The sequence below is a fragment of the Haloplanus sp. HW8-1 genome, assembly GCF_023703795.1.
Taxonomy (GTDB): Archaea; Halobacteriota; Halobacteria; order Halobacteriales; family Haloferacaceae; genus Haloplanus; species Haloplanus pelagicus.
Map to the genome: position 1 here is coordinate 3,406,887 of NZ_CP098518.1, position 108,547 is coordinate 3,515,433.

Genomic DNA, 108,547 nt, shown 5'->3' on the forward strand with positions numbered 1-108,547 from the left:
CCTGGCCGTTCCGCGCAAGCGCGAGTACGTCCTCGATCAGTTCGTCCATGCGGTCCAGCGCGCCCGCCATCCGCTCTAGATACTCCCGGTCCCCCGTCTCCAGGGCGAGTTCGAGGTTGCCTTGGACGACGTTCAACGGGTTGCGGAGGTCGTGGGAGACGACGCTCGCGAACTCGTCGAGGCGCTCGTTCTGTCTGGAGAGTTCGCGCTCGCGCCGGGCGAGACGGTCCCGTGCGGTCATCGAATCGAGGGCGTGCCCGACGCTCTCGCCGAGTTCCGAGAGCGCCTCCCGTTCCGGGGCGTCGAACACGTTCGATCGGTTGGCGTAGACGCTGAGAAAGCCGTACACACGCTCCTCGCCGACCAGCGGGACGACTGCCATGGATTCGACCCCCCGACGCTCGAGAAAGTCCCACCACGGTTCCAGGCTCGGCTCCGCAAACACGTCCTGTACCGGCTGGATCTCCCGCGTCCGGATGGCCTCCCCACCCGGCCCCCGACCGCTCGGATCGCTCGGATCGACGGAAATCTCGACCGAGTCGAGGTACGCCTCGTCGTGACCGGCCCACGCCACCGGCCGCACTTCGGTCGTTCCCGGCGTGTATCGACCGATCCACGCGCTATCGTAGCTGTCAGAGCGGGTCAGTCGCTCACAGACCATCGTTTCCAGTTCCTCCCGGTCGGCCGCGTCCACGATCTCCCGGGTGGCGATACGGAGGGTCTCGTTGATCCGGGTTAGCTGGGCCGTCCGCAGCCGTTGCTGTCGCATCCGGGCGTCGTAGCCGCCGACGACGAGTCCGCCGAGCGTGCCGAGGGTGGCGGCGTTGAGGAACGTCCGCGTCGCCGCGGGCACCGGCCGACCGCGGATCGCGACGTCGAGAAACAGCCACCCGACCACCCCGCCGAGGGTGGCGGCGCCGACGACCGCCCACGCCACGGTTCGGTCCGCGAACCGCTCGGGGACGACCTCGCCGCGCCACACCAGCGTTCCCGCGCCCGTTATCGACAGTGAGAGCAACAGCGGAACGAACGCTTCGAGCAGCACCAGCGCCGGTGTCCCCCACAGTTGAACGGCTGATCGGAGGTGAAAGGCCGAGAGGGCGGCTCCACTCACCACGATGGCTGCCCCGCTCGTTCGCGCCGCCGACTCGCCCATCGTGTGCGCCGTTGGGCCTCTCCTCGTATATACACTCGCCAACAGAATCACGCGTGAGAATTCGAAGCGACGACAGCACTCCCCCCGTCACCGCGCGCCGCCGTCGTCCTCGTCACCGTCGGCGTTGTCCGGGCCGCATCCTGGGCCCTCGGCGCAGTCGCGTGGGGACTCGTCACGTACGTCGCGCTTCTCGACTGCGTCCTCGCAGGGCGGGGAACCCCCTGTCGCGGCCGCCCGGGCCTGGCGTCTGACCGCCCGGCCGACGCTCAGTCCCGCCGGCGCCAGTCGGGGGCGGTTTCGAGAGCCGGCAGCGCCGCCTCGAGATCCATCCGAGCGGCGCCGTAGAACCGTTCCCGGCCGGTCGGCGTCCGGACGCGCACGGCGACGGTTTCGCTCGTCACGTCGAACACCGACACCGTCCACGGCGACCCGGAGTGGGTCCACTCGCCACGACACGTCGACTCCGCGTCGTCGACCACACGCGAACCGAGTTCCCAACTCAGACGTGTCAGGTTGGCGAGATCGAACGGCACGACCCCGGGGAGCTGTGTGCCCTTACCCCCCGGACTGTGGGAACCATGTGTTGCCATACCAGCCGTCTCTCGATCCCTCACCAAAAATCTGGTCGTTCGTTCGCGTGCCCGACGGCGGGACGAACGGGACCCGCAACCGTCGAGTACGGTCGTCGTCCGCTCGGTGTCCGGTCGGGTGGGTATACGTCTCTGCGGCGTCGGTACGAGTAAAACATCTCCTGTTCGCGTCGGGCCGGATCGGGTCGGGGTGAGATTCCCGGGCAGCGCGGTCGGTGGCTCACGTCGCTCCCGCGGCTGTCGCGCACGGCGTTTGGCGATGTCGCTACCGCCGGGATCGCTCCCGAAACGCGTCGACCGACCGAGATCCGACGAGGCCTACGTCGCCCGGTACTCGCCGTGCTTGACGCCGAGACCGAACGCGAGCAGGCCGAACACGAGCATCGACGGCGCGACCATCATCAGCGTCGTCCGCATCGCCATCATCCCACCCGCGACGAGGCCGGCGACGCCGAGGACGACGATCGCGAGGACGGAACCGAGAGCGACTGGCAGGGTGACCTCCATACGTCGGTGGAAGGAGTCGAAGCCACATAATAGAGTCGCCGGGCCGGCGGCGACCGAGGGTTGTTCCCGTCAGTCGCCCGTGGTGAGCGGCCGGTCGTCGTCCGACCCCAGGGACAGCGGATCGTCGTCCCATTCGATGTCGAGGCTGTGCCGCGGGAGATACGGGGCCAGATCCGCCGCCGACAGCAGGCCTCGGTAGCCGTCGTCGCCCACGACCGGCAGGTGTTTGACGCCCGCCGCTCGCATCCGTTCGGCCGCGTCACCGACCGTCGCGCCTGGCGCGACCGTCGTCACCGGAGAGGACATGATCGTCCGAACGACCGGCCGGTCGTCCGTCTCCGCGACCATCGCCACGAGGTCGGCGGCCGTGACGATGCCGACGACTTCCCCGGCCGCGACCACCGGGAGTGCCGACACCTCGGCGCGACGGAGGTACGACGCCGCCTCGGAGGCGGGTGTTTCGGGTGCGATCGTGGGCGGGGACCGCAGGTCGGCGGCCTCGATCGTCGTCCGGATCATCTGTGGTTCGTGGTACCGAGCGCCAAACATAAAGTAGTTGGCAAACGTACGTGATCTAATTTATAAATTTACTAGTATTTTGCTGTGCTATCGTGCGTCTCTGTGTCCAAATAGTAGTATTATAGCTCAATAGATGGACGTTCGGTCTCTCACTGCTGCCGCCGGTCGGCCACGCCCCCGCGCACGCCGCGGACGACGAACGTCGCCCGGGCGGTGCCGTCCGGGCCGCGAACGTGAACGTCGACGGCGACGGCGACGGCGACGAGGGCGGTGGTGTTGGCGCGGAGCCGTCCTCAGCACACCTCACCCGGTCCCGATCCATTGGAACGTGCCGTTTCGGCCGGCCATGATCACGTCACCTTGCTGCAGCGTGAGCCGATAGACATCCTGCGCCGGATGCATCCAACGGACGTGTTGTGCGGGGCGAAAGCCGTCGGTCGGAGTCCGGACGTACACTCGCCACATGGATCCGTTCCGCCCATATCGAGGTTTGATCCCGCACACAAGGCACAACCGGAGGACGTCGTGTGCGAGACGCGTACTCGCTGTGTGAACTGCCTCGGGGTCAAGCCCCGAGGCTTCCCGTAGTTTAGTCGGACACTCCCATCCGGCCATCGGCCTGATAGCCTCGAACGGTCGGGTGGGTCACGGTCGGGGCGTCCACGGCCCCCGATACCTGCCGTCGCACCGTCCGAACAACGGGAAGGCTGTTGAGAGCAGGCACAGTCCAGTTCTGACGCTTCTCGATGCCTTTCACGGCAATGTTGACGCTTGCACCACGGTCGCTATGGTCTTGATGTTCACAGTCCCGACACTTGAACCGCTTTTTGTTGCGGTTCGCTCGCTCCGTGTGTCCACACATTGGACACCGCTGGCTGGTGTACTCGGGATTAATCCATCCAGTCGGAATGCCCTCGAACGCCGCCTTGTACGACGTATAGAACTGGAGGGCGCGGAATGAGAGGTGGTGCAAGCGTCGATTCATCCGCGTGCCGTAGTCGATACTGTTGCGCATCTCTTTGAGGTCTTCAAAGACGATACACGGCTTCTCGAACTGCTGGCTCCACTCCACGATGTGACGGCTCACCTCGTGGAGTCGGTCGCGGACGAATCGTTCCTCGCGCCCTTCCAGCACGTCGTGCATACTCGACTTCCCCGCGTTCTGCACGCGCTTCCGCATCGTGAAGTAGCGGTGGCGCTCGGACTTGATTTCGGGAAAGTCGATGACAAGCGTGTTCTCGACGCCATTCTCGGAGAGGGCGGTCAGGGCTACGTTGTCCTCGTTCACGTCCACACCGACAACCGTCCGTGAGTCCTGCTTGTCTCGAACGGTCTGCTCGGTGTTGGTGACGTTGACGTGCAACTCGGCGTTTTCGTTGTGGAACAGGGCTTCCGCTGTCCCAATCTTCCACTCGTCGCTCGTGAGCGCGTTCTTGAGAATATCGAGGTGAGCGTCGTCGCCATCAACGACGCCTTTGACGTGCTTGTACGGCTTCGCGCTGATGCGGAACGCCACGTCACCGTTGTCGGTGAGCGACAGGTTGTACCCCTCCTCGTAGTTTGCACGAAGCGGGTACGCGCCGTCCTTAGTGTGACTCGGGTGTCCGAAGTCGTCGTACTCGTAGTAGCTCTCCATCGCGCCGAGGGCTTTGGCAACGACGCGCTGAGTCGTGTTCTTCACGAGGTTGGCGTCATCAGCCACTCGGTCGGGAATCACGTCCCAGTCCACGCCTTCCTTGGCGAGCCGGATGGCTTCGTTGTACACCGAACGGGCTTCGAGCGTAGCGTCGTACAGCAGGCTCCCGTTGTCACTCTGGATGTTGAGTTGGAAGTCCAGCGTCTTGACGAGAGCCTGTGCGTCGGTCATTCTTCGGATTCGTTGAGCCAGTCGTTGACAAGCCCGCGCACTACGTCGGACTTAGTTTCATCAACCTCGATGCACTTCTTCGAGAACTCCTTGTACACGTCGTCCTCGAAGTCCACGGACAGTCGTTTCGTCGAGATCTGCCGTGTCGTGAACGGGATCCGGTGCTCGGGATGCAGTCGGAGGTCGGCACGACGCGTCTCGATGGCGACGAGGTCGTCGACGGAGTCGCGTTCGATGGCCCGAACAGGGGTCGGGGTTGTCCGCCCCGTTCCGAGATCGAGAGTGTACACCACGTCTCCGGGTGTGAGCGCGGCGACGCGGACGAGGCCATCGGTTGTGAGCAGTTCCGTATCGGCTGTGAAACCACCTCGGTCGGTCGGTGGGGAGTGTGCCACGGCTACGCGGTCGTGGCCCCGGCTTCGGATATGAAGATTCGGACCCGTTCGTCACCGTGACTGGTCGTACACCGCTGGAGACTCCGTTGAAATCCGCAGTCGCAGACCGTTCGGTGAGTCAGTGCTGAATACAGGGCGCGAGTCAGTCACTCTGGGTCGTAGGGATTGGTAACGGTATCGAGGCGGTAGACATCCTCAGCAGCGTCAAAGTCGTCGTCGAACGCGTAGAGGTAGCCGAGACCTTCGGTCTGCATGTAGGCGACAATGCAGGCATCGACGAAGGAAAACTGCTCGTACTGCCGGAAGAGCGCTTTTCCCGTCGCGAAGGCATCCCCAGTCAGCGAGTCGATGTGGAAGCGAGCGTTTTCTTCGATTCGGTCGAGGAAGTCGGTCGCAGCATCGTGACCTGCGTGAGTCGTCAGTCCGTTCAGCGTCTCTGCGAGGACATAATCGAGAATTACCGCCTCAGGGAGGTCAGCAGTATCAATACCTCGCAGAATTGGGAATGCGTCGTCGTGCGCACTGTCGCGACGATACACCGCTGCAAAGAGAACTGTCGTATCTACGAGTGCCCGCGGCATCTATTCGGCGTCTACGCCCCATGTGTCGTGCTCGGCTGTGGCCTCCGTTTCTTGATCACCGTCGTAGCCGTCGAAATCACCGAACGTACCGCAACGCTGCTGGACGACTTGGACGCGGAGCGTCCCATCGTCCTCGATGTGCCAGCGGAGTTTGTCGCCGTCGTCGATATCGAGTTCTCGACGGATGTGAGCGGGAATATTCGCCTGATTTCCGGACACCTTGCTCTCAGAGTCGACACTCTCACTACTCATGGGCGTGAGTAAGAGACCGTATGTGATAAATTGTAGTGTGCCCGCACACTGCAAAACCGAGCGTGATGACTACACCCTCTGTATCGGTCACGTCGTTATTGACAGAGATCGAGTAGTTAGTCGAGAGGTTCGCTGAATACAGGGCGCGAGTCGTGCATTTTTGTGAAACCGTGAGAAACGTGATCCGCTATCCAGTTGGATGAGTACCCCCGGGTCATCCCGGGCTTGGCACGGACTGTCTCAGCATCCAATGGATGGCTCGCCCCGACGTTGACGGAGCCGTCTCCTCGAAGAGGTCCAAAGAGGTATTTTCGGTCGATCAGTGGACTGTGACTGATAGTCTGTCTTGGTCGGTTGATTCTGCGGTACCCTACCAGGTGGACGACGGTCACGTGATTGTACCTGGCAACGCACTCCCTGAAATAGGGAGAGCAGTATCATTCAGAAAGACCCAATCGTGGACCGGTGGTCGCCTAGGCGGCGAACGGGCCGGTCTCGGGGAACGATCCGAGCTGGGTGAACAGCCCCAACATATCACCCAGAATCCACGATTCTACGATCTGGCCGTTCTCAATGCGGTGGATATTACTGACGTTGATCGTTCCTTCGACATCCGTGGCGGGTATTCCCATCAACTCGCCGTCGTGGGTACCGGTGTTCGTAAGGAACGCACAGACGTATTCGCCGTCCTCGTCAGCGAAAACGAGGTCCACGTTGGACTCGAGGTCCGAAAACGCCTCCTGGTACAGCCTGATGTTCTCGAGGAGCTCGCCACGGCCGGAGAGCTGCATGCCCGTCACAGGCCCGTGCTGGACGAAGTCGTCGGATACGATATCGTCGAGCCGGTCGTAGTCGCGGCTGTTCCAAACTTCCTCCGTGAGTGTCATAACGAGGTCGATGCTGTCCTGGTTGGTTGCTGTAGCTGCCATTGCATTTGTCACCATAGTCTTACAGGGCTCACAGCACGATAAAGAGCTATTACGTATTCTGGGGAGGTTCAACGGCCCAGATACCGGCTATACGTCAGTTGATACTGTGCGTACTATTGCTGGATGCGAATCACTTCCAACACCGGTTAGCACCCCCATCCCGGATACGCGAGGCATGTTTCACTTACAACTCATGTACAGTCAGCGGGTCTTGCACACCAGTGGATACGATACGCTGCGATGATTGGGTCAAGCCCGAACTGAGGGAGAGCAAGTTGCTGAATACACCTCTCTATATTCAGCATTTCATTCCACTCAGTCTCAGACGAGTTCGATGGAGCCACGCTGGATCCTGTTCGTTACCCATCGCATCGAGAACGTAGCATACGTGCCACGTCCAGTCCACGACGCGACCGCCGGCAACGACGATCCGCGACCTCGAGATTCATAATCGGATTCGGGGTCTTGAACCGGTTCTGAAGCCGCTTCTGTCGGGGCACCTGCGTGGAGCTCGAATTCATCATCGACAACCTCGCCCGCAAGGACACCACCTGACCCCGACACACAGCACCACTAGGAACCCACAGCCGAGACCCAACAATGGCCGTAGAGTAGCGACACCCGGTCTCTCAGGGGCCAACGCCGACAATAGGGCAGACGCGCGACGCCGAGACGGGGCCCCCACAGCGGCATCGCGAGCGTCATAATCGGTTGCCGGCTGGCGATTCGGTGGTCGCAGGGCCGGCATCCGCAGCGAGTGGAGCGCCGGGGAGTCGCACACCGGCCGACAGCGAGCGTGAGCGCGCCGCTCACACGAGATTGGGAAGCGACGCCCCGCTCGGATGGCCGCTCATACACGCCCGCCGATTTCGGGAGCCCACCGCGTCTTGCGGGTGGCGAGCCCGATGATGACGCTCGCCTGACCGACGGTGGCGCCCCGAGCCACCGGCTCCGGGCCACACATCCCGTCCGCCCGGAGAGGACTCACGCCCACGCCCACACCGTCGACGGGCCCCACCGACCGGTCGCGCGGGGCCGTCACGAGCCCGGCCCGGATGGCCCTACGCCTCCAATCGACTGCGCACCCACTCCACCGGATACATCGCCGTCAGCCCCGGCGTCTCGAGCCGGAACTGCTGGGGTGGCGTCGTCTCCGCATACGTCTTCTCGACCCGCGGCTCGCCGTCGGCCGGATCGTTGAGGGCACTGAGTACCTCGTGGCCCGCCCGCTGGGTCATCACGATCCAGATCGCCTCGTCGACATCGCACGCGGCGATCTTGTCGAAGTCGGACGGCACGGCCTCGTGGATGTCGTTGTTGATGCGCTCGACCTCCACCGCAACCCGGATCGCGCCCTCATCGTCGAGGCCAGCAATGTCGAGCCGGTGGTTGTCGTCCAGATCGTAGTATGGCACCACCTCGACGACGGGCGAGTCGGGGTCGTCGACGAACGCCTGTGTCAGATACCGACGGCCCACCTCGACGGCGAAGACGTGCTGACTCGACTCCTCCAGATCACCCTCGCCATGGCCGTAATCCACCCCCTGGCGATAGTGTTCCCCGATGACGTCCCGGCCCGCGGGGGACACCGAATAGAGCCGATGGGGATGATCCGTGTCGTGCCGCAGAAGATCGGAGGCAAGCAGTTCGTCGACCGCCTCGCGATCGATCCCGACGTACTCCTGCAGGCGGAGCATCGAGTCGCGGAGCAGGTCGTAGCCCGGTGGCTCGTAGCGACGTTGCTGGGCGTTGTAAACCGCCTGCAGGAACATGAGCTGGGCATCCGACCAGTCGCTGTCCGCTCGCTCCGCCGGTGTGAGCTTCAGGTTCAGGTCGCAGATCGGGATATCGTCCCGGTTGACTGCCTCGGGATCGTGACAGCAGGCGATCGCGCGCTGCATCCCGGCCGGCGAGGGATCGTAGCGATTGTCACAGGTGTCACAACGGAGCGCGTGGAGTGCACCGTCGTACTCGACCCAGGCCGGAAGCCGCATCGTGTGGGGCAGGGCGGAGTCGACGCGACGGTCGGGATCGGTCGCCGATTCGGCGTCGGTCTCGGTGGTGGGTTCGGGGTCGGTGAGCGGCACGCCCGCCTGCGACCGTGTGCGCGCCCGCACGGCGGCGATCGCGTCGGCGACCTGGTCGGCGCCGGCCTCAGCGGCGCGGGGGCCCGTCTCTGCAGCCGGATGGCCGGCTGGCGGGCGGGCGGACTGCAGTCGGAAGGGGCGGGGTGCCGGCGTGTCGAAGCCCGCGGGCAGACTCGCGAGCCACTGGCCGCGCCGGAGGCCACGCAAGCGATTCGCAACGGCCTCCGCAGGGTGGTCGTCGGTCGCGAACCGTTCGGCGAGGTCCGGATCGACGCCGATCGGGCCCGTGAGGACGGTGCCGACGTTGTTGAGCACTTCGTCGGTCGCGGCCCCCGTGGGATCCGCCTGGTCAAGTTGGCCGGGGAACTGCATCGCGAGCGTGAGCGCGCAGTCGAAGCCGCGGCCCTGGGCGAGCAAGGTCGTCACGAGATCCGTCGCCGCGACGCTCGCGGCCTCTTCCAGATAGCAGTTGACCAACGGCAACTGGTCGGCCGCACGGCGTCGGCGCCGACGGCGCAGGGCCGTCCAGAGGTTCGAGAGGAGGACGAGCGTGATCGCGCGCCGTGTCTCGACACGGAGGCCGCCCAGATCGAGGACGATCACCACGTCCTCGTCGAGATAGTGGCCGAGATCGAAGTGAGCGTCACCATCACCGTCATCGTCACCGCCACGGTCGTCGCCGGACGCCGCCGACGTTTCAGCGTCAGCAGTGGGCCCCACGGCGTCGGGGGCGGTCCTGATCGCATCGGGCACGTGGTCGAACAGACGCGCGAGCCGTCGGTCGGCCGGGATCTTCTCCAGGCGATTGGCCACGCCCTGCATCACTTCGTCGAACGTGCGGGCGCGGTTCGCGACGACACCCCCGAGCATGCGTTCGAGATCGGGATCCGAGACGGAGGGCGCCGACTGGCGTTCGTGCATCCGACGGGCGGCCCCGTGCAACTCCCGGTGCGTGAACGCGTCGGCGCCGTGGACGGGATCGAACTGTGCGCGGACGAGATAGCGGATGATGTCGGGGGCGCGGACAGCCTGTTCGAAGCGCTCCCGCCCCATCAGTGCAGTCAGGATCTCGATGTAGTGATCGACGATGTCGTCGACGGCGGTCGCCCGCGGAACACCCGCCTCGACATCGGGGCGGACGTCGAAAAACGAGATGGCGGGGAGGACCTCACTGCAGTCGAAGTAGCGGACGTTGTCGAGGTGGCCGTACGCCGCATAGTGCGCACGGAGGTAGTCCGTGGCCATGCCGTCGCCCTTGGGATCGATGAGGAGATCAGCGCCGTCGGTCGCGGCGTGGTTGTCGCGGATGGCCCGGACGAGCGCCGTGGACTTCCCGGAGCCGGTGCGACCGAGCCACGCCGTGTGGAGGGGCTGCAGGGAGAGCGGCAGGGCGATGGGCTCGTCGGCCGCGGTGCCGTCCTGATCGAGCGGGCGGCCGAGGGTGAGGCCCGGGGGCTCGTAGGCGTCGAGCCGCGTTGTCGGCGGCTTGGGCTGGGGCGCGCGGTCGGCCGGGAGCACGTCGAGCGCGCGGCGACTCGCGGCCGGACAGGCCGCCCCGTCGAGGAGCCAGAGACTCCCGAGCGCGGCCGCGTCGACGACGAGCCCCTGACTTCGCAGCGGTGTGCCCGGGAGACGGGTGCGAAGGGCCGCGTAGCGCGGCGGGTGTACGCGACGCTCGCGGACGGCCGTGGCAACCGCGGCGGCGTCGTCCCCGCGCACCCGTCGCGTCGTGAGTGTGTAGTGGGGCCCCGAACATGCGCTGAACGCGGTCGCACACTCCCTGAGCGCGTGGTCGGGGGCAGGGGGTGCCCCGGTGTCGGTCCCGGCGTCGGTCCCGGCGGCCACGAGGCGGGCGTTCACGACGAACGACCGCGCCGGTTCGGCGGCCGCGATGGCGTCGAGTCGACTGCGATCCGAGGCCGGAAGGGCGTTGGCTGCGCCCGATCCCGGTCGCGTCGGATCGGCGTTCGCCGTGGGGGCGTCTAGGCCGAACAGCGTCGTCAGGACCTGCTGACCGAGGGTATCCTGCCCGGCCTCGATGTCCGCACGCCGGGCGTCGGCGGCCGCCGTCCAGTCCGGCTTGGGCTGGAGGAGCACCTGATATACCATCGGCGTCTCTGCGGCGGCCATCGTCTCGGCGACGGCCGCGAGCGGGATCCGCGCCTGGTCCTCGGTGTAGAACCGCTCGAACCGGGTGAGGCGGGTCTGCCAGTCCTGGCGGCGATCCGGCGCACCCTCACAGACGAGAGCGACCGGGGCGGCGTCAGTCGCGGTGGTCGGATCCAGCGTCGCCGGCGCTCGCTCCACGCGGTCGATGGCATAGGTGTCCGGGAAGAGCGTATGACAGAGGCGATCGAGTGGGTTGAGGCCGGTCGCCTGTCCGGCCGCATCGATCCCGACGAGGTACTCGATTCGGTCGCCATCGCTGTGGAGGCAGCCCTCGATCGTGGGTGGGTCGGTGCTGTCGAGGAGGTCGGTGAGGCCTGTCCGCTCGCCGTCGGCGAGTGCATGGAGGCGCCGACACTGCAGATGGACCGTTTCGGGGTCGAGCGAATCGGTCGCCGGCTGGATGCGCAGATACTGGCGGGTGGCGGGCGCGGACTCGTCGCGTGACATCGTCGGCGTCGTCGCCGTGGCACTGGGTGTGGCTCCGTGATAAATCTCCGGACTGGATTCGGGACGGCTAACGCCGTGGGCTTCCGCCTTGCTACCACTGTGATCTGGCGCTCACAGACCGAAACGAGAACGCATCCTCGCTATGGAGCGTCCCCTCCGTGCCGCAACGAGTCCACATCAGTCCGCAAGTGACTCGAGCTTCTGAATGATCTTCGCGTAGACGGCAGGGGCGCAGTACCAGCCCTCGTCGATCATCGCATCAATCACGGTTCGGGCATCGTCGACACCGAGCGTCCCATCGCTAGCGAGTTTCAGCACGAGATATGCCGTCCCTCGGGTGGTGATTCCCTCGGCCGCTGCAACGTCACGACCGTACGTCTCATCCATCACGGCCACGCCATCGTGGGCGTCTGCGCAGGCGAGGACAGCGACATCGGCATCGCTGAGGTTGCTATTATCCTGGAGGCGGGTCAGCAGTGGGGTGGTCTCGACCGACATGATATCAAACCGGTCGGCGTCGACGCTGCGCTCGATGCGACGGGCGTCCGGATATCCCTGCTCGAGACCAGTTTCGACGACCTCCTCGTAGACGCGCTCCGGGAGTACGCACGACGCTTCAAAATGCTGGACGAGCGCGAGACGGTCGATCTTCGCGAGGTAGATGAGCGGCGTGGCGTCGAAGATCCACATTCACAGCGCCTCGAGATCAGCGTCGAGATGGTCGTCCGCTACCCACGTGATATCACGTTCTTTGGCGAGTTGGGCAAAGTCCCAGACTGACATCCCTGCCAGCTCAGCCGCCGTGCTAAACGTGACGGTGCCTGCCGCGAGTTGATCGAGGGCCTGTTCGCGACGCCACGCTTCGAGTCCCTCGGAGAGGAGTTTCCGAACGGCCGTACTCCGGTCGAGCTTCTCGGCCTCGAGATACGCCTCGAGTTCGGCCTCCAACTCGTCGGGCACGCGTGTCGAAATCGTTCCCATACTGTTTACATCGTGTACGATGTATACAAGCGCTTCGGTGCTTCCGATGGAGTGGCTCCGGTGTGGTGAAGCATATTCACAGTCACTGAAAGAGATCGGTGGGATACGGGAGATATCAACCAACAACTGGGATGGAGTTCGGAGGGTGTTGGTTAATATAGTGAGAGTCCGAGTCAGTCATCCGACTGTCGGCACTCGCCAGCCACTGGGTTTGTATGCGCCGGAAGGCGTGAGGCGCGCTCGAAGCGCGTCCAGAGCGTGCGTTTCCATGACTGGACCCGAGATAATCGACGACACAACGGCCGATTACGCTCAATCTCGCGGCAAACGGGGGCTACCGCAGGAGACGGGGTTCAGGTAACTATTCCTCGAAGTAAGAACTATATCCTTTAATCTGCAATCCCAAGTATGTCCGAGACAGACGCTGCCGATGGGCCGCCACCCTTCGAGGATGCGTTCGCAAGTGACGACGTCGAACAACGCATCTACGGCACCATCCTGCAGACCCGCAAGCCGACGACGGCGAGTACGATCGCCGACATCGCCGACTGTGACCCCAAGACTGCCCGGAAGTACCTTGGCTGGTTCGACGATTTGGGGATCGTCACCCACCACGATAGCCATCCAGCCACCTACGAACGGAATGACGCGTATTTTGAGTGGCGACGTATCAACCAGCTCGCAGCCGATCATTCCGTCGAAGAGCTTCAGGAACGCGTTCGTGAGCTGACGACGCGCATCACCGAGTACAAGGCGACGTACGACGCCGCGTCACCGGCCGCGGTCGACGCCGTCGCCGCCGCGGAGGGCAGCGACGAGCGGACCATCGACGACGTGTACAGTGACCTCGCCGACTGGGCGACTGCCCGCGAGGAGCGTGACCGATACGAACGCGCGCGCCAGCAACGTACGGGTGGCGAACGCGAACAGGCGTCCGGGTAGCCCACTCGATGGTGCCACCGACAGGCGATGGCGGGAGCCCTGCCCCCATCGATCGCCCCATTCTCGAGTTCCTTCAGACACGGCTCCAAGCGACGAGGCAGGTCTCCCGCGCGGCCATCACGGATGCAAGCGGCCATCTTGAGCTTCAGGTCGTCTTTGCATCGTCATACTACCCAGCGCCCGTCGACGACGCAACCCTGACTGTCCGTTGGTACACGAACGACGACTTCACACTCCACTATCGAGAGCAGTACGCGGACCACGCCTGGGAGTGCCGGTGGGACCGGCACCCGAATCCACACGAGACACGAGACCACTTCCATCCCCCGCCAGACGCCCCGACGCCCGGTGAGGACGCAACGTGGCCGGACGACCATCGTGACGTCGTTGCGCTCGTCCTCTCCGAGATCGAAGACCGGATCACGGCCCTCTGGAGCGAGTAAGGGCCACGGTCTCACGTGGTGTGTTTATCGGCGTCCCCAGAACGCGATGCGTTCTGGTGTGCGAACGAGACGCGAGGCGTCTCGTTAACGCCAGAAGGCGTGCAGCGCGCGACAGCGTGCGCGGCGTGACTCACTATGGCTGATCCCGATCCGAACGACGACACGAGTGCCGACTACGAACAGTTCGAGCAAGCGCTACTCGCCCAGGACCGCGACCTCGCCGGCGTCGACACGGCGGACGACGACGACGCCACAGCCCGTCGCTTGGTCGACGACCTCATCGACGCGAACGTCGTCACACCCCTTCCCGAGGACAGCGTCCTCGTTCACGAGCCGAGCGGCGCCGCATTCGATTCAACCACGCAGTTGGCTGTCTTCCACCGTGGTTGGACCGCCGGTCGCGACGACGCAGAGGGCGAGTGATGCAGCAGACGCTCGTTGGCTGCGCGTTCTGCGACGCGCCGCCCGGCACCGAGACTGGTGCGGCCCACACCTGGGGCCAGGACGAGTGGGTCACCCACCCGATCTGCGTCGACTGTGCCATCCAGACGCGGCCAGACCCCGACAAGCACGACCACCACGCTTGCGACGGCTATGGACTCGTCGTCGATGCGCTCGCGGCACTCACGCGCTTCCGCGTGGAGGTCGGCCATCTCGAAGGGGCGTTGCAACTATGCGAGCGGTGTAGTCCAGGTGGGCCAGCGACATACTGGACGCGCGACCTCAAGGAACATCTCCTCTCGACGCCACCAGAGTGACCCACATCCTCTTTACTAGTTCGCTGTAAACTGTAATCAAGACCAGCCCGTGTCGCGCACCTCAAGCCGCTCCGATGGCGACATCGTGCAAGACTTCCTCTCGGTTGCAGCCCTCCTCAAGAAGCCACAGCTGGCCCAGTTGTATGCGTCTCTCGCTCACGAAGATGAGGCGACCGTCCCGGACGTGAGAGGCGACCTCGAGCTCGCCCAGGGGACCGCCTACAGCTACGTCAACCGGCTCGTCAACACTGGCGTCGTCGAATCACGCAAGACGAGCAACCACAGCGGTACGCCGCCCGCGAGATCGACCTGACCGTGACGACGGCCGACGGCGACCGGGAGTATACGGTCACGGCGGTGCTGATCGACGCCGTTGGGCGGCGGGAGACGAACGCAGACATCGACACCTACATCGACCGCCACGGCGTCGCCGGCCTGGCGACGGCGCTCACCTACGCCGTCGCCCGCGAACGCGGCAATGTGACCCATCGGATGGTGGCTGAGGATCTCGATATCTCGCCGCTTGCAGCCGAGATGATTCTACAGGCGCTCCGGCCCGTCGTCAACGAGCACTACGATATCGAGGCAGCAGGGGCGTCGCTCGATGAGTTGGACATCGACGACGATGACGCGATGACTGTCAACACCACTGACGGAGAGAACCGATAACTAGGCCATCCCACACAATCGACGATGAGGCCTGATATCGACGGTTGAGAAACGGTTAACGGGCGGCATGAGAAAGTCGGATACGTGACTGACGATCTCGCGTATCCCTCTGTCGAACTCGTTCTGGATCTCCACGACCAGACCGTGGCAGAAGGCGACACCACGGAACCAGGAGTTCGGTCAGAAGACGCGATTTCCTCAGCGTTGCAGTATCTCTCGGAGGGGTTCTTCGGGGAGGTTCCCGAGACGATCCATGACAAAGCTGTCCATCTGATGCGACTGCTCGTTGCGGAGCATCCATTCGTCGATGGGAACAAACGAACAGCGCTCCGAACGGTGGTCGTTTTCTATATGATGAACGGGTACCGGTTCGAGTACGGTGATGAAATCCGGGCCCTTTTGCACCGCTTCGCAACTGACGAAGCCGCGGTCGACACAGAGACTGCAGTCATCTACTTCCGGGCCTGTACTCGTCGCAACTGATAAACGGACACACAGAGTATACTCAACAGAACAATGGCGTCCAGCACCGATTCCTCGACGGCGGTCGACGATGAGGTTCGCCAGCTTTACGAGCGGTATCAGGCGGCCGAGAGCGATGCCGAACGTCGCGAGATCGCCCTTGAGATGGGGAAGCTTGACGGACGCCGCCACGCGGAGATCTATGCAGCACTCGAAGACGAGTAATTCGTCACGCTTACTCAGTGTTTCCGTGGCTATCGACGGAGCAGCCAGTTACGTCACTGAGCTTGGAGAGGAGGACTCCTATGCTGAGCTCACATGAATTTGAAGACGATCAGCGCCGGAATATAAACGAGATGGCCGCTGCTGACGAAACCGATCCGGTTCGGTTCGCGGCCGCTCGCAGCCGGGTGCGTGGCCGATGACCGTCGAGGACGCGGGCACTCAGGAAATCGCGGCCGCTTACTACGATGACGAAATCACTATCCACCAGCTCACAGAGCTCGTCAGCGCCGAAGCGGCGGCGAACCTGTGGGTGTTGAAACAGCAGTTGGACGAGGACTTCATTAACGAAGTGGCTGACGCGTGACCTCCTACAGCGTCGCCCCGTTACTCCCCTTGTTGACCCTCCTCACAAACGTCGCAGGCGTTGTGGAAGGCTGACCCGCCATTCCACTAGCTTCAATCGCCGCTCCAGTCGGTAAACGGCATAGCTGCTACTGGTGCCATCGAACCCACCCGGTTTACCGCCGCTCGAGATTGTCTGCGCGACCGGGGACCACCTCCAGACCCGACACCGGGACGCTACGACAACTATGGCGGCCAATACTACTCGGCTTAGTTGATCGGAAACCGAAGGAGTGCTCCAAGGCCCCCGAATGCAGTATCGAACTGGGCACCTCGATCTGTGTCAGTCGACACAACGAGACACTCACCGCCTTGGTCGGTCGTCGCTTCCTCCAGCTCACGAATGGCCGCTGGTGGCCGTGCGTCGGAAACGAGAAGGACGTCGACTGCTCCATAGTCGAGGGCGGTTTGCGTTTCATCAGCTCCGTAGGCGACATCTCCACCCTGACCCAGCGCCGTGCAGAACCGATCGAGGGCTTCCCGCTCCCGTCGGCGCTCAGCATCAGACAGTACGTCCTCGGCACGCTCAATGAGCTGCGCGAGACCCTGCTTGGTCGCGTACTCAATCTGATAGACGCCTCGTATGTGGTCCCGCAACTCGTGGTGGAGATAGTCACCCTGCTGGAACTCGTCGACGGTGATCGTCGTCCCGCCGAGGATGACGCCATCGACAGTGGGCTCATCGAGGAACGTCTGCTCGGCAGCGTCGGCGACCTGCTCGAAGAACTCGTGTTTCTGGCGGTCGCGCTCGCGTTCGAATCGCTGCGCACTCTGACCGCCAGCACGGGATTTTCCCATCACCTGGCTCTCGAAGGTCCGGCTGGAAACGATGCGTTCGCCGGCGAGGCGATCGAGGGCGGCACGGCCCCGTTCGAGGACGATCAGACCGTACACCGCTGATGGGGTGAGCGCCTGCTCGACGGGGGCTGTCTCGAATTCGGCTGCACAGCGGTACAGTGAGACGTCGACAGGGACGTCGAGATCGTCGAAGACGGCATCCTGCAGCTCACCGTCGACGACACCAGCGTAGATGACGAGGCCGCTTGATGGCGTCGCTTCGTACACTTGGAGGAGGCGTCGGATACGTCCGAGAGCGTCCTGGACGTGAGTTCGTGTCTGATCGGATTTGATGTTCGCAGCCTGTGCATATTCGCGGTCGATGCGCCCACGGACCGCATGGAGTGATTTGTCTGGCGGGACGGCCACAGTGATGAGCTCGGTGCCCTCGCCACGGTAGTTTGTGAGCTGGTCAATTCGATCGCGGAGTTCGTACTCGGTGGTCTGCATTTGTCTCGGTGAAAGCGGCGTCGCTGCTCGATGAGAAGGCGATACACCCGCCGGCGCCGCTACCAACTACGAAAGAACAGAGCAAGCGCTCATCGTCCGCACGTTCACCCGTTGCACCGGCGGTGTGTGGTGCATACTATATCGTTCGCGACGGTGCAGAATAATGCTTCCGTCGAGACGGTTAGCGGTGGCCGAGAACGGATAGAACGCCCTCGACCGCTCGGCATCCCGCGACCCACACTGCGCTCCTCGTGCCTGTGGTGCTTGCGGGGTCGGGGGACGACCGAGACGACCTCGCCCTTCTGAGCCCACCAGGATATCGGCTGTGTGACTGAGCGACGAGCCCGGTTGAACAGATTCTTTGTTACGGCACGCCCCGCGCGCCGCTGCCGCCTTCCGGTGAGCAAGCTCACCGGCGTCCCGCTCACTCCGTTCGCGGGACCTCCGCGTCGCTCGCGACCGACCATTCCGGGCGTGCGGGCGCTCTCCGCACCGCCCGCGCCCGGTCCGGGCTAAAATGCATGTGCCCTCGCGCCAGCGCTTCTCCCGTTTCGGTCCCGGACTTCCGGAGGCTTCCGGGACTCCCCGACCCGCGACGGACGTGGTTGCGTCGCGGGCGAAACGGGGAATGCGCTGGCCGCTCGCTCCGGGCGGGTCGGCGCGCGCGGCTGGATGGGTGGCCAGCCCGTCGGCGCGCGCCGCTCGCGCCCTGACGGGCGCTCACTACGGCGCGAGCGGCGCGCGCAGTCACGTCTGGCGGGCTGTGTCCGTCAGAACCCACCGCGTTGGAGGCGCGGTGGGTGGGCGCCGTGCAGCGCCGTGGAGCAAGTACTCCGATGTCAGATAGGAACGCCATCGCTGAAGAGGTTTGGGTCGACGAACAGATCGAACGAACACGCGAGCAGCGCGAGGCGGATGCAGAGCGAGCCGACACGCCGGCCCTCCGGCCGAGCGTCGAGCAGGACACCCAGGCAAAAGTCGATCACGCGGACGACGAGTGGGTCGACGGCCGGCTGTTCGGCCAGACGCTCGCGGCCGAGGAGCAACACAAGGCGCGCGAACAGGAGATCGCCCGGACGCGACGCCGGCTGGACGACCGGCAGGACTCGGATCGGGAAGCCCGGACGCGCCGGCGGGTGACCGAGCGGGCGGCGACGTGGCACGAGCAGACGCAGCTGACCGATGCGCGGGAGCACCTGTCCCAGGACGATCTGGCCGCGGTGAACCAGCAGGCACAGCGGTTGTGCGAGCGGCTGGGGGCGGGACGGCGGCTGTCGCGGTCGCAGATCGCCCGGAAATTGGCCGAGCACGTCCTGGCCGGTCGGGAGCTGTTCGAGGCGGTCATCCAGATCGCCGAAGCGGCGGAGACGGCGCCGGGACGGATCATCCCGATCGAGGCGGTGCCCGAGGTGGACCGGGGCGAAGTGAGCATCGAGGGGAAAATCAAGACGCTGTTCGAGAGCCAGCATCCCAAGATCAGTCAGGTCGGGCTGATCGGGGATGAGACGGCGAAAATCAAGTTCACCAGTTGGCGGCGATCAGAGCAACCCACCGTGCGCGAAGGCGAGCGGGTGCGGTTCCGGGCTGCGGCGAAAAACTGGTACCGGGGTCGCTGTTCGGTTGCGCTGACGAGCACAAGTCGGATCGAGTTCCCGAATCGCGGCCGGTGGTGGGACGCGTAGGTCGCCAGTTCCCCTCTTTTTTGTTGGACGCCGGACCAGCCCGGACCCCACCGCCCCACCCACCGCTCCGTGCTCGCTCCCGGTGGTCGCTGCGCGCGCAGCCACGACCTTCGCTCGCGGAACAAGCGCTTCAGAATCACGCTTCATTCAGTTGGGACGCGGTATGATTATGTGCGCCTACGTGAGTGAGGCGCTATTATTCAGCGCCCTGATGCTCGATGGATGCAGCAGAGGAGCAATACACCTGTGAACGCTGTGGCGCAGAATTTGAAACACCAGCCGCGAAAGGAGGACACAAACGGGGGCACCAACTCAAGATCAGCCGCGAAGAACTCCAAGCGGAGCTTCAGCGGCTCGCTGATATCGGCGACGGCCCACCTACAACGACGCTGATGCGTAACGAAGGAATCTACAGTATATCGACGGTAAGAGAGCGATTTGGCTCGTGGGGGGAGGCAGTACGATCAATCGGACTCGTCCCAGCTAATATCCACGACATTCGCCCGGGCGATCTCAAGGCGGATCTCGCCGCCGTGGCAACGAAACTCGGTCGTCCACCCACGGCAAGCGAACAGCGGGAGTTCGGGGACTACCCCATGTCACAGTTCCAGAACGAGTTCGGAAGCTGGAACGATGCACTACGGGCAGCGGACTTCCAACCACATGCCGAGAAGAACATCCCCGACGATGCGTTGCTGGAGGCGATACACGACTTGGTCGAAGCACTCGGGACCGCACCAACAGCAAGCGAGATGCACAAACATGGCCGGTACTCCCATCGTCCGTATTTTCGCCGATGGGACGGTTGGCAGGCAGCGATCCGGGCGGCCGGATACGATCCGGTTGGTCGCCCGTCCGGCCCGGCCAACTACAAGTGGAAAGAAAATCCGGCCCACGAGTGGCGTGAGTACGGTGACAACTGGCCCCAACAACGACAGAAAGCTCTTGAACGCGATGGCTACATCTGTCAAACACCGGGCTGTGAGTGGACCCAAGAGGCACACCGCGAGGCGTTCACCGGAGGACTCCACGTACATCACATTCGCCCACTGAGTGCGTTCGGAGCAGACGGCAATGAGGTGGACTTTGAGCGAGCCAACCGCTTGGAGAACCTCGTGACGGTCTGTGCCGAACACCACCATCTTTGGGAACGTGCGTCACCGCTTCGGCTTGACACGCGGTGAGCCGCTACACGGTCCCAGCTGCCCCTAATCAAGGAGGGAAAGTTTGTGGTCTATCGTCGGACCAGCCCAAGCCCCACCGCCCCACCCTCCGCTCCCGGCCTCCCTCCGGTCGGCCGGCAGCCACAACCGGAGTCACAGCTTTCAGGAGTGGTATCTTGGGGAGCAACATCGCTGTCACAACGGAGTCTGTTTATTTGCCCCGTAGAGGGGCGGAGGGCACATCAGAACGTGCCTCCGAGCACCAATGTCCGAGGAACGTACTCCACGGCCCGTGAACGGCTTCGTATTCACCTCCGCGAAGCCCGCCGCAGACCGACTCGCCAATCGTGGAAGCACAGTTAGACGCCGGGAACGACCTGCCGCCGACCTCCATGCGCGAGTGTCCCGTCTGTGGGAAGGTCGGATTGCCAGAGCGCGACCGCCGCTGGTGGGAGGAGTAGGGGGCGAGGCCCCTTCTTTTTCTGTTGAGTACCGGACCGACCCAAGCCCCACCACCCCACCCACCGCTCCGTGCTCGCTCCCGACGGTCGCTGCGCGCGCAGCCACGACCGTCCTCTGGAGAAGGGGTTCGAAGGCTGTGTATGCACGTACTCCTTCGGTGACTCTCATGAGGCATGATATCACTCCGGATTCGTGAACGTCGTCAGTTCCGGCACCCACGTCTCAGCCAGTTCCCGGCGAATCTTCGCCCGGTCCCACCCCAACGGTGACAGCAGGCTTTCGACCGCTCTGACGAGCTTCGTCTCGTAGTACGACGGATCGTACGACTCGATCTCTTCGTGGGCCAACGCGACCCGCTCCCGCGAGGTCGTCTCGTCGTCCACGACCACGTACTCGATGTCCTGTCCCGGATGGACAGTGAGGTCCTGGTCGTGCGCACGCTGCAGGGCGGCCACGTTCTGCGTTTGGGTAGTATACCCTTCGAGTGGCTTGGAGACGCGATTCCGTTCGACGAGCTGCTCGACCGGCACCGTTCCGGCATGAAGACGCTTGATTGCGTCCTGAAGACGGTCGAGTACCGCCTCCGGCGACCGGGTCGTATCGAAGCGTTCGAGACACGCCCGTTGGACGGCCTCGATGAATGGTGGGGTCGACCGCTGGCGCGCCTCGATCCCCCGAATCTTGAACTCGTCCGTGTCGGCGACCGTGCCGAAGTATTTGGTCAACGCACCGGCCTGGCTCTCGCGCTGTGGGACGAACGCAACCCAGTCGTAGTGCGCTTCGTGTTCGAGTCGGATGTCCACTATCTCGGTGATCTCCGACGCCAGCGTATCGAGCGCCGTACGCTGATCGGCGTCGACATCGGGATCCGGTGTCACCCAGATCGAGTCGACGATCCCGTGGACGACGCGCCAGCCCCCGGCTTCCAACCGCTGTTTCGCCGTCAGCAGAATCTCACGGGCGAACGCGTTGATCGCCTCGTGACACTCGATCCGGCCGAACTTCGCGTTGTTGAACCCTTGATAGCCGAAGCAGGCGACGAGGATCCACTTGAGCGCCCCCGACCGACCGTCGAGCGCGTCGAGGCGGGCCTCGTCGGGGGCGTCACGTTGCTTCTCCCGGCGGAGTGCAGCCTTGATCTCGTCACGGGTGTCGATGATCGGCTGCAGGACGTCGACGAGATAGCCGCGATCGTCGCAGATGGCGTAGTCGAGGTCGGGCACGTCGGCGCGGTCTCGATGGCACTCGCACCGAATCACGTCGGGGGAGACGTTTCGGGTGCAGATGATGTTCGGATACAGACTGGAGAAATCGAGTTCGTGGACGTCTTCGTGGACTCCCACATCGGGCGCGAAGATGAAGCCGCCGCGGTCGGCGTCGTGGAGCGTCCCCATCGATTTGAACCGTTCGTGGCGCCAGGAGCGCCAGGGCACGAGCACGTCGCGGGCGTGGGCTTCACGGATCTGGATGGCGGTGAGGACGTTGCCGATCGAGGCCCAGGCGAGTTCCTGCAGGGGTTTCCGGGACCGCGAGACGAGATCGAGGACGCCGTCGAGGTTCGTCTCCCCGTAGAAGAACGTGTTCGACTCGTCGATGATCGCGCGGCCGGGGATGTTGTACCGTGCCGGGGAGTGACCGACGCGGCCGTAACTCGCATACGTGGAGCGGCGTGCGAGTTGCTGATAATCAACGTCGGGCCACCGACTCAGTGTGAAGTCGTCGATCGCCGCCGTCGTGGCCATCTCGTGGAGTGTCGGAATGAGCTGACTCGTCGCACAGATCACGACGTCCGGGTCGTGGGTTTCGACTGCAGCTTGGACGGCGGTCAGGATGTCTGTCGCGGAGCCGCTGACCGTCTCGCCGTCGATGGAGAGCGTCGTGTACGTCTCACCGTGCGATTCGGGCTTCGGCACGCCGAGGCGGAGCGTCGACAGGTCGGTCGCTGGTGTCGGGTCGCGATCGGTTTCCAGACAGTAGCGAAATTCGCGTGTAACGTCGACGTTGAAACAGGCGAGATCGCCGACGGGGACGTCCGCGAGCTGACGTGCTTGGCGTGCGAGCGGCGTGACGCGAGTGATCTGCGCGGTGTCGACGGCGAGGACGGGCGCTTCGTCTCGCCGAAACGCGGGGCGTCGCTCGACGATCTGGGTCCTGACGACGTCCGGATGTCGGTCGTAGACCCTCCGGAGGGTCGTGAGATCGACGTCCAGCTCCGGTGAACGGGGCGCGACGTAGAAGCGCGGCGTGTACTCGTCGTGCTCGGTCACGACGGCGCCGTCGGTGGTCGCCTCCCATTCGAGGACACGGCCGTCGTCGAGGAAGTCGATGGTGAACGGCATCGTTCACGTGTTCGTCGCGGAGGTGTCGGGCTCCTGGTCGTCGCCGTCGTCCAGCCGAGCCTCAAGGGCTGCGAGTCGCGCCTCGTGTTCGTCCAATCGCGCCTCCTGTTCGAGATCGATACTGACAAGCGCCGGCAGGAGTGGCTGGTGGTGGTTCAACAGCCCGCTCGCGTCGGCGTGGTTGCGGGCGTACTCGAACAGCTGGTCGAAGCGCGGCTGCTCGCGGCGCCGAAGCGCGCGCCGGAAGTCCGCCCAGCGCGCTTCGATGGCTCGCAGTGCGTCCCGATACGTCGGATTCGTTCGCCCCATCGCTATCGCCCTCCCGGTCCCGGAGTGGTCCAGGCGTCGCACAGTGGATCCGCCCCCAGCGTCGTCCGCTCCCCAGCGGCGGTCACACCCGTGCCGACGTCGGCTGTGTCGTCCGTCGATCGTGCGGTTGGGGTGGACGCCACGCCGACCTGCGTCGCGCGGGCAGCGAGCAGTTGCTGCCAGTAGGCGACCGTCGTCTGGTAGGAGCTGCCGTCGTCGACCGGATAGATGAGCGTCTCGAACTCGTCGCCGACGATCCGTGGCCCCAGTCGGGTCTGGGTACACTCCAGGTGGTGATCGGCGGCGTTCACAAGGGATCTGGTGATCGCGTCGCGTGTCCGTCGGGTGACGAGCACCGGGACGTCGTAGCTATCGGCGTAGGTCGACAACCGGGCAAGTGTCCGGGCATGGAGCGTCTCGGGGTGTGCGTCATCGAGCGTCTCGCTCTCACGGTACGGGGCGCCGACGGCCGGGGCGACGAGGAGCGAGGGGGGCTGTGGGGACGACGCCGGGTCGGCCGGTGACTGGCGCCCGTGCTTCCGGGTGGTGTGGGTCGCTTCGCGGATGGCGTGATTCACCGCTGTTGGGAGATCACAGACCATGCTGTAGTGTTGATAGGCGGTGACGCCACGGGCGACGTGTATCCGATCCAGTACGCGCTGGCTGGGTGCGAGCCGGGCGAGCGTCGTCGTCGTCGCGTGTCCGTCGGCGTCGATCCAGACGGCCGGCCCATCGTGCAAGAGCAGGTGATCGAGAACGAGCGACTGTAGCAGGGGCACACCACGTCCGCCCTCGATATCGAGGAGCGTGATGCCGTCGTCAAGTGTGGGGAGGCGCCGCTCGTCGGTCGCTGGGGCGGCGTGGTCGGCAAGCGACTGGGTGTGAGCGCCGGTCCGCGGTGGTTGGTCCTCCGCTACTCGCGTCGCCATCGGGGTGACGTTCCGTGGCATATCCGGTTCGAGGCGTCCGTATCCGATAAGCCGCGGCGTGTCGGTTCCGTGGTTCAGGAATGGACGGACGTGCGGCGCACGGACGCTCAGCTGGCGGTCGTGCTGCACAGCGCCGTCGTTTCCGAAACCGGTTCCGGAATCGACTCGCTGGTGGAATGGATCGATCTCTTTGACGATCTGCTCGGCAGAAATTGCTTGCGTAGTGACCACCGAACCCACGTTCAAACGGTCCGACCAACGTATCCACGATCTCATGGCAGTCAGACGAGACAAGCCAGTGTTGCCCATCCTGCAGCTGTGACTTGCGTTATACATGATCTGAGTTACAAGTGATGGATATGCCAACACACAAGACGACCCGTCGTGACGAATGGACAACCTCTCTTTCGAAGGATGCTGACACACGTCTAGTCAGTAATGAGTGCCTGACGCTCCGCAATTACGACGACGATCGTGCACACGAGATACAGATTAGATTCATCCACCACAATGGTGACGTCGTCCTTGCCCGGACCGTTTCCGTTCCGCCCCGGGAAACGGTCAGCATCCACCCCCGTGTTGAACGTGCGATGTACCGAGTCACGGCCCGATTGGAAAACGGTGAGACAGCCACAGCTGACTGCCTACTCGGCAGTGACCCGAGTGAATGTGCGATGGTTGAAACGGGAAACGGGCTGCTTAGTGTTGTCGACGGCCCCTTCTAATTCGATTCCTCGTCAAGTCACCTTCTCCGCCCTAAAGGGCGGAGCTTGTCGGTGAACTCCCGTTCTGGCCGACCCTACTGGGTGGCAGGCGAGTAGCCGCCATTCACGTTCAGCGTCCCCGACTTCAGGGCGAGGTGACGTGTCGCCCCTCCATGCGGAGACTTTTGCTCCGCACGGAGTAGCCGAAATCCGATATTCTTCGCCGCGTTGTAGTCCGCGTTAACCTCGTACCCGCACTTCTGGCAACAGAACCTCGCTTGTGACGGACGATTCTCGTCCAGCGTCGTCCCGCACTTCGAGCAACGTTTTGACGTGTACGCTGGGTCTACCTGCGTGGCTTTGATGCCCTCCGCTTCGGCCTTGTACGCCGTGTAGTCGTACAGACGGTGGAATGCCCACGTATGGAACTTCTTGGCGCCCGGCATCCGGTCGCGGATGTCGGTCAACTCCTCGAAGGCTATCCGGTCGCAGTCGTGCGCGACGGCTTCTTGGACGATGGCTTTCGAGATCCGGTGCAGGTAATCTTCGACCCACCGTGTTTCTCGGTCGCCCATCCGTTCGATGGTTCGATGGGCTGATTCCGTACCTGTCCGTTGCAGGTCGCCACGCACCCGCTCGTACTCCCGACGGCGGTGATTGAGGTAGTCGCCGCTTCAGAACATTCCGGTTGACGTGACGGCAATCTGTTCGATACCGAGGTCCACGCCGAGGACTGTGCTGTTCTCGGCGTCGCCTTCGTCCGGTATCTCGGACTCCACATCGGCCGTTGTTCCGATGTGGAGAAAAAAGGTGTCCGTCGCGTCGCGGTACTGGAGCGTCGCACCCGTGACCTCGTAGTCGTCGTCGTGGAGGAACTTCGTGTGCGGGTTGTCTCCCTCTGGTGGAAGGACGTATTCGGCTTCGATACGTCCGTTCACCGTGGAGAGGGATACGCGGTCGTCGTAGAACGTCGCGCTCCGTTTGTCGTATCTGACGGATGGGGTCGTGAAGTGTGGTTGTGACGCCTTCTTGCCGTTCTGCCAGCGGGCGACGACGCCCTTGATGGCTTCGGCGGCTTTGTTGCGTGCGGATTGAACGAGGTTGGCTTGAAGCCGTGTCTGTTCGCGAACGTCGGAGTACGTCCGGTCGTGGAGTTTGGTTTTCGAGGTGGGCTTGTAGTCGTCCTGCCACGCGTCTTGGACGACGTAGTTGCACGCCCACAGGTACTGCTTGACGGTTCCGTGGAGGAGAGTCGCGTCGCTGTCGTCCATATCGAGTTTGACGACGACCGTGCGACGTACCTCCGCCATACTTCATGTGTAGAACCTTACATTCATGCAGGTTGCGTTTGGTGTGGGGAGTCGGTCGGCCACCGAACGGCGGTTGTTTCTCACCGTGTCGCGTTCCTCCCCGCGGTAAACGGCGGGGTTTCCCGCTTGTAGAAAGATGACACGGCTGCTGGTGTTGCGTTACAGCGGTTCAAGGAGAAAGCCCACGGCTTCAGCCGTGGGATGAATCCGACAACAGCCGAAACAACTACCACGGTTGGTATCGTCGGTTGTGCTACCGAGTCTCGGGTAAGGATATGCACGCCAGCGCGGCGGTAGATGAAGCCCGCTATCCGAGTCGGGGGCCGGACTGGCACGGCCCACAACCCCACCGAACGACGCGAGTGGGGAACCTCTCCGTCGTGGGCACGGTCTGTGACCGTGGAACCCCACGACTTCAGTCGTGGGAGGATGTCAGTGAATGACTCATTTCGAAAATGCGTCTCAGCCGCATGCCGAGTACATCTTCGGCAATCCACTCAGCATTCCTGACTGCTTCGGAGGACTCCTGCGTCTTGGTCAAGACGACATCTGGTGCTGCAAGTGGTCGATACACTCGCCGAAGCTACAGAGCGGTTCCTAGCGAGCGTGCAAAGTTGGCACCCTTTCATTCATATCCGTCGGTTTGCAAATAGGAGCTATGTCGACCTCCCGGGCCGTCATCCTCGTTGTGATCGTCGTCCTTGCAGGCTGTAGCGGTATTGGGGGCGATACCGGTCGTCTGTCCACGGAGACGGCCACGGCGACGGGCACACAGTCTGCAACAGCGACGACCGCACCGGATGCGTCGGCGACGCCGTCGGGAACGCTTGAGATTCACGTCATCAACGTCGGCCAATCGGTGAGCACGCTCCTCGTCGCGCCCTCGGGAGAGACGATGCTCATCGACACCGGTGATTTCACCGACGATGGGGAGTACGTGCTTCAGTATCTCCAGCGCCACGATATCGCGCGGATCGATCATCTGGTCGTGAGCCATAACGACGCCGACCACATCGGCGGGAACGCCGCCATCATCGACTACTACGAAACCCACGCCGATGGTATCGGCGTGATCCATGACCCCGGGATCGCTGCCAGCACGCAAACCTACAACGAGTACCTCGATGCCGTCGAAGCACACGACGTTCGACTCGTCGAGACCCGCGAGGGGGACTCGCTGTCGTTCGGCGGTGCTGCAGTCGGGGTGCAAGTCCTCGGTCCACCGGACCCGTATCTCGAAGATGGGGCCCGTAACGAGAACAGCATCGTCCTCAAATTCACCTTCGGATCGACGAGCTTCCTGTCTACCGGGGACGCCGAAGACGATCAGGAAGCATACCTCGTCGAGCAGTACGGGACACACCTCCGTGCGACAGTCCTGAAAGCCGGACACCACGGGAGCAAGACGAGTACGGGTGGCGCCCTGTTGGAGGCCGTCCAGCCGGAGACGGTCGTCATTTCGAGTGCGTATGACTCACGATACGACCACCCGAACGATGAGACGCTCGGGCGGTTGGCCGAGCGCTCGATCCCGACTTACTGGACGGCGACCCACGGCGATATCGTCGTTGTCAGCGACGGTCGCGGTGTCTCGGTCCGGACACAGCAGGCGGCTCCGACCGATCCCCTCGCGCTCCGAGACGGGACCGCGGTTGCGCCTGGCACCTCGGCGCCAGTCTCCGATCGAGCACGCTTCGGTGGCCGTCCGGTCACTGAGTCCACAACGACGCCTGACGGGAGTCCATCCGCGACAGCGACCGCGACGATGACCGACGGCGGATCAGTCCCGGCAGAGGCGATCGCCCTCGCCGAGATCAACGCCGACGCCGACGGCAACGATAACGAGAATCTGAACGACGAGTACATCGTCCTCGAGAACACGGGTGACACGGCGCTCGACCTGTCTGGGTGGACGCTCACCGATGCAGCGGATCACACCTATACATTCCCTGCGGGATTTACGCTCCCCGCTGGCAGACAGGTCACGATCCACACTGGACGCGGGACCGACACCGACACCGATCTCTACTGGGGGCAAGACTCGGCCGTCTGGAACAACGGTGGCGACACAGTCACCGTTCGGACGGGTGAGGGAACTATTGTCCTTGCGGAGGAGTACTAACTATGGTGGACGATGGGACCTACACCGCAGTCCTCGATCGGTTCGAGGAGGAGGTGGCCGTGTTGGTGCTTGAATCGGACGCCGAAACGATCGGACACGTCGTGGTCGACACCGAGACACTACCTGCGGAGGGCCAGCATCAAGATGCGCTCTTTACTGTCGTGATTCGGGACGATACCCTTACGGAGGCGACCTACCGCCCGAACCGGACCGAGAAGCGTCGGGAGACCGCACAGTCTCGGTTCGATCGGTTGTCGGAGCGCTCCGACTCTGAGCAGTAAGTCGTTCATGTCTCACAGGACGTGCGGCAGCCGGTCTTGCTAGGCCCCAGCACCCGTCTCGGCTACGCCTCTCGATTCGGTGTACGGGGCCTCTCGGTCGGTGCGAACGCAGCATGGCGTCGCTGAGACAAGCTCAACGCGGCTGCGGACAACCTCCGTGAGAGCGCCGAAGACCTCACTCGGGACGCGGAAGTCCTGAGTGAGACGGGGGAGACGCTCAGCGCAAGCAGTGAAGAAGTGACAGCCTCCACCCAGCAGATCGACGCCGCCTCAACGGAGATGGCACAGGGAGCCGACGATCTTGCCGCCGAGACCCAGCGAGCCAGCGAGAACGTCGACGACCTTTCGGCGTCGATCGAAGAGACCATGGCGACCGTTCAGCAGGGATAATGCAGTCGTAACTAGTGGATGCAGGGTATCGACACGGGAGTTCTGAAGAGACTCTCTGGAGTAGACGGTGCAGTCTGTCTGCGTGTTATAGTGGGTTTTCTGTGCGCTGTCCCGGAATATCTGGGAGGGTTCCATCTTTTGTCAGCGTCTTCCAGCCAGCGTACAGAACGATGAGTGCCGCACAGGCAACGTAGAAGATGATGTTGCCAGAGACGATATCGAAGATGGCGGGGAGTTCGCCCGTCACTTCACCGAATGCGGCCATGTTGCTCGCTGCGTGGGTGATCATGACGACTGGCAATGCGCCCCTAGTGTTGTTGTACAGCCAGCCAAGGATGACAGAGGTAGCCACCACATAGACGACATATTCGTGAAATGCGGTGAAGTCGCCGGCACCAGCCAGTATCAGTGGGACGTGCCAGAATGCCCAGACGAGTCCGATGACCACGCTCGTCGTGAGCGCACTGAACCGTTGCTGGAGGCGGGGTTGCATGAACCCACGCCAGCCCAGTTCCTCCAGTGCACCGGCTAGAAAGAGCGTGACTGCAAAAAAGAAGAGGTACTGTCCGATGGAGGCTGCCGGTGCCACGACATCAACACCGAGCAAGACCGCGACGATGCTCTCAAAATCGGTCGCGACGAGCATGATTCCGATCCCGGCGAGATACCAGTGGATGCCTGTCCGAACGTTCCGGAGCTGTCCGAGCCAGTCTCGAACGCCATCGTTGAGCAACCAGACTGTTATCCCCGCGCTAGCCATCGGAGTCCAAGCATACGGGATCGCCGCGAGAGTCGGGAAGTCGGCCCCGAATACTGCGTAGAGCGCTGTGACGACGAGTGAGGAGTTCACAATCAGCACAGCCAAGAAGGCACCGACCGGTGTGCGACGTGCTCGCTCTCGGAGTGTTTTGAGCACGCTCATACTGGTTCACTAACCGGATGAGGTGTGGCCCCCCTTGTTCGGACGCTGTCATTTGGGGTCTGCCTGACTATACGGAACGATCTCGCCCAGTCTGTCGTCTGTAGTTGCTCTCGCATATGTGATCTCCTCCCACCGTTTTATCAAAAAAGTCATTACTCAAATCATTGAGAGCCTCTGAGTCTGAAGCTCGTCGAAACGAACGTTCCAGCCGGAGACAAAGAATAGAGGCCACTGACGCGAAGGAATCCCATTATACTGACTCGAGCCTCCCTATTCAGCCCAGATCGTCTGCCAACTACTGAGGCGTTCAACACCGTCAAGAAACAGCTGCACGGCTGAGCCAGTCGCCGTGCTAGTCGTCCTAAGGGACGATGTGGCAGTCACCGACTTTCCATGCAAAGCACCAACGGAATGCCCGATCACCGGACGGTCATGGGACCGCCGGCGGATGTGTACTCGGACTCGATGGTCGCCGTTCGGCTCGTTGCCTCAGCCTTCGCGCCACTACTGCATCGGTGACGTCGTCGACGCGTCAACGAGCGAGTACTCACGGTCGCGGCTCGTTCCCGTCGCTTCAAGGAGGTTATACTGCGCCATCTTCGACAGATAGGACCGCACCGTCCGTTTCGTCCGTGGCTCATCAACCACCGCCGTATAGCGCTCGTGTATCTCTCCCGGACCGAGGGGGCCGTGTTCACAGACGATATCGTACACGGCACGCTGGTGTGGGGTGAGCGAATCGAGGCTTTTCTGTTTGATCTGCGCTCGGGCGTCGGCGGCAGCGTCAAGGAGCATCTCGTCGGTGATTCGCTCGTGATTCTCCCGATCGGCCGCGCTGGCCGCAGTCCGCAGGATCCCGATGGCGAGCCGGGCGTCGCCCGCGGCGGCATCCGCGATCCGATAGAGCTGCGCCTCGGTGATCGCCTCGGGAGCTAGGCCCCACTGTGTTCTGGCCTGCAGGATATCGAAGAGTTGCTCGTCGTGGTACTTATCCATCCGCACGTGCTCGCTCGCACGGAGCCGGCTGACGAGGCGGTCGTCGACGCGGCTGAACAGCTGTTCTTCCTCGTTCGCGATGCAGACGAGCGCGAACTGAGAGAGGCTGTGGAGGTCGTAGATGATGCTTGGATCCTGAAGCTGGTCGACCTCATCGAGGATGATCACGGTTCGCGGCCCGTCGTACTGCTGTAGACGGTCGACCAACTCGTCGTGTGGTGTCGACTGGCGGTGGATATCGATTGTCGCCCCCAGATCGTCGAGGATCTGATACAGGGTGCGAAATCGCGTGTAGTTCCGCCAGCAGTTGACGTAGGTCGCCTCGATGCCGAGGACTTCCTCGCGTAGTCGTTCGGTAACGAATCGGGTGATACACGTCTTGCCGGTGCCGCTCGGCCCGGTCACGACGGCCGTGTTGGCCGGTTCTCCGTTCGTGATCGGTTCGAGCACGCTGGAGAGATGGTTCACTTCGGCGTCGCGATGCTCAACTTCCTGCGGGACGAACCCTGCCCGGAGGACGCGTGCATCGCGGATCATCTGGTCGTACGTGGGTGTTTTCGGGGCACATAATAAAAACGTGCTCGCGTCGTTTCCGGAAAGCGCTGGGGCTGCGCATCGGTGACCCGACACGTGTACCGAGCGATTGCACTCTACGGCGCCTCTGAGCTGCTGCCTCCTGGTACGTTCCGGTTTCCGGAAAGCGGACGAGTTCGGTGATTTCGTCGTCTCACGGTCGGTCTCCCATCTAGGTGACTGTCAACCGGGGCGCAGCAGTCGTGGGGCGTACCGAGCGAGCGTGCAGCCCGGTTATGCGCGCCCCGTGACGGGCGCGGGGCGCCTCCCATGCCCCCGCGTGGTCCAATGTCCGAACGACTCCATCCACTCGATCGGTTAGACGTCTCGCCACGGGTCCTGAAACGCGCACAGTACGAAGCCCTCGCCTTCTTCATGCGACCACCGTACGTCGAGGTTCGCAACTACAGCTACCCTGACCCGGAGAACCACACGTACAACGTTCGTATCGCCGACGGAGTCCCGATCCGCTGCAGCTGTCCAGCGGACGTGGAGTACGAACGCGCCTGCAAACATCGGGTCGGCGTTGCAATCCGCACCCAAATCATCGAGAAGGCACTCAAGGCACAGGTTGCGGCAGATGGTGGTGGCGTTGCCAATCGGAGGGCTGCAGGACTCGGTGACGACGAGGCGAGGTCAACAGCCGGAGACGAGACTGCGGACTGTGCGTGTCGTCCCGACAGTCACCGTCCTTGTTGGTCGTGTGTCCGGGCGAATCGACGGACGTCGACTGACACCGACGGCGCCCGAGAACAACGCTGAGACAGCGCATATCGAGGGGCTGGCCGGTGCTCATCGGCCCGGTTATTCGCGCCCCCGATGGGTGCGGGGCGCGATGTACTGGGCCTCGCAGGAGTATTCGATGCAACCAGGCGACGTCTACGAGACGGGGTTCGATGAATCGACCGGCAAAACGACCAGTGAGAGCGCGACGTGCCCCGAATGTGATGGCCACGTCGTGACGGACGGCGGAGAGCGTCACTGTCCCGACTGTGGACTCGTCATCGACGAGTACCACATCGACCACGGTGCGACAGCACGCAAGGGCCCGGGTGACGAACGGGATCCACGACACATCGGTTCCCCGCGGACGCCAGCGCGACATGATTACGGGCTGACGACGGAGATCGGCCGAACGCGGGATGGAACCGGGCGAACGCTCGATGGAAAGACGCGACAACGGTTCAGCCGTCTTCGGGTGCAGCATCGGCGGGCGCGACACGAATCGAAGCGTGATCGCAACCTCGAACAGGGCTGTCAGGAGGTGTCCCGGATCGCCGGCGCGCTCGGATTGTCACGAAGCCTCGAAGAACAGGCAGCGATGGTCTTCCGACGGGCACAGGACGAGCACCTGCTCCGCGGACGCTCCATCGAAGCCGTCGCCGCAGCGAGCGTCCATGCAGCCTGTCGGTGTGCCGGGTTGCCACGTTCGATCAGTGAGATCGAACCCCTCGCTCGGGTCGCGGGACAGCGCGTCCGGAACGCCTATCGCGTCCTGAACGACGAGTTGGGCCTCCCGACGCCACCACCAACGCCGACGGCGTTCGTCCCGAAGTACGCCTCGGCGCTTGAGGTCTCCACGGCGATTCGCAAGCGCGCCCTTGAGCTGGCGGAGCTGGCCGTCGAACGCGGCGTGGCGAGCGGGCGCCAGCCCTCGGGGGTGGCTGCGGCCTGTCTGTATCAGGCATCGCTCGAAGCGGGGGCGGGACTGGTACAGACGACGCTGGCCGATCTCGCTGATGTGACACCGACAACGATCCGGACGGGCTGGAACGCGGTGTTAGCTGCTATCGACGCGACCGACGGGGCGGACTCGGCCACCGCGGACGCTGGCGGCACGGCCTCTCCGGTACCGGGGGAGCGCTGATCGTGACGACGGAGATGCTGATCGCGGTGCTCGTCCCCGCGGCTGACGCGGACGAGGCGCTGTCGATCGCGCGACGGGCATTCGACCGGCTCGTGGGCGTCGGGACCCGTGAGCCGGTGTTTGAGTCGTACGTGACGTTCGAGCGAACACAGCCAGGGGCCGAGCCGACGCGGTGGGATGACCTTCCTCCGGTACTGCCAGTCCGGGCGGAGCCGGGGGCATCCCTTCTCGAACGGCAGTGGGTCGAGACGTGGCAGGCGTTCGTTGCCAACATCGAGCAGGTCCGAACAGGCCTCGTCACACAGTCGCTGCGTGAGCTCATGCAGGACACCGACCAGATACGCCGGGCCTGCTATGAGATCGGCGCGACCGAGGGGCCGACCGTCTATCTGTACGACCAGTACGGCCTCGGGATTCGGCATCGCGAGCGACTCGATGCGGTGCTAGCACGTGGCGATCCGGACCAGGAGCTGTGGATCGCCCCTGCAACGGTGCGGTACTGACAGAAGCGTCGCCCCGAAACACGGGGTCGGCGGGGTCGTGGTCCGGTTATGGGGCGCCTGCGACGGGCGCAGGCGCCCACACACGGGGGCCTGCAGGAGATCGAAGATGGAGGACCCAGAACAGCGACTGGTGTTCAGTGGTGTCGATGCGCGAACAGATGCGACCCTGCCCGCGTGGTACGAGCGAGCGCGCCCGGAGGCAGAGCCGATCTCCTTCGCGGAGGCGGTGCGGCGACTGCCACGCGCGACGGAAACGACGGTCGCGTACAGGAACCCGTACACGGACGAGTGGGTGTCGACGGAGCGATTCAGCGCGATCGTGGAGCCGAGTCGCCTGCAGGAGCAAGCTGCCGACCGACGACGTTCGACGGACGGGGGGACAGCTAGCGATACCGCGACGGCGGCTGACGGCCCGAGCGATCCCCTCTTTCACGTCCCGACGTCGTCGTATGCGATCATCAACCCGCTCGACGTGTACGGCCCGCTCGAAGACGTCCTCCGGGAAACCGAGTATGAGGGCCGGTCCCTCGACGAGCTGGTGTTCGGCGAGATGCGTCAGTACCGCGGTGGCGGAGAGGTCCACATGGATCTCATGTTCGATGGGCTCAACGTGACCCTGCCTGGGGACCGGGATCCGATCACGATGGGGCTCACGTCGGGCTACGACTTCTTCGGCAATCACGCCGTGTACGTCGAGGGCTTCGCCCGTGATACGGCCTGTGCGAACTCCATTCGCTCGCTGACGGATCGCGAGACGATCAAACACGTCGGTGACATCGGCGGGTTCGACGACTGGTGGAGGGACCTGCTCAGGCAACTCGGCATGCTCCGCGGCGACTTGGCGGCGTTCATCGAGGACGCCCAAGACATCACGCTCGATCTGACGGTGGTTCCGTTCGACCTCGAGACGTTCTACGACCTGCTTGACTTCCCGGAGTATCTCGCCACGCAGGCCGCCACCGACGTGCGTGCGAACGCGGCCGATCCCTTCGAACCGAACATGTGGACGCTTCACTCGGGAGCGACCTACGCGTTGACCCATGCGTTCACCGGCAAGGAGGGCTCGTCGCTCGATCGCTACGTTCGAACGGCCAACGATATCCTGTTCAACCCCGAGTCGATCCTGGAGTCGGTGCAACAGACGTACGAACAGCGGGTCGCGGCCACGACGGACGAAGACGGACAGACGGACGTCGAACGGCAGGCGGCACTCGCACAGATCGAACGCGTCGCCGATGACCTCACGGCACAGGTGAGCCAGTTCGAGGCACGTGCGGAGCGACTGCGATCGAGGTTCGAGGAACCAACCTGAAGACGCCGAACGAGTTCGCCGCCGAACCAAAAATATCACGTCTGATATTCGCGTCCCGAATTTTATATGATTTTCTTCTGACGTTCCGACGTCGTCATCGCAAGATGCCGGCGCATCTTCGCGGTGACAGGAGAGGATGGGGATGCAGGCAGATACTCACATCACGGCGCTGTGTCGTTGGTTGACCGACCGGTTGCCCACACCTTACAATCACCGCGGCTGGTGCGGACTTCGCTCTGTCACCGTTGCTGTGGGGGTCTCGACGTTCGCGACGCCGGTGGCGGCGCAGTCCATCGGTAGTTCGTTCTGTCGGACGGCCCTCGCACAGACCCTCCTCAACATCTTCCAGGTGATTCAGTTCGGGGGGCCGCTCGTCGGGGGTGTGATCGCCTTGGGGGCGACGGTAGCGTTGCCGACGGTTCGGCGGTCGGATCTCAAACGCGAGATCAAAACCGTGCGAAACCAGGGCGTTGTCTGGGGCGTGATCGTCGCCCCACTCGGAACGACGATCATTCAGTTCCTCCTGAACAACGTCGTGGCTGGCGGTGCAAGCTGTTCGTTCTAACTGTGCCCGCACTCGGTCCGCGTCGGCGTTCGAACCGCTGGCGATGGCTGACGGTGAGACTGGCCGGTGTCCTCGGCGGATTGCTCGCAGCGAGCCGGCGTGTCGGTGCCCAGTCCAACGGCGACGGTAGTGACTCCACCATCACGACCGGGATGATCACCGAGGCACTCGTGGAGGCACTCAAGGGACTCCTCCGGACCCTGTTCACGCCGATCGAGGAACTCGTCGAGACCTATGGACCTGCGCTCCTTCGCCTGATTGTGGGGACACCCCACCCGAGAGCAGCATTCGGCACCCCCGAGACCGTCCCGTGGACGACACTCTATCCGTACTACTGGGACACGATTCTCCCACTCGCGTTCTTGCTGTTCGGACTGGCGGTGGCGCTCGTTATCCTTCTCGAATCGACGAGTCACCTGTTTAGTGGCTACCACCGCACGAATTTGAAACGGCGGGCGTTCAGTGGATTGCTGGGGATCCTGTCGTGGTGGTGGCTCGCCGCGTTCTCGCTCCAGGTGACCGACCAGCTCGTCACGCTCTTGCTTCCCGACCTCTCCTCGATATCGTTGTTTCAGACGGTATCGTTCACCGGAATCGGGCTCCTCGGTGTTGTCGCGTCGCTGGCCATCGATGTCGGTCTGTTCGGCGCCCTCGCGCTCGTGTATTTGGGTCGGCAGCTGGTTCTCTACGGGTTCGTACTCGGGATGCCGCTGTTGATCGTGGCGTGGATCCCAGGCGTCGGTCCGTTCAGTTTCGTCGCCCGCTTCGCCAAGCGGCTCGCGGGGTTTTATGTCCCGTTCCTGCTCATGCCGGTGCCTGTGGCACTCCTCCTTCGGCTCGGTGAACTCCTCGGAGAGGCGGCCACGCTGCCGATGGGTGGGTTTGGCACGTGGCTCACCGCGCTCGTCATCCCGTTCGTTGCCCTCATCGCGCCGTTCGTCCTGGTCTGGCAGGCCGGAGCGCTGCTGTTCGTTGGTGAGCGCGTGGCGCGGAACGCCTCGCGGAAGCGCTACCGGCGTCGCGTCGATCGCAGTCGGGAGTTTGGTCGAAAACTCCGTCAAGATGGCCGGACTGCGATGCGAGAGCTGCAGACTCGGTCGCTCACCACGCGTGGATCGCAGGGCGGGACACAGCAATCGGGCCCGGGCGGAGACCTACGGTCGCTTCCCAGCCGTCTCACACGCCGGGGAACGGGTGAGGCGGACGCCTCGGATGGCGGGCCACTCTGGGCTGTGGGCAACGACCGGGGCCACCGGTACGCCGAGCCGATTCGCTTCGAACCCGGAGAGTACGACACAGGCAATCGTTCCTCGTCCACCGATGATCGTACCGAGCAGTAAGCACTTGTTGAGGCGTCGTCGGCGTCAACAGACACTATGAGCAACGACAAATCGCTCCACGATGCAAGCAAACGGATTCCGAAGTCGATCAGCACCGAGACGTATATCATCGGGACGTACACGCTCACCGATCTCGCTGTCGGCGCCCTCCCGGGTGTCGCCATCGCCTTGGCGATCCAACTGGCCGTTCCGCCCGAGATGACGGTGCGGGGGTATCGTATCACCGCTCTCAGGCTACCGCTGACGCTCGGGGGGCTTGGGCTCGGCGGCCTTGTCGTGTATCTGACTCCCACCCATTTGACAACCGCCCAGTGGATCGGGTCGATGCTCGGATTCTGGTATCGGCCGGCACGACTGCCCCACGACGCCGCGATGGCACACACACATGTCGAGGCGATCCATCCCGATGCCGACGTGATCGAGCGGACCGACGGGACGATGTTGGGGATCCTGCAGGTCACGCCTCCGTCGATGGCACTAGCGACCGACAGCGAGTGGGCGGCCACGGCCGATGCCTTTCGAGAGTTTTTGAACACGTCGGTCGAGTTTCCGATTCAACTGTACGCTACGACCCGACAGTTCCCGGCCGACGACTACCTCGCACACTACGACGCACGTCGTACCGATCCAGACGTGCGGGCCAACCCGCAATTGGCACAACTCATCGACGAGTACGTCGCCTGGTATCGAGAGGACCTCGAACAACGGCAGATGACGATCCGTGATCACTACATTGTCGTTCCCGTCGATCCCTCCGAGGTCCGGTTCGAGAGTCGGCAACTCACCCAACAACTCACACGGCTTCCGGTCCTCGGTGTCTTCATTGAGGCACTCCTCGCGCCACGTCGTGATGACGAACGCGCCGCACTGATCGAGACCGTCGACGAACGAGCTCGGCTCGTGCGACGGGGACTCCGCGAGGTTGATGACTGTGATGCTCACCGCATCTCGGCGGGCGAGGCGGCGGAACTCCTCGCCTCGTTCTGGCGTGGAGAGAACGTGACGTACGACGATCCGGAAGCGGCGATCACTACGCGACCGGTCGTCGGGGGAGGGAGCGACGATGCTTGACTGGGTCCGTGCGCGGTTGGGCGGTGATGACGGGACGACAGCATCGAGCACCGAGAGCGAGGCGGACACCCCGGTCACGGACGACATAGCGGTCAACTACGAGCCTGGGGACGAGCCCCTCGGCGACGACCACGAGCGACAGCGCTCGGTCGTGACGCCGCCATCGCTTGAAGCACACCCGGGAGCCATCCGTGCGGGAATGGACTGGACGCAGACCCTCTGGATCGGCGAGTTTCCCGATATGCCTGCCGATGGCTTGTTCGAAACGTTGTACGCGACGCCGGAGACACGCCGCACGGACATCAGTATTCACGTCTCGCCTCGCGATACACAGGCGACGCTTGACGGACTCGAAAACCGGATCGAGGATCTCGAAGCCGACTTCGACTATCTTGCCGAACGTCGGCGGGCCGGTGCCCGTGGGGTGAAGAAGGACCTGAACGACCACCGCGATCTCTACGACGTGTTACGCAATACCTCGATGCAGGCGTTCGACGTTGCGATGTTTCTCACGACGCGTCATGACAGCGAGCGTGACGTCGACGCGACGGGGGTGCGGACGGTCGCCCGACAGTCACCGGCCAACCTCACGCCAATCACGCCCCGCTGGGCGCAACTCGATGCGCTGGTATCGGCCAGCCCACTCGCGACGAATCGGCTTGAGACGGTCTTCGATACGACAACGCCGATGCTCGCGGGGGCTCTTGGCGCGATGTTCCCCTTCGTCGCCGGTACGGTGGCCGAACCCGGGATCGAGTACGGCACCTATGCACTCAACGAGAGCCCGCTCATCCTCGATCGCTTCGCCCGTGAGACCGGCTACTGCATGATGGTCATCGGGAAACTGGGGGCTGGGAAGTCGTTCTCGACGAAGCTGCATCTCGTACGGCGGGCGATGTACGACGGCGATACGCGCCTCGTATTGCTCGATCCACTCGGCGAGTTCTCCGCGCTCCACGAGATCCTCGGCGGCGAGCGGATCACGGTCGGTGGGACGTGCGGACTGAATCCTCTCGAACTCCGCGCCACACCGGCGGATATCCGGCAGGAGGTGTCGGATCTTGATCCGTGGGCGGAGCAACTCACGTGGGCGCTGACGTTCTTTGAAACGTTCTTCTCTCACGTGGCGACCGACGAGCTGGGGGAACGAAAACAGACGCTCAGGCGAGCGATTCAGGAGGCCTACGCACGGCAGGGCATCACCCGCGATCCGTCGACACACACGAACGCCTCGCCGACGGTCCGCGACGTCATGGCGGTTCTAGAGGAACTGCTGGACGACCCAGCGGCGTTCGGCTATGCGACTCCCGGCGAGCAGGAGCGTGTCGCAACCGACGCGCAATCGCTGTTGGCCGAGTTACGACCCTCGTTTCGTCCCGACGGTGATCTGGCAAACTTGGCGGAGCAGACAGCGTTAAATTTGGATTCGAGTTGCCTCTACCTCGACTTACATCAGGAGGAGGGGACTCGCGGTCGTTCCCGAACCAGTCTGATGATGCAGGTCCTCTTCAAAGCGGTGTACGAGCGGGCGAAACAGACCGACGACCGCGTCGTGTTCGTCATCGACGAAGCGCATTACCTGTTGAATGACGCCTCCTCGCTCGAATTTCTGGAGACGGCGGTACGGCACAGTCGGCATTACGATCTCTCGGTCCAGTTCGTTACGCAAACCGGTGGCGAGTTCACACTCACACCGGAAGCACGCACCATCGCCAATCTCTGTTCGATGACGCTCGTCCATCGGGTTCGGGAGGAGGCCGACACGCTCGCGGACTGGTTTGGCCTCAACAGTCGGGAACAAGAGTGGATCCGGACGGCGAAAGCGGGCAACGAGGATGATGGCTATTCCGAGGCCCTTCTTGGAGTCGACGAAGAGGGCTGGTTCCCACTTCGGATTCGCGCTAGTGACTTCGAACGACGGGCCATCGGTGGCGAGGATCCGTTTGCGGAGTGAGCCCCCACGACGATGTGATCGTTCGGGGGTCGCACACCCTCGTCGCGGCCGTTACATGGGTTCGACCCGACACCCACACATGGACCCCGACGCAATCCGTCGCGCGTGGGACGCCATCGCGACAACGTACGCCCGGCGTCGCGATCCAACCGGCTCCGACGCCGAACTGCTTGGCGACCTGCGGGATTCGCTTCCGCCCGCCCCGACAGTCCTTGATATCGGTTGTGGAGACGGGGCGCGGACGCTTGCGAACCTGCCGGCCGGGAGTATCGGGCTCGATATCTCCCGTCGTGGCCTCGAACTCGCCCGTGAAACAGTGCCAGGGGCGCGACTGGTACAAGCCGACATGACCGCCCTTCCCGTGAGGACGGACAGTGTCGACGCCGTGACGGCCTATCACGCCGTCTTCCACGTCCCACGCGAGCGTCACCCCGATGTGTATCGGGAGTTCGCCCGCGTCCTCCGGCCGGGTGGCTCGGTGCTGCTGACGCTCCCGAGCGGTCGGTTCGAGACTGTCCGCAACGGCTGGATGGGTGGCCGGATGTTCTTTTCCTCGCCGGGACGTGAGCGGACGCTCGCCGCGTTGCGGGAGGCGGGGTTCAGCGCGCTGCGGACGGAGACGGTCAGCGATCCGCTGGGAAGCGACGCGGAGTTCGTGACCGCCGAGTACGACTGCGCCGGGAGCGCATGATGCGGTCGTCTGGCTGACTCCCGTGCGATCCGGAGCGGTGTCCACCGACTGTGTCCCCAGATGCGGCGGTCGTCCTCTCGGCGTGGGACAGTACTGTCTGTGGGAGCGGTGTCCAGTCGTATACCGCCTCCGAACACGTCGAGATTCGATCGTATCCGAACCGGAACCGCCGACGGCGCCGCGATCATAGCCACCGGACTGCGGCGGGTAGCGTGGGTGTGTGAGACAGGCCACGAGTCGGCGGTCCTCTGAGGGCCTCCGACCCCGCGGGGGACATATAAGGCCGAGGGGAGCGAACCACGGCGTGTGACCCTACTGGTTCCATTCGACGATTCGGCACTGTCCGAGGCGGCGCTGAAACGCGCGTGTGAATTCGGCTCGTACCGGAACGAGGACGTCGTCGCGCTGACGGTCATCCCGGACGATCGGTCGTTCGGGGTGGAACGGGAGTGGATCGACGCCAACGAGGCCTACCGTCCGGACGAACTCTGCGCGCAGTTCCAGCAGCGCGTGACGGCCATCGACGACCGCGCGTCGTTCCGGTGTGAGCGGCCGGACGACAGCGAGGAGTTGACGGCGACGACCACCGACGACGTCACCCGGACGGTCCGCCAAGTGGCCGCCGAACTCGACGTGACGATCCTCTTCGTGGGGAGCGAGAACGCCGGGCGCGTGTCGTCGCCGATGACGAGCGTGGGTGATCCCCTCTCCGCGGACGCCCGCTACGACGTTCACATCGTCCGGCACGCCGACTGAGGTGGGTGTGTGGCCGGCGGGCGATGGCATCGGAACGGGACGGGTCAGCCGGCGAACGCGATCGGTGTCGGAGTAAAACACGCGATCCCGAGCAGCAGCGTCGCCAGGCCGATCACCCGCCGACGTCGGCCGACCGGCGTCTCGTCGACCGGCGTCGCGCTCCCGAGGCGGAGAAAGAGCAGCGACAGGAGCCCCCAGAAAGCCCACAGCTGGGCCGATCGGCCGCTCTCGAAGACGACGAGGTAGCCTGCGAGCCCGAACAGCCCCGCGGGAACGAGTCGCTGGATCGACCCCATGCGGTCGCCGAGCAGCGCCCGGGTGACGTGAGCGCCGTCGAGTTGGCCGACGGGAAGCAGGTTGAGAAAGGTGACGAACGCGCCGATCCATCCGCCGACGACGACCGGGTTGACCATCGTCCCGGCGCCGTAGCGGACGGGTTCGTCGAGGAGGGTGGCGATGCCGGTGATTAGAAGCGGATAGCCGAGTTCGAGGCGGCCGACCACCGCCGAGGCCGGGGCGTCGACCGGGGGGAGCGACACCCCGACGGCGGTGACGACGACGGTGGCGGCGAGGCCGGCCAGAGGGCCCGCGACGCCGATGTCGAACAGCGCCCGACGGCTCGGGATGGTGTCGTTCATCCGGATCACTGCACCGAGCGTGCCGAGGACGTTCGGCACCGGGATGAAGTACGGCAGCGTCGCCTCGACGTCGTGGTGGCGGCTGAGGGTGTAGTGGCCCAGTTCGTGGATCGCGAGGACGCCGACGACCGACAGCGCGAAGGGCCACGCCCGGACGAGCCCAAACGGATCGGCGGCCACGTCGATGCCGTACCACTGCGACCCCGCGAAAAGCGTCGTCAGCACCGTTGCGAGAAACAGCGCGCCGTGGACCCACGGAACGCCGTCGACGGTGGTCGAGCGTTCCGTCGCCACGAGGACGTGTTCTCCGGTCTCGTACTGGACGGTGATGCGGTAGCCCCGTTCGCGGAACAGGGGCGCGAGCGTGCGGACCACGGCCTCCGTCGAGTCGGTCGGTTCTCCGTAGTAGCGGACCTGTCCGTCGACGACGTCGACCTCGTAGACGAGAAACGCCTCCGCGAGCGACCCCGGATCGGGAAGGTCGTACGGAACGGTCGGTTCGACCATCGACAGGTGAAAGGGATACAGCTACTAGTATTCGTCGCGCGTCGCTGGCGTCGTTCTCGGGATACGCGTCGGACCTACGCGACGACGGCGGTCGGCCTGTGCTGCTCGGTCGCGTCGGGGTACCGGAGCAGACCGAGGCCGGCCCGGTGGGGTGGACTGGGCGTCGTCGTGGCGGTGCTGTGGTGGACCGGAATCGTCCTGTGCAGTAGCGTCGGGTGGGCCCCCCTTTCGGACGGCGAGTGTCTGACTGCGGCGATCGCACGCCACGGCTCGCAGTCGGGAGCGACGACTGCGGTGTCTCGGCGAGGCCACCGCTCGCCGCCCCGATCTGTCGCAAGAATTTCACAATTTGGGCATATATTCGAAAGAACACGAAACATTCCATTATCAGACTGGATAATGCGGTGAACAGGTTAACATACCTCCGTTCGGTTCTCCGAACAAATGAGTCAGTCACCCGGTTCAGTTCGGGACGAGGAGACCCACCACGCGACCGATCTCTGGGAGACCTACCTCGCCGAGTCGGACGGCGAGATCGACCCTTCGGGGGAGGACCGCCTCCGGGCGGAGCGGGACTTCTGGAAGTCGATGTTCGACCAACTCGTCGAGAGTTTTCCCGAGGGAGTGCTGGTCACGACCTCCGACGGGACGCTCACTCACTGGAACGAGACGCTCGGCACCCAACTCGACATTCCACGCTCGGAGGCGATCGGCGAGAACGCGTACGACGTCATCGGCACCGAGAACGCCGAGGAGACCCTGGCGGAGACGGTCGCCCGTACCGGCGAGACGATCCAGGAGGACGCACTGCGGGAGGTGCCGACGACGGACGCCATCTTCCAGACGTTCGGCGTCCCGTTGTGTGGCTCCGACGGGACGGTCGTCGGCGCGTTCGAAGTCGCCGCCGACGTGTCCGAACACGTCGAACAACAGCGGGAACTTGAACGCCTCCAGCGGGAAGTCGGGGGAACCGTCCAAGGGCAGTTGAGCGACCTCGTCGACGCCATCGACGAGACGGTCGGGATCACGAACGAGGTGGAGGCGTTCGCCGAGGAGCAGACGGACCGCATGGAGCGGGTCGCCGAGGAGGTGTCGGACCAGTCGGCGACCATCGAGGAGATCGCCGCCAGTACCGAGCAGGTCAGCCAGGCGGCCCAGCAGGCCCGGTCCCGCGCCGACGAGGGTGAACAGACGGCCGCCCGCGCTATCGACCGGATGGACGAAGTGCGGGGCTCGGCCGACGGGGCCAGGGAGACGATCGACGCGCTCACCACGCAAGCCGACGAGATGCGGGAGATCATCGACGTGATCAACGAGATCGCGGATCAGACGAACATCCTGGCGCTGAACGCCAGTATCGAGGCCGCCCGTGCGGGGGAGGCTGGCGAGGGCTTTGCGGTCGTCGCCGACGAGGTCAAATCGCTCGCTGGGGAGTCCCAGACCCGGGCGAGCGAAATCGAGGAGATGATAACCGAGATGATCTCCGCGACCGAACGGACCGCGACTGAACTCGACGAAACGACCGCGGAGATCGTCGGCGCCATCGACGCCGTCGAGGCAACCGTCGACGCACTGCACGCGATCCGGGAAGCAGTCGACGAAACAGCGACCGGCGCCCAAGAGGTCGCCGACGCGACGGACAGCCACGCGTCGAGCACCGAGGAGGTCGCCGCGACCGTCGACCAGGCGGTCGACGAACTCGCGACGCTCGAAGACCGGCTCGCGGAGTTGAGCGACGTTGCGACCCGCCAGTACCGGCGAGTCGAGCGCACCGAGGAGACGGTCGGCGAACTGGTTGCGGACGGTGACGGCTGATCGCCCCGTCCGACGCCCCGACGTCGACCGGCAGGCACCGACCTCAGTACGTCTAAATACGGGTGCGGTGTAGGCACGCGTATGGCGATCCGAAGCCGTCGTACCGTCTACTATCTCGGATTGGTCGTCGCGACGACGGTCCTGTTCACCGGTGCGTACAACGTTGGCATGGCGGTCTGGGAGGGGCGTCCCCAGCCCCTGTATCGCTCCCTCGAAGTCGTCGTCCAGAGTTTCACCACGACGGGATACGGGGAGGACGCGGGGTGGCAGAGTCCCCAGATGAACTTTCTCGTGATCGCGATGCAACTCGCGGGCATCGGCCTCATTCTCACCGCCGTGGACGTGTTCGCGGTCCCGTGGCTCCGCGGTGCGCTTGCCCCGACGGCGCCGGAGACGGTGAACGGTGTGTCTGATCACGTCATCATCTGTGAACATACCTCCCGGACCGAGGCGTTCATCACGGAACTCGACGCCCGTGATCGGGAGTACGTCCTCGTCGAACCCGACGAGACACGGGCAGGCGATCTCCACGAGGCGGGGTATCGGGTCATCCGCGGCGACCCGGAGACGACAGAAACGCTCGAACGCGCCCGTCTCGACTCGGCGCGGGCGCTGGTTGCCGACGCGGCCGACGACACGAACGCGAGTATCGCCCTCTCGGCGCGGGATACGGCGCCCGACGTGCGGGTGATCACGCTCGTCGACGACGCGTCGCTCGCCCGTTATCATCGCGCGGCGGGCGCGGACGACGTGCTCTCGCCCCGCCAGTTGCTGGGGGCGAGCCTGGCCGAGCAGGTGCCGACGGCCGTCACAACCGACGTGGACGACGGCATTCCGATCGGCGACGACTTCGAACTCGTCGAACTGACCGTGGCGAGGGAGAGCGACATCTGCGGGCGGACGTTCGGTGAGGCACGGATCCGCGAGCGGTTCGGCGTCAACGTGATCGGCGCGTGGACCGGGGGCGACTTCGAGACGCCCGTATCGCCGTTGGAGTCGCTCACCCCTAGCATGCGTCTCCTCGTCGCCGGTGAACCCGAACGGGTGGCGCGACTGGAGGAGGCGACGGCCGCGACGGTCCGTGCGTTCGGTCCCCAGCGTATCGTCCTCGCGGGGTACGGCGACTCCGGGCGGGCGGCGGCCGAGGCGCTGTCGGACACCGGATCGAATCTGACCGTTCTGGACAGCGAGGCAGGGCCGGCGGTGGACGTCGTCGGCGACGCCCGCGATCCGGACGTACTCACCGAGGCACGGATCGAGGAGGCGGCGGCGTTGATCGTCACCGTCGGCGACGACACGACGGCCATCTTCGTGACGCTCATCGCCCGCGAGATGGCCTCCGATCTCCACGTCGTGGTCCGGGCCAACGAGGAGGCGGACGTCCAGAAACTCTACCGGGCGGGCGGGGATTACGTCCAGTCCCTCGCGACGGTCAGCGGCCGGATGCTGGCGTCGACCGTGTTCGAGGACGAGGAAGTGCTGGCCTACGATAAGCAAGTCAGCGTCGTCCGGCTTCCCGCCGGTGACCTCGTTGGGACGACCATCGCCGCGGCGAACGTGCGGTCACTGACCGGCTGTACCGTCGTCGCCGTCGTCCGGGATGGGGAGACGATCACGGAGTTCGATCCCGCCGCGCTCACTTTCCGCCCCGACGACGAGGTGATCGTCGCCGGCACCGACGAGGCGACCACTCGCTTCGAACGGGAGTTCGGCGACTGACGGCGCGTCGACGACAGATTCAATTGTGCACGCCCCAGTTCGGCTGGTATGTCGAGTCGTGGGCACGTGTTGTGTGTCGGCAGTGAGGGCTGGCAGCCGTCGCGCGACGCGTTGGCGGACGCGGTCGGGGACGCCGAGATCAGGACGGCGACGACGGCCGCGGAGGCGCTCGAACTGGTCTCGGCGTGGCCGGCCGACTGCGTCGTCGCGGCGTCCCGACTCCCGGCGGGGGACGGCGGCGGGCTTGCCCTCCTCGAACGCGTCCGGGCGGTCGAGCCGGATCTTCCCTTCGTTCTCCACCCTGCGGAGGGGTCCGAACGCCTCGCGAGCGAGGCGATCGGCGCGGGCGTCACCGACTACGTGGCGGGGACCGACGGCACGGAGCGCCTCGGCGAGGCCGTGATGGCCGCCATCGACGGGAGCGACGGGGAGTCGGCGCGGATCGCCGACCTCGTTCGGACGATCCAGCAACGGCTCGTGCGGGCGCGGACGACCGAGGAGATCGACCGGGGTGTCTGCGAGGCGATCGTCGACACCGAGCCCTACGCCTTCGCGTGGATCGGCGAGTACGACGCCGCGGACGGGCGGGTCGTGCCGCGGGCCTCGGCGGGCTTCGAATCGGGCTATCTCGAAGCCATCGAGATCAGGCCGGACGACAGTTCACTCGGCCAGGGGCCGACGGGGCGGGCCGTCAGGACCCGGACGCTCGAAGCCGTCCAGGACATCCCGTCGGAGCCCACGTACGAGCCGTGGCGGGCGGACGCCATGGAACGAACGTATCGATCGAGCGCCGCGGTACCGCTCGTCCGCGAGGAGACGCTCTACGGTGTCTTGAACGTCTACGCCGACCGGACGGACGCCTTCGACGAGTCCGAGAACGCGCTGTTGTGCGACCTCGGGAAGACCGTCGCGCACGCGTTCCATCGCGTCCGGATACAGGACCGATACGAGGCCCAGTACCGGGAACTGTTCGAGGAGGCGCCGGTGATGGTCGCCCTGACGGAGGATACGGCGGACGGCCCGGTGATCGACGACTGTAACCGGCGCTTTGCCGCGAAGCTCGGGTGGTCGCGCGAGGCGCTCCGGGGGCGACCGCTGGCCGACGTGTACTCCGAGGCGTCGGTGGCGAGACTCCTCGATCACGATGGGTACGAACGAGCCCTCGCGGGCGAGTTCGCCACCGCCGAGCGGACGCTGCTGACGCGAGGGAACGAGCGACTTGAGACGCTGTTGCAGGCGACGCCACGCCGAAACACGCACGGCGACGTCGTCGGGACCCACGCGCTCTACGTCGATATGACCGAGCAGAAACGCGCCCGGGAGGTGATCGACCAGGCCGAGGCGATGGAGGCGTCGATGGACGGGATGGCGATCCTCGAACCCAGCGGCGAGTACGTCTACGCCAACCAGGCCCACGCGGACATCTACGGCTACGACGACCCCGCGGTCTTCCTCGGGAACACCTGGCGGATGAACTACGACGACGCCGAGGTCGACCGCTTCGAATCGGAGGTCTTCCCCGCGGTGGCCGGCGGCGACGAGTGGCGCGGCGAGGCCACGGGCGTCCGGGCGGACGGGAGCCCCTTCCCGCAGGAACTCTCCCTGAGTCCGCTGGCCGACGGGCGGTACATCTGTGTCGTCCGTGACGCCACCGAGCGTCGCCGGTACGAACGCCGACTGGAACGACAGCGTGACAACCTCGAAATCCTCAACCAGGTGGTCCGCCACGACATCCGCAACGACCTCCAGGTGGTGCTCGGCTACGTCGAATCGCTTCGGACGTTCGTCGGCGAGGACCGTACCGCCCACGTCGAACGAGCGGTCGAGAGCGCCCGCGACGCCGTCGAGATCACCGAGACGGCGGGCGACGTCGCGGAGGTGATGCTCACCGCCGACGCCGAGACGAAGCCGGTGGGACTCGGATGCGTCCTTGACGAGCAGGTGAGCGAGGTTCGATCGACCTACGAGGACACCGTACTGACGACCGACGGGACGATCCCGGACGTCGACGTCCGCGCCGACAACATGCTGGGGTCGGTGTTCCGGAACCTGCTCACGAACGCCGTCGAACACAACGACGGGGCGATCCGGAAGGTGACCGTCGCCGCGGCCGCCGACGCCGACACCGCGACCGTCCGCGTGGCCGACAACGGGCCGGGCATCCCCGACGACCGGAAGGACGCGATCTTCGAGGAGGGCGAGAAAGGCCTCGACAGCGGGGGGACCGGCCTCGGTCTGTACCTGGCCGAGACGCTCGTCGACCGCTACGGCGGCGACATCCGCGTGGGGGACAACGACCCGAACGGCGCCGTCTTCACCGTCGAGTTGCCGGTCGTCGACTGAGGGGCCGCGAGCGTCGCGGCCCGTCGCCCCGCCCGCGTCACCGGTGGCGCTCGGAGCGGGGGAGGGCGAGACACCCGCAACGCGCCCATCAGTCCATGCGGAGTGTCGCCGGTCGCGGGCCGGTTCTGCGCATACTCCCGCCCGCGTCGTCGCCATCCATCGAGCCGCCCGCGTCGCGGGCGACGAGCAGATCGAAGGGCGTGTCCGCGGGTTCGTCGTCGGGGGAGAAATAGCCCGCGGCGAAGCCGGTCGACACCGTGCCGCCCGCGAGGCTCACGTCGAACGTCGCGACGACGTCGCCGTCGTTGCTCTCGGTATCACCCCGGACTTGGAGCGTGTAGTCGCCGGCCGGAACCGTCACGTAGCCGGAGTCGCCGAAGGCGACGCCGTCGAAGAGCGTGTCGCCGTTGGCGGCCAGCGTCACGTCGACGGCGGGAGCGTCGGGGGAGGCGTGGACCAGCCGAACCCGGGCCATGTCGTCGTCGGGGACCGCGTTGTCGTCTTCGAGGACGAGCGGTTCGAAGGGTCGATCGGCCATGTCGCCGACCTCGCCGGCCGCGGCCACCGTATAATCGCTCGCGGACTCGACGGGAACCGCCCCTTCGAAGACGGTCGTGCCGTCGTCGCCGGCGGGGGTGATGCGGAGCTGGCGATCGCCGGCCGGAACCTCTAGATAGTCGCTGACGGCGCCGAAGGCGACGTCTTCGAGGACGGCGCTCCCGTCGGCGTAGACGTCGACGTTCGGGGCGTTCGGCGAGAGGTGGGCGACCCGCAGGTTCGCCGGGTCGGTCATCTCCATCATCCCACCGTCGGTGTCGTTGGTGACGAACAGGTCGAAGGGCGTGTCCGCGGGTTCGTCGTCGGGAGAGAGATAGCCCGCGGCGAAGCCGGTGTAGACCGTGCCGCCGGCGACGTCGAGGGTGAACTCCGCGACGACGTCGCCGTCGTTGGCCTCGGTGTCCCCCCGGACCTGCAGGGTGTGGCTTCCGGCGGGGACGGTCACGTAGCCGGAGTCGCCGAAGGCGACGCCGTCGAAGAGCGTGTCGCCGTTGGCGGCCAGCGTCACGTCGACGGCGGGGGCGTCGGGGGAGACGTGGACCAGCCGAACCCGGGCCATGTCGTCGGCCGGTGCCGTGTTGTCGTCTTCGAGGACGAGCGGTTCGAAGGGTCGATCGGCCATGTCGCCGACCTCGCCGGCCGCGGCCACCGTATAGTCCGTATCCACCGTGACGGGCACCGCCCCCTCGAAGACGGTCGTGCCGTCGTCGCCGGCGGGGGTGATGCGGAGCTGGCGATCGCCGGCCGGAACCTCTAGATAATCGCTGACGGCGCCGAAGGCGACGTCTTCGAGGACGGCGCTCCCGTCGGCGTAGACGTCGACGTTCGGGGCGTTTGGCGAGAGGTGGGCGACCCGCAGGTTCGCCGAACCGGTGGGGGTCTCCGTTTCGGTTTCCGTCGCCGTCGTCTCCATCTCCGTCGCCGTCGCCGTCTCCGTCGCGGTGTCGGTCGCGGTCGCGTCGCCGCCACCACTCCCACAGCCGGCGAGGGCGGCAGTCGCGGCGGTCCCGAGTCCGAGGAGTACGTGTCGTCGTGTCGCGTCTGTGGAGTCCGTCATCGTCCGGTCGCAGGGCAGTATGACAGACAAATAACTGCTTTCGTGATTCGGACTAGAATCTCTCGCAATTCCGGGCGGAGAACGGGGCTCCTCGCCTCACTCGTCGTCGTCGGAGTCGCGTCGGCGTCGAACGTGTCGAACCGTCGATCACCCATGCACAACCACTAAGGGCTCGACAGTCAACCTCCACCTATGCGACGACGCTCGTGGCCACCCGCCCGTCGATGCGGCCGGTCGCCGGGCAGTCTCCGGTCGGTTCCCACACGCGCGTCGAAGACCGGGGTGTTATTTGTGGCCTCCCCGGGAGGTGAACGTGTATGGAGGTGGTGCTCTGGCAGGTCCTCGCGGCGACCCGCGGCGGGCCGAACCGCGCCCGGATCCTCCGCGCGCTGGACGAACGTCCACGGAACGCCAACCGCCTCGCCGACGATCTGGATCTTGCGTACAACACCGTCAGACACCACCTCGACGTACTGGAGGAACACGACCTCGTCACGAGCGGCGACGAGAGCTACGGCACCGTCTACCTCCCCAGCGAACGCACTCGGAACCACTGGGACACCGTCGAAGATATCTTCACCAACCTGAGAGAATGATCCGCACCGCCACCACGAGCCGAACGAACGCGCCGAGGACGGGGGGACCGTCGTGAGCCTGATGGTCGACGCGGCGCGAGTCGCCGCCGGAATCAACGTCGTCCTACTGCTCGGCCTGCTGCGCATCTGGATCCGCAACTACCGCGAGGTCCCGGGCTCGATACTTCGCGGGCTCATCCTGTTTGCCGTCCTCCTCCTCGCCGAGAACGTCGTGGCGCTGTACTTCTACTTCAACGCGCCGGCGATGCCGCCCCTCGCCGTCGAGGTCATGATGATCCTCCAGGTGCTGGAGGCCGTCGGGATCGCCGTCCTCTTCTATACGAACTGGCAGTGACGACCCGCCGTTCCGGCGACACGGTTTTGCCGACCCGTTCCCTTCCCAACACGAAATGTCCAGCTCACGCCCCGTCTCGGTTCTCGTCGCCGCGCTGGTGCTCCTGAGTGGCTGTTCGGGAGTGTACTCCGGCGACGCCACGCCGACTGCCGCGCCGACGTCGACGCCCACCCCCACGTCGACGCCCACCCCGACCCCGGCGCCGACCGCACAGGCTTCGTACACCCAGACCCCTCACACCGGCTGTCAGCCCGGGACCATCGAGAAGAACGGCTCCTGTGAGGCCGTCACGTCCGGCGGCAACGCCGACATCTTCGACGCCGAGAACCTCTCGGCCATCACGAGTACCCGGACGACCGTCGACGGGACGCCGGGCTATCTCGCCCGCCCCGCCGACGACGGCACCTACCCCGCGGTCGTCATGATCCACGAGTGGTGGGGGCTCAACGAGAACATCGAGCACATGGCCGACATCCTCGCCGGCCACGGCTACGTCGTCTTCGCGGTCGACCTCTACGACGGCGAGGTGGCGACGAACGCCTCGACGGCGAGTCGTCTCTCCGGGCAGGTCCGCGAGAACCCCGACGTCGCCGTCTCGAAGATGAGCCGTGCCGTCTCGGGCCTGCGCGACCGCCCCGACACCACCGAACAGGTCGCCAGCCTCGGCTGGTGTTTCGGCGGCGGACAGAGCCTCCAGTTGAGCCTGAGCGACGCCGATCTGAACGCGACGGTCATCTACTACGGGACCCTCGCGACCGACGAGTCGACGCTTCGCGACGTCGACGGGCCCGTTCTCGGGATCTTCGGCTCCGAGGACCAGGTGGTCGATATCGAGACCGTCCGCGAGTTCGACCGGACGCTCGGCGAGGTGGGCGTCGAACGCGAGATACACGTCTACGAGGGCGCGGGTCACGCCTTCGCCAACCCGAGCGGCGAGAGCTTCCGCCCGAACGACACGCGGGACGCCTGGGGGAAGACGTTGCGCTTCCTCGACGAGAACCTGCGCGACGCGGACGCGTGACACACCGGCGCCGGCGGTTCACTCCGCGGCCACGAGCGCCGCCAGCATCGACGAGACGTGTTCGCGTTCGTCCGCGTTGACCGTGTGTCCCATGCCCTCGTAGAGTCGCGTCGTCACGTCGGCGCCAAGCCGCTCGAACACCGTCGCCGTCTCGCGGACCCGCTCGGCAGGGATGTGGGGATCCACGTCGCTACAGCCGAGGAAGACCGGCGTCCCGTCCAGGTCGCCGTCGTACGCCTCGGGGTCGATCCGCTCGCCGATCAGGCCGCCGCTCAGCGCCGCCAGGCCGCCGTACCGGGTCGGGGTGCGGGCGACGAACTCGCTCGCGAGGCAGCCCCCCTGCGAGAAGCCCAGCAGGAGGGTCCGGTCGGTCGGGATCCCGGCGTCGGTCGCGCGCTCGACGGCGGCCGCGACGGCGTCCAACCCCGACGAGCGCCCGGGTTCGTTCGACTCGACGGGCGCGGTGAAGGGGTTCGGATACCACGTGTTGCGGGCGGCTTGGGGCGCCAGATAGGCCACGCCCTCGGCGTCGAACTCCCCGCCCATCCGGAGGATGCTCCGCGCCGTCGCCCCTCGCCCGTGGACGAGGACGGCGGCGGCGGCCGCCTCGTCGAGCGGCGTTCCGTCCGTCAGGAGGGGTTGACTCCCGTGTGGCTCGCTCACGCCGGGTCGCCCCCGGATCGAGAACCGTGCCGTCGACCGAGCGCTTCGGTTCGCATACGCCGCCGTAGGATCGGCGCCGATAAAGGCGTTCCCCGACGCCGGTGATACCTGATTGTGTCGACGTCGGCGGGACCGCCGGTCGCTGGACTGAAACCCGTCGGCGCGGAACGACACGTATGACCGACGACTACGCCGAGCGCCTGCGTGCGAACCGCGCCGAGAAGGATCGAGCCTTCGCGGAGGACCGGGCGTCGCCGCTCCCACCCGAGGAGCGCGACGACTTCGACGGCCTCGACTACTTCGAGCCTGATCCGACCTACCGCGTCGAGGCCACCGTGACCGTCCACGAGGACCCCGACTCGGTCGAGATGGAGACGAGCGACGGGCGCACCGTGCGCTACCTGCGGGCAGTCACGTTCACCGTCGACCTCGATGGCGAGACCCACACCCTGTGTGGCTACCGGCAGGAAGGGGGGACCGGTGACGAACTGTTCGTCCCCTTCCGCGACAAGACGACCGGCCAGCAGACGTACCGCGGCGGCCGCTACATGGAGCTGTCGCCGGATCGGGAACTCGCCGACGGCGATCGGATCACTCTCGATTTCAACCTGGCGTACACGCCGTTCTGTGCGTTCAGCGACGCGTTCTCCTGCCCGCTGCCGCCGGAGGAGAACTGGCTGGAGACGACGGTTCCCGCCGGCGAGCGGGCGCCGTAACCCGCCAGCCCGCGGTTCAGTGCGACCCCGCAGTCGGCGGCGACGACGGCGTCGAGCTGATTGAACGGCGCCGTGGCCCGAAACGACCGGGCGATCCGCGCCTCGCCGTCGACGCGGACGGTCACCCGGTAGCGGCCGGGTCGCCACGGCCTCTCCCCCACCGTCCCTGTTGACCGCGAGGGCGGTGATGCGGTCCCCGGGACCCCCCGTACAGCCGGCGAGCGGGAGCGTACCCGCGAGACCGAAGAGGAGTCGTCGGCGTTTCATCGGGGGTGCTGTGACCGGGACGTAGAAAAATCCCCACGGTCGGGACGGCGGCCGCGTTGGGAGTGTTCGCGGCGCCGCCGGTCGGTTCGACGCCCGGCCCATCCGAACGCACCGATGCCGTCCACGACGCGGGTCAGTCCTCGTAGCGCCGCACCCGAAACTCGACGTAGTCACCGCCGTACGCGAGGTCGAGCGCGCCGAGCCACCAGTTCCACCGTGTCGCGAGCGACGTCCCCTCGGGCGCGTCGCCGAGTTCCGCGATCACCGTCTCGACGGTCACGGGCGTTCCCCGATCGGCGCGGAGACGCCCCGAGTCGGCCAGATCGCAGACCCCTCTGACCACCGCCCGTCGTTCGCCCGCGTCGGCGTCGAAGGCGTCGGCGAGCGCCGCGTCGAGACGCTCGGCGTCCATCACTCCCACCACGCGCTCCGACGCTCGCGGTAGCCGGCGTCGCGGAACGGCGGCGGTTTCTCCCCGTCGGCCTCGGCGCCGAAGGCGTGTGCCAGCCAGTAGCCCACGTGCCACCCCACCGCGTCGGCGTCGAGTCCGACCAGCGTGATCTCGACTCGCGTGTACGTCTCGATGGCGCCGTCGCCGTCGGGGTCGGTGCCGTAGGTGCTGACACACGACCCGCTCGACGCTCGACAGTTCTCCGCCTCGCCGAACCGAACGCGGATCTCGGCGTCGGACGCCCCCGTGCGGGAGAACGAGAGGTCGTCCGGCATTCCGGGGGCGTCGGCCTCGTAGTACGACAGCGTGTGGCCGACCTGCCGGTCGACCACGTCCGGGTTCGAGGCGTTCTCGGCGTCCACCCGGACGGTAAAGTCGCCGTCGGCCCACGGGAAGGCGCGCTCGGTCGCGTTCGGCTGTGGTTCGGTGTAGATAACCGACCGCGCCTGCATCACCGACCGCGGGGCGTCACCGTGGTCTAAGCCGAGCGTGTGTCCGAGTTCGTGTTTCGTCACGAGCGTCGTCGATCGATCCGAGAGTCCGGCTTTCACCCACACCGTCTCCGGCCGGTCGACCATCCGGGCGTCGGTGAGACGCGGCGCACATCCCACCGCGTCGGACACCCCCTGACACTCCGGGAGTTGGTCGGTGACGGCGACGACGAGGTCCGGATTCCGCGCGTCCGATCGCACCTCGTATCGAACCTGGAACCCGAGGTACGCGTCGTCGTTCTCCTCCCAGAACCGCGTCGCCTCGCGGACGACCGACTCGACGCCGCCGTCACGCTCGCCCGCGTCGCGAACCGCCACCACGATCGGCTCGTCCCCCCAGGGGTTCGCGCTCGGTGCGGCGGTCCCGACCCGCTCCGTCGGCGTCGCCGAGGGCGTCGCGCCCCCGCCCGCCGTCGGTCCAGCCGTGTCGGTCCCCGTCGCGGCCGACGGCTCGAACGGCGTCGTACAGCCCGCGAGAACCAACAGACAGACGATCACGAGCGTCCGGGCCGTCATACACCCTCTCCGTGGCGGGCGCTCAAAAACCGTTTCCCTCGGTGCCGACCGGGGCCGGAGCGGCGTCTCGGGGGCGCCCTCAGCGCCGGCGCATCGCCACGCCACCGGCCAGGAGAGCCACGAGCGCCGCCAGCGCCCCGAACCCGTTCCCGCTCCCCTCGGTCGGGTCGGGGCTCGCAGCCGCCCCGTCGGCCGGTTCCCCCGTCGCCGTCGGCGTGATCGCTCCGGTCGTCGCCGTCGGCGACCCGTCGGGCGTGCGGGTCGGCGTCGGCGTCGTTTCCGTCCCCGCCGTCGGTCGGGTCGCCCGATCCGCCGGCGCGATCACCGCGAAGGTGGAGAAGCCGGGTGTCTCGGCCGCGACGACGACCGTCTCGTCGTCGGTCGCGACGACTTCGGTGTCGAGGCGGTGGAGGTCGTTTCCGCCGTCGAACCGGACGACGCGTAGCGCCGACGGCTCGACGCCCGCGTCCTCGACCGCGATCCGGGGCACCGCGACTTCGACGGTCGCCGGCCGATCCGCCGCCTCGTCGGGCACCGACACGTCGACGGCCGCGACGGTTCGGCCGTTCGGCTCGGGGGCCGTGGCCGGCAGTCCGCCGACCGCCTCCAGGGAGACGGTGCCGCTCGTCGCCCGGTCGAACGCGACGGTGACCCGCCGTGCGGCCCCGTCGTACAGCCGCTGGGTCACGGAGCGCTCGCCGGCGAGGATGGCGCTCCCGACGCCGCTCCCGCCGCCGTCGCCCCCGTTCTCGCCGCCGGAGTCGGTGGCCGGATCGCCGATCACGAAGACGGAGAATCCGGGCGTCTCGAAGGTCAGCCGCACGCGACTTTCGGTCACGCTCTGCACCTGCGTCGCGAGCGGCTGGTAGCCGTTCCCGCCGCCCACGTACCGCCACACCTGCGTCTCGTTCGGGTCGACGACCGACTCCCGGTCGACGACGACGTCCACCGTCGCGTTCGCGTCGCTCGTCGATTCCGGGGCCGTGATCTCGACGTACGACGCCACGCGGTTCACGTCCACGCCGTCGGCCTCCGTCGCGTTCGGAACGGCCGACGGCTTCGACGACAGATCGCTGACCGTCGCCGTGCCGCTCTGCCCTGCCGTGTACCCGATGCTCGCGTTGATGACCTCCGTGCCGTTCACGTCCAGCGTCCCGGTCGAGGAGCCGTCGACGACGGTCCCGCCCTCGCCGCGTTCGGGATCGCCGAGGACGACGACCGGTCCGAAGGTCGTGAGGTTGGCCGTGACGGTGTTGGCCGCCGAATCGAGCGTGCTCGCGGCCGTCGCGTACGATCCGGACGCCGAGTCGTAACGGGCGAGTACGAGACTCGATTCCTGCAGCCCGAGCGTGTCGTTGGCGGTGTAGTCGACGGTCACGTCGGCGAACGCGCCGGCATCCAACCTGCTCAGTTCCCCGACAGTCCTCGCTCGCTTCCGCCCGTCACCCGGGGACGGCGACGCAACCGTCCCCTCGAAGGAGACGTTTTTCGCCTTGATGGCGTCGAACGTCGTCGCTCCCACGGCGACGTTCGAGGCGTCGAGCGGCGCCGGCGACACCTCGAAGGTGTCGGTGGTCGGCCGCACGTTCAGCTCCGGCCCGCCGTTCGCCGTCAGCGTCGTGTCGACGATCCGCGACCCGGTCTGGGGGCTGACGTTGATTCCGGCGTTCCCGTTGTCCCGTACCGTCGCATTGGCGATCAGGAGTCCTCTGGCGCTTCGGTCCTCGAGGTACACGCCGTCGCCCGAGTTGTTCGCGACCGTGGCGTTCCGTAGGGTCGCGTCGAACCCGTCGTTGACGATCCTGATCCCGTCGGCGTTGTTCCGGGCGACGACGTCGGTCAGGGTGGCGTTTCGATCCTTGACCCTGAACCCGATCTGACTGTTGTTCCGGGCGACGACGTCGGTGAGGGTCGCGTTCGGCTCTCGCACGTTGAATCCCTCGGGGCTCCCCGTCGCCGTCACGTTCCGTAGCGTGATGTTCCGTTCGTCCACCCTGACGCCGGACTCGGAGCCGTCGCCGTTGTTCGACGCACGGCTGTCCGTCAGAACTGTCCCCTTCGCGACCTTGATCCCCGAGTCACCGTTGTCGGCGGCGGTGACGTTCGAGAAGGCGTTGTCCCCACTCTGGTCGTGCAGGCCGTAGTGGAGGTTGTTCCGGACGCTCACGTCGTCGACGGTCACGTTGCTGGCGTCGACCGCCAAACCGGTACCGGTACCGCTACTCCCGTTCTGGGTCAGATTCCGGACGACGACGTTCGCCGCCTCGACTCCGACACCCGTATTCGCGTTGTTCCGGACCGTCACGTTCCGGACAGTTGCGTTCTTCCCTCTCACCCCTATTCCCGGCTGCCAGTCGTGGTCCTGCGCGTTGTTCCGGACGACGCTGTCGACCAGCGACCCCCCTTCGCCGAGTCTGATTCCAGCATGACCGTTCCGAGTGATCGTCACGTCGTCGAACGTGTTGTTCACGTACCCCGTCGCGCTCACTCCGTAGTCGCTGTTGTTCGTAACGACCGCGTCTCGAACTGTCGTGTTGGCCGCGCTGACCTCTATTCCGTCGCCGTTTCGCTTCGCGGTGACGTCGACGATGGTCGCGCCGTCGCTGCCGAACGTGGTTTTGAGTCCGTCCCAGTCGTTGCCGGTCGCGGTGAGATGGCGGACCGTTCCCGATATTTCGAGACGGACGCCGTGTTCCCCGTTGTCGACGGCGGTGACGTTCGACAGCAGGACGCCGTCGCCCTCGTTGGCGATGATCCCGTTCGCCGCGTTGTCCTCCACGGTCACGTTCCGGAGTGTCGCGTTCGTGCTGACGGACTCCGAGATCCCGACCTCGAACCCCTCGGTGCTGCTGTTCGTGACCGTGACGTTCTCGTAGGTGTTGTTCACGCCGGCTTCGAGGATTCCACTACCGCTGGTGGTGTTGTTCACCGTCACGTCCCGAATCGTGTGGTTCGCGCTGTCGATCTCGAGACCGGTGGACGAAGCCTGTCGGATCGTCACGTCCGCGACGGTCGAGCCGTTCGATATCCCCTGATAGAGGCCGACGCTCCCGCCCTCGACCGTCGTGTTCCGGATGGTCCCGTTGGCGAAGTCGATGCCGTGGTTGTTGCTGTCGATGACTTCGACGTTCCGGAGCGTCACGTCGGCGGCGCTCAGGCTGCCGATTCCGTCGCCTCCGGAGTCGACGACGGTGAGGTTCCGCACCGTCGCCCCGTCGACAGTCACGTTGACGGCGGGATATCCGAGTGAAACACCGCCACCGTCGAGTCGGCTGTACCCGCCGTCGAGCACGATTCCGGCCGTCGAATCGACGTCGACGCTCCCGTTGAACGTCCCACCACCGACGACGACGGTGTCGTTCTCGGCCGTCGCGTTGTCCAGCGCGAACTGGATGGCCGTCGCGCTGTCGGTATAGGAGACGTTGACGTCGGGCTTGGCCCCGGCGTAGGACGCGTTGATCGTCCCCGCGGCGGTGTCGACCCGATACGTCGCGTTCGCGACCCCGTTGCCGTCGGTTACCGAGACGGCGAGGGTCCCCGGATCGGCCGTCGGCGCCGGGTTACCGCCCGAACTGGCGGCGACGGGCCCGACGAACGTCCCGAGGCCACCCGTGACGAGCAACAGGGTCATCGCCGCCGCGGCCGGGCGTGTCCACGTCCCACCGGTCATCGCGACGTATCCCTCGATACCTGCCGGTTCGGGGCCGTCCCGTGACCGGCGACCGAGCGGACCGGTGGCCGTCCTCTCGTTGGACCATCACTCTCCATCGAACGACAGTCACCCGTTCGCGTCCCCGACATATCCGTCGGACCACAGGTCGAGACTGAAAAATCTGGTGAACGTGGCGCCGTCGGCCGAACCGCCGGCCCGGACGGTCCGACGAGGGCGCCCCAAAATCTCGGCACATGAGAACACACCCCAAACTTTATTCGAATCACTCGACCATTCCCGGTGGCTATGGCAACGTCGTACGGAGTGCTCGCGCTGGCGCCACCGTTGCTGGCGATCGTCCTCGCGATGACGACCCGGCAGGTTCTGGTGTCGCTGTTCGCGGGCGTGTGGATCGGTGCACTGATCGTGGCGGGGTGGAACCCGATCGCGGCCACCGCGCTCACCATGGACTGGCTCGTGGAGGTCGTCCGATCGCCGTTCGACACGAAGTTTATCCTGCTGATCATGTTCATGGGGGCAGGGGCCGCGTTCATCTACCGTTCGGGCGGCATCCTGGCCCTGGAGCGGTGGATCGGTGATCGGGTGGACAGCGCACGGGACTCACAGATCCTCACCTGGCTCATCGGCGTGTTCATCTTCTTCGACTCCTACACCAGCACCGTCGTCACCGGGAACGCGACGCGGGAACTCTCCCAAGAGAACAAGTCCTCGCGGGAGATGCACGCATACGTCCTCGACTCGACGACCTCGCCGGTGACGACGTTCGGCCCCGTCTCGAACTGGATCGGGTTCCAGGTGTCGATGGTGATCGCCGGGTTCGAGGCCGTCGACGTCACCCTCTCCGAACTGGGCACGAGCGCCTTCGGCCTGTTCCTGCAGAGCATCCCGTGGAACATCTACTGCTTCATGGCCTTCTTCATGGTCGGACTCATCGCGATCACCCAGCGCTTCTACGGGCCGATGCTCGACGCGGAGTGGCGCGCCCGCAAGACGGGACGGACGATCCGCGAGGACGCGACCCCGCTCTCCGACGTCTCACAGGACGTGGGCGAACCCAGCGAGAAGAACCCCTCGCTGCTGAACTTCTTCGCCCCGATCCTGGTGTTGCTCGTCGTCGGCCTCGTCTCGATGTGGTGGCTCGGCGGCGGCTACCAGCCCGGCGTCGACGTCGCGACCGCCTTCCAGGAGACCGACGTGGCGCTCGGTCTGCTGTACGGCGCCTTCGCGTTCATGCTGACCGGGTTCGTCGGCGCCCTCGGCCTCCGGACCATGGACCTCGAAGCCGCGAGCGACACGATCATCGACGGCTTCAAGACCATGAACATCGCCATCGCGATCATCGTCCTCGCGTGGTCAATCGGCCTCGCCGCCGACCGCGTCGGGACGGCACAGTTCATCGTCGACATGATGGTCGGCAGCGGCGTCCCGGGGAGCTTCCTGCCGCTCATCATCTTCGTCGCCGCGATGTTCATCGCGTTCACGACGGGAACCTCCTGGGGGACGATGGGGATCCTGACGCCGATAGCGATCCCGCTGGGCTACGAACTGGTCGGCCTCTCGATCCTCCCGGTGCTGATCGGCGTCCTGTTCGGCGGCGCCATCTGGGGCGACCACAGCTCGCCCATCAGCGACACGACGGTGATGTCGTCGATCTTCGCCGGCTCCGACCACATCGACCACGTCAACACGCAGATCCCGTTCGCGGCGACCGCCGCGGGCATCACCGTGATCGTTCTCCTCCTGTACGGCTTCGGGCTCCGGACGCCCTTTGTCGCCCTCCCGCTCGCGTTCGTCCTGACCGCCGTCGCCGTCGTCGCGCTCAACAAACTCGACGCGCGGCGCAAGGGGCTCCCGGAGGTGATGCCCGCCGCCGCGGCCATCGAATCCGGCGACGTCGACGTCGATGCGGTCGAGGCGGGGCGGACCGACGGCAACGACGGTAGCCACGACTACCTCTCGCTGGTACCGGTGCTGTCGGTCGTCGTCGTCGTCGCGTACCTCGCGCTCGTGTTCGCGTTCGCCACGCTCGGCGGCTAGGCGGCTACTCGCTCGCCACGCGGTCGCCGAACCGTTCCCGCACTTTTTTGAGTTTCGGCCGGATCTGTACCTGGCAGTACGCTCGCTGGGGGTTGTTCGCGTAGTAATCCTGGTGTTCGTCCTCGGCGGGATAGAACGTCTCCAGCGGTTCGACCTCGGTGACGATCGGATCGTCGTACGCGTCGGCCAGGCGGTCGATGGTCGCCTCGACGGCCGCACGCTGCTCGTCGTCGTGGTAGAAGACGGCCGAGCGGTACTGGGAGCCGACGTCCGGCCCCTGTCGGTCCTCAGTCGTCGGATCGTGGAGCGCGAAGAAGACTTCGAGTAACTCCTCGTAGCTCACGACGGCGGGGTCGTACTCGACCTGGACGGCCTCGGCGTGGCCGGTCGACCCCGAACAGACCGCCTCGTACGTGGGATCGGGCGTGTCGCCGCCACAGTATCCGGAGGTGACGCCGTGGACGCCGGCCAGTTCCTGAAACGGCGCTTCGAGACACCAGAAACAGCCCCCCGCGAGCGTCGCGGTTGCGCGGTCGTCGGTCATGCTCCTCGTAGTCGCTCGACGCGTATGTACGCACCGCCTACAGGAGGTAGTCCTCGTCCGCGAACGCCTCGTCCTCGCCTTCGACCGCTAGCACGTCGAGGGCGGTAACGCGGGCGCCGACCCCGAGCAGGCCGGCCAGGCTTGGCTCGGTCCGCCCCTCGTCGCCGGAGATCAGTTCCTTGACGTAGAGGCCCCCTGCGCCGTGGATCTCGACCGTGGCGTGCCGGGGATCGTCGATCTCGCCCGTGGCGTCGTACACCTCGCGGGTGCGGGTCAGGTTCGCTCGCCGGTGGTCGACCCGCTGGGGCGTGTACTGCTCGATCGTCGCCCCGTCGAGTTCTTCGAGCGCGGCGTCGAGGGCGTCGCCGTCGGCTGCCTCGTCGAACTCGACCGTCGCGCGGTAGGTCTTGCTCGCGTCGAGTCCCTTCACGCGCTCGACCATCTCGTAGGTCGCGAGACGGAGCCCGGTCACCTCGACGGCGCCGTCGGCGAAGGCGTTGACGTCGGCCTCCAGGCGCTCGACGTCGACGTGTCGACGGCGCGGCTCTTTCACCTCGACGACGAACGGCCGCCCGGTCCCGAGCATCCGGGCGTCCACGTCCTCGCGGCCGGCGCCGTGAAACAGCGCGTCGACGCCGTCCATCACGTCTTCGACGACGGGCGCGATCAGCCCCTCGACGCTCCGATCGTAGAGGTAGCCGGTCCCGCCACAGTGGTCGCAGGGCTCGCGCCCCTGCCGGCCGCTACCGTCGCACTCGCGGCAGGGCCACTCCGTCTGTGGAACGTCGCGTTCGAGTTTGCGGTATCGGCCGTAGACGAACGCGGAGTTGATCGTCGTCTCGACTCGGTCGTCGGCCACGTCGAGGACGAACTGGACGTGCGGGCGCTGGAAGTCGACGTCGGCCTCGGTGCGACGACCGATTCGCTTGCCCACCTCGCGGTTGAACTCCATCTTGAACGGCTCGCCCGCCTCCGGATCGGCACCGACCTCCGCCCGCAGCAGACGCTCGTTCTCCTCGATCAGCGGCGGCGTCCGGGTGCCGACCTGGTAGGTGTCGAACTCGACGTCCGCGACGGCGTCGGCGGCGCGGGCCGCCCAGTCGTCGAACTCGTCACACCGACCCTCACACACCCAGCAGTCGGCGGTGTCGACGGGCTCGAAGTCGTCGTCGTCGTCGAGGGCGACGGCGACGCGCAGGGACCGGCCGCGTTCGGCGTTGGTCAACCCGAAGCTCCGGTCGGCGAAGACGCGTCCCAGGCACGCGTCACAGACCGGGCCGGTCGCCGCGAGTCGGCGCGCGTCGTCCAGGAGGCTCATACCGCCGAACGGGGCGGCGCGCGTAATTAAGTTACCATTCGAAGGGCGTCGGCGAGTCACCAGCCCATATCGTCGGCGACGGGGCCTGCCGCGGCGAGACAGGCGGCGCCGGAGCGTCGGTCCAGAGGACGAGCGCCGCCCGCGCCAGCGTCGCCCGCGGCACGCTGGTCCGGACGGCGACGGACAGGACGTACGCCGCGAGGACGGCGCCGACCGCGTCGCCGACGACGGGTAGGAGGCCGATCAGCGGTTCGACGCCGACCGCCGGTCGGTGCCGGGGAGCCGGTCGAGTCGTCGAGATGGTGGCTCGGGCCGTTGGGCCGCCGGCGGTCGGCCGCAACCGCCGGGACGGTGGTCACGGCCGACCCGACGTGTGCGATGCCCGAAGCGTTCCGGGTCCAGGTCGGACGCGCCGTTCCCCGCCCTTTTTGCCCCGGAGCGCGACGCTCCGTCGATGACCGACGACGATCCGACGGTGCCGATCATCTGTTCGGCCTGTGAGACGACGACCCGGGTACCGCTGTCGACGGTCGCCGACGCGGTCGCGCGGCACAACGAGAACGTCCACGACGGCGAGTCGATCGCGGAGGTCGACCCCGCTGTGACCGATCGCCTCGCCGACCTCGTCGCAGACGACATGGGCCTGCTCGACGACGGCGAGTGACGACACGAACGTGTTCGGGGGAACCCTCGCCTCCGTCCACCCCGTTCGTCCGGACGGAACGATGTCGGACCCCCAGTCGCGGACACGACGGTCGGTCGTACTGTCGACGAGCGCGCTCGCCCTCGGCGGACTCACCGCCCTGGCCGGGTGTAGCGGTGGTAGCGGTGGCAGTGGCGATGGCGGTAGCGGCGGCGACGGCAGCGGCGGCGACGGCGGTAGCGACGGGACCACGACCGAGGGCGGCGACACCGCGACCGAGGGCGACGGCGGCGGTGCCGGTCTCGACGACTGGTTCTCGAACGTCGACAACTACGAGTCGGTGGTCGACGAGACGGGGAGCGACCGCGTCACCGTCGCCGTCGGTGCGCAGGGCAACGGCGGCGCCTTCGCCTTCGACCCCCCGGCGGTCCGCGTCTCGACCGGCACGACGGTCGTCTGGGAGTGGACCGGCCAGGGCCAGCAACACAACGTCGCCGCCGACGGTGGCGGGTTCGAGAGCGACCTCTCCGCCGAGGAGGGGTTCACCTTCGAACACACGTTCTCGTCGGCGGGCACTGTCCGGTACGTCTGTACGCCACACCGGGCGCTGGGGATGAAAGGCGCCGTGATCGTCGAGTGAGGCGGGGGCCGCGGGGTCGTGCGCGGCCACCTCCCGTCCGGGTCGCATTCTTTTACTCGCCGAAGGGACGAGTGCCCACATGAGCGACACCCAGGCGCGCGAGCAACTCACCGTCTACTCGGATTACGTCTGTCCGTTCTGTTATCTGGGACGACGGTCACTCGACCGGTATCAGGCGGAGCGCGACGAACCGATGGCGATCGACTGGCGACCCTTCGACCTCCGGGCGGGCAAGCGCGGGCCGGACGGCGAGATCGACCACACCGTCGACGACGGGAAAGACGAGGACTACTACGCGCAGGCCCGCGAGAACGTCCGCCGGCTCCGCGAGGAGTACGACGCCGAGATGGCCCAGGAGATCGCGACGGACGTCGACTCCCGACCCGCACAGGCCGTCTCCTTCCGCGTGAAGGAGCACGAGCCCTACGAGACGTGGCTGGCCTTCGACGAGGCCGTCTTCGAGGCGCTGTGGATCGACGGCCGCGATATCGGGGACGCGGCGGTCCTCGAAGATTGCGCCGAGACGGCGGGTCTGGACCCGGCGGTCGTGCGTGAGGCCCTCGACGACGACGCGCTCCTCGAACGGCTGGACGACCTGTTCGAGACCGCCCAGCGGCAGGGTATCACCGGCGTGCCGACGTTCGCGTACGACGGCCACGCGGCGCGGGGCGCGGTCCCGCCCGAGCAACTGCGACGACTGGTCGAGGGGTAAGCGCGGCCGTTCCGCTCCGAACGCCGACGGTCACGCACACTCGTCTGCCACCCGCCGGGCAACGGCTGGACGGACGCCCACCAGCCTCGGCCGTCGGCGCGATCGTGGCCGTAGTCGGGGCTTCAGCAGCCACGCTGAACTCGGAGCGCGTACTGAGCGACCGCTCACCACGGACGAGCGACTCACCGCGAGCGCCCGTGACACAGGCTCGGGTCCGACTCGAGCGGTAGTATAATGTTCCACAGACACGACGAGTAGAACACGTGACCGCCGAAAGTGTGGATTTGTACGTGGTTCGCAACGAGGTTGATCCGGCGTATGGATACCACTGTGACGCGTTGGCAACACGATTCCCCGACGCCGAGGAGGTCGATTTCGTGGCGGGTGAACGGATCCCTCTCGACGAAGCGAACGCCGTCGTCTTGAGCGGTAGTTCGGTTTCCGTCTACGAATCCGATAGTCGTCCGTGGATCGCCGAACAGGAGAGGCTCGTCCACGAACTCGTCGATCGAGAGATTCCTACCCTCGGTGTCTGTTTCGGTCATCAGGTAGTCAACGTGGCCCTCGGTGGGACTGTCGAGGAAGTCGGAACGACTGCGACTCTCACCGAGGCGACCCTGGCCGACGACCCGTTGTTCGACGACGTCGATCCAGTCGTCGTCTCCCTCCATGGTGATATGGTGACGGAGACGGGGACCGGTATGGAGATCATCGCGTCGGCTGATCACGCCCGGGTGTTCGGGACTCGTCACAAGACGGCACCGATGTGGACGGTTCAGTTCCATCCGGAGATCACAGCGTCACATCGTGACAACCTCGTCGACGATTTCGGATGGGACCCGGAGCAGTTCTCGTTCGAGGACGTTACTGCGGGACGGATCTTCGAGAACTTCGCGGAACTCGCCGTCGAGGCAACGCCGTGATCTCCATATGGCACAACCGCTCGATGCGCAGGCTCAGTGAGTGGCTGGTTCGGAACTCTCTCGACGAAACAAACGAGATTGGAGTGCCGAACTCGGTCTCCGTCTCTCGCATGGACTCTCCACTGTAGTCCGACAAGCCACTGACTCCCCCCTTCCACCCAACCCTTATTCGGATTCCGCCCCTCCGTCGAACGATGAGTCTCTTCGAGAAAGCCGGAAAGACGTTCGAGGAAGCGAAACGGACGTTCACAGACGGCACGCAGGCCGAGTACGTTTGTCGATCCTGTACGGAGTCAGTCTCCGAAAACTACGAGTACTGCCCCCACTGCGGCGAAGAGACGGTCGACTCCGTAGCGTGACTCTCGCCAGGAACTGCCAGTGGGTGAATTTCGATCGGTCTCCGTATTCCGTTTCGACGGCGACGTCGAATCGTAGCGGGTGGAACGACCACCCGGACGGCTGACCACGTCGCTCTATTCGGCCCCCGACTCCCGTCGGTTTCCAAGCCTCCCACGGACGTCGGCTATTCAGCCCGTTTACCGGAGTCCGGGCGTCGGCCCCCGCGTCTGGCACCGGTCACGATCGGGTCCGACCCCGGTCCCCACCCCAACCTACTTTCGGCCACACCCCCCAGAGTCTTCATGACCGAGGACGCGACGAGCCGACGACGGTTCCTGCAAGCGGGCGGGCTCGCGCTGGCCGCGAGTCTCGCCGGCTGTGGCGCGTCGGCGCCGACGGCCGAGGGGACCGCGGCGTCCACCGCGACCAGTCCCTACACCCGGATCTACCGCGACACCGTCGACTCGGTGCTTTTGCTCCGGACGGACGCGGGGAGCGGTACGGGGTTCGTCTACGACGAGCGTCACGTCGTCACGAACGCCCACGTCGTCGGCTCGGCGGCGGCGGTCGACCTCCGGACGAGCGGGGGACGGTGGCACGAGGGGGCGGTCGTCGGCACCGACCCGAACAGCGACCTGGCGGTCGTCGCGGTCGACGACCTGCCCGCGTCGGCGTCGCCGCTCGCCCTCGCGACGGAACCGGCGGTCGTCGGCCAGGAGGTGGTCGCCATCGGCAACCCGTTCGACCTCGACGGCTCGGTGACGACGGGAATCGTCAGCGGGATCGACCGGTCGATCCCGGCGCCGACCGGCTACAGCATCCCCGACGCCATCCAGACCGACGCGGCGGTCAACCCGGGCAACAGCGGCGGACCGCTGGTGGCGCTGGACGGGCGGGTCGTCGCCGTCATCAACTCCGGCGGTGGCGAGGATATCGCCTTCGGCATCTCGGCAGCCCTCGCCCGCCGAGTACTTCCCGCGCTGATCGAGACGGGGTCGTTCGACCACTCCTTCGTCGGCGTCGCGTTGACGCCCGTCACGCCGACCGTCGCCGAGGCGAACGACCTCGACGACCCCCGTGGGTTGCTCGTCGTCGACGTACTGTCGGACGGTCCCGCGGCGGGACGGCTCCGGGCGAGCGAGCGGGCGGTGATCGACGGCGAGGACGTGCCCGTCGGCGGCGACGTGTTGCTGGCCATCGACGGGGTGACCACGGACACGACGGAGGCGCTCGGGAGCTACCTCGCCTTGCGGACGCGCCCCGGCGACACCGTCTCGCTGACGATCCTTCGCGACGGAGACGAGCGAACCGTCGAGGTGGAACTCGGGACGCTCCCGACCGCCGCCCGCTGAGTCGGCTTCACGCGCTGATAATTGGACCACACCACTCATAACCCGTCCCGTCTACGGGTTCGACCGAGGACGGTCTCGATGAAGATACGCACGGTCGTCGTGGCGATGACGCTGCTCGTGGGTGCCGGAGTCGTCTCGCTCGGCGGCCCGGCCGCGGCGCAGTCCGCCCCGCCGTCGGTGAGCGTCTCGGTCGACGGCTCGCCCCTCGATCTCGGCGACGTCCATCACACACCGACCGATCCGTGGATCGGCGTGACGGCGACGGCGGCCGAGGGCGGCACGGTCGATCTGGTGGAGATCAGGGTCGACGGCGAAACCAGACACGTCTTCGAGTCGTCGGCCCGCTCGGTCGAGCGAAACGTCGTCCTCGATCTACGCAACGGCGACCATCGGATCACGGTCGTCGCCAAGGCCGGCGGCGTCACGACCCACACGGCGACGATCGTCCGTGACGACCGCGCCCCGTCGGTGACGTTCGCCGGGCCGCTCCGTGGGGGGCCGATCGGCTACGACACAGAGACACTGGATCGCCCCGGGGCCGAGCCGCCGCTGTTCGTCGTGGACGAGACGCCAACCTCGACCGTCACGGACGACCTACCGGAGGTGACGGTCTCCAACTCCACGCTGACCGTGGCGGGCACCGTCGACGACCACTCGACGATCCGGGCCGTCCGGATCGATCACGTCTACGAGTACGCCCCCGTCGGCGGTCGGGCCGCGGACGACGGCACCGAGTTCGCCTACGACCCCGTCGACACGGCGCCGATCCACCCCGACGTCCCGATCCCGACCGACGGCGTCGACGACGACGCCTACCCCGAACGGCTCGACAAGTACCTCCTCGCGTCCCCGGGGGACTCCTTCAACCGGACGCTGACGCTCGCGCTCGGCGCCAACTATCTCCGGATCGCCGTCGAGGACGCCCTCGGCAACATCGCCGTCTACCACGTCGTCGTCACCGTCGGCGACGAGAGGGGGCCGACGGTGAACGTGACCGACGTTCGCTACGTCTCGCCGACCCGCCTCCACGTCGAGGGGACGGTCAACGATAGCGTGCAGGTCCACGACGTCTGGGTGGACGAGACGCTGGTGGGACTCGACGCCATCGAAACCGACGCCGATCCGGAGAGCTTCGACGGTCGGAACGTCTGTGACGTGACGGCCGTCCTCGACATCGACGACGGGGAGGAGTTCTGTACCGCGTACAGCGGGGCGACCGTCCAGTATCGGGAGGCGACCGAGTCTCTCGTCGTCCGCCACCGACTCGTCTACCGGCAGCCGACGGTGCCGGACGCCGACCGGAAGCGCGTCGAGTTCGACACGACGGTGTACCACCCGGCCGGGGCCGACGAACTTGTGATCGGGACCAACGACACCGCGCTCAACGAGCGGCGCCGGAACTACTCGCTGTCGACGTTTCTCGCACCCAACATCAGCGTCTCCGATCGCGGGACGGGCTACGTCCGGGGGCGGACCGTCTCGGTCCGCGGCCGGATCACCGGCGGTCAGGTCGCCAGCGCGAGCGTGGAGACGCTCGACCCGGCCACCGATCGGGTGATCGACATCCGGCCGATCGAGATCGGGGCCGACGGCACGTTCGCCACGCGCCTCGAGGGCACTCGTGACGAGACGCGCGTCCGGGTCCGCGTCCGCGACGCGAGCGGGGTGGAGTATCTGAACGGGACGACCGTGGTCGCGCCGGCCGAGGACCCGGCACCGCCGCCGCCGGACGCCACCGGCACCGCGTCGGCGTCCACGCCGACGCCGGCCGGCGAAGACGGCACCGACGGGTTCCGGATTCCGTTCCTCGGGGTCGTCCTTCCCGTGCCCGACGTCCTGGGAGCCAGCGTCTCGCTTCCCGTCCCGGTGGTCGGCCCGTTCGACGTCCCGTTGGTTCCGGTCGGCGGACTGGCGCTGATCGCCGGCCTCGTCGCGCTCCGCCGTCGGTGATCACCGGCGGGGAAAGCGGAGCAGGGCGACGACGAACGGACCCGCCGCGAGCAGCGACCCGACGCCCGCGGCCACCCGCAACGGCAGCGCGGAGACGACGCCGACGGCGATGCCACCGAAGAGGGCCAGACCCATCGCCGCGAGCAGGTAATCGACCCCTCGGGGCATCGCGGGCGTCGAGCGCACGGTCGAATCGCTCATCCTGGTAATTACATCTAATTAGAACATGTTGTATCTTTCGACACGAACGGCGCCGGGGCGTCCCGGCTACCGCTTCGGGAGTTTCGCCACGAACTCGTCGGGACCCTTCCGTTCGGTGTGGTAGTTCTCGGCGTCGAACGCGTCGCGTTCGGCTTGGAACTCGTAGAACAACGGCTTGGGATCGTGATCGTTGACGATGGTCAGCGTCTCGCCCGGAGCCAGGTCGTCGAACGCGGCGTGAATCTTCGGGTGTCGTTCGCTCGGCGGCAGGTCGCGTAGGTCGAGTTCTCGGCCCATGTGTCGTCCACGCCGTCCCGACGGGTGTCCGTTGGCCCGAACACGTTCGCGTCCGAACGCCTTCGGCCGAAGGGTTACGGTCGTGGCCGGCTTGTCGACGGGCGATGGCGCACTCGGACCCTCCGGACGAGGCCGACCCTGACCGCTGGACCGTGACCGTCGAGGGCGCCGTCGCCGAACCGCTGTCGGCGTCCGTGACCGTCCTCGGCGCCGACGCGTCGATGCGGTCCGCGACGGCGTGTGCGGGGAACCGGGCTCCCGACCGGTCGTGGCGCGGCGTCCGCGTCGGAACGATCCTCGACCGTGTGGATCCCGCGCCGGAGGCGACCCACGGTTTGGTTCGATCCGCGGATCCCGACTACGCCTGTGGATTCGACCTCGGTCGCCTCCGGGGCGCGCTGCTCGCGACCCGTCTGGCGGGCGAGGCGATACCCACGGGGCGGGGTGGGCCAGTCCGCCTTCTGGTCCCCGACGCCGACTGCTGGGAACGGGTGAAGTGGGTCACCCGGATCGACGTGCTGACGACCCCACCTGGCGACGCCGACACCGCCCGGGACCGCGTGGCCGCCGAGGACTGACGACCGCCAGCCACTTGTCTGCCCCCCGTCTTCGGCCGGTATGGTCGAAGCGCGCACCGCGACGGCCGCCGTCGGTCTACTCGCGAGCGTCGCGGTGAGTATCGCCGCCTGGTACTACTTCGATACCTTGCTGGCCGTTCTCCTTCTGCCGTTCGTTCCCGTCCTGTTTCGCGGACGTGACGACTCCTCGTCTCTCGCGGCGTGGCCGGTCTGTGAGTTCACCACCCGGGACCAGTCGGTCCACTACTGCCCACACGACGGCACGGCGCTCGACCGACGGGACGACTGACCACCCGGGGCTACCGCATCTTTATACACCCCTCGTGACAATAGCTACCCGACAGCGTCATGGGGGGAGTGAACAGCGGTACGTCGAGTGGGGGGGCTCCCGTCGAGCGGTCGGCTGCGACGCTCCTGCTGGCGGACGGCGACGTGAGCGACGCGACCGCGGCCGTAACGCCCGACTGCCCCGAGACCCTCGTGGTCTCGGTCGAGGGGTCGGTAGTGGACGTCGTCGACGACTGGCGGGCGAACCGCGGAACGCTCCCCGCGTCGTTCGGCCTGATCACGTTCGCCGAGTTCGGCCGCTCGGCCGCCACCGGGGACACGACCGACGACGGTCCGTCGCGTCGGTCACTTCCCGGCCAGGACATCACGGTGACCGCGATGTCCGAGGCGGAGAACCTGCCGCGACTCGGGACGGCCATCACGCTCTATCTCGACGACTGGGCCGACACCGAGCGGGAAACGCTCGTCTACGTCGACGACCTCGGCCCACTCGCCGCGGAAAACGACCTGGAGTCGACGTTCCAGTTTCTCCACCTGCTGGTCCAGACCGTCACGGGGATCGACGCCACTCTTCTGGTCCGCGCCGACGAGACGGCGACCGACGAGCGGACGATCAACACGCTCCGGCCGCTGTTCGACGCGGTGGTCGACGTGTCCGACGCCGACGCGTCGCCGCCGCCGGCGCTCGACGGGGACACGATCCGAACGCTGCTCCGCAACTCCCGCCGGCGGTTCGTCCTCCGCACCCTGTTCGAGGACGGCGAGACGGGGCTGGATCGGCTGGCGTCGCGGCTGGCGGCCCACGAGACCGACGCCGAGGCCCCGACCGAGGCGGACCGAACGCGGGCGTTCACGGCGCTCGCGTCGGTTCACGTGCCACAGCTGGCCGAGGCCGGGCTGGTGGTGTTCGATCGCTCCGACGAACGGGTGCGGCTCTCCGACGCCGCCCGCCGGACCGACCGCCTCGAAGGATATCTGGACGGGTCGTTCGACGGGACGTGACTACGGGTTCGGGTCGACGCGGACCTCGCCGTCACCGGTCACGGTTACGCGACAGCCGGCGAACTCGAAGGTGAGCGTCCCGCCGTCGCGGGGCATCCCGTCGCGCCTGTCGTCGAAAATACGGTTCAGCGCGTCCGGTTGGACGACGGCGTTGAGGTTCACGTCCGTCGCGTCCCTGCCAGTCGCCTCGAGCACCGCGTGGACGATGGTGACGCTCAGTTCGATATCGCCCGTCTCGTGGTAGTCGACCACGTACGTCCCGGTCTCCGGATCGTACGTCGCCATCGTCCCGGAATCGATATGCGAGTTTCCATCCATGGTGATACGGCCGTCTCTACCGCCGATTTTCGTCCCCCGATAATAAAGTTGTGTGTGGTCCCGCATCCCCGGAGACCGCCGTCGTCGACGGCGGGCCGGCGCGCCCCCCTCGCTCAGTCGTCGAGGGCGTCGGTCAGTCCCCACTCCTCGGCCCGGGTGCGGGCCTCCTCGCGCGCCCGTTCGCGGATGGCCTCGATTCCCGCCTCGTCCTCGAGGAACGCCGCCACCGCGTCCGTCCCCTCGTTCCCGAGGCGTTCGTCGGGGGCGACCTCCCGCGTCCGCCTCACGAGATCGCGATCGTCGGTCAGCCGTTCCGCGGGCAGTCCCGGCGGGATCCGGAGGTCGTCGGCCTCGTGGGCCTCCGCCAACGCCGCCCGATCGAGTTCGTAGAGGTCGACGCTGTACGGTCCCGGCCCCGTCACGTCGCCGAGGGCGTCCGCCCCACCCCGATCGGTGTCGGGACAGTACGCGAGGGTGGGGACGCCGTCCTCGAAGGTGACGACGGCACGAGTCTCGTCGTCGAGCAGGAGGGTGTCCTGCGGTTCGAAGACGGCGTACCCGGTCAGCCGCCGATCGAGCGCGGTCGCCAGCGTCGTCCCCGGATCGTCGACGACGCGCGACCGGAGCAGGTCGCCACGGGGAATCCTCATGGGTTCCGGTGTCGACGTCCACGCATCGTTACACCTCGTCCGGGACGACCGCGCTCCGGAAGCGGTCGGCCACGTCCCCACTCGCCCCGTCGCGAACGTCGAGTCGGCTCGCCGCCTCGCGGAAGGCCCGCGCCGCGGGCGCGTCCGGTGCGTGTGCCAACAGCGGTTTCCCGGCCGCGCGGGCCGAGCGTGCGGCGTCGCTCTCGGGCACCACCCCCACCGTCTCGCCGCCAAAATAGCGCTCGGCCCGCTCTGCTACCCGTTCGATCCCCTCGTCGTCGCGGACGCGGTTGAACAGCGTCCCCGCGGTCTCCGTGCCGTACGACCGCGCGTACTCCTGTACCTTGAGTCCGTCCGAGAGCGCGGGAATCGTCGGCTGGAGGACGATCACCGTCCGGTCGGCGAGCACGACCGGCAGCACGGCACTCTTCGAGCCCAGCGCCGCCGGAGAGTCCAACAGGAGCACGTCGGTGTCGGCAGCCAGTTCCGCCACCACGCTCCGCAGTCGCTCCGGGTCCGCCGCCTCGAACGCCGCCAGACTCGTCCCGCAGGGAACGACCTTCATCCCGAAGCGCTCGTACACCGCCTCGGAGACGGCGGCCCCTTCGCCCTCGATCAACAGGTCGTGCAGCGTCACCGGCGCGTCGTCGAGGCCGGCGTGAAAGAGCAGGTTCGCCATGCCCGTGTCCGCGTCCACCACGGTCACGTCGTGGTCCTCGGCGAGCGCCATGCCGAGCGCGAGGGTGCTCGTCGTCTTCCCCGTCCCGCCCTTGCCGCTCGCCACGGCGAACGCCTCCACCATCGGCGTCGAGTTGCGCGTCTCCCCGGTTAAACGTTCGGTCACCGGCCGTGGATCGTCACCCCGCGGCGACTCGGCGCCGACCGTCGCGCTCCGCCGTCGCCGCCGTCGCGTTCGTCGACTCGGGCGGCGCCCACGCCGGCCGCGTCACCGTCACCGGCCCGGGGCTGATCCTGAGCGTGACTTCGATCCGCACCGTCGGCGACGACGACGGCGTGTACTCGCGGTGGAGTTCGTGGACCACCCCGTTCTCGTCGACGCGAGCCCACCCCGTCACGTTCCGCGACGCCGGCCACGGATCACCCCTGAAGGCGATCCGGTAGAACGTCGTGCCGTTGCGTTCGACGCGCTTGACGATCCGCGAGTCCTTCGTGCTGAGATACCAGCGCACGATCTGTTCCGTCCGGTCGACAAACCCGTCGGCGTCGGCCGGCGACGACGCCACCGGCGATCGGACGTCGGTGTGCGACCGAACCCCGCTCTCCGTCCGGACGTACGCCCTCGTTCCGTTCGCGTATCGCGGGCCCCTCGCGATCACCAGCGCGTCGTGTTCGACCGTCCCGAGGCGGCCCACCCGCGACCGGTACCGATCCCGCGACGCGACGGCCGCCCGCTCGTAGGCGACGCCGCGCAGTTTCCCGTCGTCGAACTCGCGGTAGGTGAGTCGGAGGCGATAGGACCGATTCGACAGCGCGGCCTCGTGGGCGTCGGCGAGCGCCGACGCGTCCGTGACGCCGGTCGAGTTGACGCCGCGCGGCCACACCGTCCCGTTTTCCGCCCGCGTCACGTTGCCGTCCCCGCCTCCATCGAGGACGGCCGTCGCCGCCGCCCCCACGCCGCCCCCGCCGATGGCCGTCACCGCGCCCCCGACGGCCAGCGAGAGGACGATCCCGAGCAGGGTCGCCCGTCCGAGCCACGCCCGTCGATCGGGTCGTCCGTCGTCCGTCGCGTCGCCCTGCCCGCCGGTCCGCGCGGCACCGTCACCGGCGGCCGTCTCCGACCCGCCGCGGGCGTCCCCGTCGTCGACCGCCCGTCCGGCGTCGTGGCCCTGCGCCGCGCGCTCCCGACCCGCCGTCGGGCCGTCTCCGCCGCCGGCGTCGGGCGCTCCGCCGCCCGACTCCCCGTCTCCGTCTCCGTCTCCGTTCCGACCTCGCTCCCCGTCGGTCGCTCCGCCGATCGCCACTCCCTCGAACGATCCGGGCTCCCGGTCGAGGAACTCCCGACACAGGCGCGCCCGTTCGTCGGGCCCGAGGGCGTAGGCGACCATCCGGTGGAGCGATGCGGCGTCGACGACGGTCGCGTCCTCGGCGGTGTCGTCCCCGGCGTCGCGGATCACGAGTCGACGTGCCCGCTCCCCTCGTGGCTGTGTCGCCGCCAGTCCGTCGTCCGTGCGTTCGACCGTCCACCCTCGGGCCTCGTACACAGCCGCGACGAAGGCCGCGAACGTCTCGCGATCGAGGGTTTCGAGGTGGTCGCGGAACGCCGGTCCCGGCGCGGACGTCATACCTGTCAATACGGGTAGCGGTGCAAAACGCTTCGGCCCGTCACCCGTCGTCGCGGTCGACCCACGCCGGCGGGGACACGCGCACGTCCGGGGTCGGGGTGACGTGTATCGTGACGACCACCCGTGCCGACGCGTTCGGCGGGACGTACTCGTAGTGGAGTCCGTGGACCAGTCCCCGATCGTCGACGAGGACGCTCCCCGCCGCGTCCGTCGTCGGGTCGGGGTCGACGGCGATCCAGAGGTGTGTCCGCCCCTCGCGCTCGAACTCGCCGACGACGGACGTCTCGCTCCCGTCGAGGAGTCGTTCCAGAGTGGCGGCGGTTCGGCGAGCGAACCGGTCGCGGTCGGCCGGCAGTGCGCTACTCCGCCAGCCGGACCCCTCGACCCAGTCCACCCCCTCCTGCGTCGTGGTGTGAGTTGCCGAGTCGCCGACGTCCATCTCGCCCCCCAGACGCCTGTACCGGATCCCTCCGTCGGCGTACGACGAGGCGTCCGCGACCGCCCGCGGTTCGGTCCGGAGCCGTCCGACGATCACGACGCTGGACCGGTAGCGGGTCGACCCCGCGACGATCGAACGCTCCCGGACGCGGCCGGTCGGCCGCCCGTCGACGTACTCCCGGTGATCGACCGCGAGCCGGTAGGAGCGGTTCGACAGCGCGGCTTCGTGGGCGTCGGCGAGCGCCGACGCGTTCTCGACGCCGCCGGCGTCGGCGCCGGGCGGGAAAGGCCCCCGGACGTCGGAGACGTGGCGACCCCCCGGCGCGAAGGGAAGTCCCTGTCGCTCCATCACCGCCGGCTGACCGTCCTCGGTGTCGTTCCCGGTCCGACCGTCCTCGGGCGCCGTCGCGGTCGGCGCCGGCCCGGGCGATCCGTCGCCGCCGGCGAGCGACGGGTCGACGCCAGTATCGACCGCGACTGCGACCGCGCCCCCGACGACGAGGAGGGCGACCAGTCCGACGGCGAGCCACCGGCGCGGTCCCCGCCCGTCGTCGCCATCGGCGGTCGAGCGACGGTCGGGGACCGCGGCCGACTCCCGCGTCCCGTCCGCGGTGGCGGTCGGCCGCTCCGGCGTTCGCCCCCGGCCGGTCTCCACCGCGCGTTCGTCGTCCGCGCTCCGGTCGTCGTCGGTCCCGCCGTCGTGGCTCGCCGTGCCGTCCTCGCGCCCCTCCCAGTCGTCCAGTTCGGATGGCTCGCGGTCGAAGAAGCGCCGACACAGGGCCCCGCGCTCCTCGGGGCCGACGGCGTACCGGAGCAGTTCGCGGAGGTCGGCGGCGTCGACGACCCCGTCGGCGTCCGCCCGGGCGACGGCCGGACGGGTCGCCGGCACGAGTCGTCGTGGTTCCTCCTCCCCGGGTGGCGTCGCCAGGACCGCCCCCTCGACGCGGTCGGTCTCCCACCCCCGTGCCTCGTACACCGCCGCGACGAGGTCGGTCCGGGCGGCGGGATCGAGGGCGTCGAGACGGTCGCGAACGCTCGACTGCGGGCGCCGCGTCATGGCCTCCCTAGGGACCGCTCCGCAAAACGTCCTCGGCCGGCCCTCAGAACTCCGTTCCCTTCCGAGCGCGCTGTCCGGCGTCGATGGGGTGGCGCTCCTTGCGAACCTCGCTCACCAGGTCCGCGTGGTCCGTGAGATACGTCGGTCGCTCGTGCCCGCCCGTGCAGACGAGTTCCAGATTCTCGGGTTTCGACGCGGCGAGGTCGGCGACCGCCTCGGGGTCGATCAGGCCGCGGTTGGCCGCGTACAGCACCTCGTCGAGGAGCAGCATGTGGACGCCGTCCTCGGGGTCACCGTCGAGCGGGAGCGGTCCGGTGAGGTCGGCCGTCTCGGCGGCGTCGAGCAGGTCACGGGCGCGTTCGAGGCCGCCGCGGGCCTTCGCGGCGTGGTCGTCGTCGTCGCTCCCGTCGGCGAAGCCGTGCCACCCGTAGTGCCCCGTGTGTTCGTACGAGAAGCCCGCGATCTGCGAGATGGCCGCGTACTCGCCGCGCACGTCCTCGACGCTCGCGGCGCCACCCTTCATGAACTGGAGCAGGTGGACGCGGTAGCCGTGGCCGGCGGCGCGAAACCCCATGCCGAGGGCGGCCGTCGTCTTCCCCTTCCCGTCACCCCACCACGCCTGTACGAGGCCGAACTCCTCGGGCGCCCGCGCCTCGATCCGTCGGTCGGTGTCGTCGCTCATGCTCCGGATCGGCCCGTGGCTCCCTTCAATGGTCGGGTGCGAGCGCCGACACCGCCGCCCGCTCGTCGGTCCGGACGCCGGAATCGGGCGGACCGTACTCGCCCTCGGGGTAGCGCGAGGCGAGACTCGCGTCGACGGCGTCGCGGACGCAGGCGCGGGCGGCCGCCCCGACGGGCGTCGCGCTCCCGGAGAAGGCGGCCACGTCGCCCGTCGGATCACAGGCGGCGACGACGGCGTCGGTGGTCGTGCCCGGGACGCCGACCCGTTCGAGCAGCGTCGCCGCCTTCGCCTCCGCCGCGACGGTCGACAGGTTCGCGAGCGCGCCCGGCGCGAGCGAGCGGGTCGTCCCGACGAGGACGTTCACCGTGCCGGGGTCGTGAGGGGTCTCGGCGTCGGGGTCGGGAGCGTCGCCGTCCGCGTCGACCGCCGGCCGCGCTGGCTCCCCGACCGGCAGCGCCGCGGGGTTCGAGACGCCCGCCGTCGCGACGGCCTCGACCGTCCCCAGTCGCGCCCGGCGGGCGTGGCGCTGGTCGACGCCGGTCAACAGCACCGGGCCGGTCGCCTCGGCGTCGAAACCCGCGGCGTCGAGGCGCTCCCCGACGTAGGCGTCGAGGTCCGTCCGCTCCCACCCCTCGGGGACCGTCACGTTGTACGCCGCGGGGGCGACCCGCTCGCCGCCGCCGTGGCCGGTCGAGAGCCAGCGCGTCCCCGGGCGGGCGAGTCGGCATACCCCGTCGCAGACGGTGGGCTCGAAGACGCTCACGACAGCAGGGCGTCGACGAGGCGGTCGTTCTCGGCCGGCCGCCGGACCGCGACCCGGACGTGGGAGTCGAGGTCACGGAACGTGGTCGCGTCCCGGAGGACGATCCCGTCCCGGCGCGCGTCGTCGATCACGTCCGCGACCGTCCGGTCGCCCACGCCGAGGAGGAGGAAGGGGGCCGACGAGGGCCACACGTCGTACGCGGGGTCGAGGGCGTCGGTCAGTCGCTCCCGCTCGCGGCGCACTCGCTCTCGCGTCTCGGCGACGAACCCCGTCTGCCGGAGGCAGTACGTGCCCACGTCGGCCGCGGGGGTGGAGAGCCCCCAGGCCGGGCGTGCGGCGTCGAGACGCTCGTGCAGGTCGCCCGTCGCCACGGCCATCCCCGCCCGGAGGCCGGGCAGTCCGAACATCTTGGTCAGCGAGCGCGCGACGACGACGCCAGGTTCGCCCGCGAGCGTCCGATGATCGGTGAAATCGAGGAACGCCTCGTCGACCAACAGGAAAGTATCTGAGTCCCGACACGATTCGGCGTACGTTCGGAGGGCCGGCCGCGGGTAGGCGTCGCCGGTCGGATTGTTCGGGTTGCAGACGACGACCAGGTCGTAGGGACCGGGGTCGGTCCGGAGGAGGCGGTCGTGGGCGACGAACGTCGGCTCGGCCCCTTGGAGGCGCACCTCGCGTTCGTACTCGCCGAAGCTCGGCCGGGGGAGGAGGGCGTCGTCGCCGGCGTCGAGTGTCACCTCGACTGCGAGACGCAGGGCCTCGCTCCCGCCAGCCGTCGGCACGACCGACCGCGGCTCACACTCCAGGTACTCGCCCGCGGCGGTCCGGAACGCGTCGTAGTCGTCGCTCGGGTAGCGCGTCGCCGCCCCGTAGGCCGCCTCGTAGACGCTCGCGACGCCGTCCGGGCGCTCCGGATTCGTGTTGGCGCTGAAATCGAGGAGGTCGTCGTCCGTCGTCCCGCCGTGGGGCACCCGCCCCACGTCGGCGACGGCTTCAGGATCCATGCGACGCGCTAAGACGCTCGACTACCTCAAGCGTTCCGTCCCCGACGGCATCGAGGACGCCCGCCCGCTCGGCCAACAGGAGCGCCCCGCCCATCCCCGCCCCCTCCTTGGCCTCGCCGTCGGCGTATCGCGCGAGTGGCCCGTCGCGGTCGCCGAAGCCCGGATCGGTGACGATCGTCCCGCAGTCCAGGTCGGCGGCCACCGCCGACAGGTCGGCGTCGTCGGCGACGTACCGCGTCGACGCGATCGTCAGGGGGGCCGCGACGCCGGCGTGTCGCACCAGCGCCGCGGCGGCGAGCATCTGTGTCCCGCCGCCGAGGATCACTTCGGTCCCCGACTCCAGGGCGCCGGCGGTCAGGCCGGCGACGACCGCGAGCACCGGATCGCCGACAAAGCGGACGGCGAGTTCCGGGCGGTACGCGGCCTCGCCCGGGTCGAGGTCGCTCGCCTCGAACGCCGCCTCGACCACCTCCGCTTTCAGGTCCAGCGGGTTCTCCGGGAGCGACGAGGAGACGGCGGCGTCGACGCCCAATGCGCGATGGACCGCCAACGCGGTCGTGGTGCCGCCGGGGATCGTCTCCCCGATCACGAGTTCGTCGTCGGGGAGGGTCCGGCCGAGGTCGCGGGCGGCCGTCCACGCCCCCGGCGCGGTCGGCACCGGGTCGGGCTCCCGCACGTCGCGGCCGGGGTTCGCGCCGACGCCGACCGTCGGCGCCCCGGTGGGTTTGGCGAGGCCGCCGTCGACGACGAGCGTCTCGAACCCGACCCGCTCGCGGACCGCGCGGGTGACGGCCGCGGGCGTCGGACAGCCCGTCGGACTCACGGGGACGACCGGCGCGCGGACCAGGTGGCCGTACTCGATCAGTTCCGCGTCGGCGCTCGGGGTGTGGACCCGAAGGTCGGGGTCGGCACCCGCGGCGCTCAGCCCGTCGATGCGGGCCGTCGCGGTCGTGCCCGCGACGAGGACGACGCGGGTCACGAACGCGCCTCCGCGACCCGCAGGTCCGGGGGACGATTCACGTTCACGGCGAGTCGTGGGTCGTCGCGTTCGTATATGTCGTCGTCGGTTCCCGCGGCGACGACGTTGACGCCGGTCGGCGCCAGACGCCGCCCGCCGTGATCGAACGCCGTGTCGACGCTCACGCCTAACCGCCGCTTCAGGGCGACCGGCACCGCGACCGTGATCGACCCGCTGCCGGCGTCGAGGACGGGGTTCACGGTCTCGGCGGTCAACAGCGGGAGGTCGGCGGCGACGGTCAGCGCCGGCCGGCCGATCCGGTCGAGCGCGGCGGTCAGGTCCGCGACGTAGCCCTCGCCGGGCGTCTCGACGACGTGGACGTCCGCCGACCGCAGGTGGTCGCGCGTGGCGGGCGCCCGCGACGAGACGGCCGCGTGGACTGTCCCGACCCGACTCGCCGCGAGCGCCGCACACACCCGGTCGACCATCGGCGTCCCGCCGACCGCGACGAGCGGCTTCTCCACGTCGCCGCCGAGGCGCGTCCCCGCCCCGCCACACATCACCAGAGCGTCCATGCGATCACCCCGGCGTGGAGCGCCGCGATCCGTCCGAGTTCGTTCGCCGCGCCGAACGCGTCGCCGGTGACGCCGCCGAGGCGGGCGGTCGCCCACCGACCGACGAGGAGCGCAACCGCGGGCCCCGCGAGGAGCGCCGCGAGCAGGGCCGGGCCGCTCCCGGACGGGGCGGCGAGGGCCGCGGGCACCGCGACGGCGACGGCGGGGAGCAGGGCGGCGCCCGAGGCCTCGCCGACGACCGCCGACCCCAGCCCCTCGTGGCCGGGATCGCCGAGCGCCGCGAGCGCCGCCATGCCGGCCTTGGCGCTCACCTCCGCGGCGAGGACGAGGCGGACGGAGACACGGGGGCCGGCGCCGGCCGCGCCGAGGCCGCCGAGCGCGAGGGCGACCAGCGCCACCCCCAGCGCCAGCGCGCCGCCGACGCCGGTTCGGGAATCTCGCAGGATCTCGCGTCGGTCGGCGGCCGCGCCGTGGGCCGCGGCCGCGTCGCCACAGTCGGCGAGGCCGTCGGCGTGGGTCACCCCGGTCACGAGATAGAGGGCCACGAGGTAGCCCGCGACGGCGGTCGACACCGGGACCGGGGCGAGCAGCGGCAGGGCCGCGAGGCCGCCGACGACGTAGCCCGCGACGACGAACGCGGCGGGCGTGGCCCGGAAGGCGTCCCACGCGGCCCCGTCGCTGCCGACGGGCAGGCGGGTGAGGAAGGCGAGCGCCCCACGAACCGCCGTCAGCACAGCGCGACCACCCCGGCCAGGCCGAAGGTCAGCCACCCCGCGCGGCCGACGACCTCGACGCCGCGCTCGGCGTCCGTACGCGTCGGGAGAGCGGGGCCGCCGTCCAGCCGGTACGCTCCCGGCTTCTCCAGGCGGACTCCGAGCAGGGTCGCGATCGTCGCCATCGGCCACCCCGAGTTGGGGGAGTCCGGCGCACGCGCGTGCAGTCGGGCGCTCCGGACCGCTCCCGGCGCGCCCCCGGCGAGTGCGAGGAGGCCAGCGGTCGCCCGCGCGGGCGCCCACATCACCACGTCGTCGAGGCGGGCGGGCGCCCAGCCCATCGGGTTCGAGCGGTAGCCGAACGTCGAGTCGAGCGTGTTGACGGCCTTGATCCACGCCGCGGCCGCGGCCGCGAGCGGGAGGGACGTGGGTGCGAGGAGGGCGAAGCCGGCGAGCGGCGCGACGAGGCCGTCGGCGAGGTTCTCGGCCGCGCTCTCGACGGCGGCGCTCCGCACCTCGCCCGCGGTCAGGTCGTCGGCGTCGCGGCCGGCGAGCGCACGGAGGCGCTCCCGTGCCGCCGGGAGGTCGCGTTCGCTCGCGGCGACGACGGCCCGTGCCTCGTCGAGCAACATCCGGCGGCTGGTACAGACGAAACAGACGAGGCCGGCGACGGCGGCGCCACCGAACGGATCGACGCGGGCGGCGAGGGCGACGCCCCCGGCGGCGACGGCGGCGGCGACGAGGGGGACGGCGAGCGCCATGGCGGCGCCGACGAGGCGCGGCCGGGACCACGGCCGATCCAGCGGGCCGAGCGCCCGTCCCAGCCACGCGACCGGGTGAAGTGACCCGGGCGGTTCGGCGACGAGGCGGTCGAGCCCCGCGGCGAGGGCGACGCTTCCGGCGGCGGCGGGCGTCACGGCTCCTCCGGGACGGTCAGCCGGTCGCCGAGGGCCGACAGCGGCGTCTCGGCGACGTCGACGAAGGTGCCGCCGAGGGTATCGACCCCGCCGTCGGCTTCGGGGTCGTCGCCGACGTGGACGAGCGCCGCGGGGTCGACCCCGAGGTCGGCCGCCACCGTCTCGAAGGGTCGCGGGTGGGGTTTCCGGAAGCCACAGGCCGCGCTGGTGACGACGGCGTCGAACGTCCCCCGGAGGTCGGCGCGAACGAGCGTCCGCGGGACGAGTTCGGGGACGCTACAGTTCGAACACAGGCCCACGGGCCCGCGATCCCGGGCGGCCGCGAGCGCCGCCGCAACCCCCTCGCGGCGGGTCACGTCGGGATCGAAGGCGGCGACGACGGCGCGTCTGACGACGCCGTCCGACGCCGTCACACCGCGGCTCCGGAGCGCGGCGGCGACGTGGGCCGGGAGGGGAACCTCCGCGGCCGTCGGCACGTCCAGGTGGGACGTGCGGTAGGCGTCGGCCCAGTCGTCGGGGACGGCGACGTCCCGGTCGCGGAGCTCCGCGGCGACGGCGGCGGCGGGGTTCGACGGCGTCGCCGCCGTCACGAGCGTTCCGAAGAGGTCGAACGAGCAGGCGACGTCCGTCACGGTCGGACGAAGGGTGGGGGCGGAGGCACTTGACCGTCGCGGTCGGCAAGGGTTAGGTCGTCGGCCCCGAACGGGGTGGCGTGACCGTCGTCCGACTCCTCGGCATCGATTCGCCGGCCGACGCGGCCGACTGGTACGCGGCCGGCCGGGCCTACACCCGCCGGGTCGCGGCGGGGATGGGCTTCGACGGCGTCGACGCCGTGGACGGGACGGCCGTGACCGCCACGCTCCGGTCGGACCCCGCCGCCCTGTCGCGCCGCGAGGCCGCGTCGGTCGTCGGCGTCCTCGTCGGCGACGCCGTCTTCACCGAACCGTTCTGTGCGTGGATGCCGGCGTGGTACGACCTCGGACTCCGGCCGGCGGCCCACGTCCTCCGGCGCCGGCTCCGGGCGATCGCCCGCGAGGTGGCGAGGGCGACGGACCTGACCGTCACGCTGCCGCGGTTCTCGCGCCCGCGAGACGTCTTCGTCGAGGGACGGTCGCCGCTCGCGAGGGTGACGGGGTTCCGCGAGCGGTTCGTCCTCGCGGCGGCCGTCACCCACCTCGAGTGGTTCGCTCACGCCGCGGACGCGGACGGGATCACCGTTCCGCGGGTGTTCCTGTCCCGGGCACGAGCGGAGACCCTCGCCCACTACGCCGGGTCGCGTCGGACGTTGTCGACGCGGGTCCGTCGGTTCCAGCGCCTGCTCTTTTCCGACGACGCGTGGGTGCGGGACGTCGACGAGGCGTACGGCCTGAACAGTTGGCTGTTCGGCCGCTGGGCACGGTGGTTGGGTGCCGAGCGGGTCCGCCTCGCCGCGACCGCCGACGGCTGACAGACAGCCGTCAGACACGCACGAAGGTTTGAAATGACCCGGGCCCGTGCGGGAGAACGATGAGCAAGATCACGTTCCGCGCCGACGACGACCTCGTCGAGCGTCTGGAGGAGTTCGACGCCTCCAAAAGCGAGGTGATGCGCGACGCACTGCGCACGTACCTCGACGGGGCGGAGCGTGAGCAATCCGGCTCTCCAGAGACGAGCGGGCGCCAGTCGGACCTGCTGGAGACGCTCCTCGCGGAACACGTGTTTGCACCGCGCGAACCGCCAGAGATCAACGTAAACGTCACACTGGACGGTGCAAACGTCGATTCGTCGGACGTGTCCGTCGAAAACGAACCCGAGTCGTCATCGCGTAAGACGTCACGCGAAAACGCGGCCGACGGGCCGAATACGTCGCGTAAAACGTGTTCCCAATGTGGCGAGGAGATGTCCGCTGGACACGTTTACTGCCCGAACTGTGGGGAGAAGGGTGCCCACCGCGTGTTCTGTGACTGCGGCGACGAGATCCGGTCGGACTGGGCGTTCTGTCCGAGTTGCGGTCGTCGCACTCCGGCAGCAGACGTGCTCGATCGCGCGTAGCTGGCCTGAAAGCGGTGTTTACGTCGGTTTCACCGACTGTCTTACAATGGCCGTTAGTTTTATAAGGTATTGGTCTGTTGGTACGTCCGCGTAAGACGGTCGTCTTACAGCTCGGGCGGACCGGAGGGAGAACGCCTCCGTCGGGCGGTTCGAGCGTGTAAGACAGTACGCGGGGTGCTGCCCCTTCCGTCTTACCGGGGGAATGCAAACATGGAGCGTGTGACACTACGAATTCCGAAGCAGCAGATCGAGGAGGTCGAACAGATGGTCGAGACGGGGGAGTTCCCGAACCGAAGCGAGGCCATCCGCTCGGCAGTCCGCGAGATGCTCAACGAACAGAGCGAGTCCCGTGACGACAACCGCAAGCGCAACCGCAGTTGGGCGAAGGTGTGACGATGCAGGGATTCGTCCAGGATGCGATCGAACGCGAGGAAGCCGAGCAACGCGACGCCGACGACGGTGACGACTTCGGCGACCCGCGCATCGTCATCGTCGGTGCCGGCGGTGCCGGCAACAACACGGTCAATCGGCTGTACAACATCGGCGTCGACGGCGCCGAGACGGTCGCGATCAACACCGACAAACAGCATCTGAAGATGATCGAGGCCGACACGAAGATCCTCGTCGGCAAGTCGCTCACGCAGGGGCTGGGTGCCGGTGGCGATCCCTCGATGGGCGAACGCGCGACCGAGATGGCTCAGGGGACGATCAAGGAGGTTCTCGGCGAGGCCGACCTCGTCTTCGTCACCGCCGGGATGGGCGGCGGTACCGGTACCGGCGCCGCGCCCGTCGTCTCGAAGATCGCCAAGGAGCAGGGTGCAATCGTCGTCGGGATGGTGTCGACGCCGTTCAACGTCGAGCGCGCCCGCACGGTCAAAGCCGAGGAGGGACTCGAGAAACTCCGCGGCGAGGCCGACTCGATCATCGTCCTCGACAACAACCGCCTGCTCGATTACGTCCCGAACCTGCCGATCGGCAAGGCCTTCTCGGTGATGGACCAGATCATCGCCGAGACGGTCAAGGGCATCAGCGAGACCATCACCCAGCCCTCGCTCATCAATCTGGACTACGCGGACATGTCCACGATCATGAACCAGGGCGGCGTCGCGGTGATGCTCGTCGGCGAGACACAGGACAAGAACAAGACCCAAGAGGTGGTGAGCGACGCGATGAACCACCCACTGCTCGACGTCGACTACCGCGGTGCGTCGGGTGGACTCGTCCACATCACCGGCGGCCCCGACCTCACGCTGAAGGAGGCCGAGGGGATCGCCAACAACATCACCGAGCGCCTGGAGGCGAGCGCCAACGTCATCTGGGGCGCCCGCATCCAGGAGGAGTACAAGGGCAAGGTGCGGGTCATGGCCATCATGACCGGCGTCCAGAGCGCTCAGGTGCTCGGTCCGTCGACCCAGCGGCAGGCGGAGAAGTCCCGCCGCAGTCTCAACGGCGAGGACGTTTCGGAATTCGACGCGAGCGAGAACGTCGGCCAGGACCAGGCATCCTGGTCGGACGGCGGCCGCGATCAGGTCGACCAGCGTAACGGCGTCGACGTGATCCGGTAGGTCGCGAACGGACTTTTCTACCGCCTTGCCGCCGTCGCCGGCGACGGTGTCGTCTACACCGCCTCGATCGACTCGATCAGCCGACACTTCCGGCAGATTCGACCGCCCGTGGACGAGCCACAGCGCTCGCAGTCACCGAGGGCGTCGCCCTCGTCGGCCCCGCGGTAGCGCTCGGCTGCCAGTTCCGCGAGTTCCTCGTAGCCCGCCATGATCGAGTGTCTGGTCCCCGGGTGGTCCGCCTCCATGTCGAGTAGGAGTTGCCGGATCTCGCCGCGGTAGGCCTCGCTCGCGTGCGGACACTCCGTGATGTGCGCCGGAAGGTCCGCGAGGTGGGCGTACAGCGCAACCTCCTTTTCGGGCACGTCGCGCAGGGGTTTTGCGCGCGGGACGAAGTGACTACTCGCAGCACGGCGGTCGAAGGGGCCGAGACTCGCGTCGAAGTGTTTGGCCATCTGCTTTAGATCTCCCTCGAAGAAGTTCATCAGTGCCGTCTGGGCTTCGTCGTCGAGGTTGTGGCCCGTCAGGAGTTTGTCGGCGTCGAGGTCCTCGGCGTACGACTCCAGCAGGTCCCGACGGAACACGCCACAGTACGCACAGGCCGCCATGTTCTCCGGGTCAGTCTCGACCACGTCGTCCATGCGAACCCCGAGTTCGTCGGCGTAGGACACCACTTCGTGACGCAGGCCCCGATCCGCCGTCAGGGCACGGCAGGCGTCGAGGCTCTCGTCGCGGTAGCCCTCGATCCCCTCGTGGATCGAGAGGGCGATCAACTCGACGCGCGGGTCGCGGCCGAACGTCTCGTCCAAGACGTGCGTCAGGACGACGCTGTCTTTCCCGCCCGAGAGGCCGATCACCCACGTCTGTGGGTTCTCGGGCGAGGCGTCGGCGGGCAGGAGGTCGTCCTCCCGGATCCGGCGTCGCACTCGTTTCTCGACCGAGGCGCGGACGTGTTCGCCACAGAGGTGCGCCCCTGAGTAAGCCGCGTGCATCACCGCGTCGCGGCCACACCGGTCACAGTCCATCGGTGGCCCCTTGCCCGGCGGCGCGTATGACGGTTTCGTTGGACAACCGTTTTGCGGGCCGACGCGTAACCACGGGTGATGGACCGAGACGCCGCCCTCGACCGGGCTGCGGAGATCGTCGATATCGTGGAACGGGCGTCGTCCGACGCCGGCGTCCACCTCCCCGTCCCCGTCCGCGAGGTGTGGGTGTACGGCGACGTGGCCCTCGGGCTGGACCCCCTCGACCGCCTCGACGTCTACGTCACCAAGGACCTCCTCATGCGTGGCGACGCCGACCGCGAAGCCGCGTTCGAGGAGCGATACGGCATCGCGGGGATCGGCAAGACCGTCGACGCCGACTGGGCCGACGCGCATCCCGAACATCTCCGGGCGAACGATAGCGGCCACGCGGCGCCCGAGCGCTGTCTCGCGGCTCACCTCGTCGACGACGACGAACCGATCCACCTGGAGGTGTGCAACGCCTCCTTCTCGGACAACGTCACCCAGCGGCTGAAGGGGGCGATGGCCCGCGGGGCGTACGAAGAGATTCTCGACCCTCGCGGCGTCTGCCTCTGGGCCGACGGGCAGCGCGACGACGAGGCGCTGGCGAAGCTTCGCGGCGGTGAAATCGCCTTCCCGACGCTCTCGGGCGCCTTAGAGATGCTCGGGCTGGACGAGGCGGACGCCGCGGAGGCCGCCCACGCGGTGCGTGAGCGCCGCGCCGCGGCGACGGGGCGGACGGTCCGTGGCGACGTGGTGTGATGGCGAACGGGCGACACCGCTCGAGTCCGCGGAACGGGGGCGTCACGCGACCGCGATCCGTTCCGCGGCGACTGTCAGGACACGGAGACCCTGGCTCTCCCACCGGGTTTCAACCCTCGCTTACGGGCACCCGACCGACGGTCACGTCGAACGGCACCACCTCGGCTCGGCGATACGTTCCCGCTTGCATCGACTCGATCACCGTCCGGCCCATCTCCCGCCACGCCGCCCGGAGGTCGTCGTACTCGTCGCCGACCGCGCGCCGGAGTTCCGTCTCGTGATCGGCGAGCCCCGCACCGGTCGCTTTCCGCGTCGCGTCCCGCAGATCCCCTTCGTCGTACGGCGGTTCGATCACCTTCCGGTGGTAGTGTCGTCGGGTCCGGATGTCGACGAGGCCGGCGGCTTCGAACGCCGCGACCGTCCGGTCGCCGAGCGCCACGTCCGTCCCGACGCCCGTCAAGTAGGCCTCGCGAACCCGACTCTCGAGGTCGACCTCGCGGCCGACCGTCGATTCGACCGACACGTCGGCGTTGTCGGGTTCGATGGCGGCCACGTGGCCGGTTGCGACACGCCGGAACTCCCGGATCGCGGCGGGGGGGTCGGGCAGGTTCACGAGCAACGCCTGGCAGGTCACGAGGTCGACCGCGTCGTCACGGACGGGAAGGCGCGTCGCGTCGCCCGCGACGACCGGACGCCCCGCCTCCTCCTGGGCCACCGACAGCAACGCGGGGTCGGCGTCGACGCCGACCACCTCGCCGTCGGACTCCTCGGCGAGGACGCGGGTGAGTTCGCCCGTGCCACAGCCCACGTCGAGTATCCGGTCCCGGGACGGCAGGTCGAGGACGCCGAGGGCCTCGCGGGAGGCCCAGAGCCCCCGCCGTGTCCGCCTGAGGTAGTCGGCCGAGAATCTGCGCACGCCGGCCCTACCTCGCCCGGCCCCAAAAGTCAGTCGTCGTCGCCCCGTGCGGCGAGGCCCCCGCCGAGGAAGGCGGCGACTGCCGCTGCCACGCCGAAACCCGGTCCGGACCCAGCCGTGGGGGTTCGGGTCCGGGTCCGCGTGGGCGTCGCCGTCGACCGCGGGGTCTGCGTGGGGGTCGCCGTGGCCGTCCGCTCCTCGGGTACCAGCGTCGCTACCACGCCCGCGTGATCCGACGGCCAGAGGTGCTCGCCGTCCGCCGCGATCCGGGCGTCCGGGGCGGCCCCGATCCGCGTCACGTCGCTCGCCCGCAGTGCCCCACGGACGAACACGTGGTCGATCCGCGAGTCGAGCGAGGGGTCGGCGTTCCGCAGGTCGGCGGCGTGACAGCAAGTGCCGCCCGCCGTCCCGGCAACGTCGTCGAACGAGGCCGTGAGACGGTCGTAGGCCGCCGTCGACGCTCCCGGCCCGCTGTTCAGGTCGCCGACGAGAACGACCGGGTCCGCCCGGTCGGCGAGCAGGTCCCGGAGTTCGGCCGCCTGCGCGGTTCGCGTCCCCGCCGCCGCGGATTCGAGATGGGTGTTACAGACGGTGAGTGATCGCCCCCCGACAGTCGCGTCGACGACGCCGTAGCCGCGGTCGATCCTGATCGTCCGGTCGTCCTGAGTCAGCGAGAGCGTCGCGTCGAAGGAGCCGGTGTCCGGATCCCCGGTCGTCACGTCCTCGCGTGCGAGCAGCAGGTCGTGGTCGGTCAGACGCACCGCGCGGCGCTCGCCGTCGACGGTCGCCGGGAGTTCGAAATCCGCGTTCTCGGTCGCGGCGACGACGCGGTAGGTCGGCCCACGCGAGTCGAGCGCCGACAGCAGGAGATCGCGGAAGTCGTAGCGGACCCGCGCCGCGGTCGGCGTCGTCCCGCCACCCGGATCGCCCGTCCGGACCAGCGCCGCCTCTTGAATCCCGACCAGCGCCGGTGCGGTCCGGGCGAGTTCGTCCGCGATGGCCCCCATCCGCGCCCCGGGATGGCTCCGATCCACCGCCGTCACGAGGTCGCTCACCGCCGTCCGGAGAGCGTCGCCGCCTGCTTTCGCGGCCGCCAGCAGTCGAAAGAGGTCCGCGCCGAGATAGCAGTTCCGGGTGGCGACGGTCACCGGCGTCGACTGGCCGCAGGCACGACCGACGAGTCCCGTGCCGAGCATGCCGATCGTGCCCGCTGTGCCCACGCCTGCCAGTACGTCGCGTCTGGTGACCGAATCGTCCATCGGTCGCGCCGTACGACCGGTCGTCGGAAAAGACGTGTGGCCTACGCGCCGTTCCGGAGGTCACGAACGCGGTCGATGTTCCAGGCAAAGTCCTTGCCGTCCTCGGTCGGCGTCTCCAGTACGAACGGGAGGTCCCGCAGGTCGGGATGGGTGACTATCCGGCGCATGCCGTCGACGCCGATCAGCCCCTCGCCGACGTGGGCGTGTTCGTCCTTGTTCGTCCCGCAGGCGTGCTTGGAGTCGTTGAGATGGAGGCAGTGGAGGTTCTCGATTCCGATCACCTCGTCGAACTCGGCGACGGTGTCGTCGACGCTGTCGGGCGTCGAGAGGTCGTAGCCCGCGGCGAAGGCGTGCGCGGTGTCGAGACAGACTCCGAGGTCGTGGCTGCTCTCGTCGAGGACCGTCGCCAGATGTTCGAAATCGCCGCCCAGTTTCGTCCCGCTGCCGGCGTCGCTCTCGACGAGGACGGTCACGCCCTCGGGCACGTCGAGTTCGTCGAGGGCGCTCACGGCGTTGTCGAGGCCGCCCTCGACCCCGGCGCCCGTGTGCGCGCCCAGGTGGACGTTCACGTACTCGATGCCGAGTTTCTCGGCGGCGTCGACCTCGCGTTGCATGCTGTCGATCGACTTCTCGCGCAGGTCCGCCTTCGGCGTACAGAGGTTGACGAGATACGAGGAGTGGATCACCCACGGGCCGTCGAGGTGTTCGGCGGTGTCCTCGCGGAAGGCCGCGGCCTCGTCGTCCCCGACGTCCGGATCCCGCCAGACCTGTGGGGAGTGGGTGAAGATCTGCCCGCAGTTCCCGCCAACCGTCCGCTGGTTGCCGACCGCGTTGTCGATGCCGCCGGCGATGGACACGTGTGCTCCGACTCGCATACCGGACGGAGGGGAGGACCGAGCAAAGGCGCTTCGGATCCGGCGGGCAGCGCTCTGTGCTTTCCTGATCTCCCTCCTCGATCGACGGACGCGACCCGCCCGCCGCCCGTACCGGCGACCGAACGGTTTTATCACCGCCGGTCGAACCCGGAGCCATGAAACGGTCGGAGCCGATCGAGGTGGGCGAGACGGTCCCCGACGTCGAGGCGTCCCTCGTCCGTCCGGACGGGACGGTCGAGGAGACGTCGCTCGGAACGCTGACGGCCGACCGACCGGTGTTGCTCAGTTTCTACACGGCCGATTTCAGCCCTGATTGCGTCGACGAGTGGTGCTCCTTTCGCGATTTCGACTGGTTCTCCAGCGGCGAATACGTCCAGGTGGTCGGCGCCAGCAAGTCGAGTGCCGGCCTCCATCGCCGCTTCATCGACTACCTCGGGCTGAACTTCCCACTCTTTGCCGACACCGACCTCGAACTGTCCGACGCGTTCGGCGTCACCTACCGCGCCCTCGGGATCACCCGCCGGTCGCACCGGTCCTGTTTCCTCCTCGATTCGGATCTGACGGTGCGATACCGGTGGGTCGGCGACCACTGGCTCGACCCCACCCGCGACACGCCGCCGGTCGACGAGATCCACGAGGCAATCACCGAGGAACTCGACGTTGCCGGCCCCGAGACGTTCGGCTTCTAGCGGTCGCCCGGGCGCCGTCTCGTCCACTCGTCGCTCGCGTACTTCGAGTCCGCGCGCTCGCGGGCCCGCGCTAGTTCGTCGTCGGTCCACGCACCCGCTTCGGCGTCGGCCCACTCACGCAGCGCCGCCTCGAGGGTCGCTACCGCCTCCTCGCGCGTGGCGTCGGACTGCTCCGCGATGCTCGTCACGCGCTCGCGGAACGTCGCCGCGTCGACGCCGGGGGCCGCGAAGACGTCGAGGTGGCGCTCCGGCCGGACCGCGTAGGTGAGCGAGCCGTGCTGGACGACGGCGTCGCTCCGCCGGTGCTGGGCGTTGCCGCTCACCTTCCGTGGCCCGTCGGTCCCCGGAACGACGACGTCGTGTGCGGGGTGGAGTTCTCGCAGGTAGCAGGCGGGGTCGTGGATCGCCGGCCGTCCCGTCTCCGCGAACCGAGCGGGGACGCCGAGGCGGTCGAAGGCATCGAGGATCGGCGCACAGAGCAGTCGGTAGGACTCCACGAGGTCCCCGGGGAGTTCGTCGGCCGGCGCGACGATGGTGTAGGAGATGTCGCCGTGGCTGTCGTGGTAGATGCCGCCGCCGCCGGTCTGGCGCCGGGTGACGGTGATCCCCTCGGCGGCGCAGTAGTCCCAGTCGACGGTGTCGGGCTCCTGGTGGTAGCCGAGCGAGAGCGTACTCGGCTCCCACCGGTAGATACGGAGCGTCCGGGGGCCGCCGTCGGCGGCGGTCTCCGCCGCGATCTCGTCGAGGGCCATGTTCATCGGCCCCGGCCACGACTCCTCGCGGATCAGTCGCCACTCGCGGTCGGCGTGGGCGTCGGCCTCGTCCATACGCCCCCTTCGGACCGGGGCCCTAAGGCGTTTCGTGGATCGTCCGGACTCGGTCGCCACACCGAAGCCCCCGCCACCCGAAGGGACCCGACACATGTCGATCGACATCGATCGCGACCGACTCGTGGAGACGATGGAGGCACAGGCGGCCATCGGCGGGACGGCGGGCGGCGGGCTCCACCGCCTCGCACTCTCCGACGCCGACGCGGCGGTGCGTGACTGGTTCGTCGACCGCGCGACCGGGGCCGGACTCGACCTCCGGGTCGACGCCTTCGGCAACGTCTTCGCCCGCCGGGCGGGAGCCGACTCCGACGCCGCGCCGGTGCTCGTCGGCTCGCACCTCGACTCCCAGCCATACGGCGGCATCTACGACGGCCCGCTGGGCGTGATCGGGGCCCTGGAGTTCGTCCGGACGCTCGACGACTACGGCATCGAGACGCGCCGGCCGGTCGAGGTGGTCAACTGGACCAACGAGGAGGGGTCGCGGTTCCAGCCGGCGATGCAGGGCAGCGGCGTTTGGGCCGGCGCACACGACATCGACGAGGAGTACGAGAAGACCGACGCCGACGGCGACCGAGTGGTCGACGAACTCGAGCGGATCGGCTACCGCGGCGACGAGCCAGCGGAGCCACGCGAGCCCTACCACGCGTACCTCGAACTCCACCCCGAGCAGGGACCGTTTCTGGAGGAGACCGGCGCGGACGTGGGGGTCGTCACCGGCATCGTCGGGCTTCGGTGGGCCGAGGTGACCCTCCACGGCCAGGCGAACCACTCGGGGACGACGCCGATGCACTACCGGAACGACGCGCTCGTCGCGGCCTCGGACGCGGTGACTGCCGTCCGGCGGCTGCCCGGGTCGCTCGGGGAACGAACCGTCGCGACGGTCGGGTCGCTGACCGTCCAGCCCGACTCGGTCAACATCGTTCCCGAGACGGTTCGGTTCACGACGGACATCCGAGACCCGGACGAGGCGACCCTGGACGCGGCCGTCGCGCGGATGGAGGCGGAGGTGGCCGCGGCGGCCGACCGCGAGGGCGTCGAGCACGAAATCGAACACACGATGGCCTCCCCGGCGGTCGACTTCTCCGAACGCCCGGTCGAGGCTGTCGCCGACGCCGTCGACCACCTCGGCTACGACGGCCGACGCATGGTCAGCGGCGCCGGCCACGACGCCACCCACGCGGCCTCGGTCTGTGACGCCGCGATGGTCTTCTCCGTCAGCGAGGACGGCAAGAGCCACACCGAAGACGAGTTCACGAGCTGGTCGGACTGCTACCGGTCGGCGAACGTGCTGGCGAACGCGGCGTTGGATCTGGCCGGCCGCGTCGACTGAGCGGGGTGAGCGTCGCTCGGGCCGGCGACCCCGATCAGGCCGTCTCCGGGCGGTACTCGCCGAGCAGTGACTCGACGGCGCCCCAGTCGACCGGCGGAGCGTGGCCGTCGAGTGTGGCCTCGAAGTCCGCCACCCGGTCGCCGTAGCGGTCCCGCCACCCGGTGGCCGGTCCCTCGTCGAAGCGGTCGTCGATCGACCGCCACCGCTCCCCGAGCTCCGTGAGGCGGTCGTCGAGGGCGGCGAGACCCTCGGCGTCGACGGCGCCGTGGGCGTCGTCCGGGCCGGGGTCGGGCCAGGCCCGGAGGTCCTCGACTTCGGCACGGAGGTCGTCGAGCAGGAGCCGGGCGACCCGGTGTCTGAGGGCGGCGTCGAACCGGACGGTCGCGGGCTCGACGTCCGCGTCCCCCGCCGACAGCGCGTCGAGGGTCCCCGCCACGCCGTCGACGAACTCCGCCACCGCGTCGGCGTCGTCGTCGAGGGCGTCCAGCCGACGGTCGGGTGTCCGGACCCACGCCTCGAACTCCTCGGCGTCGACGCCGAGTTCGTCGGCCGTGTGCTGGGCAGAATTGGCCGCGGCGTTGAGCCGACGAATCTCCGCCGCAGTCTCGTAGATGGCGTCCGACTCGCCCGCGAGGGCGACGACGGACTGGAGCCGGTCACCGAGGTCGTCGACGCGGGATGCGACCGCGGCGTGCCGCTCCTCGAAGTCGTCGAGTCGTTCGGCGACGCCGTCGAGGTGATCGACCGCCGTGGCGGCCTCGCGGGCGTCGTCGATCAGCATGCCGGCGTTCTCAACCCGTGTCTCGGGGGTGGACACCACCTTCGAGACGTGGGCGAGCGCGTCGTCGACCGCGTCGCGGCGCACCTCACCCTCCTCGGTCACCCGTTGCAGCGTCGCCCGAACCGCGTCGGGGTCGTCCCCGGTCCGGGCGACGACGGCGTCCACGGCGGCATCCAGCGACAGCCCGTCGAGCGTGTCGTCGTGGTCGGTCACACCCCTTGGTTTCGCCGAGGCGGCGTTATAATTTCCGTCTCGACGGCGGTGACGACTATTGCGGAGTATATAGTGGACAGTTCGTTACCGGTTCACACGGGGACGGCAGGTACCCCTCATATAAACCATCTTTACCGGATCCGCGGGACGTGTAGGTGATGTCTGACGACTCAGACCGAACCGGTCGCGTTTCGCGGCGGACGTTCATTGCAACGACTGGGACCGTCGGTATCGCCGGCCTGGCCGGCTGCGGCGGCCAGTCGGGCGGGGGCGGCGACGGGGGCGACGGCGGCGACGGCGAGTCCGACCCCGACCCAACTGCCACCGAAACCCCGTCCGACATGGGCGGGAGTACGGAGACGGCTGCCGACGACGGCGACAGCCCGGCCACCTCGCTGCTCAACGCCGAGGGCTCCTCGACCGTCTACCCCATCTCGAACACGGGGAGTTCCTACTGGAACTCCAACGCACCGCCGAGCGACGGCGAGTACTGGGGGTCGAACTCGGAGAGCACCGTCCCGGGCTGGGAACAGCTCGGCGAACCGGACATGCTCATCGCGGACTACTTCGCCTCGAAGTTCGGCTTCGAGCCGACCGAGCAGCGCTCCAGCCCGCCGTTCCCGACGACGGTCGGCCTGAGCCACTCGGGGACCGGCTGTGAGGCCGTCACGGAAGGCCTGGTCGACATCGGCAACTCCTCGGGGCCGATCACGGCCGAACTCGACTGGAGCGAGGAGAAGGCCCAGAACACGGTCGTCGACAACGTCGTCGGCCGCGACGGCCAGCCGGTCGTCGTCAGTTCGGACGTGATCGACGCCGGCGTCACCCAACTGACCGGCGAGCAGGTCCGCGGGATCTACCAGGACGAGATCACCAACTGGAGTCAGATCGACGGGATCGACTACGACCAGGAGATCTACGCCATCGGCCGCGCCGAGGGCTCCGGGACGGACACCTCGTTCCGCCTGAACATGCTGGGCGGCGCCGACGCGGCGATGCCGGGCGTCGACACCCGCTTCGGGCAGAACCAGCAGGTCGCACAGGCCGTCTCGCAGAACGAAGGCGCCATCGCGTACATGGCGCTGGCGTTCACCAGCGAGACGGTCGTTCCCGTCGGCATCGACTTCGAGGGGACGCTCTACGAGCCGGACCGCGACGCGGAGAACACAATCTTCGACAGCGACTACCCGCTCAACCGCGACCTCCACATGTACACGCTGATCGAGGAGGACAACCCCAACGGTGGCGGCTACGACGCGCGCGAGGCCGCGTTCGTCAACATGTTCCTCAACGAGTTCGGACAGACCGTCTTCGTCGAGGGGAACAACTACATCCCGCTGCCGACGAGCGACCTGGAGTCGATGAAAGAGAAGGTCTCGGCGCTCGCCACCGAAGACCTCGTCATGCCCTGATCCGGCGGACTCCGGATCGGCTCGACGTCCACCATCGCCGACCGTCCATTTCTATGACATCGCCCAACCCAAGACACCTCTCCCATGCACCATGGCATCAGCAACACGTAGCGAACGACTGACCGCGGCCGCCGGACAGCAGGTCCGGCGGGTTCGTGATTTCGTCGACGACACCGACCCCGCGGCGCTGGTCGTCGTCTCGATCATCGCCCTCTCACTGCTGGCGGCCTTCGTCGGGTTCCTCGCCGTGTCGAACCTGACCGTCCTCCCGTTCGTCGTGTTCGTCGCGGCGACGGGGTACGGCTGGGTGCGACACCAGGAGGAGACGGCGCTGGTACTGACGCTGACGATGACCGTCTCGACCCTGTTGATCCTCGGGCTGATCATCGTGTTCATCTTTCGGGAGTCGGTCCCGGTCCTCTACTACGAGAGCGCGACCGTGTTCGGCGTGAGCGTGCCGGGGCTTCGGCTGTTCCTCCAGCCCAACTGGGACGCGGTGTCGCCGCCGATCCGGTACTCGATGGTGCCGATGATCCACGGGACGGTGATGGTGACCGTGGTCGCGACGGCGGTCGCGGGGCCGCTGGGCGTCGCCGCCGCGCTCTTTCTCTCGGAGATCGCCCCCGACATCATCCGGGAGTTCGTCAAGCCGGGCGTCGAGATTCTGGCCGGCATCCCCTCAATCGTCTACGGGTTCATCGGCTTCACCATCCTCAGTCCGTGGGCGTCCGACCAGTTTCGGACCGTCGGTCAAGGGAGTTACCTGTTCGTCGGCATCGTCGTCGGATTGATGGCGCTTCCGACGGTCGTCTCCGTCGCCGAGGACGCCCTCAGTAGCGTCCCCGAGTCGATGAAAAGCGGGTCGCTCGCCGTCGGAACGACCGACTGGCAGACCATGACCTCGATCACCCTGCCCGCGGCGTTCTCGGGCGTCTCCGCGGCGGTCCTCCTCGGGGTCGGACGCGCCATCGGCGAGACGATGGCCGCGACGGTCATGTTGCGTGGCGTCCCGCGGCTCACCGAGCCGCTGGTGAACGTCTTCTACGGCCAGGAGACGCTCACGTCGCTCATCGCCCGCAACTACGGCGAGGCCGACGGCCTCCAGATGGACGCCCTGTTCGTCGCCGGCGTGATCCTCTTTATCACCGTGCTCGTCATCTCGATCGGCGCACAGTACATCGAGTGGCGGATGCGTAGCAAGCTCGGGGGTGGCGCCTGATGGCGGGCGCGACCCGATCGCGGCTCGTCGAGGGCGAGACGACGGCGACCGACGCGGTCGCCGGTGCGACGGTCGGCCTCTCGGCCATCCTGTTCGCGCTCGCGGTGGCGGCGATGTTCGAGTGGGTGAGTCTCACCGGCACCGTCGCCGGCCTGCCGACGGTGACGCTGCTCGGTGGGCTGTTGATCGGCCTCGGCGTTGCGGTGGCCGTCTTCGGTCTCGGCTCGTGGGTCGGCTACGTCGAGACCGATCCCGACGCGAGCGCCGGCCTGATCGCGGGCTTCGGCGCCGCGGTGCCGTGGCTCGTCGTCGGCGGCGGCGTCGCCTCCCAGACGCTCGGGCTCGGCACCGCCGGCGGCGTCTTCGGGGGCGTCCTCGCCGGCGGCCTGGCGTTCGTCGGGACCGCCGTCCCCCGCGAGGACGTGGGCTCGACGGTGCCCCTCGGCGCTCTGCTCGCGTTCGTCGGCGCCGTCTTCCTCACCGGGACGATCGGTCCGGAGTGGCTGTGGGAACTCGGCTGGGAACAGCAGGCCTCGATCACCGCCGAGTTCCTCGTCCCGGCCGCGACGCTGTTCTGTGCCCTCTACGGCGGCTGGGCCGCCGCGAAGGCCTACGGCCGGTTCGGCGCACGCGGCCGACACATGGGCGCGTACGTCCTCGTCTACCTCAACGCGCTGTCCATCGTGGCCTTCCTGTTTATCCTCATCGCCTTCGTCGTCGTCCAGGGAATATCCGGCCTGCTCAACGGCGTCCAGGTCGGCGCCGGCGTCGGCCCGCAGGTGTTCGGGGCGTTCGAGTTGCCGGTGTCCGTCCCGTTCGTGATGAACGGCGTCGCGCTCCTGAACGACTTCCAGGGGGTCCTTCCTGCGATCGTGGGAACGGTCTGGCTGGTCGTCGGCGCGGTGCTGTTCGCGGTGCCGCTGGGCGTCGGCGCGGCCGTCTTCCTCACGGAGTACGCCGAACGCGGCCGGTTCACCCAGGCCGTCGAAGTGGCGACCAACGGCCTCTGGAGCACGCCGAGCATCGTCTTCGGGCTGTTCGGGTTCGCCTTCCTCGTCCCGCGGCTCGGCAACCGGAAGTCGTTGCTGGCCGGAATGCTCACGCTCGGGTTCATGCTCCTGCCGCTGGTGCTCATCACGAGCCGCGAGGCGATGCTCTCGGTGCCCGACGAGTACCGCGACGCGAGCGCGGCGCTCGGCGTGCCGAAGTGGCAGACGATCCGGAGTGTCGTCCTCCCGGCCGCGCTTCCGGGCGTCGTCACGGGGGTCATCCTCGGTGTCGGCCGCATTGCGGGCGAAACGGCACCCATCCTACTGACGATGGCCGGCGGAACGTTCGTCCCCGGCGGACAGACGGTGGACGTCATCGGCGGCTTCGAGTTCACCGGATCGCCGCCGTTCGTCGCCAACCCCGAACTCCTGCAGGCGACATCGGCGCTCCCGTATCAGCTGTACGCCCTCATCACCGCGGGCGTCGGCCTCGGGAGCAACGTCTCCGATCCGGACGGCTTCCGGTGGGCGACGGCGCTTATCCTGTTGCTCGTCGTCCTCTCCTTCTACGCCATCGGCATCGGCGCGCGGTACTACTTCCAGCGGCGACTCAGATACGAATAACAATGAGCGATTCACAACAGACCCAGAATCAGGCACGGACGACGACAGATAGCGACCAGCCGCTCGAGACGACGAGCGGCGAGACGGTCGAGGAAACACAAGCGGAGTGGACGGACTACGACCTCCGTGGCGAGGCGAAGATGGCCGCGGAGAACCTCGACGTGCACTACGGCGACGACCACGCGCTGAAGGGCGTCTCGATGGAGATTCCAGAAAAGAGCGTGACGGCGCTCATCGGCCCCTCGGGCTGTGGCAAGTCGACGTATCTTCGGTGTCTCAACCGGATGAACGACCGCATCAACGCCGCCCGGGTCGACGGGTCGGTCCGGCTCGACGGGAACGAAATCTATCAGGACGGCGTCAACCTGGTCGAGTTACGAAAGCGGGTCGGCATGGTGTTTCAATCGCCGAACCCGTTTCCGAAATCCATTCGGGACAACATTGCGTACGGGCCGCGCAAGCACGGCGACATCGAAACGGGGCTGTTGGCGCGGATGCTCGGCCGTGACGACAGCGAGAAGGAACGCGAACTCGTCGAGCGGTCGCTCAAGCAGGCCGCCCTCTGGGACGAGGTCCACGACCGACTCGACGACAACGCCCTCGGCCTCTCCGGCGGCCAGCAACAGCGGCTCTGCATCGCCCGCTGTCTATCCGTCGACCCCGAGGTCATCCTGATGGACGAGCCGGCGTCGGCGCTCGACCCGATCGCCACCGCGAAAATCGAGGACCTCATCGACGACCTCGCCGAGGAGTATACGGTCGTCATCGTCACGCACAACATGCAGCAGGCGGCGCGCATCTCGGACCAGACCGCCGTGTTCCTCACCGGCGGCAAACTCGTCGAGTACGACGAGACGGACAAGATATTCGAGAACCCCGAGAGCCAGCGCGTCGAGGACTACATCACCGGCAAGTTCGGATAACCGTGCCCCGAGACGAGTTTCAGGCGTCGCTCGCCGACCTCCGCGCCGAGGTGCTCTCGATGGGTGACCTCGTCGCCGACCGCCTCGACCGGGCGCTGACGGCTCTGGAGACGCTCGACGAGTCGGCCGCCCGCGAGGTGATCGGCGGCGACGACGAGATCGACCGGCGGTATCTGGCGCTGGAGTCGACGTGCATCAACCTGTTCGCCCAGCAACAACCCGTCGCTGGCGACCTTCGCTTCGTCGCCGCGTCGTTCAAGATCCTCACCGATCTCGAACGCGTCGGGGATCTGGCGGTCAACCTCGCGCAGTACACCCTCGAAGCGAACTGCGAGCGGTTCGCGCAGGTCGACCTCTCGTCGATCGGTGACCTCGCCGGCGCGATGCTCGACGACGCCATGACTGCCTACCGTACCGACGACGCGGCGCTGTGTCGCGAGGTGGCGGCCCGCGACGACGAACTCGACTCGCTGTGTCAGGCCGCGAGCGAGCGGGTGGTCCGAGACCTGATCGAACGCGAAGTCGCAGCCGGCGACTCCTGGGCCGTCGAACGACTGATGGACGACGTCTCGCGACTCCTGCTCACGGTTCGTGACCTCGAACGGGTCGGCGACCACGCCGTCAACGTCGCGGCCCGTACCCTGTACATGATCGAGAGTGACCCGGAACTCGTCTGAGATGGAGACCCGCAAGCTACAGAAGATCGGCGGCTCGACGTACTCGGTGTCGCTCCCCAAGGAGTGGGCCACCGAACACCACCTCGAGGCGGGGATGCCGATCCACCTCTATCCCCACACCGACGGCTCGCTCGTCGTCCGCAGTGCGGCACGGGAGGGCGACCCCCTCACCGCGACGGAGGTCGATCTCCCGGACTCGGAGCCGTCGACCGTTCGACGGGCGCTGGAGGCCGCCTACGCCGTCGGCTACGACACCGTCACCCTCCGATCGCCCGACGAGTTCGCTGCCGCCGAACGCCGCACGATCCGCCGACTCGTCGATCGGATGGTAGGGCTGTCGGTGATCGAAGAGAACGGGGCGAGCGTCGTCGTCGAGAACCTCCTCGACGCCGACGAGGTGTCGATCCAGCAGTCGGTCGTCCAACTCCAGTTCACCGCTCTCTCGATGCACCGTGCCGCCGTCGAGACCCTTCGGACGCCCGACGCGGCCGAAGCGGACCGGGTCGCGGGGCGTGACGACGACGCCGACCGGCTGTTCGGCATGATCACGCGTCACTTCAACCGCTCGCTCACCGACTTCGAGGAGGTCGATCACCTCGATGTCGGCCGGTCGGAACTGTTCGACTACTTCCTGACGGCTCGTCAACTGGAGCGGGTCGCGGACCACGCCGTCGCCGTCGCCGAGGTCGCCGAACGGGCCGACGGGACCGCCCCCGCAGAGATCGTCGACGACGTGTCGGACCTCGCGGAGCGGTCACGTGACGTGGTCGAGACGGCGACGACGGCCGTCCTCGAACCGTCGAGCGAGCGGGCGTACGCGGCGCTGGACCGGCAGGAGAGGGTCGTCACCGATATTCGCACCCTCGATCGGTCGCTCTTCGAGCGGTCGCCGCCCCGAGCGTACGCGCTCTCCCGCGTCCTCGCCGCCCTCTCCCGCACCGCGGCGTGTGGAGGCAACGTCGCTCGCGTCGCGCTCGGAGCGGCCGTTCGCCCGGACTAACCCCGATCCGGCGGACTCGGTGACCGACCCGCCGAGACGGTCCGTCCCGTCGTCCACGGCGACAGCGCCGATGTCGTGTTCGATCGACAGCCGTGCGGCCGCTCGGAGCGAGGCGTCGCCGCATACCGTGTGTACCGGTGCCGACACGAGACTCCCGGCGAACACGTCATCCATCCGTCGTGGCACGCGGTGCCGTCGCATGACGCTGCCGCGGCGGCGGGCCTTCACTCCCCGGGGACCGAGTAGAGGTTGTACGCCGCCGCCCCGACGACGACGGCCGCGACGAACTCGGCGACGCCGACGATCAGAAACGCCTCACGGAAGCCGAGCCCCATCGATTCGAGCGTCGGCAACGCGAACAGGCCGAGCATGGCCACTGCCGTGCCGACGACGAGGCCGACGACGGCGAGGCGGTTCAGCGAGGCTGGGTAGTCGCGTCCGGAGGTGCTGGCTAACATCGGTTCGACGGTTCGGCGTCTCGACGGTGAGCCACCGGTATCAATAAAAACCGTGTGCTTCGAATCGTGCTGTGCGCGTTCAGTCGCCCGTGGCCGCCGTTCCTTCGCCCGCGGACGGTTCGGGTGCCTCGACGTCGCCGAAGATGGCGCGGCTCCGGAGGAGTAGGAGGCCGAACCCGACCTTCGCGCTCACGTCGAGTACCATGAACATGAGCGTCTCGACGCTCAGCGGGACGACACCGACGCCTTCGCTGCCGACCAACCACACGACCGGGTAGGCCGACCAGAGTACGATCGTCAGATTCCGGAGGATCTTGAACGTCGACGCGACGTCGTCGCGCATCTCCTTCGCCTTCGCGGTGAAGCCGAAGAACAGCACGTACAGGATGTACAGCATCGCCGCCGTGCTGACCGCCCACCAGACGAACCGGAACTGGTACACTTGCGTCAGCGCGCCGATGAGCCCCGTGCCGATCATGATCCCGTCGGCGCCGACCAGCGCGAGGATGGTGCCCTGGTCGGCGTCGACGAGCAGGGCGAGATCGAGCAACAGGAGCGGCGTCGTGAACAGCCAGTCGGCGTACCGCGCCCAGTAGATCGGATGCTCCTCACCACCGAACGGCACCATCGTCAGTCCGTACCCCAGTAGCATCGAGAGGTACATCGTGAACGCGATGGCCGGAATCAGCGTCGTGATGGCGTAGAACTTCTTGGCTCCCGGGTCCTCGACACCCATCCCACGAATCAGGAAGTACAGGGTCCCGAGACCCATCAGTATCGTCCCGAGCGCGAGCCAGATCCACTCCGGCCGAGACGTTATCTGTCCCATTTGCAGTGCCACGTTCGACATCGTTTGTATTGCCCCCGACATGCATGGGATAGGTGTCACTCTTCGGAAGTAACTATCATCCCAAACAGTGAGGGTATCGTCGACGCGAGCGGACGCGGCCTCGTCCCCTCTCGTCGCCGCCGTCCGTCGTGATCGACCGAGTACCGAACTGATGTGTGTCCTCCGACGGCCGCGGTCACCATTCGAACAGGACGAAAAACTCGTGACCGTTCTGGCAGGCGATCGACCTGACCTTCCACCGGTGGTTCCCGGCTTCGGGCCGGTCCTCGGCGGTGATCGACTTCACCGTCGCCGCTCGCGGCAGACCCATCCGTACCTCCGAGCCACAACGCGGGCACTGGCACTCGGTGATCGGCACTGTCTGGGGACACGATTCGATGCCCGATAAGCATTCCTCCGTTCGCGGCGAATCCGCACCCATTCAGTTTGGGTCACTTTTCATCTCGCGGTCGAGCGTACGTTCGATCGTCCCATGAACATCGAGTCGCGATCCGGCAACGCGTGGTCGTTCCGGGGGTCGGTCGGGGGGATCCCGGTGACGGTCTCCCGTGTCACGTTGTTCGCACTCGCGGTGGGCTTTACACTCCTGCGTGTCGCGGGAGTGCGGGTTCCGCTACGGGTCCAGGCGGGGATCTATCTACTGGGGATGGTGGCGATGAACCTCCCCCACGGCGGGTACGAACACGTCGACAACCTCCGCAGGCGGGCGGCGGCGTTCCAGGGCCGGTACGTCGGCGCCTATCTGGCGTTGATCGTCCTCTTTGCCGGCCTCTTTTTCGTCGCACCGGTCGCGGGCCTCGCCCTCGCGGTGAGCGTCGCGGTGGCGAAGGGAGGGTTCGGCGACGTGCAGGCGATGTCGGCGCTCTCCGGGACCGAACACGTCCGTTCGACGCCACAGCGGTGGCTCGCCGCGGCCGTTCGCGGCGGCGCGGTGATGGTCGTCCCGATGGTGTTCTGGCCGGGAACGTTCTACGCGTTCAGCACAATCATGGTGAACGTCTTCGACCCCGGTGCGCTGTCGGGGGTCGCCGGGACCTTCCGGTTTCGGCGCCTCCTCCTCGGTGGCGGCTACGGCGTCGCGCTCCTCGCCCACCTCGCGCTCGGATACCGGCGGGCCACGGGCGACGGATCCTTGGTCGTCGACGCGGGCGAGACGCTCCTGCTCGTGGCCTACTTCGCGGCCGTTCCGGTGGTCATCGCCGTGGGACTGTACTTCCCCCTGTGGTACTCCGTCCGGCAGGTCGCCAGACACGCCGCCGTCGACGACGCCCTCGATCCGTCGGCGTCGTCCGGCCTCCTCGCCCCCCTCGACGCCGACGACCCGGAACGGGTCACGCTGGCGGCGTGGGGGGTCCTCGTCGTCGGGAGTCTGGCGACGTTCGGCCTCGCGGCCGCGCTGTGGACGGCGTCACCACAGCCGCTCGGCGGCGCCAGCCTCCTCCCGGGGCTCGTCGCCTTCTGGAGCATCTTCATCAGCATCGTCGCGCTCCCGCACGTGGTCGTCGGTGCGTGGTTGGACCGCGAGCGCGGCATCTGGTATGTCCCCTGACTCCCGCCCCTGCATCGCTTTCCGACCGCCCGCGAACGATCGGTTCGACCCATGATCGATGGCACACCCCTCACGGACGAGACGGCCACCGTCGTCGGCGGCGGCGTCGCGGGGCTCTCCGCGGCCTGCCATCTCGCCGACGCCGGGGCGGACGTGACGGTCGTAGAGAAAAACGACTCCCTCGGCGGCGTCACCAACCGTCTCGACGTCGAGGCCTTCACCTTCGACACCGGGCCGTCGTGGTATCTGATGCCCGAGACGTTCGAGCGCTTCTTCGGGCAGTTCGGCCGCGATCCGGCCGACTACTACGGGCTCGAACGGCTGGACCCGCAGTATCGGGTGTTCTTCAAGGACGGCGACCGGATCGACGTGACGCCCGACCTCGATCGGCTTCGGCGAGTCTTCGAATCCTACGAGGACGGGGCCGGGGAGGCCCTCGACGAGTACCTCGCGACCGCGCGGCGAACGTACGAGATCGGGATGGAAGAGTTCGTCTACACGGACCGCTCCCGATTCCGAGACCTGCTCGATCCCGACATCGTCCGGGCGGCGCCCGCGCTCACCCACCTCGGCTCGATGCAGGCGTACGTCGAGCGCTACTTCGACGAGCCGAAACTCCAGCAACTCCTGCAGTACACGCTCGTCTTCCTCGGAAGTTCCCCACACGACGCGCCCTCGCTGTACAACCTGATGGCTCACGTCGACTTCGAGGGCGGCGTCTACTACCCCGAGGGAGGGATGTACAGCCTCGTCGAGGCGCTCGTCTCGCTCGGGACCGAACTCGGCGTCGACTACCGAACCGGCACCGACGTGACCGGGCTGGCCCCCGCCGACAGCGGCGTCCGCGTCGCGGCCGGGGGGACGAGCCACGTCGCGGACCGCGTCGTCGCGAACGCGAACCCGGCACACGTCGAGCGTGACCTGCTCTCGCCCGCCGATCGGGGACGCGACCCGGCGTATTGGGAGTCACGCACCTACGGGCCGTCGGCGTTCATGCTCTATCTCGGCGTCGAGGGGTCCGTCGACCCGCTCGCTCACCACAGCCTCGTCCTGCCGACCGACTGGGACGGACATTTCGAGCGGATCTTCGACGACCCCGCGTGGCCCGAGGATCCAGCGTACTACCTCTCGGTCGCGTCGCGGACCGACGACGGCGCCGCTCCGGACGGCCACCACGCCGTCGTCGTCCTCGTCCCCATCGCACCGGATCTCGACGACGACCCGGACCGCGTCGCGGCGTTCCGTGACGCGGTGCTCGCCGACCTCGCGGCCGAGACGGGCGCCGACCTCCGGAACCGGATCGTCGTCGAACGCACCGCCTGCGTCTCCGCGTTCGCCGATCGCTACCGGACGCCCGGCGGGACCGCACTCGGTCTCGCCCACACGCTCGACCAGACCGGGCCGTTGCGACCATCCCACCACGCGCCGGGAGTCGACGGGCTCTACTACGCCGGCGCGTTCACGTCCCCGGGGGTCGGGCTCCCGATGGCGGTCGTCAGCGGCGAACACGCCGCCGAGGCCGCCGCGCGCGACGCGTGTCAGTCGTTGTCGGCTGCCTTGCTACCGAATCTCTAAGGACGAGCGCACCCGAGACCTCCCAACGATGAGTACACCGGAGACCCAATCTACGGAAACCGACCTGCCGGTCGCGTCCGTCCTCCTCGTGGGCGACGAACCGTCCGGGACGCCGGCCGCCGCCGAACTTCACGCGGCCGCCGAGCGGTTCGACGTGACCCACGTGACGGACTTCGTCGACGCGGTCGATCGGGTCGGCGAGGGCGGAATCGACTGCGTCGTCACGACTCACCGTCCCGACGGCTTCGACGGCCTCGCGTTTCTCGAAGCCGTGCGCCGGGAACACGCCGACCTGCCGGTCGTCCTCGTGCCAGTGGCGGTCGACGCCGAACTGGCTCGCCGGGCGGTCGCCGCGGACGTGACCGCGCTCGTCCCCGCCGGCGAGGCGGACACGCTCGACGCCGTCGTCGAAGCCATCGAAACCAACACCCGCCGCCCGGATCGGGGCGACCAGGTTCGGATGCCGGTCTCGGACCTCACCGTCGAGGCCGAATACCGGCTGAAAGAGCGCGCACTCGACGAGGCACCGATCGGCATCACCATCTCGGACGCCGACCGTCCGGATCATCCCCTGATCTACGTGAACGACTCCTTCGAGGACATGACCGGCTACCCGCCCGAGGAGGTCATCGGCGCCAACCACCGGTTCCTCCAGGGACCGAAGACGGACCCGGACCGGGTGGCGGAACTCGCCGAGGGTATCGCCGCGAAGCGGAACACCCGGGTGGTCCTCCGGAACTACACCCGTGAGGGGGCGCTGTTCTGGAATCAGGTCGACATCAGCCCGATCTTCGACGAGGACGGCAACGTGACCCATTACGTCGGCTTCCAGATGGACGTGACCGAACGGAAGGCCGCACAGGAACAACTGAAGGCCGAACGCGAGGCGCTCGACCGACTGCTCGAACGGATAAACGGCCTGATAAACGACGTGACGGAGGCGCTCGTCCGTGCCGAGAGCCGAGAGGACACCGAACGGCTCGTCACGACCCGGATCGGCGGGGGCGAAGAGTACGTCGGTGCATGGCTCGGGCGGTACGACGCCGCCGCCGACAGCGTCACCGTCGTCGAACAGGCGGGAGATGGCGACGCGGCCGCCGTCGAAGAGTCGTTCGACTTGACGGCCGACGGTGACGCCGTCCGCGCCCTCCGGGGGGCGATCGAGGACCAGGAGACCCGGACGGTCGAGGCTCCCGCCGAACTGGTGGCCGACGCGGACGGGGGGACCTGCGTCCTCGTGCCGCTGACGTATCGGGGGACGACCTACGGCGCGCTGTGTGTCCTCAGCGAGGCGAACTTCGGCGACGGCCGCGAGCGGATCGTGCTCGAATCCCTCGGCCGGAGCATCGGTACGTCGATCAACGACGTGCTCACCAAGCGGACGATCACCACCGACACCGTCCTCAACATCGGCGTGGAACTCGGCGATGACGACCTCTTTCTCGTCGACCTCGCGGCCACGCTCGACGCGCGGTTCGAACACGAGGAGACCATCGCCGACGACCAAGGCCGAGGCGTCCTCACCATCGTCAGCACCGAACACGACGACCCCGAGAAGGTGGTCGAGACGGCCCTCCGACACGACGACGTCCTCGCCGGCGAAACGCTCGTGACCACGGACGATCGGAGCGTCGTCCAGTTCCGCCTCACGAACTCGCCGCTCGTGGACGTCCTCTCGGAGGTCGGGAGTCGGGTGACGACGATGACCGCCGACTCGACGAGTCTCACGCTGGAGTTCCGAGTCGGGACCGAGCGCGCCGCGAGCCGGGTTCTCGACACGCTCCGGGAGCGGTACGACGGCGTCGAACTCACGGCCTACCACGAGGACGCCCCCGACGGCACCCCCCACCGGTTCCGGGAGGAACTGCGAAACGAGCTCACCGATCGCCAGCTCACGGCGCTGAAGAAGGCCTACGTCAGCGGCTACTTCGAGTGGCCCCGGCGCGCCGAGGGGACACAGCTCGCGGAGTCGATGGATATCGTCCCGTCGACGTATCACCAGCACCTCCAGGCGGCAAAACGGAAGTTGGTCGAAACGTTCTTCGAGGAGTGAACGGTCGTCAGTTCTCCAGAAACGTCTTCAGGTTCTCGAGTGTCGTCTCGGCCTCGCGCTCGTTGTACGCCCTGGCTATCGGAGCGAGTACCGACTCGATGACCGTCTCGGGAAGTTGGTACTCGGCCTCGTATCGAAGGACGGTCTCGTCGCTTCCGTCGAGTTCGTAGCTGATCGTCCCGCTGATCGCTCCGGACAGTTTCTGGACGAGTCGCCTCTCGGGCGACCGCTCGACGTCTTCGACCTGTCCCACCAGGTCGACGCCGGCGAGCGCGTAGCGATACTTCGCTCGCTTGCCACCGTTCGGGAGCGCCTCGATGTCTGAGACGTCGACGAGACTGGGCGTGATCTTCACGTGGTTTCGCGGGTCGTCGAGGAACGAAAACACCTCGGCGGGTGGGGAGTCGATTCCGATCCGTTTTTCGACGGTGAACATGGTCGGTTCCGGTCCGGGTGGAGAGTGGATCGCACGCGGCCTAACTCTGAGCCC

The 108,547-nt window shown here is 67.4% G+C and carries 109 protein-coding genes and 3 pseudogenes (1 of these 112 running past the window's edge); 58 read left to right on the plus strand and 54 right to left on the minus strand.

The window, feature by feature from the left end:
* From NBT82_RS17880 to NBT82_RS17935, 12 genes are all read right to left on the minus strand, one after another.
* Positions 1-1,156, minus strand: the 5' portion of a protein-coding gene (locus NBT82_RS17880) for a receiver/sensor box histidine kinase (RefSeq protein ID WP_251329445.1). Its footprint begins 596 nt before the window's first position; 1,156 of the gene's 1,752 nt are visible here — the first part of the coding sequence; the start codon lies at positions 1,154-1,156; its stop codon lies beyond the left edge, outside the window.
* 266 nt (positions 1,157-1,422) lie between these two features.
* A complete protein-coding gene (locus NBT82_RS17885; protein ID WP_251329446.1) occupies positions 1,423-1,746 on the minus strand; it encodes a hypothetical protein in 324 nt (107 codons plus the stop codon).
* A 318-nt stretch (positions 1,747-2,064) separates the two neighbouring features.
* A complete protein-coding gene (locus NBT82_RS17890) occupies positions 2,065-2,253 on the minus strand; it encodes a DUF7333 family protein (protein ID WP_251329447.1) in 189 nt (62 codons plus the stop codon).
* A 69-nt stretch (positions 2,254-2,322) separates the two neighbouring features.
* On the minus strand, positions 2,323-2,772 hold the full coding sequence (locus tag NBT82_RS17895) for a CBS domain-containing protein (RefSeq protein WP_251329448.1): 450 nt from the start codon (positions 2,770-2,772) through the stop codon (positions 2,323-2,325).
* A 589-nt stretch (positions 2,773-3,361) separates the two neighbouring features.
* Entirely contained in the window at positions 3,362-4,639 is a 1,278-nt protein-coding gene (locus NBT82_RS17900) for an RNA-guided endonuclease InsQ/TnpB family protein (RefSeq protein WP_251329449.1), read from the minus strand.
* A complete protein-coding gene (locus tag NBT82_RS17905; protein WP_251329450.1) occupies positions 4,636-5,034 on the minus strand; it encodes a plasmid partition protein ParG in 399 nt (132 codons plus the stop codon). Before NBT82_RS17905 ends, NBT82_RS17900 begins: the two co-directional genes overlap by 4 nt.
* 146 nt (positions 5,035-5,180) lie before the next feature.
* Complete coding sequence (locus NBT82_RS17910; RefSeq protein ID WP_251329451.1) at positions 5,181-5,615, minus strand: PIN domain-containing protein; 435 nt, start codon at positions 5,613-5,615, stop codon at positions 5,181-5,183.
* Positions 5,616-5,867, minus strand: a complete 252-nt coding sequence (locus tag NBT82_RS17915) for an AbrB/MazE/SpoVT family DNA-binding domain-containing protein (RefSeq protein ID WP_251329452.1) — start codon at positions 5,865-5,867, stop codon at positions 5,616-5,618.
* A 473-nt stretch (positions 5,868-6,340) separates the two neighbouring features.
* On the minus strand, positions 6,341-6,811 hold the full coding sequence (locus NBT82_RS17920) for an ester cyclase (protein ID WP_251329453.1): 471 nt from the start codon (positions 6,809-6,811) through the stop codon (positions 6,341-6,343).
* Between the two features lie 1,046 nt (positions 6,812-7,857).
* The gene (locus tag NBT82_RS17925; RefSeq protein ID WP_251329454.1) at positions 7,858-11,499 is read right to left on the minus strand and encodes an ATP-binding protein; all 3,642 of its coding nucleotides are present in this window, start codon (positions 11,497-11,499) and stop codon (positions 7,858-7,860) included.
* Positions 11,500-11,676: 177 nt separating this feature from the next.
* Positions 11,677-12,189 carry a PIN domain-containing protein gene (locus NBT82_RS17930; protein WP_251329455.1) on the minus strand — a complete coding sequence of 171 codons (513 nt, stop codon included), beginning with the start codon at positions 12,187-12,189 and terminating at the stop codon, positions 11,677-11,679.
* Entirely contained in the window at positions 12,190-12,480 is a 291-nt protein-coding gene (locus tag NBT82_RS17935; RefSeq protein WP_251329456.1) for a UPF0175 family protein, read from the minus strand. It lies immediately after the preceding gene.
* A gap of 408 nt (positions 12,481-12,888) precedes the next feature.
* On the opposite strand from NBT82_RS17935, the gene NBT82_RS17940 reads away from it, so the two are divergent.
* The 8 genes and pseudogenes from NBT82_RS17940 to NBT82_RS17975 all read left to right on the plus strand — a co-directional run bounded on the left by NBT82_RS17940 (position 12,889) and on the right by NBT82_RS17975 (position 16,343).
* Entirely contained in the window at positions 12,889-13,422 is a 534-nt protein-coding gene (locus NBT82_RS17940) for a DUF7342 family protein (protein WP_251329457.1), read from the plus strand.
* 8 nt (positions 13,423-13,430) lie between these two features.
* The gene (locus NBT82_RS17945) at positions 13,431-13,865 is read left to right on the plus strand and encodes a toxin-antitoxin system TumE family protein (RefSeq protein ID WP_251329458.1); all 435 of its coding nucleotides are present in this window, start codon (positions 13,431-13,433) and stop codon (positions 13,863-13,865) included.
* A 135-nt stretch (positions 13,866-14,000) separates the two neighbouring features.
* Positions 14,001-14,288, plus strand: a complete 288-nt coding sequence (locus NBT82_RS17950; RefSeq protein ID WP_251329459.1) for a DUF8069 family protein — start codon at positions 14,001-14,003, stop codon at positions 14,286-14,288.
* Positions 14,288-14,623: a DUF7558 family protein gene (locus NBT82_RS17955; protein ID WP_251329460.1), complete on the plus strand. Its 336-nt coding sequence runs from the start codon at positions 14,288-14,290 to the stop codon at positions 14,621-14,623. Before NBT82_RS17950 ends, NBT82_RS17955 begins: the two co-directional genes overlap by 1 nt.
* Positions 14,624-14,672: 49 nt before the next feature.
* Positions 14,673-15,292: pseudogene (locus tag NBT82_RS17960) on the plus strand (DUF7437 domain-containing protein).
* An 84-nt stretch (positions 15,293-15,376) separates the two neighbouring features.
* Positions 15,377-15,775, plus strand: a complete 399-nt coding sequence (locus NBT82_RS17965) for a type II toxin-antitoxin system death-on-curing family toxin (RefSeq protein WP_251329461.1) — start codon at positions 15,377-15,379, stop codon at positions 15,773-15,775.
* A 33-nt stretch (positions 15,776-15,808) separates the two neighbouring features.
* Positions 15,809-15,979 carry a hypothetical protein gene (locus NBT82_RS17970; protein WP_176329320.1) on the plus strand — a complete coding sequence of 57 codons (171 nt, stop codon included), beginning with the start codon at positions 15,809-15,811 and terminating at the stop codon, positions 15,977-15,979.
* 196 nt (positions 15,980-16,175) lie between these two features.
* Positions 16,176-16,343: a hypothetical protein gene (locus NBT82_RS17975; protein WP_251329462.1), complete on the plus strand. Its 168-nt coding sequence runs from the start codon at positions 16,176-16,178 to the stop codon at positions 16,341-16,343.
* Positions 16,344-16,591: 248 nt separating this feature from the next.
* Here NBT82_RS17975 and prf1 read toward each other — a convergent pair whose 3' ends face one another.
* Positions 16,592-17,668: a peptide chain release factor aRF-1 gene (prf1, locus tag NBT82_RS17980; RefSeq protein WP_251329463.1), complete on the minus strand. Its 1,077-nt coding sequence runs from the start codon at positions 17,666-17,668 to the stop codon at positions 16,592-16,594.
* 836 nt (positions 17,669-18,504) lie between these two features.
* Here prf1 and NBT82_RS17985 point away from each other — a divergent pair.
* Positions 18,505-19,350: a DNA-binding protein gene (locus NBT82_RS17985; RefSeq protein WP_251329464.1), complete on the plus strand. Its 846-nt coding sequence runs from the start codon at positions 18,505-18,507 to the stop codon at positions 19,348-19,350.
* Between the two features lie 218 nt (positions 19,351-19,568).
* Entirely contained in the window at positions 19,569-20,534 is a 966-nt protein-coding gene (locus tag NBT82_RS17990; protein ID WP_256476653.1) for a homing endonuclease associated repeat-containing protein, read from the plus strand.
* Positions 20,535-21,154: 620 nt separating this feature from the next.
* Here the strand turns inward: NBT82_RS17990 and NBT82_RS17995 are convergent.
* Genes NBT82_RS17995 through NBT82_RS18005 form a run of 3 tightly spaced genes read right to left on the minus strand, consistent with a single transcriptional unit; the run spans position 21,155 to position 24,573 of the window.
* Positions 21,155-23,314: a type B DNA-directed DNA polymerase gene (locus NBT82_RS17995; RefSeq protein WP_251329466.1), complete on the minus strand. Its 2,160-nt coding sequence runs from the start codon at positions 23,312-23,314 to the stop codon at positions 21,155-21,157.
* A 3-nt stretch (positions 23,315-23,317) separates the two neighbouring features.
* Positions 23,318-23,623 carry a DUF8156 family protein gene (locus tag NBT82_RS18000; protein ID WP_251329467.1) on the minus strand — a complete coding sequence of 102 codons (306 nt, stop codon included), beginning with the start codon at positions 23,621-23,623 and terminating at the stop codon, positions 23,318-23,320.
* 2 nt (positions 23,624-23,625) lie between these two features.
* Positions 23,626-24,573 (minus strand): P-loop NTPase family protein, encoded by a 948-nt coding sequence (locus tag NBT82_RS18005; protein WP_251329468.1) that lies wholly within the window; start codon positions 24,571-24,573, stop codon positions 23,626-23,628.
* Positions 24,574-24,911: 338 nt separating this feature from the next.
* Here NBT82_RS18005 and NBT82_RS20455 point away from each other — a divergent pair, with 338 nt between their 5' ends.
* Entirely contained in the window at positions 24,912-25,277 is a 366-nt protein-coding gene (locus tag NBT82_RS20455) for an Ig-like domain-containing protein (RefSeq protein WP_486617148.1), read from the plus strand.
* 74 nt (positions 25,278-25,351) lie between these two features.
* On the opposite strand, the pseudogene NBT82_RS18010 reads toward NBT82_RS20455, so the two are convergent.
* Positions 25,352-26,566: pseudogene (locus tag NBT82_RS18010) on the minus strand (RNA-guided endonuclease InsQ/TnpB family protein).
* A gap of 658 nt (positions 26,567-27,224) precedes the next feature.
* Here NBT82_RS18010 and NBT82_RS18015 point away from each other — a divergent pair.
* From NBT82_RS18015 to NBT82_RS18025, 3 genes are all read left to right on the plus strand, one after another.
* Entirely contained in the window at positions 27,225-28,688 is a 1,464-nt protein-coding gene (locus NBT82_RS18015) for a lamin tail domain-containing protein (RefSeq protein WP_251329469.1), read from the plus strand.
* Positions 28,689-28,690: 2 nt separating this feature from the next.
* Positions 28,691-28,969 (plus strand): DUF3006 domain-containing protein, encoded by a 279-nt coding sequence (locus tag NBT82_RS18020; protein ID WP_251329470.1) that lies wholly within the window; start codon positions 28,691-28,693, stop codon positions 28,967-28,969.
* 237 nt (positions 28,970-29,206) lie between these two features.
* A complete protein-coding gene (locus tag NBT82_RS18025) occupies positions 29,207-29,359 on the plus strand; it encodes a hypothetical protein (RefSeq protein ID WP_251329471.1) in 153 nt (50 codons plus the stop codon).
* 85 nt (positions 29,360-29,444) lie between these two features.
* Here NBT82_RS18025 and NBT82_RS18030 read toward each other — a convergent pair whose 3' ends face one another.
* Positions 29,445-30,281 carry a CPBP family intramembrane glutamic endopeptidase gene (locus NBT82_RS18030; RefSeq protein ID WP_251329472.1) on the minus strand — a complete coding sequence of 279 codons (837 nt, stop codon included), beginning with the start codon at positions 30,279-30,281 and terminating at the stop codon, positions 29,445-29,447.
* A gap of 504 nt (positions 30,282-30,785) precedes the next feature.
* Complete coding sequence (locus NBT82_RS18035) at positions 30,786-31,814, minus strand: Cdc6/Cdc18 family protein (RefSeq protein WP_251329473.1); 1,029 nt, start codon at positions 31,812-31,814, stop codon at positions 30,786-30,788.
* A gap of 324 nt (positions 31,815-32,138) precedes the next feature.
* On the opposite strand from NBT82_RS18035, the gene NBT82_RS18040 reads away from it, so the two are divergent.
* The 10 genes from NBT82_RS18040 (at position 32,139) to NBT82_RS18085 (ending at position 41,909) form a co-directional block, all read left to right on the plus strand.
* Positions 32,139-32,612 (plus strand): SWIM zinc finger family protein, encoded by a 474-nt coding sequence (locus NBT82_RS18040; protein WP_251329474.1) that lies wholly within the window; start codon positions 32,139-32,141, stop codon positions 32,610-32,612.
* A gap of 100 nt (positions 32,613-32,712) precedes the next feature.
* Complete coding sequence (locus tag NBT82_RS18045) at positions 32,713-33,717, plus strand: transcription initiation factor IIB (protein WP_251329475.1); 1,005 nt, start codon at positions 32,713-32,715, stop codon at positions 33,715-33,717.
* 2 nt (positions 33,718-33,719) lie between these two features.
* Positions 33,720-34,220, plus strand: a complete 501-nt coding sequence (locus tag NBT82_RS18050) for a DUF7995 family protein (RefSeq protein ID WP_251329476.1) — start codon at positions 33,720-33,722, stop codon at positions 34,218-34,220.
* Positions 34,221-34,326: 106 nt separating this feature from the next.
* Positions 34,327-35,532, plus strand: coding sequence for an SNARE domain-containing protein (locus NBT82_RS18055; RefSeq protein ID WP_251329477.1), 1,206 nt, complete (start codon positions 34,327-34,329; stop codon positions 35,530-35,532).
* 250 nt (positions 35,533-35,782) lie between these two features.
* Positions 35,783-36,097 (plus strand): hypothetical protein, encoded by a 315-nt coding sequence (locus NBT82_RS18060; protein WP_251329478.1) that lies wholly within the window; start codon positions 35,783-35,785, stop codon positions 36,095-36,097.
* Positions 36,098-36,150: 53 nt separating this feature from the next.
* The gene (locus NBT82_RS18065; protein ID WP_251329479.1) at positions 36,151-37,437 is read left to right on the plus strand and encodes a TrbL/VirB6 family protein; all 1,287 of its coding nucleotides are present in this window, start codon (positions 36,151-36,153) and stop codon (positions 37,435-37,437) included.
* Between the two features lie 36 nt (positions 37,438-37,473).
* Entirely contained in the window at positions 37,474-38,508 is a 1,035-nt protein-coding gene (locus tag NBT82_RS18070) for a TraC-like domain-containing protein (RefSeq protein ID WP_251329480.1), read from the plus strand.
* Complete coding sequence (locus NBT82_RS18075; protein ID WP_251329481.1) at positions 38,501-40,462, plus strand: VirB4 family type IV secretion system protein; 1,962 nt, start codon at positions 38,501-38,503, stop codon at positions 40,460-40,462. Before NBT82_RS18070 ends, NBT82_RS18075 begins: the two co-directional genes overlap by 8 nt.
* A 79-nt stretch (positions 40,463-40,541) precedes the next feature.
* A complete protein-coding gene (locus NBT82_RS18080) occupies positions 40,542-41,153 on the plus strand; it encodes a class I SAM-dependent methyltransferase (RefSeq protein ID WP_251329482.1) in 612 nt (203 codons plus the stop codon).
* Between the two features lie 306 nt (positions 41,154-41,459).
* Positions 41,460-41,909 (plus strand): universal stress protein, encoded by a 450-nt coding sequence (locus NBT82_RS18085; RefSeq protein WP_251329483.1) that lies wholly within the window; start codon positions 41,460-41,462, stop codon positions 41,907-41,909.
* A gap of 44 nt (positions 41,910-41,953) precedes the next feature.
* Here the strand turns inward: NBT82_RS18085 and NBT82_RS18090 are convergent, their stop codons facing one another.
* Positions 41,954-43,054 (minus strand): site-2 protease family protein, encoded by a 1,101-nt coding sequence (locus NBT82_RS18090; RefSeq protein WP_251329484.1) that lies wholly within the window; start codon positions 43,052-43,054, stop codon positions 41,954-41,956.
* A 444-nt stretch (positions 43,055-43,498) separates the two neighbouring features.
* Here NBT82_RS18090 and NBT82_RS18095 point away from each other — a divergent pair, with 444 nt between their 5' ends.
* The 3 genes from NBT82_RS18095 to NBT82_RS18105 all read left to right on the plus strand — a co-directional run bounded on the left by NBT82_RS18095 (position 43,499) and on the right by NBT82_RS18105 (position 48,931).
* A complete protein-coding gene (locus NBT82_RS18095; protein WP_251329485.1) occupies positions 43,499-44,869 on the plus strand; it encodes a methyl-accepting chemotaxis protein in 1,371 nt (456 codons plus the stop codon).
* 81 nt (positions 44,870-44,950) lie between these two features.
* The gene (locus NBT82_RS18100) at positions 44,951-46,588 is read left to right on the plus strand and encodes a potassium channel family protein (protein ID WP_251329486.1); all 1,638 of its coding nucleotides are present in this window, start codon (positions 44,951-44,953) and stop codon (positions 46,586-46,588) included.
* A gap of 48 nt (positions 46,589-46,636) precedes the next feature.
* Positions 46,637-48,931, plus strand: coding sequence for a PAS domain-containing protein (locus tag NBT82_RS18105; protein WP_251329487.1), 2,295 nt, complete (start codon positions 46,637-46,639; stop codon positions 48,929-48,931).
* Between the two features lie 88 nt (positions 48,932-49,019).
* Here the strand turns inward: NBT82_RS18105 and NBT82_RS18110 are convergent, their stop codons facing one another.
* Entirely contained in the window at positions 49,020-50,546 is a 1,527-nt protein-coding gene (locus tag NBT82_RS18110; protein WP_251329488.1) for a DUF4397 domain-containing protein, read from the minus strand.
* Positions 50,547-50,863: 317 nt separating this feature from the next.
* On the opposite strand from NBT82_RS18110, the gene NBT82_RS18115 reads away from it, so the two are divergent.
* The 3 genes from NBT82_RS18115 (at position 50,864) to NBT82_RS18125 (ending at position 52,497) form a co-directional block, all read left to right on the plus strand.
* Positions 50,864-51,142 (plus strand): ArsR/SmtB family transcription factor, encoded by a 279-nt coding sequence (locus tag NBT82_RS18115; protein WP_251329489.1) that lies wholly within the window; start codon positions 50,864-50,866, stop codon positions 51,140-51,142.
* Positions 51,143-51,203: 61 nt separating this feature from the next.
* On the plus strand, positions 51,204-51,476 hold the full coding sequence (locus NBT82_RS18120; protein ID WP_345780701.1) for a DUF8036 family membrane protein: 273 nt from the start codon (positions 51,204-51,206) through the stop codon (positions 51,474-51,476).
* A gap of 55 nt (positions 51,477-51,531) precedes the next feature.
* Positions 51,532-52,497 carry a dienelactone hydrolase family protein gene (locus NBT82_RS18125; protein WP_251329491.1) on the plus strand — a complete coding sequence of 322 codons (966 nt, stop codon included), beginning with the start codon at positions 51,532-51,534 and terminating at the stop codon, positions 52,495-52,497.
* Between the two features lie 18 nt (positions 52,498-52,515).
* On the opposite strand, the gene NBT82_RS18130 is transcribed toward NBT82_RS18125, so the two are convergent.
* Positions 52,516-53,160, minus strand: a complete 645-nt coding sequence (locus tag NBT82_RS18130; protein ID WP_251329492.1) for an alpha/beta hydrolase — start codon at positions 53,158-53,160, stop codon at positions 52,516-52,518.
* 176 nt (positions 53,161-53,336) lie between these two features.
* Here NBT82_RS18130 and NBT82_RS18135 point away from each other — a divergent pair, with 176 nt between their 5' ends.
* The gene (locus NBT82_RS18135) at positions 53,337-53,876 is read left to right on the plus strand and encodes a DUF1684 domain-containing protein (RefSeq protein WP_251329493.1); all 540 of its coding nucleotides are present in this window, start codon (positions 53,337-53,339) and stop codon (positions 53,874-53,876) included.
* Between the two features lie 20 nt (positions 53,877-53,896).
* On the opposite strand, the pseudogene NBT82_RS20460 reads toward NBT82_RS18135, so the two are convergent.
* The 4 genes and pseudogenes from NBT82_RS20460 to NBT82_RS18150 all read right to left on the minus strand — a co-directional run.
* Positions 53,897-54,037, minus strand: a pseudogene (locus tag NBT82_RS20460) (Ig-like domain-containing protein); the annotation flags it as partial.
* Between the two features lie 239 nt (positions 54,038-54,276).
* Positions 54,277-54,555, minus strand: a complete 279-nt coding sequence (locus NBT82_RS18140; RefSeq protein WP_251329494.1) for a WNWW family protein — start codon at positions 54,553-54,555, stop codon at positions 54,277-54,279.
* Positions 54,555-55,601, minus strand: coding sequence for a matrixin family metalloprotease (locus NBT82_RS18145; RefSeq protein WP_251329495.1), 1,047 nt, complete (start codon positions 55,599-55,601; stop codon positions 54,555-54,557). The genes NBT82_RS18140 and NBT82_RS18145 overlap by 1 nt, the downstream gene beginning before the upstream one ends.
* Before the next feature lie 79 nt (positions 55,602-55,680).
* A complete protein-coding gene (locus tag NBT82_RS18150) occupies positions 55,681-59,271 on the minus strand; it encodes a right-handed parallel beta-helix repeat-containing protein (RefSeq protein WP_251329496.1) in 3,591 nt (1,196 codons plus the stop codon).
* A gap of 348 nt (positions 59,272-59,619) precedes the next feature.
* Here NBT82_RS18150 and NBT82_RS18155 point away from each other — a divergent pair, with 348 nt between their 5' ends.
* On the plus strand, positions 59,620-61,311 hold the full coding sequence (locus tag NBT82_RS18155; protein WP_345780702.1) for a Na+/H+ antiporter NhaC family protein: 1,692 nt from the start codon (positions 59,620-59,622) through the stop codon (positions 61,309-61,311).
* A gap of 4 nt (positions 61,312-61,315) precedes the next feature.
* Here the strand turns inward: NBT82_RS18155 and msrA are convergent, their stop codons facing one another.
* Genes msrA through NBT82_RS18170 form a run of 3 tightly spaced genes read right to left on the minus strand, consistent with a single transcriptional unit; the run spans position 61,316 to position 63,513 of the window.
* Complete coding sequence (gene msrA, locus NBT82_RS18160; RefSeq protein ID WP_251329498.1) at positions 61,316-61,855, minus strand: peptide-methionine (S)-S-oxide reductase MsrA; 540 nt, start codon at positions 61,853-61,855, stop codon at positions 61,316-61,318.
* Between the two features lie 37 nt (positions 61,856-61,892).
* Positions 61,893-63,173, minus strand: coding sequence for a tRNA pseudouridine(54/55) synthase Pus10 (locus NBT82_RS18165; protein WP_251329499.1), 1,281 nt, complete (start codon positions 63,171-63,173; stop codon positions 61,893-61,895).
* 31 nt (positions 63,174-63,204) lie between these two features.
* Positions 63,205-63,513, minus strand: a complete 309-nt coding sequence (locus NBT82_RS18170) for a DUF4112 domain-containing protein (protein WP_251329500.1) — start codon at positions 63,511-63,513, stop codon at positions 63,205-63,207.
* A 114-nt stretch (positions 63,514-63,627) separates the two neighbouring features.
* On the opposite strand from NBT82_RS18170, the gene NBT82_RS18175 reads away from it, so the two are divergent.
* The 7 genes from NBT82_RS18175 to NBT82_RS18205 all read left to right on the plus strand — a co-directional run bounded on the left by NBT82_RS18175 (position 63,628) and on the right by NBT82_RS18205 (position 69,732).
* Positions 63,628-63,837, plus strand: coding sequence for a DUF8149 family protein (locus tag NBT82_RS18175; RefSeq protein ID WP_251329501.1), 210 nt, complete (start codon positions 63,628-63,630; stop codon positions 63,835-63,837).
* A gap of 61 nt (positions 63,838-63,898) precedes the next feature.
* Positions 63,899-64,456, plus strand: coding sequence for a halocyanin domain-containing protein (locus tag NBT82_RS18180; RefSeq protein WP_251329502.1), 558 nt, complete (start codon positions 63,899-63,901; stop codon positions 64,454-64,456).
* A 79-nt stretch (positions 64,457-64,535) separates the two neighbouring features.
* The gene (locus tag NBT82_RS18185) at positions 64,536-65,168 is read left to right on the plus strand and encodes a DsbA family oxidoreductase (RefSeq protein ID WP_251329503.1); all 633 of its coding nucleotides are present in this window, start codon (positions 64,536-64,538) and stop codon (positions 65,166-65,168) included.
* A gap of 263 nt (positions 65,169-65,431) precedes the next feature.
* Complete coding sequence (locus NBT82_RS18190; RefSeq protein ID WP_251329504.1) at positions 65,432-66,091, plus strand: type 1 glutamine amidotransferase; 660 nt, start codon at positions 65,432-65,434, stop codon at positions 66,089-66,091.
* 194 nt (positions 66,092-66,285) lie between these two features.
* On the plus strand, positions 66,286-66,450 hold the full coding sequence (locus NBT82_RS18195) for a zinc-ribbon domain-containing protein (RefSeq protein WP_251329505.1): 165 nt from the start codon (positions 66,286-66,288) through the stop codon (positions 66,448-66,450).
* 282 nt (positions 66,451-66,732) lie between these two features.
* A complete protein-coding gene (locus tag NBT82_RS18200; protein ID WP_251329506.1) occupies positions 66,733-67,782 on the plus strand; it encodes a S1C family serine protease in 1,050 nt (349 codons plus the stop codon).
* Between the two features lie 78 nt (positions 67,783-67,860).
* Positions 67,861-69,732, plus strand: a complete 1,872-nt coding sequence (locus NBT82_RS18205) for a hypothetical protein (protein WP_251329507.1) — start codon at positions 67,861-67,863, stop codon at positions 69,730-69,732.
* On the opposite strand, the gene NBT82_RS18210 is transcribed toward NBT82_RS18205, so the two are convergent.
* A complete protein-coding gene (locus NBT82_RS18210; RefSeq protein WP_251329508.1) occupies positions 69,733-69,933 on the minus strand; it encodes a DUF8015 family protein in 201 nt (66 codons plus the stop codon).
* Positions 69,934-69,999: 66 nt separating this feature from the next.
* The gene (locus tag NBT82_RS18215; protein ID WP_251329509.1) at positions 70,000-70,230 is read right to left on the minus strand and encodes a DUF2249 domain-containing protein; all 231 of its coding nucleotides are present in this window, start codon (positions 70,228-70,230) and stop codon (positions 70,000-70,002) included.
* A gap of 104 nt (positions 70,231-70,334) precedes the next feature.
* On the opposite strand from NBT82_RS18215, the gene NBT82_RS18220 reads away from it, so the two are divergent.
* Genes NBT82_RS18220 through NBT82_RS18230 form a run of 3 tightly spaced genes read left to right on the plus strand, consistent with a single transcriptional unit; the run spans position 70,335 to position 72,098 of the window.
* The gene (locus tag NBT82_RS18220) at positions 70,335-70,808 is read left to right on the plus strand and encodes a molybdopterin-dependent oxidoreductase (protein WP_251329510.1); all 474 of its coding nucleotides are present in this window, start codon (positions 70,335-70,337) and stop codon (positions 70,806-70,808) included.
* A 40-nt stretch (positions 70,809-70,848) separates the two neighbouring features.
* Positions 70,849-71,097 carry a hypothetical protein gene (locus NBT82_RS18225; protein ID WP_251329511.1) on the plus strand — a complete coding sequence of 83 codons (249 nt, stop codon included), beginning with the start codon at positions 70,849-70,851 and terminating at the stop codon, positions 71,095-71,097.
* Between the two features lie 59 nt (positions 71,098-71,156).
* The gene (locus NBT82_RS18230; protein WP_251329512.1) at positions 71,157-72,098 is read left to right on the plus strand and encodes a DUF7504 family protein; all 942 of its coding nucleotides are present in this window, start codon (positions 71,157-71,159) and stop codon (positions 72,096-72,098) included.
* Here the strand turns inward: NBT82_RS18230 and NBT82_RS18235 are convergent, their stop codons facing one another.
* From NBT82_RS18235 to NBT82_RS18295, 13 genes are all read right to left on the minus strand, one after another.
* On the minus strand, positions 72,099-72,416 hold the full coding sequence (locus NBT82_RS18235; protein WP_251329513.1) for a HalOD1 output domain-containing protein: 318 nt from the start codon (positions 72,414-72,416) through the stop codon (positions 72,099-72,101).
* A gap of 113 nt (positions 72,417-72,529) precedes the next feature.
* Positions 72,530-73,066: a DUF8054 family protein gene (locus tag NBT82_RS18240; protein ID WP_251329514.1), complete on the minus strand. Its 537-nt coding sequence runs from the start codon at positions 73,064-73,066 to the stop codon at positions 72,530-72,532.
* Positions 73,067-73,094: 28 nt separating this feature from the next.
* Positions 73,095-73,868, minus strand: coding sequence for a nucleotide-binding protein (locus tag NBT82_RS18245; protein ID WP_251329515.1), 774 nt, complete (start codon positions 73,866-73,868; stop codon positions 73,095-73,097).
* A gap of 55 nt (positions 73,869-73,923) precedes the next feature.
* Positions 73,924-75,369, minus strand: coding sequence for a hypothetical protein (locus NBT82_RS18250; protein WP_251329516.1), 1,446 nt, complete (start codon positions 75,367-75,369; stop codon positions 73,924-73,926).
* A gap of 40 nt (positions 75,370-75,409) precedes the next feature.
* Positions 75,410-76,864 carry a hypothetical protein gene (locus NBT82_RS18255; RefSeq protein ID WP_251329517.1) on the minus strand — a complete coding sequence of 485 codons (1,455 nt, stop codon included), beginning with the start codon at positions 76,862-76,864 and terminating at the stop codon, positions 75,410-75,412.
* A 43-nt stretch (positions 76,865-76,907) separates the two neighbouring features.
* Positions 76,908-77,546: a cob(I)yrinic acid a,c-diamide adenosyltransferase gene (locus tag NBT82_RS18260; RefSeq protein WP_251329518.1), complete on the minus strand. Its 639-nt coding sequence runs from the start codon at positions 77,544-77,546 to the stop codon at positions 76,908-76,910.
* A gap of 25 nt (positions 77,547-77,571) precedes the next feature.
* A complete protein-coding gene (locus NBT82_RS18265) occupies positions 77,572-78,309 on the minus strand; it encodes an adenosylcobinamide amidohydrolase (protein WP_251329519.1) in 738 nt (245 codons plus the stop codon).
* A complete protein-coding gene (locus tag NBT82_RS18270) occupies positions 78,306-79,313 on the minus strand; it encodes an aminotransferase class I/II-fold pyridoxal phosphate-dependent enzyme (RefSeq protein ID WP_251329520.1) in 1,008 nt (335 codons plus the stop codon). The genes NBT82_RS18265 and NBT82_RS18270 overlap by 4 nt, the downstream gene beginning before the upstream one ends.
* Entirely contained in the window at positions 79,303-80,292 is a 990-nt protein-coding gene (locus tag NBT82_RS18275; RefSeq protein ID WP_251329521.1) for a nicotinate-nucleotide--dimethylbenzimidazole phosphoribosyltransferase, read from the minus strand. The genes NBT82_RS18270 and NBT82_RS18275 overlap by 11 nt, the downstream gene beginning before the upstream one ends.
* Positions 80,289-80,831, minus strand: coding sequence for an NTP transferase domain-containing protein (locus NBT82_RS18280; protein ID WP_345780703.1), 543 nt, complete (start codon positions 80,829-80,831; stop codon positions 80,289-80,291). The genes NBT82_RS18275 and NBT82_RS18280 overlap by 4 nt, the downstream gene beginning before the upstream one ends.
* The gene (cobS, locus tag NBT82_RS18285; RefSeq protein WP_251329523.1) at positions 80,831-81,580 is read right to left on the minus strand and encodes an adenosylcobinamide-GDP ribazoletransferase; all 750 of its coding nucleotides are present in this window, start codon (positions 81,578-81,580) and stop codon (positions 80,831-80,833) included. The genes NBT82_RS18280 and cobS overlap by 1 nt, the downstream gene beginning before the upstream one ends.
* Positions 81,574-82,476 (minus strand): adenosylcobinamide-phosphate synthase CbiB, encoded by a 903-nt coding sequence (cbiB, locus tag NBT82_RS18290; protein ID WP_251329524.1) that lies wholly within the window; start codon positions 82,474-82,476, stop codon positions 81,574-81,576. The genes cobS and cbiB overlap by 7 nt, the downstream gene beginning before the upstream one ends.
* On the minus strand, positions 82,473-83,108 hold the full coding sequence (locus NBT82_RS18295) for an HAD family hydrolase (protein ID WP_251329525.1): 636 nt from the start codon (positions 83,106-83,108) through the stop codon (positions 82,473-82,475). The genes cbiB and NBT82_RS18295 overlap by 4 nt, the downstream gene beginning before the upstream one ends.
* Positions 83,109-83,188: 80 nt before the next feature.
* On the opposite strand from NBT82_RS18295, the gene NBT82_RS18300 reads away from it, so the two are divergent.
* From NBT82_RS18300 to ftsZ, 4 genes are all read left to right on the plus strand, one after another.
* On the plus strand, positions 83,189-83,923 hold the full coding sequence (locus tag NBT82_RS18300; protein WP_251329526.1) for a DUF8116 family protein: 735 nt from the start codon (positions 83,189-83,191) through the stop codon (positions 83,921-83,923).
* A 59-nt stretch (positions 83,924-83,982) separates the two neighbouring features.
* Complete coding sequence (locus NBT82_RS18305; protein ID WP_251329527.1) at positions 83,983-84,507, plus strand: double zinc ribbon domain-containing protein; 525 nt, start codon at positions 83,983-83,985, stop codon at positions 84,505-84,507.
* A gap of 210 nt (positions 84,508-84,717) precedes the next feature.
* Positions 84,718-84,900: a ribbon-helix-helix domain-containing protein gene (locus tag NBT82_RS18310; RefSeq protein WP_049935276.1), complete on the plus strand. Its 183-nt coding sequence runs from the start codon at positions 84,718-84,720 to the stop codon at positions 84,898-84,900.
* A 2-nt stretch (positions 84,901-84,902) separates the two neighbouring features.
* Complete coding sequence (gene ftsZ / locus NBT82_RS18315) at positions 84,903-86,072, plus strand: cell division protein FtsZ (protein WP_251329528.1); 1,170 nt, start codon at positions 84,903-84,905, stop codon at positions 86,070-86,072.
* A 53-nt stretch (positions 86,073-86,125) separates the two neighbouring features.
* On the opposite strand, the gene ncsA is transcribed toward ftsZ, so the two are convergent.
* Entirely contained in the window at positions 86,126-87,094 is a 969-nt protein-coding gene (ncsA, locus tag NBT82_RS18320; protein ID WP_251329529.1) for a tRNA 2-thiolation protein NcsA, read from the minus strand.
* Positions 87,095-87,172: 78 nt separating this feature from the next.
* On the opposite strand from ncsA, the gene NBT82_RS18325 reads away from it, so the two are divergent.
* Positions 87,173-87,835, plus strand: coding sequence for a DUF7095 family protein (locus tag NBT82_RS18325; RefSeq protein ID WP_251329530.1), 663 nt, complete (start codon positions 87,173-87,175; stop codon positions 87,833-87,835).
* A 109-nt stretch (positions 87,836-87,944) separates the two neighbouring features.
* Here the strand turns inward: NBT82_RS18325 and NBT82_RS18330 are convergent, their stop codons facing one another.
* From NBT82_RS18330 to NBT82_RS18340, 3 genes are read right to left on the minus strand one after another with little or no spacing between them, the layout of a single operon-like run.
* Positions 87,945-88,751 (minus strand): class I SAM-dependent methyltransferase, encoded by an 807-nt coding sequence (locus tag NBT82_RS18330; protein WP_251329531.1) that lies wholly within the window; start codon positions 88,749-88,751, stop codon positions 87,945-87,947.
* 29 nt (positions 88,752-88,780) lie between these two features.
* Entirely contained in the window at positions 88,781-90,010 is a 1,230-nt protein-coding gene (locus NBT82_RS18335; protein WP_251329532.1) for an endonuclease/exonuclease/phosphatase family protein, read from the minus strand.
* A gap of 41 nt (positions 90,011-90,051) precedes the next feature.
* A complete protein-coding gene (locus NBT82_RS18340) occupies positions 90,052-90,885 on the minus strand; it encodes a deoxyribonuclease IV (protein WP_251329533.1) in 834 nt (277 codons plus the stop codon).
* A gap of 155 nt (positions 90,886-91,040) precedes the next feature.
* Between NBT82_RS18340 and NBT82_RS18345 the strand changes: the two genes are divergently transcribed.
* Entirely contained in the window at positions 91,041-91,574 is a 534-nt protein-coding gene (locus tag NBT82_RS18345) for a redoxin domain-containing protein (RefSeq protein WP_251329534.1), read from the plus strand.
* On the opposite strand, the gene NBT82_RS18350 is transcribed toward NBT82_RS18345, so the two are convergent.
* Complete coding sequence (locus tag NBT82_RS18350) at positions 91,571-92,401, minus strand: lipoate--protein ligase family protein (protein ID WP_251329535.1); 831 nt, start codon at positions 92,399-92,401, stop codon at positions 91,571-91,573. The two genes, NBT82_RS18345 and NBT82_RS18350, sit on opposite strands and share 4 nt — an antisense overlap.
* A 94-nt stretch (positions 92,402-92,495) precedes the next feature.
* Here NBT82_RS18350 and NBT82_RS18355 point away from each other — a divergent pair, with 94 nt between their 5' ends.
* Positions 92,496-93,734, plus strand: coding sequence for a Zn-dependent hydrolase (locus NBT82_RS18355; protein ID WP_251329536.1), 1,239 nt, complete (start codon positions 92,496-92,498; stop codon positions 93,732-93,734).
* 34 nt (positions 93,735-93,768) lie between these two features.
* Here NBT82_RS18355 and NBT82_RS18360 read toward each other — a convergent pair whose 3' ends face one another.
* Entirely contained in the window at positions 93,769-94,728 is a 960-nt protein-coding gene (locus tag NBT82_RS18360; protein ID WP_251329537.1) for a halo transducer protein, read from the minus strand.
* Between the two features lie 158 nt (positions 94,729-94,886).
* On the opposite strand from NBT82_RS18360, the gene NBT82_RS18365 reads away from it, so the two are divergent.
* The 6 genes from NBT82_RS18365 to NBT82_RS18390 all read left to right on the plus strand — a co-directional run bounded on the left by NBT82_RS18365 (position 94,887) and on the right by NBT82_RS18390 (position 101,572).
* On the plus strand, positions 94,887-96,140 hold the full coding sequence (locus NBT82_RS18365; RefSeq protein ID WP_251329538.1) for a PstS family phosphate ABC transporter substrate-binding protein: 1,254 nt from the start codon (positions 94,887-94,889) through the stop codon (positions 96,138-96,140).
* Positions 96,141-96,231: 91 nt separating this feature from the next.
* Positions 96,232-97,359, plus strand: a complete 1,128-nt coding sequence (gene pstC, locus NBT82_RS18370; RefSeq protein ID WP_251329539.1) for a phosphate ABC transporter permease subunit PstC — start codon at positions 96,232-96,234, stop codon at positions 97,357-97,359.
* A complete protein-coding gene (gene pstA / locus NBT82_RS18375) occupies positions 97,359-98,972 on the plus strand; it encodes a phosphate ABC transporter permease PstA (RefSeq protein ID WP_251329540.1) in 1,614 nt (537 codons plus the stop codon). The genes pstC and pstA overlap by 1 nt, the downstream gene beginning before the upstream one ends.
* 2 nt (positions 98,973-98,974) lie before the next feature.
* Positions 98,975-99,895, plus strand: coding sequence for a phosphate ABC transporter ATP-binding protein PstB (gene pstB / locus NBT82_RS18380; RefSeq protein ID WP_251329541.1), 921 nt, complete (start codon positions 98,975-98,977; stop codon positions 99,893-99,895).
* A 2-nt stretch (positions 99,896-99,897) separates the two neighbouring features.
* Complete coding sequence (gene phoU / locus NBT82_RS18385; protein WP_251329542.1) at positions 99,898-100,572, plus strand: phosphate signaling complex protein PhoU; 675 nt, start codon at positions 99,898-99,900, stop codon at positions 100,570-100,572.
* A 1-nt stretch (position 100,573) separates the two neighbouring features.
* Complete coding sequence (locus tag NBT82_RS18390; protein WP_251329543.1) at positions 100,574-101,572, plus strand: phosphate signaling complex PhoU family protein; 999 nt, start codon at positions 100,574-100,576, stop codon at positions 101,570-101,572.
* A gap of 224 nt (positions 101,573-101,796) precedes the next feature.
* Here NBT82_RS18390 and NBT82_RS18395 read toward each other — a convergent pair whose 3' ends face one another.
* From NBT82_RS18395 to brz, 3 genes are all read right to left on the minus strand, one after another.
* Entirely contained in the window at positions 101,797-102,030 is a 234-nt protein-coding gene (locus tag NBT82_RS18395; protein ID WP_251329544.1) for a hypothetical protein, read from the minus strand.
* 79 nt (positions 102,031-102,109) lie between these two features.
* Positions 102,110-102,880, minus strand: coding sequence for a bacteriorhodopsin (locus NBT82_RS18400; protein ID WP_345780665.1), 771 nt, complete (start codon positions 102,878-102,880; stop codon positions 102,110-102,112).
* 175 nt (positions 102,881-103,055) lie between these two features.
* Positions 103,056-103,301 (minus strand): transcriptional regulator Brz, encoded by a 246-nt coding sequence (brz, locus tag NBT82_RS18405; protein ID WP_305882156.1) that lies wholly within the window; start codon positions 103,299-103,301, stop codon positions 103,056-103,058.
* A gap of 51 nt (positions 103,302-103,352) precedes the next feature.
* Here brz and NBT82_RS18410 point away from each other — a divergent pair, with 51 nt between their 5' ends.
* Genes NBT82_RS18410 through NBT82_RS18420 form a run of 3 tightly spaced genes read left to right on the plus strand, consistent with a single transcriptional unit; the run spans position 103,353 to position 108,057 of the window.
* Entirely contained in the window at positions 103,353-104,429 is a 1,077-nt protein-coding gene (locus NBT82_RS18410; protein WP_251329547.1) for a Brp/Blh family beta-carotene 15,15'-dioxygenase, read from the plus strand.
* A gap of 51 nt (positions 104,430-104,480) precedes the next feature.
* Positions 104,481-106,004 carry a phytoene desaturase family protein gene (locus tag NBT82_RS18415; RefSeq protein WP_251329548.1) on the plus strand — a complete coding sequence of 508 codons (1,524 nt, stop codon included), beginning with the start codon at positions 104,481-104,483 and terminating at the stop codon, positions 106,002-106,004.
* A gap of 28 nt (positions 106,005-106,032) precedes the next feature.
* Complete coding sequence (locus tag NBT82_RS18420; protein ID WP_305882157.1) at positions 106,033-108,057, plus strand: bacterio-opsin activator domain-containing protein; 2,025 nt, start codon at positions 106,033-106,035, stop codon at positions 108,055-108,057.
* Between the two features lie 7 nt (positions 108,058-108,064).
* On the opposite strand, the gene NBT82_RS18425 is transcribed toward NBT82_RS18420, so the two are convergent.
* The gene (locus tag NBT82_RS18425; RefSeq protein WP_251329549.1) at positions 108,065-108,493 is read right to left on the minus strand and encodes an SRPBCC family protein; all 429 of its coding nucleotides are present in this window, start codon (positions 108,491-108,493) and stop codon (positions 108,065-108,067) included.
* Between the last annotated feature and the right edge of the window lie 54 nt (positions 108,494-108,547).

Coding starts and splice junctions, on each gene's coding strand:
- NBT82_RS17885 (WP_251329446.1), bottom strand. CDS start 1,746: ATGGCAACACATGGTTCCCACAGTCCGGGGGGTAAGGGCACACAGCTC.
- NBT82_RS17890 (WP_251329447.1), bottom strand. CDS start 2,253: ATGGAGGTCACCCTGCCAGTCGCTCTCGGTTCCGTCCTCGCGATCGTC.
- NBT82_RS17895 (WP_251329448.1), bottom strand. CDS start 2,772: ATGATCCGGACGACGATCGAGGCCGCCGACCTGCGGTCCCCGCCCACG.
- NBT82_RS17900 (WP_251329449.1), bottom strand. CDS start 4,639: ATGACCGACGCACAGGCTCTCGTCAAGACGCTGGACTTCCAACTCAAC.
- NBT82_RS17910 (WP_251329451.1), bottom strand. CDS start 5,615: ATGCCGCGGGCACTCGTAGATACGACAGTTCTCTTTGCAGCGGTGTAT.
- NBT82_RS17915 (WP_251329452.1), bottom strand. CDS start 5,867: ATGAGTAGTGAGAGTGTCGACTCTGAGAGCAAGGTGTCCGGAAATCAG.
- NBT82_RS17920 (WP_251329453.1), bottom strand. CDS start 6,811: ATGGTGACAAATGCAATGGCAGCTACAGCAACCAACCAGGACAGCATC.
- NBT82_RS17925 (WP_251329454.1), bottom strand. CDS start 11,499: ATGTCACGCGACGAGTCCGCGCCCGCCACCCGCCAGTATCTGCGCATC.
- NBT82_RS17930 (WP_251329455.1), bottom strand. CDS start 12,189: ATGTGGATCTTCGACGCCACGCCGCTCATCTACCTCGCGAAGATCGAC.
- NBT82_RS17935 (WP_251329456.1), bottom strand. CDS start 12,480: ATGGGAACGATTTCGACACGCGTGCCCGACGAGTTGGAGGCCGAACTC.
- NBT82_RS17940 (WP_251329457.1), top strand. CDS start 12,889: ATGTCCGAGACAGACGCTGCCGATGGGCCGCCACCCTTCGAGGATGCG.
- NBT82_RS17945 (WP_251329458.1), top strand. CDS start 13,431: ATGGTGCCACCGACAGGCGATGGCGGGAGCCCTGCCCCCATCGATCGC.
- NBT82_RS17950 (WP_251329459.1), top strand. CDS start 14,001: ATGGCTGATCCCGATCCGAACGACGACACGAGTGCCGACTACGAACAG.
- NBT82_RS17955 (WP_251329460.1), top strand. CDS start 14,288: ATGCAGCAGACGCTCGTTGGCTGCGCGTTCTGCGACGCGCCGCCCGGC.
- NBT82_RS17970 (WP_176329320.1), top strand. CDS start 15,809: ATGGCGTCCAGCACCGATTCCTCGACGGCGGTCGACGATGAGGTTCGC.
- NBT82_RS17975 (WP_251329462.1), top strand. CDS start 16,176: ATGACCGTCGAGGACGCGGGCACTCAGGAAATCGCGGCCGCTTACTAC.
- prf1 (WP_251329463.1), bottom strand. CDS start 17,668: ATGCAGACCACCGAGTACGAACTCCGCGATCGAATTGACCAGCTCACA.
- NBT82_RS17985 (WP_251329464.1), top strand. CDS start 18,505: ATGTCAGATAGGAACGCCATCGCTGAAGAGGTTTGGGTCGACGAACAG.
- NBT82_RS17990 (WP_256476653.1), top strand. CDS start 19,569: ATGGATGCAGCAGAGGAGCAATACACCTGTGAACGCTGTGGCGCAGAA.
- NBT82_RS17995 (WP_251329466.1), bottom strand. CDS start 23,314: ATGCCGTTCACCATCGACTTCCTCGACGACGGCCGTGTCCTCGAATGG.
- NBT82_RS18000 (WP_251329467.1), bottom strand. CDS start 23,623: ATGGGGCGAACGAATCCGACGTATCGGGACGCACTGCGAGCCATCGAA.
- NBT82_RS18005 (WP_251329468.1), bottom strand. CDS start 24,573: ATGCCACGGAACGTCACCCCGATGGCGACGCGAGTAGCGGAGGACCAA.
- NBT82_RS20455 (WP_486617148.1), top strand. CDS start 24,912: ATGCCAACACACAAGACGACCCGTCGTGACGAATGGACAACCTCTCTT.
- NBT82_RS18015 (WP_251329469.1), top strand. CDS start 27,225: ATGTCGACCTCCCGGGCCGTCATCCTCGTTGTGATCGTCGTCCTTGCA.
- NBT82_RS18020 (WP_251329470.1), top strand. CDS start 28,691: ATGGTGGACGATGGGACCTACACCGCAGTCCTCGATCGGTTCGAGGAG.
- NBT82_RS18030 (WP_251329472.1), bottom strand. CDS start 30,281: ATGAGCGTGCTCAAAACACTCCGAGAGCGAGCACGTCGCACACCGGTC.
- NBT82_RS18035 (WP_251329473.1), bottom strand. CDS start 31,814: ATGATCCGCGATGCACGCGTCCTCCGGGCAGGGTTCGTCCCGCAGGAA.
- NBT82_RS18040 (WP_251329474.1), top strand. CDS start 32,139: ATGTCCGAACGACTCCATCCACTCGATCGGTTAGACGTCTCGCCACGG.
- NBT82_RS18045 (WP_251329475.1), top strand. CDS start 32,713: ATGCAACCAGGCGACGTCTACGAGACGGGGTTCGATGAATCGACCGGC.
- NBT82_RS18055 (WP_251329477.1), top strand. CDS start 34,327: ATGGAGGACCCAGAACAGCGACTGGTGTTCAGTGGTGTCGATGCGCGA.
- NBT82_RS18070 (WP_251329480.1), top strand. CDS start 37,474: ATGAGCAACGACAAATCGCTCCACGATGCAAGCAAACGGATTCCGAAG.
- NBT82_RS18075 (WP_251329481.1), top strand. CDS start 38,501: ATGCTTGACTGGGTCCGTGCGCGGTTGGGCGGTGATGACGGGACGACA.
- NBT82_RS18080 (WP_251329482.1), top strand. CDS start 40,542: ATGGACCCCGACGCAATCCGTCGCGCGTGGGACGCCATCGCGACAACG.
- NBT82_RS18090 (WP_251329484.1), bottom strand. CDS start 43,054: ATGGTCGAACCGACCGTTCCGTACGACCTTCCCGATCCGGGGTCGCTC.
- NBT82_RS18095 (WP_251329485.1), top strand. CDS start 43,499: ATGAGTCAGTCACCCGGTTCAGTTCGGGACGAGGAGACCCACCACGCG.
- NBT82_RS18100 (WP_251329486.1), top strand. CDS start 44,951: ATGGCGATCCGAAGCCGTCGTACCGTCTACTATCTCGGATTGGTCGTC.
- NBT82_RS18105 (WP_251329487.1), top strand. CDS start 46,637: ATGTCGAGTCGTGGGCACGTGTTGTGTGTCGGCAGTGAGGGCTGGCAG.
- NBT82_RS18110 (WP_251329488.1), bottom strand. CDS start 50,546: ATGACGGACTCCACAGACGCGACACGACGACACGTACTCCTCGGACTC.
- NBT82_RS18115 (WP_251329489.1), top strand. CDS start 50,864: ATGGAGGTGGTGCTCTGGCAGGTCCTCGCGGCGACCCGCGGCGGGCCG.
- NBT82_RS18120 (WP_345780701.1), top strand. CDS start 51,204: ATGGTCGACGCGGCGCGAGTCGCCGCCGGAATCAACGTCGTCCTACTG.
- NBT82_RS18125 (WP_251329491.1), top strand. CDS start 51,532: ATGTCCAGCTCACGCCCCGTCTCGGTTCTCGTCGCCGCGCTGGTGCTC.
- NBT82_RS18135 (WP_251329493.1), top strand. CDS start 53,337: ATGACCGACGACTACGCCGAGCGCCTGCGTGCGAACCGCGCCGAGAAG.
- NBT82_RS18140 (WP_251329494.1), bottom strand. CDS start 54,555: ATGGACGCCGAGCGTCTCGACGCGGCGCTCGCCGACGCCTTCGACGCC.
- NBT82_RS18145 (WP_251329495.1), bottom strand. CDS start 55,601: ATGACGGCCCGGACGCTCGTGATCGTCTGTCTGTTGGTTCTCGCGGGC.
- NBT82_RS18150 (WP_251329496.1), bottom strand. CDS start 59,271: ATGACCGGTGGGACGTGGACACGCCCGGCCGCGGCGGCGATGACCCTG.
- NBT82_RS18155 (WP_345780702.1), top strand. CDS start 59,620: ATGACGACCCGGCAGGTTCTGGTGTCGCTGTTCGCGGGCGTGTGGATC.
- msrA (WP_251329498.1), bottom strand. CDS start 61,855: ATGACCGACGACCGCGCAACCGCGACGCTCGCGGGGGGCTGTTTCTGG.
- NBT82_RS18165 (WP_251329499.1), bottom strand. CDS start 63,173: ATGAGCCTCCTGGACGACGCGCGCCGACTCGCGGCGACCGGCCCGGTC.
- NBT82_RS18175 (WP_251329501.1), top strand. CDS start 63,628: ATGACCGACGACGATCCGACGGTGCCGATCATCTGTTCGGCCTGTGAG.
- NBT82_RS18180 (WP_251329502.1), top strand. CDS start 63,899: ATGTCGGACCCCCAGTCGCGGACACGACGGTCGGTCGTACTGTCGACG.
- NBT82_RS18185 (WP_251329503.1), top strand. CDS start 64,536: ATGAGCGACACCCAGGCGCGCGAGCAACTCACCGTCTACTCGGATTAC.
- NBT82_RS18195 (WP_251329505.1), top strand. CDS start 66,286: ATGAGTCTCTTCGAGAAAGCCGGAAAGACGTTCGAGGAAGCGAAACGG.
- NBT82_RS18200 (WP_251329506.1), top strand. CDS start 66,733: ATGACCGAGGACGCGACGAGCCGACGACGGTTCCTGCAAGCGGGCGGG.
- NBT82_RS18205 (WP_251329507.1), top strand. CDS start 67,861: ATGAAGATACGCACGGTCGTCGTGGCGATGACGCTGCTCGTGGGTGCC.
- NBT82_RS18210 (WP_251329508.1), bottom strand. CDS start 69,933: ATGAGCGATTCGACCGTGCGCTCGACGCCCGCGATGCCCCGAGGGGTC.
- NBT82_RS18215 (WP_251329509.1), bottom strand. CDS start 70,230: ATGGGCCGAGAACTCGACCTACGCGACCTGCCGCCGAGCGAACGACAC.
- NBT82_RS18220 (WP_251329510.1), top strand. CDS start 70,335: ATGGCGCACTCGGACCCTCCGGACGAGGCCGACCCTGACCGCTGGACC.
- NBT82_RS18225 (WP_251329511.1), top strand. CDS start 70,849: ATGGTCGAAGCGCGCACCGCGACGGCCGCCGTCGGTCTACTCGCGAGC.
- NBT82_RS18230 (WP_251329512.1), top strand. CDS start 71,157: ATGGGGGGAGTGAACAGCGGTACGTCGAGTGGGGGGGCTCCCGTCGAG.
- NBT82_RS18235 (WP_251329513.1), bottom strand. CDS start 72,416: ATGGATGGAAACTCGCATATCGATTCCGGGACGATGGCGACGTACGAT.
- NBT82_RS18240 (WP_251329514.1), bottom strand. CDS start 73,066: ATGAGGATTCCCCGTGGCGACCTGCTCCGGTCGCGCGTCGTCGACGAT.
- NBT82_RS18245 (WP_251329515.1), bottom strand. CDS start 73,868: ATGGTGGAGGCGTTCGCCGTGGCGAGCGGCAAGGGCGGGACGGGGAAG.
- NBT82_RS18250 (WP_251329516.1), bottom strand. CDS start 75,369: ATGACGTCCGCGCCGGGACCGGCGTTCCGCGACCACCTCGAAACCCTC.
- NBT82_RS18255 (WP_251329517.1), bottom strand. CDS start 76,864: ATGACGCGGCGCCCGCAGTCGAGCGTTCGCGACCGTCTCGACGCCCTC.
- NBT82_RS18260 (WP_251329518.1), bottom strand. CDS start 77,546: ATGAGCGACGACACCGACCGACGGATCGAGGCGCGGGCGCCCGAGGAG.
- NBT82_RS18270 (WP_251329520.1), bottom strand. CDS start 79,313: ATGGATCCTGAAGCCGTCGCCGACGTGGGGCGGGTGCCCCACGGCGGG.
- NBT82_RS18280 (WP_345780703.1), bottom strand. CDS start 80,831: ATGTGTGGCGGGGCGGGGACGCGCCTCGGCGGCGACGTGGAGAAGCCG.
- NBT82_RS18305 (WP_251329527.1), top strand. CDS start 83,983: ATGAGCAAGATCACGTTCCGCGCCGACGACGACCTCGTCGAGCGTCTG.
- NBT82_RS18310 (WP_049935276.1), top strand. CDS start 84,718: ATGGAGCGTGTGACACTACGAATTCCGAAGCAGCAGATCGAGGAGGTC.
- ftsZ (WP_251329528.1), top strand. CDS start 84,903: ATGCAGGGATTCGTCCAGGATGCGATCGAACGCGAGGAAGCCGAGCAA.
- ncsA (WP_251329529.1), bottom strand. CDS start 87,094: ATGGACTGTGACCGGTGTGGCCGCGACGCGGTGATGCACGCGGCTTAC.
- NBT82_RS18325 (WP_251329530.1), top strand. CDS start 87,173: ATGGACCGAGACGCCGCCCTCGACCGGGCTGCGGAGATCGTCGATATC.
- NBT82_RS18335 (WP_251329532.1), bottom strand. CDS start 90,010: ATGGACGATTCGGTCACCAGACGCGACGTACTGGCAGGCGTGGGCACA.
- NBT82_RS18340 (WP_251329533.1), bottom strand. CDS start 90,885: ATGCGAGTCGGAGCACACGTGTCCATCGCCGGCGGCATCGACAACGCG.
- NBT82_RS18345 (WP_251329534.1), top strand. CDS start 91,041: ATGAAACGGTCGGAGCCGATCGAGGTGGGCGAGACGGTCCCCGACGTC.
- NBT82_RS18350 (WP_251329535.1), bottom strand. CDS start 92,401: ATGGACGAGGCCGACGCCCACGCCGACCGCGAGTGGCGACTGATCCGC.
- NBT82_RS18355 (WP_251329536.1), top strand. CDS start 92,496: ATGTCGATCGACATCGATCGCGACCGACTCGTGGAGACGATGGAGGCA.
- NBT82_RS18365 (WP_251329538.1), top strand. CDS start 94,887: ATGTCTGACGACTCAGACCGAACCGGTCGCGTTTCGCGGCGGACGTTC.
- pstC (WP_251329539.1), top strand. CDS start 96,232: ATGGCATCAGCAACACGTAGCGAACGACTGACCGCGGCCGCCGGACAG.
- pstA (WP_251329540.1), top strand. CDS start 97,359: ATGGCGGGCGCGACCCGATCGCGGCTCGTCGAGGGCGAGACGACGGCG.
- pstB (WP_251329541.1), top strand. CDS start 98,975: ATGAGCGATTCACAACAGACCCAGAATCAGGCACGGACGACGACAGAT.
- NBT82_RS18390 (WP_251329543.1), top strand. CDS start 100,574: ATGGAGACCCGCAAGCTACAGAAGATCGGCGGCTCGACGTACTCGGTG.
- NBT82_RS18395 (WP_251329544.1), bottom strand. CDS start 102,030: ATGTTAGCCAGCACCTCCGGACGCGACTACCCAGCCTCGCTGAACCGC.
- NBT82_RS18400 (WP_345780665.1), bottom strand. CDS start 102,880: ATGTCGAACGTGGCACTGCAAATGGGACAGATAACGTCTCGGCCGGAG.
- brz (WP_305882156.1), bottom strand. CDS start 103,301: ATGGGTGCGGATTCGCCGCGAACGGAGGAATGCTTATCGGGCATCGAA.
- NBT82_RS18410 (WP_251329547.1), top strand. CDS start 103,353: ATGAACATCGAGTCGCGATCCGGCAACGCGTGGTCGTTCCGGGGGTCG.
- NBT82_RS18415 (WP_251329548.1), top strand. CDS start 104,481: ATGATCGATGGCACACCCCTCACGGACGAGACGGCCACCGTCGTCGGC.
- NBT82_RS18420 (WP_305882157.1), top strand. CDS start 106,033: ATGAGTACACCGGAGACCCAATCTACGGAAACCGACCTGCCGGTCGCG.
- NBT82_RS18425 (WP_251329549.1), bottom strand. CDS start 108,493: ATGTTCACCGTCGAAAAACGGATCGGAATCGACTCCCCACCCGCCGAG.